The following is a 109,961-nucleotide window of genomic DNA, read 5'->3' as shown; positions in this document are numbered from 1 at the left end:
GATCGGAACAGACCGCCCATGACGGAATCCCTCGACGCGGCACGGCCCGAGGTGGCCGAGGACGAGGCCGGGTTCCGCTCGGTCGACGCGCAGATCGCGATGACGCTGGACGCCGCCGTCCGGCCCCGGCCGGTGCGCGTGGCGATTTCCGAGGCCCAGGGCCTGCTCTGCGCCGAGGAGGTGGTCGCCGAGCACGCCCTGCCCGGCTTCGACCAGGCCGCGATCGACGGGTACGCGGTCCGCAGCGTCGACGTGCGCACCGCCGGGCAGGAGCCGGTGGTGCTGCCGGTCGTCGGGGAGATCGCGGCGGGTTCCCGCCAGCCGCGGCGGCTCCAGCCCGGCCAGGCCGTGCGCGTCGACACCGGCGCGCCGCTGCCGACGCTGGCCGACGCCGTCGTGCCGCTCGCCTACACCGACGGGCACCAGGCCAAGGTCACCGTGCACCGCTCGGTGCCCTCGGCCGGGTACGTGCGGCGCGCGGGGGAGGACGTCCAGATCGGCGACGTCGCGGTCCGCAACGGCGACACCATCGGGTCGGCGCAGGTCGGCCTGCTCGCCGCGGTCGGGCGCGCGAAGGTGCTGGTCTACCCGCGGCCACGGGTCTCGATCGTGTCGGTCGGCGACGAGCTGGTCGACATCGACCGGACGCCGTCGGTGGGTCAGGTCTACGACGTCAACTCCTACGCGCTGGCCGCGGCCGCCCGGGACGCGGGCGCCGAGGTCAGCCGCGTCGGCATCGTGCCGAGCGAGCCGAAGCGGCTGCGCGAGATCGTCGAGGGCCGGCTGCTCATGTCGGAGATCGTCGTGGTCGCGGGCGGTGCCGGGGGCGCCACCGGCGACGAGGTCCACGCCGCGCTGGCCGACCTCGGCCGGATCGACATGACGCGGGTCGCGATGCACCCCGGCTCGGTGCAGGGCTTCGGCAGGCTCGGCCCCGACTCGGTGCCGACGTTCCTGCTCCCGGGCAACCCGATGAGCGCGCTGGTGGTGTTCGAGGTGCTCGTGCGGCCGCTGATCCGGGCGGCGCGCGGGACCCGCAACCCGCACCGGCGGATCGTCGGCGCGCGGCTGCTGTCGCCGATCACGTCGACCGAGGGCAGGCGCGGCTTCCTCCGCGGCCAGCTCCTGCGCGACGAGGCCAACGGCGAGTATCTGGTCCAGCCGCTCGGGCAGTCCGGGGCGCACCTGCTCGCGTCGCTGGCCGAGGCGAACTGCCTGATCAACGTGCCGGAAGAACTGACGGAGGTCGCCGCGGGCGAGCAGGTCCAGGTCACTTTCCTGGCGCAACGGGCCTGATGGGCGCCGTGTCCGGCGTGTCATACCCGGTCGAGAGCAGGCACCCGGGCTGGCCGGCCCGGCTCGGCCCGCTGCGGGTGCCCGCGGGCGTGGTCGCCGTCCGGCCGGTCCGGCTCCGCGACGCCGGCGAGTGGAGCCGCATCCGGCTCCGGGACCGCGCGCATCTGGAGATGTGGGAGCCGACCGGGGTCGGCCCGTGGCCGGAACGCAACGCCTTCTGGTCGTGGCCGTCCCAGTGGGCGGCGTTGCGTTCGCTCGCTCGGCGTGGTCAGTGCCTGCCGTTCACCATCACCCTTGACGGGCGCCTCGCGGGACAGATCACTGTGGGTAATGTCATTCGGGCGTCCCTGAGGTCCGCCTGGATCGGCTACTGGGTGTCGTCCGAGGTGGTCCGCGGCGGGGTCGCGACGGCCGCCGTCGCCCTGGTCACCGACCATGCCTTCGGCCCCGCCGGCCTGCACCGGCTGGAGGCCACCGTGCGCCCGGAAAACGCCGCCAGCCTGCGGGTTCTCACCAAGGCGGGCTACCGGCAGGAGGGGCTGTTCGAGCGCTACCTCGACGTGGCAGGCGCCTGGCGGGACCACTACTGCTACGCCGTCACGCGCGAGGAGACCGGGGCGGGCCTGGTGGCGCGGCTGGTCGCGGCGGGCCGCGCCGAGTACGCCTGACGGTGATTACCCACCCGGGTCAGTAGCCGCGTTACCACATGAAGTGAGATTCACCTAATCCGGTGAGGCATTTCCTGTGATCGAACCCGGCGAGCCTCCGCCCGATCTGTTACTCCTGTGACTAGCGTGATTTCAGGTGAAGGATCGGGGGAGGTGACGGGAGATGCCCAGTTCGGTGATCATCGTCGCGCTGGCCGCGGCATGGCTCGTCGTACTCGTGCCCATGGTCGCGCGGCGACGGCAGCAGGTCGCGCGTACGGCCGACTCTGCGCTCGCGGCCAGAGTGGTGCGCAGTGGACGCAACGAAGACCGGGAGGAATTCGCCATGTCCGACGAGCACGGGAAGTCCCGGCCCTCGGTCGAGGACGACCTCGCGGAGCTGGAGGCCGACCTCGAACTCGACGACGACGTCGAGGAACCCGAGCCCGAGCCGGACCCGCTCCCACAGCCGGGGCGCAGTCCACGGCCCGAGCGCGAGCGGCCGGGCTACCGGCCGGGCCGGGGCGGCTTCGACCCCGAAGCCGCCGAGATCGCGGCCCGCGCCAAGTACAGCTTCCGGCAGCGCGTCGTCGTCATCCTGCTCGTGATCGCGGTGCTCACGGCGGGCGTCGCGGGCTTCCTCTTCCCGCTGGCCTGGTGGGGCCACGGCGCGGTCGACGTCGTGCTCGTCGGCTACCTCGTGTACCTGCGCCGCCAGGTGCGCATCGAGGAGGAGATCCGGCAGCGCCGCCTCGCCCGGTTCAACAGCACGCGCGCCCCGCGTCGCCCGGCACCTCTCGAGGACGAGGAGCTGCCCTCGGTGTCCTCGTCTTCGGCTCCGGCTCCGGTGGAGGACGTCGAGGTCGTCGAGCCGGTCCGCCGGGAGGTCGTCGAGCGCCGCCCGTCCCCGACTTCGCGCGTCCGCCGCAGCGCGGTCGTGGTCGACCTCGACGACGAAGACCCCGCGTTCGAGGAACTCGACGAGCCCGGGACCAGCCCATACCGCCGCGCGGTCGGAGAGTGACCCCCCTGCGCGAGGTGCTCGTAGGGCACTGCTAAGCTCTACGAGCACGAACAAGGGGCTGTAGCGCAGTTGGTAGCGCGTCTCGTTCGCATCGAGAAGGTCAGGGGTTCGATTCCCCTCAGCTCCACTCCGTTCGCGGGAGAGCCCTGTTTGCCTAAAGCGCAAACGGGGCTCTCTTCGTTGTGTCTTGTGGGGGTGCAACCCCCACACCCCGCCCGGGGGCACGCCCCCGGACCCCCCGGTGGGTTGCGTTGGGTGGGCGGGGCGCCTGGGTGGTCATGGGGCTAGCGGGCCAGGTGGGTTCTGACGTCCTCTGCTATTTGGCTGCGGCTCGTCATTGCGTATTTGGCCAGGATGTTGCGGACGTGGGTTTTCACCGTGTGGGGGCTTATTCCCAGCTCGCGGGCGATCTGGTCGTTCTGCATGTCGCTGGCCAGCAGGACCGCGACGCCCTGCTCGGCCGCCGTCAAGGAGCGGAAGCGTTCCTCCGGGCCGTTGTCGATGTCGAGCGTCAGCTCCACCAGGTCCGACTGGAGCTGCTGGCAGTCCGTGACGATGCGCTGCAGAGCCTCCCGCAGCGGTCCCTCGCCGGGATTTTCCAGAGCCTCCTGGGCTCGCTGGCGGATGTCGGCCACGCGTGAAGAAAGAAGTTCGACGATGTGGTCCGCCGTGACCAGCTGAGGTGCGTCGGCGACGTCGGCAGGCAGGCGGCGGAGCGCGTCGATGTCCTCGGCTTCCTTTGTCAGCACCCGGGCGACCAAGTCGGCCAGCCATTCGAAGGCCCGTACGGAATTGTCGTCGAAAGTGTCCGGCTGATAGCTCTGCATGGACATCATGCCGAACACCACCGGCTCCCCGTTGCGGCCACGACGGAACAACGGAGTCGTGACGGCGTCGGCCGACGCGCGGCTGGTGTCCCCGGAGGCGATTCCCGCGTTGAGCGCGGCGCCGTTGTCATACTGCATCCGGTAGGTCTGGCGGTGCTTGAGCAGCCACGCTGCCTGGCCGTGCGGCCCATAGATGTGCGACGCCGGGTCGGTGTACATGCCGCCGTCGTAGCCGTACGGGTAGCGGACGCGGTTGGCGCCGTGGAAGAAGCCGATGTAGAAGTGGTCGAGCGGCACGATCTTGCTCATCACCGCACGGGCGTAGTCGTACAGGCCGTAGTGGTCGGTGCGGTAGTTCGCGTCGATCTTGTGGAACGCTTCCCGCAGGATCAGGGTCGTCTCGGCGTCGACCCGAAGCCGAGCCGGTTTCCCTGACTCCTCGGAGGGCACCCCGCCATCATCCTCCAACGGCGTACCGCACGGGCGGATATCACCCTGTTGCCCCACTTCGCGATGAGGCTCCGGGCGGTTTCCCGTCACTCCGAGAGCGATGGAGCACACGACGTCGTGCTGCCACCGTTGACGGGCAGTGAAGAACGCCATGAGAGACGGAGGAGTTCCCATGGAAACCCATTCACGATCTGCCGCGCGAAGAACGCGCGGCCTCCCGCTCGCCCGCGTCGCGCTCGGCCTGGCCGGAATGGCGGCCGGGGTCGTCGTGACGGCGACGCCCGCCGACGCGGCGATCATCGGCGGTGTCGACATGCAGCGCGCCTGCACCGTCCAGAACCCGGGCATGGGCCTGACCGCGGTCGTCACCGACGCGCACAATGCCTACAGCTGGCGCTGCAGAGCACCCTGGGGCTATCAGGTCGGCATCAACGTCAACGCCGCCTGCGCCGACCAGTACGGCGGCGGTGCGTACGCGACGCTGCTGAACGCAAGCGACCCGTACTCGTGGCGCTGCTCGCGCTGACCCGTGCATGGGCGGCTTGACGGCGACGACGTCAAGCCGCCCGCGGCAGGAAGCGGACATGGGCCGTCAGGGCCGGGCGGATGTTGTTACCCATAGTGCATGCGCCGACACATCGTTGCTCTGACGACCCTTTCCTTCGTGCTGGCCGGGTGTGGCGGGGCCGCTCCCGTTGCCCAGCAGAGCTCTTCGCCGCCGCCCGTGCGGACCACCGAAGTGAGCACTCCGACGCCCACTCCCACACCCACGCCCACGCCGCCGACGACGACTTCGCCGTCCAAGAACCCGAATCCGCCCGCCGCGCCGAGTACCAAGGTGCGGGACTGCTTCGATGGTGACTGCACGCTCGTTCTGACCAAGCCCACGCGGATTCCGCTGGATGCCCAGCGGTTCCACTACTCCGCCATGCGGGTGACGGCGATCAGTGCCGACAGCCTCAGCTTCGTCGTCCCCTACCCGCAGGGCGGCAGTGCCCAGTCGACCATCGGTCCGGGCCTTGGTGTCGCGAGCTTCGGTTTTCGCGGCTCTCCGTCGATCGAGGTCGGCCTGACGCTCGTCGACGGCAAGCCGGCGCTGGTGCTCCAGCCCGGGGCGATCACCTGAGTTCCCGGCAGTTGGGCAGTTTGCCTTGCGGTGATTGCGGATTGCCGGACACCGGTCGGCGGACGATCGTTGGGTGGCTCGAAATCCGGGCACGAAACCGTATTGTCCATCGATTGGTAGACTCACGTGAACACTGTCGAACTGTCGGCGAACCAGCACTCCGCCCTCGCGCCACTGGAGATGGTCGCGCCCGTCGTGCCCTCGATGTGCGCGGACGTGGCCGTCACCGCCGCGGCTGTGACGCTGGAGCGTGGCCGGGTTGCCCTGGAAGCCGCGCGCCGGCTGGGGATTCTCAACTTTGCCACCCACGACGTCGGTTTCGTGGGACGGCACGTCGTGCCCGGTGCCGCCGGACTGGGCGAAATGTCCGCCGACGAGCTGATCGCTCTGACCGCATAGCAGCCCCGGCCCGGGCCGTGAGTCCACTTCGGACTTCAGCCCGGGTCGCGGTACCGGTGCAGCAGAGTGGTGAAGTTCCTCAGCTTTTCGACGGCGTCCTCGGAAAGCGGGTCCGGGTGGAAGTGCATCACGCTGTTGCGGATCAGCCGGATCTCGTCGAGGCGGGCGATGAACGTCTGCCGGTTCAGCGGCCACCCCAGGCGTTCCCAGACCTGCTTGTCCTCCAGGATCCGCCGGTAGTCGCCGAAGGCGAGCTGGTCGAACGTCTTGATCGCCCGGCCGCACAGCGGCTGCACGGTCGGCAGGTCCAGGACGCGTCTCAGGATCCAGCGCAGTGTCCGGTCCAGCTCGCCCAGCTGGAAGAACGGGGTGGCCATCTCGCCGTAGCGCCGGGCCACGTCCGCGGTCGTGACGATGCCCGTCACCGCTTTGTGCTGGTCCGTGACGAGCACGAACTCCTGCTGCTGCAACGTGGGAAGGACTTCGACCAGGTCCCGGTCGTAGGCGACGACTTCGGCGCGGACGATCGCGTCGGCGACCGCGGCACCGGGGTTCCGGTGCATCGCCTCGGCAATCGAGCGCCACGTCACCGCGCCACGCACGTTGCGCGGCCCGCTCAGCACGGCGAGCTGGGAGTAGTCGTTGAGCAGCATCTCGGTGACCGCTTCGTCGAGCGAGCTGTTGGGGCTGACGGATCCCACGCCGTCGAGCGGCGTCAGGTTGCCCACGGTCAGCCGGACGTTCAGGTCGCCCTCGCCTTCGTCGTCCTCCGTGGAAGGCAGCTCCTCGGGCGCCGGTTCGGGTTCGTCCGGCGGGGTGGTCAGCGAGACGACCGTGTCCAGGGTGACCGCGCGGAAGCTGGGGGACGTCACCAGCCCGTGGTTCGCCAGATCCGCTTCGATCTGGCCGATCTGGTCACCGCGGTCCGTCGCGCCCCACAGCTTCAGCAGTTCGCGGACCGTGATCCGCTCGGGTTCCTGCCGGTCGGCGCGGTCACGTGCCTGCCGCAGGCGTTCGTGGACGCGTTGCCGGTCGCCGTCCGCGGAGCGCCGGTCGGCCGACATCGTCCGGTCGAGGAACTCCTGGCGCACCGCGTCGAGCAGCCGGTTTTCGCCGACGACGACCCACGCCCGCCAGCCATCGACCGCCCGCATCCCGGCCGCCACCATGGCCGCACCCGACGGCGAACGGAACTCGTCGCCGCCGGGTTCCAACCGGATCCGGCCGGTGCCGGTCACGGTGGCGTCGAAGGTGACACCGATGCGCTTGCGCGTGAACCGCAGCTTCGCCCCGGCTTCGAGCAGGCCGGCTTCCAGCAGGTCGGACACGGTGACGCGGTGACCTTCGTACAGGTACATCGATCGGCTCTCGCCCGGCACGCGATCACCACTTCCGCAACCCGGCGAACTTGCGGCGGGCGCCGATCGCCTGCTTGAGCACGCGCTTCTCAAGCTCTCGCTGGTTCAGCCTGCTCACGCGCGTGAGCTGCAGCTCGGCGGCGACCGCCAGCAGGCCTTCCCGATCGAGACGCTGCTCCTGCAGGTACGCGGCACCTTCCTCTTCGCTCTCGGTTTCACGCAGGTGCGCGGCGACGGCCGCGACGTCGAAGTCCGGCCGTGCGGGCGGCTCTTCCGGGACGGCGCGGGTCTCGGCCCGCTCGGGACTGCCCGAGAGCAGATCGACGAGCTGGGCCCGGGTGAGCTTGCTGTACCCCCGCAAGCGGCGCTTCTTGGCCAGTGCCTGCATTTCCTTCACGGTCAGCGCCGACAGGTCTTCCGGCATCCGCGGAGAGGGCTCGGCCGCGCCGGCGATCGCCAGCTGCATTGTGCCGTCGAGGAGCGCCTCCAGCGTGGCCTCGTCCTGCTGCGCGAGGAACTCGTACACCCGTGCCTGCAGGGCGGCCAGCCGCTTCAGGTCGTTCACCGGCGGCCATCCGGCAGCGAAAGCGCTCCGAGGATCTCGTCGGCGAGCTGGTCGAACTCCCGCACGACGTCGTCCCGGCCGCCTGCCCGCAGCATGGCAGGCACACCGCTTTCCCCGGCGTCGCCGAAGTGGCGCGGACTGTTGCGAATCTTGCTCTCCAGCACCGGGACCTGGGAGTTCAGCCGCACTTCCTCGATGTAGGTGTGCTGGGCCATCGTCACCTGCTGGGAGTAGATCTGCACCATGGTGAACACCACGCCCAGGAAGTCCGGGCCGATCGGACGGTGGCCCGGCGTGCCGTCCCCGTGGTTGACGAAGTCGTTGAACTGCCGGACCAGCTCACGGCAGTTGCCCACCAGGTACTCCAGCCCCAGGGTGGACAGGTAGTCCGCCTTGGCGGGTACGAGGATGCGCTCGCTCGCGACGATCGCCGTCTTCGTGACGATGCCGAAGTTCGGGGCACAGTCGATGAGGACGAGGTCGTAGCCGGTGAAGAAATCGTCCTGCAGTGCTCGGCGCAGGCAGTCGTGCAGGTCCAGGAACTTCCGCTTCGACGTCTCGAGCGTGGTCGCCCCGCCGAGCCGGGCGGCCAGCTCCAGGTCGATGTCGATGAGACCGAGGTGCGACGACACGAGGTCGACGCACCCGCCGGTGCCGTCGAGGACCTTGTTCACCCGTTCCGGGGTGACGACGAGCCCGGCCAGCTCCGTCTCGCGGCCGGGCACTTCGTCTTCGTACCACTGCTTGATCGTGCGCCGGGTGTCCTTGAGCTGGTGGTGCCAGTCCTCGACGGTGAAGAACGAGAACGTCAGGTTCGTCTGCGGATCCAGATCTATGAGGAGGACGCGCAGACCTCGGCTCGCCGCCACCGCGCCGAGGTTTGCGGTCAGCGTTGTCTTTCCCACTCCGCCCTTGTAGTTCATGACCGCCACGACCCGCATGCGCTCTCCCGCCGTCTGGGTGCCTGGGCCGTTTGTAGTACACCGGGTGCCGGGGCGGCGGGGTTCGCCCGGAACTGTCCACGAACTGTCCAGGATCTGGCTGGTACTACAGGGTCTTCAGCCAGCTCGTCACGACGTCGAAGTACTGCGGGGCGTTCGGGGCGTAGTTGATCGCGTGGCCGTAGCCGTTCAGGATGTACGTCTGGAGGGGGCCGCCGAAGAATGGGGCTTCCGAGGCGCGCAATGCCTCCGGGGACGTACAGTCGCTGCCCAGCTCGCCGCAGAAGTGGGGGTCGTTGCCCAGCACCAGCAGGGACGGTGCCGTGATGCGCTGGGAGGCCGGGGTCACCACCGTGGTCAGGGTCAGGCTGTCCACCGCCTCCGTGGCCGCGAAGACGTCCTTTGTGGACTCGTCGTACGCGATGGCTCCTTCGTCGTAGGCGCCCGGTGTGTGGAACGCCGAGTACCGCGTGCCCGGGCCCGTCGTCAGGTAGCCCGCGTCGAGGCCGCGGTTGGACAGCGACGGGTCCAATGGCGCCGGGATCATGTTGGCCAGCACCGGGATCACCGTGATCAGGTTCATCCGGTGCGTCATCCCGGTGACCAGCACGCCGTCGACGTCGCGGTGGTTGCCCGCCTCGATCATCGCCATGGCCGCCCCGATCGAATGGCCGCCGACGACCACCTTGGCGAACCGGCCGCGGATCGCCTGGATCACCTGGTGGGCCGCCGTTGCCTGGACCGAGGCGCTCAGCAGCGTGCTCAACGGCTTGGAACTTCCGCCCGTGCCCAGGCGGTCCAGCGCCAGCGTCGCGATTCCCGCCTGGTTCATCGCCAGCCGGAACGACCGGATCTCCGGCGTGTAGCCGATGTCCCAATAGGACGCGTTGTACGTGCCGCCGGGAATCAGGACCACCACCGTCTTCGCCTGGGCCGGGACGCACAGGCGGCCGTGCATCGACTGCGGGAGCAGGGACACCGTGACCGGGACCGACAGGTCCTCGCACGTCGTGGCCGCGTGGGCCGTTGCCGGGGTCAAAAGCGCCGCCATGGCAAGAAAAACGGCAGCACAAAATCGAAAACGGGACACGGGGAGGGTACCTCCAGCTAGCGGGGGACTGCCGTCATCGGCAGGCTTTCGGGGTAGGCGGCGGAGGTGAACTTCACGCGCACCGGCCGTCCCGGCACCGGGACCAGCCGCCAGCGCGCGGCCACCGTGGCCACCGTGATGACGATTTCGTTCTGCGCGAAGCGGTTTCCGAGACACTGGCGGCCGCCCGCGCCGAACGGGATGAACGCTCCGCGGGGCAGCTCGGCCACGCGCTCCGGGGTCCAGCGGCCGGGATCGAACCGGTCCGGGTCGGCGAACGACGCCGGGTCGTGGTGCAGGGCGTGCGGGCTGACGATCACCTCGGCGCCTTCGGGGAGCGTGACGTCGCCGAGCGTGACCTCGGTGAGCGTCCGGCGCATCAGCAGCCAGAGCGGGTAGCGCCGCAGCACCTCGTCGACGACCTGGCGCACGTAGCCGAGCCGGACGATGTCGTCGTCGGTGACCGGGCGACCGTCCAGCACCGCGTCGACCTCGGCGTGCACCCGCGCCTCGACCTCCGGGTGCCTGCCGAGCTCGTGGAACGTCCAGGCGAGCGCGAGCGCCGTCGTCTCGATGCCCGCGGTGAGCAGGGTGAGCACCTCGTCGCGGGCCTGCTCGTCGGTCATGCCGGCCAGCAGCAACGTCGACAGCAGGTCGCCGCGGTCGACGCCCTCGGTCCGCCAGTCGCGGATCACGTCGAGCACGATCGCCTGCATCCGGGCGATGGCCTCGTCGAACCGCCGGTTGCCGGACACCGGCAGCTTTTCGACGAACTTCGGCGACAACGCGCGGATCATTCCCTGCTGGATGATCACGAAAATCGAGCGGCGGGCCTCGGCGACGGCCTCCTGGCCCAGTTCCGTGGAGAACAGCGCCTCGCCGACGATCGTCACCGCGAGGCCCTGCATGTCCTGCTCGATCTGCCGCACTTCGCCCGCTCGCCACGATTCACTCAGCTCGGTGGCCGCGCGTTGCATGATCTTCGCGTAGGCGGCGAGGCGGTCGCGGTGGAACGCCGGTTGCATCAGCCGTCGTTGCCGGAGATGGAAGTCCCCGTTCGAAAGCACCAAGCCATTTCCGACGAACGGCCGGAACTTGTCGAACATTGCGCCCTTGCGGAACTTCGGGCCCGCTGTGACCAGGACTTCGTGGGCCAGCCGGGGACTGGTGACGAAGTACGCGGGCGCGGGGCCGAGGTAAAGTTTCACGATCTCGCCGTGTTCGTGCAATGCGCTGGTGAATGCGAAGCGTTGCCGCAACAGCGCCGGAGTGTGCCCGAGAAACGGCCACCGGCCCGGTGCGACCGGGACGTTCATGTGGACTCCTCGTGTGCGCCATTCTGTGGATCTATTGTGTGGAATTCCCAAGGGGACGGCCTACGGTAGGCGCGTTCGGTCGAACGGGACAGTGCCCGATCGGGTGGTGCGCCCTCACGCGGATGGCGCAGTAACCTGCTCGCGGGGAATCGCTAAGCTCTTTCCGGTCCGACGCGACTGAGAAGGTGTTCTTCGTGACACGATCACCGGAATGGGTGCCACCGGGTGTCGATATCTCCGTGCCGAGCATGGCGCGTACTTACGACTTCATGCTCGGCGGCGGCCACCACTTCGCCGTCGACCGCGCGGTGGGTGAGCAGATCGAGCGCGTGATGCCCGGCCTGCGCGACTCCGCGCGCGTGAACCGCGCATTCCTCGGCCGCGCGGTGCGATTCATGACGAATCAGGGGATCCGGCAGTTCCTCGACATCGGTTCCGGCATTCCGACGGTCGCGAACGTGCACGAGGTCGCCCAGGCACAGGACCCGGAATGCCGGGTCGTCTACGTCGACCGCGACCCGGTGGCGGTCGCGCACAGCGAGCTGATGCTGGTGGGCAACGACCGCGCGGCGGTGGTCCAGGCCGACATGCGCGACCCGGAGGCGATCCTCGCCTCGCCGCAGGTGCGCGGGCTGCTCGACCTCGACCGGCCGGTGGGCCTGCTCATGCTGCTGATGCTGCACTGGGTGCCGGACGAGTCCGACCCGTTCGGGCTCGTCGGGCGCTACCGCGCGGCGCTCGCGCCCGGCAGCTACCTCGCGATCACCCACGTCACCGGCGACCACCAGGGCGAAGACCTCGACGAGGCGACCGAGGTGATCAAGGAGAGCCGCAGCCCCGACCAGGTGACGCTGCGGACGCACGCCCAGGTGTCGGCGTTGTTCGCCGGGTTCGAGCTCGTCGAGCCCGGGCTGGTCGGCTGCGGGGAATGGCGGCCGTCGGGTCCGGCGGACATCGCCGCGGCGGCCGCGATGAACATGCTGGTCTACGCCGGAATCGGCCGCAAAGGGTGATCCCCGTGACCGATCCCCGCCCGGACGCGGCACCCGTTCCCGACGCGGAACGGGCGCGTACCGTGCTCGCCCGGAAATGGGCGTACCTGCTCAGCGGCGTGACCGTCGTGTCGCTGAACCGGGAAGAACTCGACGCCGAACTGCGCGGCATGCTCGACGAGCTGTGCGGCTGCCTCCGTGGCACGTCCGCGGACACCGCACCCGCCGAGCGGATCGGCAGGCGCCTCGTCGGGCTCGGTTACGTCGGCGAGCCCGGCCTGCGCTGCACGCTCGACGTCCTCGGGAAGGGTCTGCCGTCCCTGCCGGAACTGCAGGGCGAGGACGGCGTCGGCGTCACCGAGCGGATCGCGCTGACGCTCGGCGCGCTCTCCTGCGGGTTCCTGCTCGCGCACGAGCGCAGCGTCCTCGACCAGCAGGAGATCATGCACCTGTCGCTGCTCAAGGCGGTGCGGGACGCCCAGTGGCACCTCAAGGAGAGCGAAGCCCGCTTCGAAGAGGTCGTGACGGCGTCGGCGAGCGGCATCGCGCTGGTCGCCCTCGACGGCCGGATCGTGCGCGCCAACGCCGCGCTGGCCGAGATGCTCGGGTACCCGGCGGGCGAGCTGACCGGCCGCGGGCTGTTCGACCTCGTCGACCCCGAGTCCGCGGAAGTCCTCCGCGAGGCGATGACGGGGCTGCTCGACGGCGGCCGGGAACGCGTCCGGCAGTCGCAGCGGCTGCTGCGGCAGGACGGCGACGTCGCCCGCATCTCGCTCACCGCGTCACTGCTGCGCGACGCCGACGACCGGCCAGGGCACTACGTCGTCGTGGTCGAGGACGGCACCGAGCTGATGCTGCTGCAGGGCGAGCTGAGCCGCCAGGCCCTGCACGACGTCCTGACCGGCCTGCCGAACCGCCAGTACTTCGGCACCTACCTGGAGGCGGCGCTGCGGCGCGCGGACCCGGTGTACGGCGTCACGTTGTTCCACGTCGACCTCGACGCGTTCGGCATGGTCAGCAACAGCCTCGGCCGCCGCGTCGGCGAGCAGCTGCTGGTGCACTTCGCGCAACGGCTGAAGGCGGTGATGGCCCGCGAGAAGGCGATGATCGCGCGGTTCCACAGCGACGAGTTCGGCATCCTGGTGGAGAACACGGCGACGACGCCCGACATCGACACCATCGTGCGCGCGATCAACGACGAGCTCGCCGAGCCGTTCTTCGTCGACGGGCACGGGCTCGCGCTGTCCGCCAGCGCCGGCGTCGTGCACCGGCCGTCGAAGGACATCGATCCCGCGGAGCTGCTGCGCGCGGCGGACCAGACGCTGCGGCGCGCCAAGGAACGGCGACGCGGTCAGTGGAAGGTGTTCGACCGCGACACCGACGCCGAAGACCGGCGGCGGCAGGCGCTCGCCGTCGGGATGGCCGGTGCCTGGGAGCACGGCGAAATCGGAGTGCGCTACCGGCCGATGGCGCGGCTGGCCGACGGCGCGGTCGCCGGCGTCGAAGCCCGCCTGCACTGGGACCGCCCGGCCGAACCGGCGCTGTCGCACGAGTGCTGCACCGAGCTCGCCGACTCGACCGGGCTGATCCTGCCGCTCGGGGACTGGCTGCTGCACGCGGCGGGCCGTCAGGGCGCGTGGTGGCGGCAGCGCGCGGGTTTCGGCCTGCCGATGGTCGCCGGCCTGACCGGGCACCAGGTGTCGGACGACGCGCTGGGCACGCGGGTGACGCGGCTGCTGGCCGACACCGGCCTGCCGCCGGAACAGCTGCTGCTCGGGGTCCCGGCCGGCGCGCTGCCGGTGTCCGGCGTCATCGAGAACGTCACCGCGCTGGCCGACCTCGGGGTGCACGTCATGCTCGACGAGTTCGGCCTGGGCCCCGACGACCTGCGTGCGATCGAGGACCTGCCGGTGGACATCGTGCGCGTCGACCGGCGCCTCGCCGAATGGCAGGCGTGGGCGGACTCGACGTTCCTCGGCGCACTCGTCCCGCTGGTCCGGCAGGTCGGCGCGACGCTCGTCGTCGACGGCATCCACACCGAGGACCAGGCGGACTGGTGGCGCACGGCGGGCGCGGACCTGGCGACCGGCGACTACTTCGGCGTCGCGGGCCCGGCCGAGGAACTCACCGGGACCTTCGCCGGAGCCTGAGCCCGCCACCGCGTCAGGCCGACAGCGGCCAGCACGATCACCATGCCGCCGACGACCCGGGGCGTCAGCGACTCGCCGAGGAAGAGCGCGCCGAGCGCGACCGACACGACCGGGAGCAGGTAGCCGACCGTCGCGGCGGCGGTCGGTCCCTCGTCGGCGATGAGCCGGTAGTTGAGGTAGAAGGTGATCCCGGTCCCGAAGACGCCGAGGATCACCACGGCGACGACGGCGGTCAGCGTCAGGTGCGGCGCGGTGGAGGCGACCGGCAGCGCGACGGCGGTCAACGCGGTGGCGGTCATGAGCTGCGCGGCCGACAGGGCGAGCGGCGCGCCGTCCGGCGGCAGTTTCCTTGCCATGTAAGCGAAAGCGACGGCATAGCTGAGCCCGGCGCCGAGTAGGGCCAGCGCGCCCGCGCTCAGCAGGCCCGCGTGATCCCACGGCGCGAAGATCACCAGGATGCCGCCGAAGCCGAGGACCAGCCCGGCCAGCCGGGCGAGGGAGAGCCGCCGTTCCGTGCCGAGCGCGACGCCGATCAGCAGTGACCACAACGGTGTCGTGGCGTTCATGACGCCCGCAATCCCGGAATCCACGGTGCGTTCCCCGAAACTGAAGAGCGCGAAGGGCAGCGCGTTGCAGAAGAAGGCGGCGACGACCAGCCGTCCCCAGGTGGCGAGGTCCCGCGGCAGGCGCTGGCGGGCCGCAGCCGCCAGCGCCAGCAGCGTCAGCGCGCCGAGCGCGCAGCGGACCAGCGTGAGGTGGACGGGGCTCAGTCCGGTCAGGGCCAGCTTGATCCACAGGAAACCCGAGCCCCAGAGCAGAGCCAGCACCGCTATGCGCGCCGAGGCGCTTCGTCCACCGATCACGTTTCCACGGTGCCTGGCGTGTCCTGTCAGGACAAGTGAAGACTTGTGGAGCGATCTTTAAGGGTTGCTACATCGTTGTGCGGGCTCACATCGGATGTTCCATCCACACGTTCGGCTCCACATAGGTCGCCGTGTCGTACTTGACGGACGCGTACACCGGGGCGATTCCGCCCGGGATGAAGTTCTCGCCTTCCTCCAGCTTCACTCCCGTCCACTCGCGCCAGTCGGCCAGGGAACCCGCCAGTGTCACCGCGAACGGGCACACCTTCACCACCCGCGCCCCCAGGCGTTCGTGGGTGCGCAGCCAGCGGTCCGTCAGGAGGCCGTCGGGGCGGCGGCGGGCCGCGTACTCCGGCATCGGGACCGCCGGCTCGGCCTCCTTGCCGATCGGGCGGACCGAGACGATCAGCTTGCGCAGGCCCGTTTCCGCCGCGCGGGCCTTCAATGCCTTCAGCATCGGGGCTGCCAGGCCGGTGCCGCGCAGGTGCGGGGCGATCACCACTTCCAACGCGCACAACGCGTTCGGTGCGCGGCCGTCCATCACGTCCTGGGCTGCCCACTCGATTGCCTGGTCCCAGCCGTGGTCCGGCAGCTCCGTGCGGTCCGGGGCCGGGTATGCCAGCGGGACCGACAACGCCCGGGCCATCGGGCGGCCTTCGTCGTCGAGGGCGATCAGGAAATACCGCGGCCAGTGGCGCAGGAACCGTGCGCCCGTGATCATCCGGCCGCTGGCGCCCTGGTAGATGAACTGGCCGCCGACGTCGCCGAGTTCCAGTGCCTGCTGGAGAAGGTCGGGACGCTCCGCAAGATCCACAACGCGCATGTGCCCCAGTGAAGCGAACCGCGCACCGCGAAGATAGCGGCATCCGGGCGACTCAGCGGGCAGGCAGGGCCCGGGACCGGCGCGTGAGCGCAGACGGGTCGAGGTTGGCCCTCGTGCCCGCGTCGTGGCCGTCGAGGTAGCCGCTGCCCGACAGCCTGCGGGGCGCCGCCGCGCGGAGGCCGCCGTACTCCGCGTCGAACGCGTGCTGGACCAGCTGGGCGCGGTCGCGGACCACCAGTTCCGCCGAGCCCCGGCCCTGGACTGCCGTGCGGACCGCTTCCTCCTCGGCGCGGGACAGCCGCTCGTGGACCGCGCGGGCGAAACCGTGCAGCCACGTGCGGCGGTAGGCCGCCAGTGACTCACCGGGGAAGAAACCGTCCGGGCGGACGCGGGTCAGCTGCGTGCTCGCCTGCAGCAGCAGGCTCGTGAACAGCAGCTCCACGCGGCCGATGTCCGACCGGAAGCCGAACACCGTGACACTGTCGACCTTCTGGCCGAGGCGGTGCAGCAGCGTCCGGCAGCGCAGCGGGTACGCCACCGACGTCAGCAGGCTCGCCTTGTCCCTGCTGTACGGGTCGTTCATCGGGATCTTCAGCGTCCCGATCTCGTCGCTGCCCGCACCGGACGCGGCCAGCATCGCCTGGTCGATCCCGTACCGCGCGACCAGCTCGGCGGCCTTCTGGTTGTAGGCCTCGGCCTCCGCCTCGGTGACCGCCGGGTCCTCGGCCTTCGCCAGCAGCTTGCGGATGCGCTCGAGCTGCGGGTCTGACTCGGTCATGGGACGCAGGGTATTCGATCACGTGTTCGGGTGCGCGCACCGGGTGACCGCGTGTCGCGTCAGCCGAGATACGCGTCGAGCGTCACCGCCAGCGCCGCTTCCGGGGACGGCGCGAAACTCGCCCCGGCCAAGCCGCCCCACAGCCACAGCTGGGCCAGCCCGTGCAGGGCCGCCCACAGCGACGCCGCGACCAGCCGCGGGTCGGTGCCCGCCCGGGTGCCCGCCGCCGCGACCAGGGCCGCGAACTCGTCGAACACCGCGCTGCTGACCGCGGCGAGGGCCGGCTCGTCCGGGTCGATCAGGTCGCGGCGGAACATCAGCTCGAACATCGCCGGGTGCTGCAGCGCGAAGTCGACGTAGCTGTGGCAGGCCGCCGTGAGCCGTTCCCGCGGGCCGCTCTCCGGCAGGCGCGTGCGGCGTTCGAGCAGCTCGGTGAACCCCTGCGTCGCGACGGCGGACAGCAACTCCGCACGACCGGAGAAATGCCGCAGCGGCGCGCCGTGGGAGACGCCCGCCGCCTTCGCGATCCCGCGCAGTGTCACCGCGCCGACGCCTTCCTCGGCCAGCAGTTCCGACGCCGTCGTGATCAGGCGTTGCCGGGTGCCCATGCCTCGTCCCGGGTCATCGGCAGCAGGTCCGGGCGCTTGGGCAGGAAGCCGTCGCCGGGCTGGCGGCCGATCAGGCGGTTGCGCGTGCGGGTCACGGCCACCGGCAGGACCTCGCGGACCAGCCACTGCACGTCGGCGCGCCAGCTCCCGGGCGCCGCCGTGCCGGGCAGCGGCGCGAGCCACGCCGGGTCGTGGTCGACGCCGAGCTTCGCGAGGACGTACGCGGCGAGCCTGCGGTGGCCGTGGGCGGACAGGTGGAGCCGGTCGGCGCCGAAGTACCGCGAGTCGGTGACCGCCGGGTCCGGCCACAGGTCGATCAGCAGCGCGCCGTAGCTGACGGCGGCTTCGCGGATCGCTTCGTTGAGCGCGACGATCCGCGGCCGCATCCGGCGTCCCAGCGGCATCCGGTGGGAGACGTCGCTGAGGGTGAACGTGACGACCACCGGGGAGATCTCGGTGCAGGCGCGGATGGCCGTGTCGACGCGGCGGGCGACCGTGCGCGCGTCCCAGCCGCGGCTCATGACGTCGTTGCCGCCGCCGAAGAGGGCGACCAGGTCCGGCTCCAGCCGCGTCGCGGCCGGGACCTGCTCGGGCACGATCTGGTCCAGCCGCCGCCCGCGGACGGCGAGGTTGGCGTACCGGAAATCCGGCTCGTCCTCGGCCAGGCGGGCGGCGACGAAGTCGGCCCAGCCGCGGTAGGCGCGCTGGCCGGGGTACGGGTCGTCGAGGCCTTCGGCGCAGCTGTCGCCGAGGACGACGAAACGGTGGTGGCTCATCCCGATCTCCGTAACCCGTGGTTCACCTTGTGGACACTGTCTATCAAACTGCTGTAGACGGTGTCTACTTCGGGGTCACCCGAGCCAGAGCCGCAGCTTCTCCGGATTCCGCATCGCCCAGATGCGCGTGATCCGGCCGTCCGCGACGTCGAAGGCGTACACGGCCGCGAGTTCGCCGCCGCGCTGCAGCAGCAGCCCGGGCCGGCCGTTGACCGTGCGCTCCACGATCCGCAGCGCGCCGGCCGCCCCGGTGGCGAGGGCGGCGACGTACTGCGCGACCACTTCGCCGCCTTCGATCGGGGTCAGCGCGGCACGGACCACGCCGCCGCCGTCCGCGGTCAGGGTCGCGGCCGGGTCGAGGAGGCCGACCAGGGCGTCGATGTCGCCCGTTTCCCACGCCTGCTTGAAGTTCCGGATCACCTCGGCCTGCCGGGTGACGGGGGCCGCGGGCCGGGCCGCGCGGACCCGGCGGCGGGCCGACGACGCCAGCTCGCGGCACGCCGCCGGGGTGCGGCCGGTGATCTCGGCGATCTCGGCGAACGCGTAGCCGAAGACGTCGTGCAGGACGAGCGCCACGCGCTGGGCGGGCGTCATCGCTTCGAGCGTCACGAGGAAGGCCATGGTGACCGACTCGTCGAGGGTGATCCGGTCGGCGACCCCGTCAGCCTGGTCCGGCACGGGCTCGGGCAGCCACTCGCCGACGTACTGCTCGCGCCGCACCCGCGCCGAGCCCAGGACGTCCAGGCAGATCCGGCCGGCCACCGTCGTCAGCCACGCGCCGGGCGAGGAGATCGCTTCCCGTTGCGACGGCGACAGCGCGTACCAGCGGGCGTAGGTCTCCTGGACGGCGTCCTCGGCTTCGGCCAGCGAGCCGAGCAGCCGGTAGGCGAGGTTGATCAGGTGCCGCCGCTCGGCGACGACCGCGTCCGATGGTGTGGTCATGACTCCTCCGACGAAACAGCCTTCCCGATCGTCAGGCCTGACATCCCGCCGGGCTGCTTCGTCGTACCGGTCGAAGCGTCAACCGAACAGGGGAGAAGACGATGACCAAGATCGGAATCGTGCTCGGCAGCACCCGTCCCGGCCGGATGGGGGACCAGGTGGCCCGCTGGGTCCACGAGCGCGCGGAGCAGCGCACGGACGCCGAGTTCGAGCTGATCGACCTGCGTGACCACCCGCTGCCGCACCTGGAAGAGCCGCCGGGCTTCTCGGGGCAGTACGAGGACGAACGCACCCGCGCCTGGGCCGCGGTCGTCGCGGCGTGCGACGGGTTCGTGTTCGTCACGCCGGAGTACAACCACTCCGTGCCCGGCGTGCTCAAGAACGCCATGGACCACGTGCACATCGAGTGGAACACCAAGGCGGCCGGGTTCGTCTCCTACGGCGGCGTTGGCGGCGCCCGCTCGGTCGAGCAGCTGCGGCTGGTCTGCGGCGCGCTGCAGCTGGCCGACGTGGCACCGCAGGTCACGCTGCCGCTGGCGACGGAGTTCGAGAACCGCACGGTCTTCAAGCCGGGCGAGTACCAGCTCGCGGCGCTGGACACGGTGCTGGACCACGTCGTCGCGTGGAGCACCGCGCTCGCGCCGCTGCGGTCCGGGGACGCCGAGGCGGCGATCCGGGGACGCCTGGACGAGATCGTCGGCGGCCTCCGCACCAAGGACCTCGACGCACTGCGGAAGGTCTACGCGCCGGACGTCCGGTCCTTCGACGTCGAGCCGCCGCTGGAGCACGCGGGCGTCGACGCGAAGCTGAAGAACTGGGCGAAGGTGTTCACCTTCTTCGAAAAGGTGGACTACGAGCTGCGCGACCTGAACGTCGTCGTGAGCGGCGACCTGGCGGTCGGGCACGGCTTCGGGCGGGTCAGCGGCACGCTGCACACCGGCGTCGCCGCGGACGGCATGTGGGTCCGGGTCACGTTCGTCTTCCGGAAGACCGGCGGTGACTGGCTGATCGTCCACGACCAGGCGTCGGTGCCGTTCGACATGGCGACCGGCCAGGGGGTCGTCGACCTGCAGCCGTGACGGCTCAGGCGAGCCGCGTGCGGTGGGCCGCCACGGCGGCCCGCCGCGGGTCGGCCGCGGGGAGCGTCCGCTCCAGCGCGTCCAGTACCGCGAGGTCGTCGACGCCGCAGGAGGTTTCCCAGAACGCCCACAGCACGGCCGGATCGCCGCTGTGCAGCGCCACCTGACGCACCTGCGCGGTCAGCGTCTCCCGTTCCTCGCGGATCGCCGGGGCCTCCGACTCCGGCAGCAGCGGGCCGCGGAAGGCACGCAGGACCTCGGCCGGGGCACCGCCGCGCAACGCCGTCCGGGCGCGGAGGAAATCGGCGTCGACGTCGGCCGCCAGGCGGTACGGGCGGGTCTGCACCACGGACGCGCCCAGCTGGGACCGCAGCCGGTGGATCTCCGCGCGGACCGTCACCGGGTTGCCCGTCTCGCCGTAGAGCTGCAACGCCAGCCGTTCCGCGGAAAGGCCGCCGGGGTGCAGGGCCAGCAACGTCAGGATCTCCGCGTGCCGCAGGGTCAGCGGGATCTCGCGACCGTCCACTGTGGTCGCGTGGGTGCCGTCGGAGAGGTACTCCAGGCGCAGCCGGGCCCGGTGTGTGCCCGCGGCCGCGGTCAGCCGGAGCAGGTAGCCCTCCGCAAGGGGTTCCACGGTCGCCAGGCGGCCGTCCGGCAGCGCGACCGTGCCGCCGCCGTGGCGGACGTCCACTGTGGACGGCAGCAGGCAGGACTGCGTGGCCAGCACCCGCCCGCCTGCCGAGAGCAGGGCACCGGGGCGGCCGCGCAGGGCCTCCAGATGGGGCATGTTGGCCCGCCGCAGCTGTTCGTCGCGGACGGCGAGCTGGGCGCGCAGCTGGCCTTCCGCGAGCTGTGCCGTGGCCGTGACCAGCGAAAGCATGGCCGGGTGGACCGTGCGCAGCGGGCCGCTGACGTCGATGGAGCCGAGCAGCACGCCGGTCTCGGGGTCGCGCACCGGCGCCGCCGCGCACGTCCACGTGTGATAGCGCCGGACCAGGTGCTCGGCCGAGTAGATCTGCACCGGCTCGCCGGTGGCCAGCGCCGTGCCCATGGCGTTGGTGCCGATCGCGGCTTCACTCCACCGGGTGCCTTCGGTGAGGCCGACGCGGTCGCCGCGCAGCAGCTGGCCCGCCGCGCCCTCGCGCCAGAGGATCAGGCCGTCGGCGTCGGTCACGATCATGACGTGCTCGGCGTCGTCGGCGATGCTCACCAGCATCTGCCGCAGCACGGGCAGGACCGGCGCCAGCGGGTGCGCCTCGCGCAGCGACGCCAGGTCGGCGGCGGAGTGGACGAACGGCGCTTCGCCGTCGTCCGGGTCGACGCGGGCGGCGAGCGAGCGGGTCCACGAAGCGGAGACGACCGAGCGTGGCCGCCGCGGCGCGGGAGCGCCCTGGAGCACCGCGTCACGGACGTGGGCCAGCAGCCGCGCGTACGACTCGGGGTCGCGCAGCAGCTCCGGTTCGGGCGCCTCTGCCACGTTCACCAGCGTAGATAGCCGCCGGACCGCGGTGCAACGCGCTTGCAACGTTGCCGGACCTACCTTCGCCGCCACCAGCGTCACCCGTCACTCCGAGCAACGAGGCAGGGAAGATGGTCCAGTACGCCGCACCGAACACCGAAGGCGGCATCGTCGCCTTCGCACCGCGCTACGACCACTACATCGGCGGCGAGTACGTGCCGCCGGCATCGGGCCGGTACTTCGAAAACCCGACGCCCGTCACCGGGAAGCCGTTCACCGAGATCGCCCGCGGCACCGCCGAGGACGTCGAGAAGGCCCTCGACGCGGCACACGGCGCGGCGGCGGCGTGGGGCCGGACCTCGACCGAGGAACGCGCGAACACGCTGCTGAAGATCGCCGACCGGATGGAGCGGAACCTGGAGGCGATCGCGGTCGCCGAGTCGTGGGAGAACGGCAAGCCGGTCCGCGAGACACTGGCCGCCGACATCCCGCTGGCCATCGACCACTTCCGCTACTTCGCCGGCGCGCTGCGCGCCCAGGAGGGCGGCATCTCGCAGATCGACGAGCACACCGTCGCCTACCACTTCCACGAGCCGCTCGGCGTGGTCGGGCAGATCATCCCGTGGAACTTCCCGATCCTGATGGCGGTCTGGAAGCTCGCGCCGGCACTGGCCGCGGGCAACGCGGTGGTGCTCAAGCCGGCCGAGCAGACGCCGGCGTCGATCCACGTGCTGATGTCGTTCATCGGCGACCTGATCCCGCCGGGTGTGGTGAACATCGTCAACGGCTTCGGCCTCGAAGCCGGGAAGCCGCTGGCGTCCAGCAACCGCGTGCGCAAGATCGCCTTCACCGGCGAGACCACCACCGGGCGGCTGATCCTGCAGTACGCCAGCGAGAACATCATCCCGGTCACGGTCGAGTTGGGTGGCAAGAGCCCGAACATCTTCTTCGACGACGTCGCGGCGAAGAACGACGCCTTCTACGACAAGGCGCAGGAGGGTTTCGCGCTCTTCGCGCTGAACCAGGGTGAGGTCTGCACGTGCCCGTCGCGGGCGCTGATCCAGTCGGGCATCTACGACCGCTTCCTCGGCGACGCCGTCTCGCGGGTGCAGAAGATCAAGCAGGGCCATCCGCTCGACACCGAGACGATGATCGGCGCACAGGCGTCCCGTGACCAGCTCGAAAAGATCCTGTCCTACATCGACATCGGCAAGCAGGAGGGTGCCGAGATCCTCACCGGCGGCAGCCGCTCTGACCTCGGCGGCGAGCTGTCCGGCGGCTACTACGTCGAGCCGACGGTGTTCGCCGGCGACAACAAGATGCGGATCTTCCAGGAGGAGATCTTCGGCCCGGTCGTGTCGGTGACGAGGTTCGACGACTACGCCGACGCGCTCAAGATCGCCAACGACACGCTGTACGGCCTCGGCGCCGGCGTCTGGTCGCGGGACGGGAACGTCGCCTACCGCGCCGGCCGGGACATCCAGGCCGGGCGCGTGTGGGTGAACAACTACCACGCCTACCCGGCGCACGCGGCCTTCGGCGGCTACAAGGCGTCCGGGATCGGCCGGGAGACGCACAAGATGATGCTGGACCACTACCAGCAGACGAAGAACCTGCTGGTGTCCTATTCAGACCAGGCGCTCGGGTTCTTCTGAGGCCTCAGCTGATGCCGCGGTGCCGGTGGGCGACCGTCAGCGCCGCCACGCTCAGGCACGCGGTCAGCACGAGGTAGTACCCCGGCGAGACCGGCGACCCGGTCGTCGCGACCAGGGCCGCCGCGATCGTCGGGGTGAACCCGCCGAACACCCCGACCGTCGTGTTGTAGCCGAAGGACAGCCCGGTGGCGCGGGTCCGCGCGGGGAACGCGTCGGCCATCACCGACGGCAGCGCGCCGAAGTACGCCGCCTTGAGCAGGCCGAGGATCGTCATCGCCGCCGTCAGCGTCAGGAACGACGGCGACGACGTCACCCAGAGGTAGAGCGGCACTGCGCTCACGCCGATCAGCGCCGCCGCGGTCACCATGAGCCGGATCCGGCCGTGGCGGTCGGCGAGCCAGCCCGCCACCGGGGTGCCGAGCGTCAGCACCACGCCGGTGATCACCAGTGCCACGAAGGAAAGCGAGTCGTCGAGGCCGAGCGTCTTGATCGCGAACGCCGGCAGCGACTGCAGGATGAAGTTCAGCGACGTCGACACGACCAGCGCGCCACCGGCGATGAGCAGCCCGCCCCACTGGTGGCGGAACAGCTCGCGGATCGTCGAGGACTCCGGCTCGGCGAGCGGCGCTTCGTCGACGTGCCGCCGGATGTAGTACCCGACCGGGCCGATCAGCAGCCCGAAGACGAACGGGATCCGCCAGCCCCACGCCGTCATCGCCGCGTCCGGCAGGACCGCGGTGAGCCCGGCCGCGAACCCGGCCGAGAGCAGCGTCGCGAAACCCTGGCTGGCGAACTGGAAACTGCCGAGGAAGCCCTTGCGCCGGTCGTCGCGCTCGATGAGGAACGCCGTCGCGGCGCCGAATTCGCCGCCCGCGGCGAACCCCTGCAGCAGCCGCGCGACGATCACGCCGATCGGCGCGAGCACCCCGATCGTCGCGTACCCCGGCACGATCGCGAGCAGCAGCGTGCCCAGCACCATCAGGCGGATCGTCAGGACGAGGGCCTTCTTGCGGCCGTGCCGGTCGGCGTACGCGCCGAGCACGAGCCCGCCGAGCGGCCGGATCAGGAACGTGATCCCGAAGACCGCGTACGCCTGCAGCAGCTGGACCGCCGCGTTGCCGCCGGGGAAGAACGTCTTGCCGATGTAGGCCGCCATGAGCGCGTACGCGGCGAGGTCGAACCATTCGAGCGCGTTGCCGATGGTCGCGGCGGCGATGGCACGCCGGTTCGTGACGGGCCGCTGCGTCTGCGTTTCGGTCATCGGCGTTCTCCCAGTGCGTGGAACAGCGCGGTGGCGAGCACGAGACCCTCGCGGGCGACCGACGCGAGCATGTGCTCGTCCGGGGCGTGCTGACGGCAACCCGGGTAGGAGTGCGGCAGCCACAACGTCGGCATCCCGAGGACGTCGGTGAAGACGTGGTTGGGCAGGCCACCGCCGAAGTTGGGCAGGAGCGTGACCGGGCGGCCGGCCACGGCGTCCAAAGTGGACTTGGCCCAGGTGACCCACGGGTCGTCGACCGGCGTGCGGCTGGCCCGGAAGTTGCCGTCGGCACTCACCTGCACCATCGGGAAGCCATGCGCGGCAAGGTGTCCGGTGACGGCGTCCGCGACGCCGTCGGCGTCCGTGCCCGCGACGTACCGCAGCTGCAGCACCGCCCTCGCCCGGCCGGGGATCGCGTTGACCGGGCGGTCGACGTCGCCCGCGCCCAGGGAGAGGACCTCCAGGGTGTTCCAGCCGTAGAGCCGTTCGGCCGGAGTCAGCCGCGGATCGCCCCAGCCCTCGTCCGGCACCGGATCGTCCGGGCTGTTCGCGACGACGACGCCGTCGAGCGCCGCACGCACGGTGTCCGGCAGCTCGGGCGGCAGCAGGCCCGGCACCTGGATGCGGCCGTGGCCGTCGACCAGGCACGCGATGGCCGCGGCGAGCGTCGTGGCGGGGTTGCGCAGGATGCCGCCCCAGTTGCCGGAGTGGTGCGAACCGGGACGCAGGTCGACGTCGAGCGCGATCCGCACGCTGCCGCGGGCGCCGAGGAACACCGTCGGCGTCGCGGCGTCCAGGCGCGGGCCGTCGGAGGCGACCAGGACGTCCGCGCGCAGCAGGTCCCGCTGCCGGTCGGCGAACTCCGCCAGGCCGGGCGAGCCGATCTCCTCGCCGGTCTCGAACAGGAACTTCAGGTTGAAGCCCAGCTTGCCGCGCTCGGCGAGCAGCAGCCGCAACGCGGTGAGGTTGATCAGGTGCTGGCCCTTGTTGTCCGCGGTGCCGCGGCCGTACCAGCGGTCGCCGTCGGCGGTCAGCGTCCACGGATCGAGCCCGTCGCTCCACCGGCCCGCCTCGCCGACGACGTCGGCGTGCCCGTAGCAGAGCAGCGTCGGCCGCTCGGGCGATTCGACGCGGGTGCCGACGAGGAACGGCCCGCCCGCCGGGTCCGGGTTCGGATACGTGGTCACCGTGCAGCCGAGTGCTTCGAGCATGGGCGTCAGGACGTCGTCGAGGTATGCCTTGATGGCAACCCGGCCCTCGGGGGCGTCGCTCACGGTCGGGTGGGCGACGAGGTCGGCGAGTTCGGCGAAGAACGCGCCCGAGTCGACGTGGGCCTGCGCCTTGGCGCGGAGTTCGGCGGGGATCACGGAGCCTCCCTGGTCGGGTTGCGCAGCAGCCTAAGCCGGACGCGCGGGCGTGACCATTGCCGTTTTGGTGGTCGTGCGTTCTCATTGGGGCAAACCGGGAGGTTCCATGCGCCTGCTGCCCACCGGGCTGACCTACTTCCTCGAAGTCGCCCGCACCGGCTCGGTGTCCGAGGCCGCTGCCGCGCTGACCGTCGCGCCGTCGGCGATCAGCAGGCAGATCGCCAAGCTCGAAGCCGGGATCGGCGTGCCGCTGTTCGTCCGGCACCCGCGCGGCATGATCCCGACCGACGCCGGGACGCTGCTGCTCGACCACGTCCGCCGCAGCGAGGCGGAGTCGGCGGCGCTGCTCGGCGAGCTGCGCACCGGCCGGGGGTTGCAGGCCCGGTCGATCACCGTGGCGTGCTCGGAGGGCTTCGGCCGCCGCGTCGTCCCGCGTGCCATCGCGGAGTTCCGGCGCGAGCATCCCGACGTGGCGTTCCACGTCGACGTCGTGGGCCGCGAGGAGGCGACCCGGCGCGTGCTCGACGGCGCGGCCGACGTCGCCGTCACCTACACCACCGGCCCGCAGCACGGCGTGCGCGTCGAAAGCGCCGTCGTCGTGCCGGTGTACGCGATCGTGCCGCGCGGGCACGCCCTGGACGGCCGGGACCGCGTCGGGCTCGCCGAGCTGGCCGCGCACCCGCTCGCGTTGCCGACGCGCGGGCAGAGCCTGCGCGAGCTGTTCGACATCGCCGCGCGGATCGAGAACGTCCCGGTCCGGCCGGTGCTGGTGTGCGACGAACTCGGCCCGCTGTACGAGTTCGTCCGCGCGGGCGGCGGGGTCGCGCTGGCCGGCGGGCTCGGCGACCTGCGGCGGGACGCCGAAGCCGAAGGCGTCGCGTACGTTCACCTCGACAATCCCGCGTTCCGGCAACGGGAAGCGCAGGTCCAGACGATGGCGGGCCGCACGCTTTCGGCCACGGTGACACGGTTCGCGGCGCTGCTCGTGGCGTTCGTCCGGCCGGCCGAGCCCGGGAAAACCCTGCCGGACTGAACGAACGGTCGTGCTACTTTCCGGCCATGCGGATCGAGGGCGTTTACGTGGGACAACCGAGCGTGCTGGGGTACCGCCGAGAGCAGGAGGTGCTCAGTGCCATCACGAAGGCGCGCGTCACGGCGCCCGAACTGGCGCTGACCGAGCTGAACCTCGACGGCGACAGGCAGGCCGACCTCAGCGTGCACGGCGGGGTCGACAAAGCGGTTTACGTCTATCCCGCCGAGCACTACCCGGCCTGGGCGGCGGACGGCCTGACGGCGGAGCCGGGCGGCTTCGGCGAGAACGTCTCACTGACCGGGGCCACCGAGGACGACGTCCGGATCGGGGACGTGTGGGCCTGGGGAGACGCGCTCGTGCAGGTCTCCCAGCCGCGGCAGCCGTGCTTCAAGCTGGCCATGAAGACCGGCCGCAAGGACGTCGTCCCGGCGATGATCGACTCCGGGCGCAGCGGCTGGTACCTGCGCGTGCTGCGGCCCGGCACGGTGCCGACGGCCGGCACGATCGACGTCGTGGAGCGCGCGGACGGGCCGACGATCACCGAGGTGTACCTGGTGTCCTTCGCCAACTACGGGCAGCTGCCGCCGGAAAAGGTCGACGCGGCGCTGGACCTCGCCGACCGCGTCCTGGCCACCCCCGCGCTCTCGGCGTCCTACCGCGACGGCGTCCAGTCCACAGTGGACCGCTGGCGGGCGCGGCGTGCCGGGTGACGGCCGGATCGCCCGCGGCGACGCGACCCGGCGCGTGGTGCTGCGCCGGGCCGTCGACGTCGCGTCGGTCGAGGGCCTGGAGGGACTGTCCCTCGGCAGGCTGGCGACCGACCTGGAGCTGAGCAAGAGCGGCGTGTTCGCGTTGTTCGGCTCGAAGGAGGAGCTGCAGCTCGCGACGATCGAGGCGGCGCTGGAGATCTTCCGCTCGCACGTGATCGTCCCGGCCCGCGCGGTCTCGCCGGGCCTGCCGCGGCTGCGCGCGGTGTGCGAGAAGTGGCTGGACTACTCGGAAAAACGCATCTTCCCGGGCGGGTGCTTCTTCTTCAACGTCGGCGCGGAGTTCGACGCGCGCCCGGGCCGCGTCCACGACGCGGTGGCGGCGGCGAGCGGCTCGTTCGCCGCGTTCCTCCACGAGACGGCGGCCGAGGCCGTCGCCCTCGACCACCTCGACGCGGACCCGGAGGTGCTGGCGTTCGAGCTGCACGCGCTGGGCCGCGCGGCCAACGCGGACGCCATGCTCCACGGCGACATCCACGCCTACACCCTGGCCCGCCGCGCCATCCGCGCCCGCCTCGCCGAATGCCTCTGAGGCTATTTCCAGTCGACCTGCGGGGAGCGGTAGAAGTCGATGCCCTGGGCGGCCCAGCGCGGGGACTGCTTGGCGAGGCGCGCGCGGTAGGCGTCCCAGTTGTGGGTGGCGCGCGGTGACCAGCCGAGTTCGGCGATGCCCGGCAGTCGCGGGAAGGCCATGTACTCGATGTCGTCGCTGGTCCGGATCGTCTCGGTCCACAGTGGAGCTTCGACGCCCGCGACCTGGCTCTCGCCGACGCCCTTGACCAGCGTCGCCGGGTCCCAGTCGTACGCGTCGCGGACCTCGACCAGCCCGGCCCAGTCCTGGCCCAGCTTCGTCGACGCGTCGTACTTCATGTCCAGGTACGCGTGGTTCGCCGGCGACATGAGGATCTTGTTTCCGCGTGCTGCGGCGGCCGCGACGTCGGCGTTCTCACCGCCGAAGTCCCAGTACTGCGGGATCGCCGACACCGGCGGCGACGACTTGGCGATCTCGTGCCAGCCGGTGATCTTCTTGCCGTACTTGGCCACGATCGGCTGCACCTTGCGCTCGAAGGCCAGGTAGTCCGCGGGCGGGGTCGCGTGCGCCTCGTCGCCGCCGATGTGCAGGTACGGGCCGGGGGTGAGGGCCGCCAGCTCGCGCACGACGTCGTCGACGAACCGGTAGGTGATCGGCGAGGAGATGCACAGCGAGCTGTAGCCGACCTCGGTGTCCGTGCGCGGCGGGACGGCCTTCCCGTCGCAGTTCAGTTCCGCGTACGCCGACTGTGCCGCGTTCGTGTGACCCGGCATGTCGATCTCCGGGATGACCGTGATGTGCCGCGAAGCCGCGTACGCGACGATGTCCCGGTACTGCGCCTGCGTGTAGTAGCCACCCGGGTCGCCGTCGACCGCCGTCTTCCCGCCGACGGTGGCCAGCTTCGGCCAGCTCTTGATCTCGATGCGCCAGCCCTGGTCGTCGGCCAGGTGCAGGTGCAGCGTGTTGACCTTGTACTGGACGATCTGGTCGACGTACCGCTTCACCTGGTCGGGCCGGAAGAAGTGCCGGGCGACGTCGAGCATCGCGCCGCGCTCGGCGAAGCGCGGGTAGTCGAGGATCGTCCCGCCGGCGACCGTCCACGTCCGGTGCTGCACGCGCGGGGCTTCGATCGCCGACGGCAGCAGCTGCCGCAGTGACTGGACGCCGTCGAAGAGCCCGTCGGCGGTGTTGGCCGTGAGGGTGACACCCGTGCGGGCGACCTTCAGTTCGTAACCCTCCGTGCCGAGCCGCGAGTCGTGCCCCAGCTTCAGCGAGATCGCGGGCCGCCCGGCGACGGACGGCACGACCGGCAGCGGATAGCCGGTGGCCGGCCGCAGCAGGTCACGCAGGTAGTCCGCGACCTGGCCCGCCCCGCGTCCGGCGGCGATGACGGTGAACGGCGTGAGCCGGAAGCCGCCCGCCGGATCGGCCTTCGCCGAGACGGGCGCGGGCACGACGTCGGTCACGCTCCGTTCCGGAGCGGCCGTCGCGGCGGCCGCGGAGCCGGGCACGGCAACCGCGGCGAGACTCACGACAGCCGCGGTCAGGACGGCGCTGGACATGCGCATCGGGGCACCTCCGGTCGGGGACTCCTCCCAAAGGTACAGACCACGACGCGCATTTGGAACAGTTCTTAACGAAGGGTTCGGCCGCGGCAGACCGCCAAACCGGGCCTTCAGCCGCGCAGGGCCGTCCGGATCGCTTCCAGCACGGCCGGGTCCTCGATCGTCGAGGGCACCGGCTCGTCCCGGCCGTCGGCGATCGCGCGCATCGTCTTGCGCAGGATCTTCCCCGACCGCGTCTTCGGCAGGGCGTCCACAATGGACACGTCGCGGAACGCCGCGACCGGCCCGATGTCGCGGCGGACCATCGCCACCAGCTCCTCGCGCAGCTGCTCCGCGGGGATGTCCGCACCCGCCTTCAGCACCACGAACCCGCGCGGCAGCTGGCCCTTGAGCTGGTCGGCGACGCCGATCACGGCGCACTCCGCGACCGCCGGGTGCGCGGCCAGCACCGCCTCCATCGACCCGGTGGACAGCCGGTGCCCGGCGACGTTGATGACGTCGTCGGTGCGGCCCATGACGAACAGGTAGCCGTCCTCGTCGAGGTAGCCCGAGTCGCCGGTGAGGTAGAAGCCCTCGTACCGCGAGAGGTAGGCCTCGCGGTAGCGCTCGTCGTCGCCCCACAGCGTCGGCAGTGAGCCCGGCGGCAGCGGCAGCTTCACCGTGATCGCCCCTTCGCGGCCCGGCGGCAGCTCCTCGCCCGCCTGGTCGAGGATGCGGACGTCCCAGCCGGGGACGGGCCGGGTCGCGGACCCGGCCTTGACCGGCATCGGCTCGAGCCCGCGGGGGTTGGCCGCGATCGGCCAGCCCGTCTCGGTCTGCCACCAGTGGTCGACGACCGGCACCCCGAGCTTCTCGTGCGCCCAGTGGTAGGTCTCCGGGTCGAGCCGCTCACCCGCCATGAACAGCGTCCGGAACTGCTTCAGCTCGTACTTCGCCAGCTCACGCGCGTCGGGATCGACCTTCTTGACCGCCCGCAGCGCGGTCGGCGCGGTGAACAGCGCCTGGACGCCGTGCTCGGCGATGACGCGCCAGAACGCGCCCGCGTCGGGCGTGCCGACCGGCTTGCCCTCGTACATCACCGTCGTCGCCCCGACCAGCAGCGGCGCGTACACGATGTAGGAGTGGCCGACGACCCAGCCGACGTCGGACGCGGTCCACCAGACGTCGCCGGCGTGGATGTCGTAGACGGCGTCCATCGAATAGGCGAGCGCGACCGCGTGCCCGCCGGTGTCGCGGACGACGCCCTTCGGCTTCCCGGTCGTCCCGGACGTGTACAGGATGTACAGCGGGTCGGTGGCCGCCACCGGCACCGGATCGGCCGGGCCGGCGTGCACCGCCAGCTCGCGCCAGTCGAGGTCGCGGCCGGTCAGCGTGGCCGGGGCCTGCTCGCGCTGCAGCACGACGACGTGCTCGGGCTGGTGCTCGGTCATGCCCAGCGCGGCTTCGATGATCGGCTTGTACTCGACCACCCGCGTCGGCTCGATGCCGCAGGACGCCGCCAGGATCACCTTCGGCTTCGCGTCCTCGATCCGCGCGGCCAGCTCCTTCGGCGCGAAGCCGCCGAAGACCACCGAGTGCACCGCGCCGATCCGCGCGCAGGCCAGCATCGCGATCGCCGCCTCGGGGACCATCGGCAGGTAGATGATCACCCGGTCACCCTTCGTGACCCCCAGTGAGGCGAGCGCGCCGGCGAAGCGCGCGACCGTGTCGCGCAGCTCCTCGTACGTGTAGGTGCGTTTCCGTCCGGTCACGGGAGAGTCCCAGATCAGCGCGGCCTGGGCGCCGCGGCCGGCCTCGACGTGCCGGTCGAGCGCGTTGTACGCGGTGTTCAGCTCGGCGTCCGGGAACCACCGGTGGAAGGGGGCGTTCGTGGCGTCGAGGGCCCGCCGCGGTGGCCTGGTCCAGCTGATCGACCCGGCCGCGGCCAGCCAGAACGCGTCCGGGTCGGCCAGGCTCCGCCGGTAGGCTTCGGAGTACGCGCCCATGCCCCGCTCCTTCACGTCGACCGTCCTGCCTGATCCCCATCATGGCGTGGGAGCGGCGGCCGTGCCGGATTCCCGGCGCGGAAGACCCGGCAACCTCACGGAGCCCGGGAGCGTCCTAAGCTGGACCGCGGGAAAACGCCGCGTGACGGCACGAAGTGAACACGGACAGTGAGGGGAGCCCGGCGGTGAACGGACTCGCGAGCGCATTGCTCTCGCTGGCCCATTCCTTGTTCGGCCCGGGTTTCTGCCCCGGCGACTGGGTCTGGGCCACGAGCGCGGCCGGTGCGCTCGTCGCGCTGATCCCGCCGGCCGGCGCGCTGGCCGTGGCGATCATCCGGAAGGGCACCGGCAACCGCTACGACGCCACGACGCTCGGGGTGTTCGGGGCGATCGGCCTGGTCAGCGCCCTGGTGCTGCCGTGGCTGCTGTCCAACGGCATCTCGGGCGTCTACAACGCGGCCTTCGCCAAGGAGAAGACCGGGCTGTCCGCGACCGAGCTCTCGACGCTCAACGGCCCCGGCGGCTGCTGGGTCGACAACCAGCGGGATTACCTGGGCGGCGGCCAGACCGTCTTCGAGGTGCTGTCGTCGCAGCACGGCAAGGAAATCCCGTTCTTCGTCTACCTGGTCGCGTTCCTCGTGCTGGGTGCCGGCTCGCTGCTGTTCGTCATGCTGCAGGCCCGCACGGCCTTCCGGCGCGGTCCGAAGTGGCCGTCGCGGTTCTTCTGGATCCCGTTCGCCGCGATGCTCGTGTTCAGCGTCGGCATGGAGGCCAACACCGCGCTGCACTTCTGGCTGGGCTTCCTGCCGTTCAGCGTGCTGGGCCTGATCCCGGTCGCGATGGTCGGCCCGCCGCCGTGGTCGGTGATCAACCGGCCGGACGCGCCGCCGCGCCGCGAGCCGGAGCCGCACCGCCCGCCGCCGTCGCAGGTCCAGCCGCGCCCGACCCCGCCGCCACCCCCGCCGCCGGTCAACAAGCCGTACCCGAAGACGGCGCTGGCGTCCGCGCCCGAGCCGCCGATGGCCGGTGCGCTGGCCGCGGCACCCGGCCCGATCCCGCCGCCGCCCGGCTCGCGCAACGCGGGCGGCAGCCGCTACCGGCGGATGAAGCAGCTCGGCGCGGGCGGGTTCGGCACGGTCTGGCAGGCCGTCGACACCCAGCTCAACCGCACGGTCGCGCTGAAGATCGCGCACGCGCCGGACCGCGACACCGCCGAGCGCATGCAGCGCGAGGCCCGCGCGCTGGCCGTGGTCAGCCACCCGAACTGCGTCAAGGTCTACGACCTTGTCGAGGAGCCCGACGGGCTCGCGCTGGTGATGGAGTACCTCGAAGGCCGCCCGCTGGCCGAGCTGGTCGACGGGCAGGGCCCGCTCGACGACATCGCCGCGGGCAGGCTGTGGGCGACGATGGCGGGCGCGCTCGCCGCGGCGCACGAGAAGGGCGTCCTGCACCGCGACATCAAGCCGTCGAACATCGTGCTCGACCCCAGCGGCCTGGCCCACCTGATCGACTTCGGCATCGCCCGCAGTCAGGGCGACTCGAAGATGACGGCCACCGGGATGATGATCGGCACGCCCGACTTCGTCGCCCCGGAGCAGGCGATGGGCGCGGCGGCCTCCCCGGCGTCGGACGCATGGCAGCTGGCGGCGACGATCAGTTACGCGCTGTCCGGCCAGCCCCCGCGCGGCACCCGCGAGACGCCGATGGCGGCGCTGATGGCCGCGGCCCGGGCAGAACCGGTGTCCCGGCTGCCGCAGCGCAGCGCCCACGCCCGGCTGCTGGCGGCGTCCCTGGACCCCGAGCCGCGCCGCCGCCCGACACTGAACGCGGTGCGCCGCGAGGTCGAGGGCTGGCTGTCGCGGGCGGGCAAGTCCCCGGACGGCCCGGTGACCCGGGTCGTGCCCCGCCAGCCGCACCGCTAGCCGGGCTTGACGGCCGAGAACTCCACCCGTCGCTTCGGCCGCGTCTGCACGCTGACCTGCTCGAACCCGGCGTTCTCCAGCCGGGCCGGGAGGCTGCCCGCGTCGAGGACGTTCATCGTGTCGCCGAGGTGCAGCAGCCGGAAGCCGAAGCTGAGCTGGCTGTCGGTCCCGCAGAACGTCCCGCCGGGCCGCAGCACCCGGGCGGCCTCGGCGAAGATCGCGTCCTGCAGCGCGGCCGTCGGCACGTGGTGCAGCATCGTGAAGCACACGACCGCGGAGAACCGCCCGGCGTCGAACGGCATCTCGGCGCCACTGCCCTCGCGGACGTCGGCGCGGCCGCCGAACTTCGTACGCAGCAGCGCGGCCGACGCGGGGTCGATCTCCAGGAGCGTCAGCTTCGGGACGACGTCGAGCAGCACCTGCGTGGTGGCGCCGAAGCCGGGGCCGATCTCGAGGACGTCGTCGCCGAGGTCGTGCCGGGCGAGCCAGCCCGGCAGTACCCGGGCGACCATCGACGCCCACTTCGCGGAGCTGCAGATCCTGCGGTGGATGAGGTTCATCGGCATGCCCCCGACGCTAGGGAGCCGCGGTCGTGACCGGGAGCCGATACGCTGCCAATCCATGTCGCCATCCGGCCAAGCGATGCTGCTCGGCGAGTTCGACCTGCCCGCCGGTACCTGGTTCCCGTGGCACGAGCACCCGGTCCACCAGCTGGTCTGGTCGGCCCGCGGGGTCGTCGCGGTCCGGACGGGTGACGCGGCGTGGGTGCTGCCGCCGACGCGCGCGCTCTGGATGCCCGCCGGCATCCGCCACCGCACGGGTGCGCTCGGCCGGGCGGCGCTGCGCGGCATCTACGCCGACCCGGCGCTGTCCCCGGTGTCGTGGCCCGCGCCGCGGCTGGTGGCGGTCCGCCCGCTGCTGCGCGAGCTGCTGGAGTACCTGACCGGCGACGGCGTCGCGCCGCCGGCCCGGGTGCGGGCCGAAGCCGTGGCCTTCGACCTGCTCGAACCCCTGGACGTCGTGCCGATCGTGGTGCCGACGCCGGTCGACCCGCGGGCGCGGGACGTGGCGACGGCGGTGCTCGCGAACCCGGCGGACCCAAGGACCCTCGCGGAGTTCGGCCGCGACGTCGGCGCCGCGGAACGGACGCTGGCCCGGCTGTTCGCCCGGGAGTGCCGGATGCCGTTCGGGACGTGGCGCACCCAGGCACGGCTGCGGGCGGCGCTGCCGTGGCTGGCCGAGGGCCTGCCGCTGGAGACGGTGGCGCACCGCGTCGGCTACAGCTCGGCGAGCGCGTTCGTGGCGGCGTTCCGGCGGGCCGTCGGGGTCACTCCCGGCGCGTACTTCGCGGACTGAGCTAACGCCAGGACGGCAGCCAGCGTTCGGCTTCCCACTGGCCGTTGGTGATCGCGATGCCGTTCAGGATGGGCCACAGCCAGGCGAAGTTCGCCACCACCAGCCCGACGTACAGCGACACCACGAGCAGGCCGGTCCCGCGTCTTTCGAACCCGCGCCGCGCGCTGCCCAGGATCTGGCCGAGACACAGCGTCAGCCCGAGCACCAGGAACGCGGCCAGCGGCGTCGCGTAGAAGAAGTACATCTGGCGGTCGATGTTGGTGAACCAGAAGACGTACCCGCCGAGGTAGCCGGCCAGGACCGCCGCGTAGCGCCAGTCCGCGCGGAAGATCGAGCGCCACGCCGCCCAGCCGAGCATCGGGATCGCCAGCCACCACATCGCGGGCGTGCCGATCAGCATCGTCGCGCTGACGCAGCGGGCCTCGCCGCAGCCGGTGACCTCGCCGTTGTAGCTGTAGAGCATCGGGCGCAGCCCCATCGGCCACGTCCACGGCTTCGACTCCCACGGGTGCGGGTTGTCCTTGGGGGTGACCAGGGTTTCGTGGAAGTGCAGGACGTTCGCCGTGTAGTCGCCGAGCGAGCGCAGCGCAGGCGGCACCCACGACCAGACGCCCGGCGCGATGTCCTTGATCTCGGTGTAGTGCCGGTCGGTGGCGGTTTCGCTGGCGAACCACGCCCAGTACGCGGCGAAGTACATCAGGAACGGGATGATCAGGATGGCCCACAGCGCGGGCAGCACGTCCCGCCGGATCGTGCCCAGCCACGGCCGTTCGACGCCGGCCGCGCGCCGCGCCGCGACGTCGAAGAACACGCAGAGCAGGCCGAAGGCGACGATGTAGTACAGCGCCGACCACTTGACGCCGAAGGTGAGCCCGATCATCAGGCCGGTCGCGAACCGCCACCAGCGGAACCCCAGCTTGGGACCCCAGACCGACTCGTTGACCCAGCCCTCGCGCACGGCGGTCGCGAGTCGCTCGCGCACCTGGTCGCGGTCGGCGAGCAGGCAGGCGAACGCGGCGAGGACGAACAGCGCGATGAAGATGTCGAGCATGCCCATGCGCGACTGCAGGTGCAGCACGCCGTCGCTGATCACGAGGATGCCGGCGATGCCGCCGAGCAGCGTCGAGCGGGTCAGCCGGCGGGCGACGCGGATGGTCAGCAGCACCATGAGCGTGCCGGCCAGCGCGGGCATGATCCGCCAGCCCCAGCCGTTGTAGCCGAACAGCCATTCGCCGATCGCGATCAGCTGCTTGGCCAGCGGCGGGTGGACGACCAGCTCGTAGCCGTAGTTGTCCTCGTAACCGCCGTTGCGCAGCACCTGCCACGCCTGCGGAACGTAGTGTTTTTCGTCGAAGACCGGGCTGCCCTTGTCGGTGGGCTCGCCGAGGTTCTGCAGGCGGACGATGCCGCCGATCACGGTCAGCACGAGGGTGACGACCCAGCCGCGCAGCCGGTCGGCAGGCATGCCGCGGCCGAGCAGCGTCAGCTCCCGGTCGGTGGGCGGCCGGAGCGCCTCGACCGGGTCCGGCCGGACGCTCTCGTCGTCGGGACGGGTCAGCACGGCGGTCACGGGGGCGATCCTACGGGCGAGGCAGGGCGTGCGTCGCCCGGATCCGCTGATCAGCCTAGGCTGGCCGGGTGACTCCGGGCCGTCTCATTCTCGCCGCCACCCCTCTCGGCGACGTCCGCGACGCTTCCCAGCGCCTGGCATCGGCCCTGGCGGAGGCCGACGTGGTGGCGGCCGAGGACACCCGCCGCTTCCGCGCACTGGCCACAGCGCTGGGCGTGACGCCACGCGGCCGCGTGGTGAGCTTCTACGAGGACGTGGAGCCGGCCCGGCTGCCGAAGCTGCTGGAGTCGTTGAACGCGGGCGAGACGGTGGTCCTGGTGACGGACGCGGGCATGCCCAGCGTGTCCGACCCGGGCTTCCGCCTGGTGTCGGCGTGCGTCTCTTCGAACATTCCGGTGACGTGCCTGCCAGGCCCATCGGCGGTGACGACGGCGCTCGCTTTGTCCGGTTTGCCGTGTGACCGGTTCTGTTTCGAGGGTTTCGCCCCGCGCAAGCCGGGAGAGAGGTCCCGCTGGCTGTCATCGTTGCGCGACGAGCCCCGCACGGCGGTGTTCTTCGAGTCCCCCCACCGCCTGGCATCGCTGCTCTCGGACGCGGCGTCCGTTTTGGGCGGTGACCGGAGGGCGGCGGTGTGCCGGGAGCTGACCAAGACGTACGAAGAGGTGAAGCGGGGCTCGCTGGAGGAGCTGGCTTCGTGGGCGTCGGACGGTGTCCGCGGGGAGATCACGGTCGTGCTGGCCGGGGCGTCACCCCGGGAGGTCTCGGTGGGGGATTTGGTAGCGGAGGTGTCGGCCCGGGTGGCGTCGGGCGAGCGCCTGAAGTCCGCGGCGGCGGAGGTCGCCGAGGCCGCTGGTGTGTCCAAAAAGGAGCTTTACGACGCCGTGCTGGCGGCGCGGAAGGCGGACTAGTGCCGATCGTTTCGGCGTTGGTGGATGCTGGGAATCGCGAACAGGCGACTGAAGCTGCGCTGGAACTACTCGACCAGGTACGCGACGACGGTGACATGTTGCTGGATGACGCTTATCCGGTCGCAACGGCCCTGCTGACGGTTCTGTCGTCGGGAGGCGGGTCTTGGCCTGTTCGTCCTCTGGGTAGTGGCCACCGCGCTCGGCGGCAGGCCTGGCCGTACCCCGGATCCGGAAATTCGGCTGGATGCTGTGTTGAAGAATGCGGATGAACTCGTCTGGAGGTTCGTGCGCCATGACGATCCTGAGGTGAGGGCGATGGCGGTCAACCTGGCTGTGGCCACCACGCCTCGGCCGGCAGCACTGTTTGATCGGCTTGTCGCGCTCTTTCGCGATGAGCGGGATCCCCCTTGCCCGAGCCTGCATTGCGGCTGCGGCGATGCGGCTGGACCGCAGTGAGCTTGCCGCAGCTGCAGCGAGGTGGCGCGATGAGCTGCTTGAGGGAGACCCGCTCGTGCGGTTCAGGGTTGCCCGCGAGTTGACGCGTGCTGATGATCCGGAGGTTCGGGCAAGGGCCGAGGTCATCGTGCAGGAGAACGCTGAGATGTCGAAGGTTGTGTGGGTGTCCGAGGTCTGACTGTTGCACGTTCGCCTCTTTGGGAAGTCCCAGTCGATCGCGATGCCTGCTGGCGACGTGGACATACGACGCCTTCAGCCGCCCGACGAAGACCGCGGTCGACATCCCGGCGAAGGAAGGCGCGCTCCAGGGGACCTACGAGTTCTCGACGGCGGGGAACCTGCACCAGGAACTGGTCCGGTCCTCACCCGGGAGCAGTCCGACCAGGTCGCCGGCGCATTGGGCTACCAGCCGACGAAGTTCCGTACCGCGGGCAATGCCAAGAGCTGGATGAACAAAAAGGCGCCTGCCTCCGAGCGGTACATAACCTGGGATCGGACCGGGCACAGACGGGGGATCTTCAAGGGGGCGCGACTCCCGATGCGTTCAAGACGACCAGCAGCAACAGCCGGAGCGGGACGTATGATCTCGGTTATTCGAGCGCCGAGGGGCCGTTCCTGATCCGGGTGGGCAAATGACGTCTGTGGTGCTCGTCGCCAAGTACGACGAGGCGGCGCGCAATGGCGAGGTCGACGACTGGACGTCCAGCGATGACATCGGCGCCTGGTTCGCGGGTGAGGTGCTCACGCCGGCCGAGTACTACCGGGTCGAGGACCGATATGTCGACTTCGCCCGGTCGCTCGTGACCTCCTGCGGCGTCACCGAGTTCGTGATCAGGGCCCCGATGGTGCCGAAGTCGCTGCCCCCGTGGGTCCCGCGGTTGCGGAGCGGGCTGGTGGTCGACTCGGAAACCGCTCTGAAGCTCGTCCGCCGCATGCTCCGGATCGGCGACTTCTCCTGTGTGCTGTGTGGCGGCGACGATCTCACGATCGGTGTCGAGACCGATTTCTACCTTTCGGTGCAAGCCGACGAAGGGAAGACCGCGGAGGCCGCCCGACGCTTTGGGCTGTATCTGTACCAGGCCGGCAACTTGTCCTGGTTCGAGCTGGACGATGGTGTGGCGGTGCTCGGAAAGCTCAGCGACCGGTTCGCGCAGGATGTGCGGCGGTTCCGCGGCGCAGGCCGGTCGATCGTCGTGCTGGAGCGCTGGGCCAATGGGCCAGGGGGAGAACGCTGGCATCTGTTTGACGGCGCCGACTCACTCGGCTGGACGCTCCGGCTGCCTCCGGGCGTGGCGTTGGCGGCCTTGCCCGACGTCCGGATCAAGTGGGTTCCCCGCCGGGATGCGGTGTCCGACATCGGTGTCGAACTGGGCGATGACAAGCCTGTTGTCGTTGTCGCGCGGCCGCAGCCCGACGTCGGTTCCGTGCTCGAGGCTGTCGTCTTTTCGGGCGGTGTCCACCAGGTAGAGGATGCCGACCTGCCGCTTGGTGGTGAGCTCGGGTGGTTCGCCTATCCGGACATCGGCGGCGCGGCGCGGAACTCGCTCGCCGGCGTGACCGCGACCCCGGCGGGCGAGGTCGATGCGTTGTGGGATGTGGACCTCACCCTGATCCGCTGACCCGTGGCGCCGGCAGGGGAGCGGTCGCATGTCGTCGCGGTAACCGTTTGGTGCCTCTCGGCTTTTCGGTTCGCCGGTAGATGACTGTGGAACTCGAAATGGGATGCCACGATGGTGGTCGCTGTCGTTGGCCTGACGCACTCCGCGCCTTCTGCGTGGGTGGAGCAGGTGCTCCCGCTCGGCGGGGGCCCGGCCGACGTGTGGACGACTGCCGGACCGCGTGCATCGATTTGGTTGCCCTGTGCGGCGGCGCCGATCCCGATCTTCGGGACCAGGGCGGTCACGGTGGAGCCCACAACGGGGCGGTCGCGTGTCGCCGTTGCAACCGCGACAAGTCCGACCTCACGCTGCAAGACTGGGACAACGGACTCGCCGCGTTCATGAAAGAAGAGGAGTAGGTCGTGAGTGGACCGGAAGCCGCCGACGGGGAAAACCTGTACCAGGTCGTCTTCGATCTGCCCGATGACATCGCCGCTTGGGCCCCCGGGGGATCGGAACGGTTGTGGGTGGCGAAGACCCCGGTCCAGTTGGAGGTCGAGGTCCGGAACACGCCCTTCTACTTCAAGGGCGTCTCCTACCTCGACCGGGTCCGGGTCCGCATCGACCACGAGCGGCGGGAACTGGTTTACGACGAGTTCGTCGCCGAGTCCGGTCACTCCACTGTGCGGATCGTCCTGATGGATCCGCACGTCGGCGCGGACGTGCGTGAGCTGCTGGACCGGTTCGGCTGCACCTGGGAGATCGAAGCCGGCGAGCGGCTTTGGGCGATCGACGTGCCGCCGTCGGTCGGCTACGAAGCCTTGCTGGCGGACCTGGACAAGCTGCTCGAAGCAGGGAAGATCGAGATCCAGGAAGCGGCGCTGTCCCGGGCGCACGGCGGTCCGTTGGCCGGCTAGGGCAGCGACGCGGCTAGGGCCTGTATCGAAGTCGGTCAGAGCCATTCGTCGATGGCGGAGATGTGCACGGTTGCGTCGTAGCGGACGGCGAGCTTGTCGTAGCGGTGGCCACGGCGCGGTGCCGTTGAGCCGGTTGATGCCGCACTCCACCGCGTGACGCTGCTTGTAGGTTTCGGGGTCGAAGGAAGGCGGCCGACCGCCCTTCGACCCCTTGGCCTTGCGGTGCGCGTCCTGATCAGCCTTGCTCGGGATCGTCGCCTTGATCCCACGCCCGCGCAGGTGAGCCCGGTTGGCCTTCGAGGTGTAAGTCTTGTCCGCCAGCACCCGATCAGGACGCGTCCGCGGCCGGCCACCACCCAGGCGGGGCACCCGGATCCCGGCCAGAATCGGAACGAACTGCGGGCTGTCACTCCCGTTGCCCCGCGGTCAGGACAATCGTCAACGGCTTCTGCCCCCGCACGAAGGCCACAACCGGGAGATCGAAGCGGACGAAAGCGACCGCAGGATCTCCCCGAGCAGCGGGTCACGGGAGCCCACCCGGCGGTGCCGTGTCGCCCGGCTGATCGACAGCGCCTCGGCCAGTTCGCCCATGTCGATGAGGCGGCCGGACAAGAACCAGTCGCGAGCCAGTTCGAACTCGCAAGACATATGTCACAATGTCTCACGTTGAGACCCGAGGTGCTCACGCCGGTCAAGCTGCCCGATCCCGGCGAGGCGCTTCCGGGATTACTTTCTCGGGCACAACTTCGGTGACGGGCATTCGATCGGACCGCACGTCATGTCTGGGGACGAGGGATCGCTGATGGAACCCACCCGTTCTGCCGATCGTGAATTCTGCTGGTGGGAGATGATGTGTGACCGCAACCATGCGTGGTGGCGGCCGCTGGCCAACATGGTCGAGCCGTCGGTGGGCGACCTTACGTGTCCGGTCGACGGAGAGCAGGCCGTCACTGCAGGTCGGCGAAAGCTCGCCGACCGTGTCGAATTGAGTTTGATTCCCGCGGCGTGGGACGACGGGGGTGTAGTTGGGTTCGAGGACCAGTACTTCGTGCGGATTGCCGATCATTCGAGCGGTAGATTCCTTCGCTCGGCCGAGGATGGCCTGGCTGGATGCCGAGCGCCGATGGGGCAAGGTGGGGCTCGGAAAGACTGATGAGAAGTGGTTGGTAGTCGGTTCGACGGATACCGAAGCGTAAAGCCGGGTCGCCGCTTCCATGAGTCCTGGCCACGCCGTGGTTCGAAGGGTAGCCACGCTGCTCAATCGACGTGACCCCGAGATCGACCTGGCGATCGGCGGCTACTTCCCCGTGATTCGGCTTCGGATAACTGCATTGCGGCGGTGATACTGTTCGGGGCGCCGGAGTTGGGTTGCCGCTTCGTGGGCGGCGTGGTGAATGGAGAACAATGGGAACGTGGGGTGACGGGCCGTTCGGTAGTGACGCCGCCCAGGACTTGCTGGAACAGCTGGAGGAGTCGACCTTGGCTGACCGACGTGCCGAGTTGATGCGCATCCTCGGTGCGGCGGTGAATCGGATCGACGGTGAAGAAGTGCTTCCCGACGAGATCTTGGCCGGTGTGGCAGTCGTCGTCGCGAATTTGCCCGCCGGAGCGGAATTACCGTGGAATGAAGAGGTTTCGGGCCTGGTCGACTGGCTCCCGGAAGCCGATGCCGGGCAGTTGCGCGATTCAGCTCTCGAAGCGCTGGAAACAGCATTTTCGCCAGGAAACCAGTGGTGGGAGAGCTGGGTGGATCAGGGTGACCGGGCGCGGATGCAGAGCGTGATCGATCGCATGCGCGTAGTCCTTGACGCGGCTGGCCGCTGAGTATTGATTGGAACTTGCTTACGTCAGCAACGCGGTCACCGCGGCGCCGGCGGACAGGCCGGATCGGGCGCCGGCAACGGCGGCACCGGCCGACCGGCTGGCAAAGACGCGGGTCAGCCGTCGTCCGCTGCCGGCAAGGCTCGCTCGCGTCGTCAGCAACCGCGGAGCCCGCCCCGACTCCCGTCGCAGGAAGTTTCGGAACGGCGGTGAGTCGTTCGTGAACCGGACATATCCGCTCACGAAGTCCGCGATCCCCGCCGCTCTGCGGCCGGTGCGGGAAGGCCGGAGCCGAGAAGGTTATCGGCGACACCCAGAAGGTCCTGGCCGATGCGGAGCGGGCTGCTTCGAAGGGCGCTCATGGGGCTGAAAGGCCGAGAGCGGTGCATCATGTGCTCTGTACAGCTTCGTGGCAGGAGGTAAGGGACCTTGATGACGGCCGGTTCCGCTCTGAGGCAAGCTCACGCCTGCTGCGCAGGAGGGCAGGTAGGCGTCTGGCGCGAGAACGGAAGTCTGTGTGCAGAGCGACGTGGACCTAGCACGAGACTCTTGACCACGCCGGCCAGAAAGTTCTAGCCGATGAGTGAAATCGAGCGGCAGATAAGACTGAAGCTGGCCGGTCTGATCTCGGGCGTTTTGGACGTCGAGGCGGTCGCCGATTGGGCAACGGAGATCCGGGAGCAGGACGACCCGGCTCTGGACGACGATCGACTGTGGTCCGCGCTGGACAAGTTGTCGGGAGCGGACTCGAAGACCGGACCGGAGGAATATCTCTACGGTCACGACGACTACGTCCGGTGGCTCGCCGATTTTGACGGGGGGATTTTCTGATCTCGCGGAAGTACGAGTCGCGATGTCGGGCGAGGTCAGCAACGCGGTCACCGCGGCATGCGCCTTTCCGAAGTACCCTCGACCACACGGACGAGGTCGGCGTCACGCCGACCGTGATCGCGGCGGGAGCAAACTCGAATGGTGCATGCCGGATTGACGCAACTGTCTCCCGGGCTTGCCCGGAGGCTCGGCGCCATGCCTGCCTGTGAGCGAAGAAGCCTGGCCGGCCGGGTGTGCCGGGTCGCGGTCGAGCGGACGGCCGTGGAGGCTGGTGCTCTTGCCGAGGCCTTGCAGGTTCTCGTCGGGCAGGCAGAACCGAGTCCTGAGCTTCATCGCCGCGTGGAAGCGGTGACAGTCCAGCTGGACGAGCGGGCGTGGGACGTTCAGGACAGCGTGGAGAACGGGGAGGCGACGGAAGCCGACTACAAACTGGCTTTTCGTCGCGCACGAGCGAGCGCTGCGGTCGGATTCGCGTTGACGAATACGCTTGAGTCTGCCTCCGACGCGCTTTATGATGCCTACTTCGCGATCGAGGAAGAAGAATTGTTCACGCGTGCCTGTGTGGGTGATTGATGCTGATCATCTCCTCGGTGGCGGCTGGCTTGTCCGCGGCAAGGAGGCTGACGAAGTGACACGGGCGAAGCCGGTCGAAGCGGCCGGAGAGGTGGCGAAGGCTGTCTTCGGTCCACTTGCTGTTGGAGGTGTCATCCCGAGCTTTGCCGACTTCGATTCGGCGATCAAGTCCTTTGCCGCGGTCACCTTCGAGGTTCCGTCCATCGCGGACGCAGACGGCTTTCTCTTTCAGTACGGCATGGTCAACTGGCTGCCTGCTCCGAAATTCGTCCTGGATGTCACGCGCCAGTTGGTGATGGTAGACGGCCAAGGGGAGCACGAGTCGTATCTCCAGGTGAACTTCGAGTACAGGTACGAGCCGGGTGACATCGGATCGTCTCCCGGCTCGGGCGAAGAGTGGTGGTTCGCCGACGACAGCCGTTCGTTTGCGGAATGGTTCGCCGCAGTGCGCGAGAACCCGATCTGGCGCAGACTTGAAACGGTGCAATCGGTCGAGTTCTTGATCGCTCAGGACTTTGTCTAGCCGTCAGGTCAACAACGCGGTCACCGCGGCATGCGCCTTCTCTGCGTCGGGCGCATCTCCGGTGATCACGTCCGTGTACACGAACGACTCGCCGATCCGCACCAGCAGGTAGGCCAGGTCCGGCACCGGCAATGGCGGATCCAACCGTCCGGCCGCCACCTCGCCGGCCAGCAAGTCCGAAAGTCGGGCCGTAGTCCGCTGCTGGCACACGCTTGCCCGTGTCGTCAACAACCGCAGAGCCCGCTCCGGCTCCCGCCGCAGGAAGTCCCGAAAAGGCGGCGACTCGTTCGCGAACCGGACATATCCGCTCACGAAGTCCGCAACTCCCGCGGCCCCGCGGCCGACGCACGAAGGCCACAACCGGGTGATCGAAGCGGACGAAAGCGACCACAGGATCTCCCCGAGCAGCCGGTCGCGGGACCCGACCCGCCGGTGCAACGTCGCTCGGCTGATCGACAGCGCCTCGGCCAGTTCGCCCATGTCGACCCGGCGGCCGGACAGGAACCAGGCGCGGGCCAGTTCGAACTCGTGAGACATATGTCAGAATGTCTCACAACCACCGCGGGAAGGGAAACGCAGATGCGCGCAGTGCAGGTGACCGAGTTCGGCGGACCCGAGGTGCTCACCCCCGTCGAGCTGCCCGATCCCGTGCCCGGCCCCGGCGAGGTCCTCATCGACGTCCACCGCATCGGGGTCAACTACGCCGACACCCACCAGGCCGAGAACTCCTACCTCGCTCCGAGCAAGCTTCCGCTCGTTCCCGGGGGTGAGGTCGTGGGGACCACCAACGGCAAGCGGGTCGTCGCCCTGCTCAACGGTGGGGGTGGGTACGCCGAGAAGGCCGTCGCGCCCGAAGCCACCACCTTCGACGTTCCCGACGGCGTTGACGACCTCGCCGCGCTGTCCATGCTCGTTCAGGGCACCACCGCCTGGGTCCTGCTCAAGAAGAACGCCCACCTCGAAAAGAACGAGTCCGTCGTCGTGCATGCCGCCGCCGGTGGGGTGGGGACCGTTGCCGTTCAGCTCGCCAAAGCCTGGGGCGCCGGCCGCGTCATCGCCACCGCCAGCAGCGACGAGAAGCGCCAGCTCGCCCTCGACCTCGGCGCGGACGTCGCGATCGACTCGCGGGCCGAGGACATGACCGCCGCGCTCATCGAGGCCAACAACGGCCGCCGGGTCGACGTCGTGCTCGACATGGTCGGCGGCACCACCACCGACCAGAGCATTGCCGCGCTCGCTCCCTTCGGGCGGCTTGCCTTCTATGGCATGGCGGGCCGCGAGAACCCGAAGCCCGTCGAACTGCGGAACCTGCTCGGGCACAGCACCACCATCAGCGGCATGTGGCTGCCGCACGTCTTCCGGTTGCCCGGCAACGTCTTCGGGACCGCTCTCGCCGAGCTGTTCGACCTGGTCCAGCAGCAGAAGCTCAAGGCGATCGACGGCGGTGTGTACGCCCTGTCGGACGCCCGCGCCGCGCACGAGGCCCTGCGGTCGCGCAAGACCGTCGGCAAGCTCCTGCTCGACCCCGGCAAGTAAGAACGTGGCGTACTTCCGGTACTTCCACGCCGAGGAAGACCTGTGGTGCTACTACGACGTCGCTGACGACGGCGCCGTGCTCCGGCACGTCGAGGTGCGGGCCGGCGATGGCTGCCCGGTGACCGCGGCTTCCCTGGCCGAGGTGCTGCACCTGCGGGACACCGCCGACCTCGCCGCGATGCGGAGCTACGAGACGCGGTTCGGCGTCTTGGCCGAGGCGAAGCGCGAAGACTGGGTCGGAGCGCCCGTCCAGGAGATCTCGGCCGCCGCCTTCGAACGCGCCTGGGCCGCCGCCCGGACAGTGCTCGAAGCTGCCGTCACGGAGTAGCGAGCAGGCGTTCCAGGGGTGCCGCCTTGTGGAGGCACTCCTGCCACTCCGCTTCCGGGTCCGAATCCGCCGTGATCCCGCCGCCGACGCCCAACGCAATCCGGCCGGCGGCGATCTCGAACGTCCGGATCGCCACGTTCAGCTCCAGCCCCGCCGCCGGGGACAGCAGGCCGATCGCTCCCGTGTAGACGCCGCGGCCGCACGGTTCCAGGGACGCGATCAGGTCCAGTGCGCGGATCTTCGGCGCGCCCGTCACCGAACCCGGCGGGAACGTCGCGTCGAGCAGGTCAGCGGAAGAAACCGACGGGCGCAACACTCCCGTCACCGTCGAATCCAGGTGCCAGACCCCCGGTGCCGGACGGACCTGGAGCAGGGACGGCACCGTCACCGTGCCCACCTCGCACACCCGGCCTAGGTCGTTGCGGACCAGGTCCGTGATCATCACGTTCTCCGCGACGTCCTTTGTGGACTGCCGCAGCAACACGGCGTTCCCGTCGTCGGCCGGGCCGCGGCGGGGGAGGGTTCCCTTGATCGGCGTCGAGCGCACCGCACGTCCGTGGCGCGCGAGGAACAGCTCCGGTGAGAACGAGACCACCGATCCCCAAGGGCCGCTCAGGAAGGCCGCGCGGCGTGGGGACAGCGAACGCACTCCGGCGGCGAACAATGCCTCAGGGGAACCCGAGAACGTGCCCGTGAACCGTGCGCAGATGTTCGCCTGGAACAGCTCGCCCGCCTCGATTGCGTGCACGCACGCCTTGACCGCGTCCCGGTGCTCCGAGGGCAGCGGACGCCGCAGCGGCCCCGCCGACCACGAACCACCGGCAACGTCGGCCGCCAGGAGGGACTCCATTTCGGACACCGAGGGGCCGCCGCCGTCGAGGGACTCCAGGTAGCACGTTCCCGAGGCGGACCAGCGCAGCACGTGGTCCGCCCAGCCCCATGCGGACGCGGGCAGGAAGCCGGTCCGGCCCGACGGGTCGGCCAGGTCGTAGGACAGGTAGCCGAACCAGCCTCCGCCGATGACTCCGGGCGGGGCGTCGGTTTCCTCGACAGAGGGAAAGGGACCAGGGGACACCGTGAGCGACGGTGCGATCACGGCCTGGGACGAGAACCAGTCGCCGGACAGCATCGCCGGCGGGGGCAGGCCGCGCGAAGCAGCGTGGTGAGCGAGCACCGAAAAAGCGCGCGAAGGCGTCACGTCCGTCCGGAGTGGCTTGCTCGTCACGCGCATGGCGACATTGTCACCGCTCCTACAGCAAAAGATCCCCCAATGTGAACGGGTACACGACGGCGTTCTGCTCCACCGGCCCGTCGATGCCCGGCACACCGGGGGCGCACGCGTGCTGGTGGACGCCGAGCCGGGAGTGGAACCAGCCCGGCCTGCCCGGGATGCCGTTGTGCCGGGACAGCCACAGCACCACCTCGCTGTCCGCCCAGCGGTCCGGGTGCAGGCGGTGGGCCCAGCAGTCGTGGTCGGCGTACACCAGGACACGCTCGATGCGGGCCGCGTGCCGGACGTGCTTGATCCACGCCTTGACGAACCGGTCGTCGACGCTCGGTGCCGCCACCTCCAGTGCCGGCGCCAGGGAACCGGGCGCGAACGCGCCGAGCCTGCTGGCCGTGCGCACGAAGAACTCCGCCTGGTCGTGCACCGCACCGGGGCGCGCGTAGTGCCGCCCGCCCGCGTGGAGCCCGGCCTGCTGGGCGCCGGCCAGGTTGTGCTCGGCTTCGAGGTTCGTCCAGTTGACGTTCTCGCTGATCGTCACCGACACGAACTTCGTGTCCGCCGCGCGGACGGCGTGCCAGTCGGACACGCGTTCGCGGTGGGACAGCGAGATCCCGCGTTCGCTCTCCGGCTCCGTCACAGTCCGCCCCCGGCACGTCGGTGGAGAGCACACCATACGTCGCCGGAGGCGGACCCGCAGTGACAAACGCGCCGGTGATCAGGCGTTTTCGCGATGGAAGGTGCGGGTGCCCCACCACACCGACACCACGGCCATCACCAGCACCACGACGCCGCCGGTGAACAGCGCGTCCATCGTGAAGTCGCCGCGGAACGAGTTCCGCTCGACGTCGACCACGTGGCGGAACGGGTTGATCTGGGAAATCGTGTACAGCCACTCCGGCGCGACGCCCGCGGTGATCGGCAGCAGGATCCCGGAGAGCAGCAGCAGCGGGATGAGCACCGCGTTGAGCAGGGCCGGGAAGCTCTCCTCGCTCTTCAGCGTCAGCGCCAGCGCGTAGGAGCACGACGCCAGCGACACCGCCAGCAGGAACACCACGACCAGGCTCAGCAGCACGCCGCCGACCGGCGCGTCCAGGTCGAACGCCAGGTACGCCAGCGCGATGATCAGCACCGCCTGGACCATCGCCTGCAGCGCGTTGGCCAGCACCTTGCCCAGCAGCAGCGCCGTGCGGCTGACCGGCGTCACCCGGAACCGCTCGACGACGCCGGAGCGGAACTCGGCCAGCAGCCCGAAGCCGACGAACGAGCTGCCGAACAGCGCCAGCTGGGCGATCAGCGCCGGGGTGAGCAGCATCCAGCCGTCCACTTCGGACATGCCCTGTGCCTGCACCGCCCGGACCATCAGCGGCCCGAACAGGAACAGGTACAGCAGCGGCTGCATGATCCCGATCAGCACCCAGGTCGGGTTGCGCAGCGCCGCGGCCATCTCGCGGCGGAAGATCAGCCAGGTGTCAAGCAGCACGGGTGCCCTCCTCCGCTTCCCGCAGGGAACGGCCGGTCAGCGTCAGGAAAACGTCGTCGAGCGTGGGCCGGTGCACCTGGACCGACAGCATCGCGATGTCCTTCGCGTCGAGCGCGCGCAGCAACTCCGGCAGGGCGACGTCGCCGCGCGGCACGCGGAACCGGACCGTCCCGCCGTCGACCGACAGCTCACGGGCGCCCGCGAGCCGTCCCGCGATCTCCGCGGCGTCGGCGGCCTGCGCCGGCTCGACGCCCACCTCGACGCGGTCGCCGTTGACCCGTGCCTTGAGCGCGTCCGGCGTGCCTTCGGCCACGATCCGGCCGTCGTCGATCACGATCAGCCGGTCCGACAGCGCGTCCGCCTCGTCGAGGTAGTGGGTCGTCAGGAAGACCGTGACGCCCCGCTCGGCGCGCAGCCGCCGGATGTGCTCCCACAGGTTGGCGCGGCTCTGCGGGTCCAGCCCGGTCGACGGCTCGTCGAGGAACACCAGGCCGGGCGAGTGGATCAGCCCGAGCGCGATGTCCAGGCGCCGCCGCTGCCCGCCGGACAGCGTCTTGGTCAGCCGCTGGTCCAGTCCGGTCAGGTCGAGCTGCTCGGCCAGCTCGGCGCCGCGCGCGAGCGCGTCGGCCTTGCTCAGCCGGTAGAGCCGTCCCTGCAGCTCCAGCTCGTCGGCGACCTTGGTCTCCGGTGCCGTGCCGCCGCCCTGCGCGACGTAGCCGATGCGCCTGCGCACGCCCAGCGGGTCGGTCAGCAGGTCGCAGCCGCCGACGGTCGCGGTGCCCGCGGTCGGCCTGAGCAGCGTGGTCAGCATGCGCAGGGTGGTCGTCTTCCCGGCGCCGTTGGGCCCGAGGAAACCGACCAGCTCGCCCGCTTCGACGTCGAGGTCGACGCCCTTCACCGCGTGTACTTCTCCCCCGTTGCGGCCCTTGCGGCGGAACCGCCGCTCGAGACCGCGTGCCGTGATCATGGGAACCCCTCTCCACGGTAGTCAAACTTGACTAGTGAGGCCGAGACTATGCCCGAGTCATCGTGCGCTAGTCAAGTTTGATTACCGGGACGGGTCGTCGGCCATCTCGTACTCCCCCGCCGTCAGCCGCTCGATCAGCGAGCGGGTCCACTCCAGGCCGGTGCGCGCCTGCGCCGACCACAGCCGGAACAGCTCGGCGACGTGCTCGGCCTTCTCCCAGTGCGCGGTGTCCCTGATCATCAGGCTCGCGCTGCGCTCCTCGGACTCGAGGACGACGAGCCGGTGTTCGAGCAGGCTGATCGCGCGCTGCCGGGGCAGCGCGGTCAGGAACGAAACGCCGGCGGCCACCTCGGCGGCGGTGGCGGTGGGTTCGGACAGCGCCTTCGCCAGCAGCAGGTGGAACTCCTGGTCGCCTTCCTTCGTGATGCGGTACGCGACGCGGTCCGGGCCGCTCTCGCCCGGCTCGACCTCGACCTGCTCCAGCAGGTCCTCGGCGGCCATCTTCTTCAGCGCGTGGTAGATCGACCCGGGCTGGACACTGGCCCACTTGTCCGCCGACCAGGTCAGCAGCTCGCGCCGCACCTGGTAGCCGTGCGCGCGGCCGTACATCCGCACGACCCCGAGCACGAGCAGCCGTGTCGCCGACAACCCGGACCTCCCTCCCGACAAAGCGCGTGACGCCCTCCGTAGGCTAATAAGGTATGAGCACCCCTGTGTTGACCGCGGTGGCCTGGCCCTACGCCAACGGCCCCCGCCACATCGGCCACGTGTCCGGATTCGGCGTCCCGTCGGACGTCTTCTCCCGCTACCAGCGAATGGCCGGCAACCGGGTGCTCATGGTGTCCGGGACCGACGAGCACGGCACGCCGATCACCGTCCAGGCCGACAAGGAAGGCCTCACCTCCCAGCAGACCGCCGACAAGTACACCCGGCAGATCGGGCACGACCTGCAGGGCCTCGGGCTGTCCTACGACCTGTTCACCCGGACCACGACCGGCAACCACGCCGAGGTCACGCAGCAGATCTTCCTGGCGCTGCACCGCAACGGCTACGTCGTGCCGAAGACCACGCGCGGCGCGATCAGCCCGTCCACCGGCCGCACGCTGCCCGACCGCTACGTCGAGGGCACCTGCCCGATCTGCGGGTACGACGGCGCGCGCGGCGACCAGTGCGACAACTGCGGCAACCAGCTCGACGCCGCGGAGCTGATCAACCCGCGGTCGCGGATCAACGGCGAGACGCCGAAGTTCGTCGAGACCGAGCACTACTTCCTCGACCTGCCGGCGTTCACCAAGACCCTCGGCGACTGGCTGGGCACCAAGACCGACTGGCGCCCGAACGTCCTCAACTTCACCAAGAACCTCATCGACGACATGCGGCCGCGGCCGATCACCCGCGACCTCGACTGGGGCGTCAAGATCCCCCTCGACGGCTGGCGCGACCAGCCGCTGAAGCGGTTCTACGTCTGGTTCGACGCGGTGATCGGGTACTTCTCGGCCAGCGTCGAGTGGGCGCGGCGCTCCGGCAACCCGGACGCGTGGCAGGAGTGGTGGAACAACGCCGACGCGCGGTCCTACTACTTCATGGGCAAGGACAACATCACCTTCCACGCCCAGATCTGGCCGGCGCTGCTGTTCGGCCACAACGGCGAGGGCGACAAGGGCGGCGAGCCCGGCAAGTACGGGAAGCTGCACCTGCCGGACGAGATCGTCTCCAGCGAGTTCCTCACCATGAGCGGCTCGAAGTTCTCGACCTCGCGCGGGCGCGTGATCTACGTCGAGGACTTCCTGCGCGACTTCGGCCCGGACACGCTGCGGTACTTCATCTCGGTCGCCGGCCCGGAGACCCAGGACACCGACTTCACCTGGGACGAGTTCGTCCGCCGGACCAACTTCGAGCTGGCCAACGAGTGGGGCAACCTGGTCAACCGGTCCATCTCGATGGCGCACAAGAACGTCGGCGCCATCCCGCGTCCGGAGGCCCCCACCGCGGCCGACGAAGAGCTGAAGGCGTTGTCGCGCAAGGCGTTCGACACCGCGGGCGCGCACCTGGCCCGATCCCGGTTCAAGCTGGCGGCGGCCGAGGCGATGAAGGTCGTCACCGCGGCGAACAAGTACATCTCCGACCAGGAGCCGTGGAAGCTCAAGGACGACCCGGCGCGGCGCGACACCGTGCTGCACACCGCGCTGCAGGTCGTCTCGGACGCCAACACGCTGCTGACGCCGTTCCTGCCGCACTCGGCGCAGAAGGTGCACGAGGCACTCGGCGGCACCGGCGTCTGGGCCGCCCAGCCGGAGCTGAAGGAGGTCGACGACCTCGACATCGACGGCCGCGTCAACCCGATCCTCACCGGCGACTACGCGGCCGAGCAGGCGAAGTGGGAGTCCACCCCGATCGAGGTCGGCAGGCCCCTGCAGAAGCCGTCGCCGCTGTTCACCAAGCTCGACCCGGCGCTCGGCGAGACCGGTCCGGAGTGGGCGCCGATCATGAAGGACTAAGAGGTACTGAATGGGTGACGAGAAGCGCGAGCTGCCGCCGGTCCCGGACCGGCTCCCGGTGGCGGTGGTGGACGCGCACACCCATCTCGACGCGTGCGGCGCGGTCACCGCGGCCGATGTCACGGCCATGGTCGACCGCGCCGAGCGCGCCGGCGTCGCCCGCGTCGTCACGGTCGCGGACGACCTCGCGTCGGCCCGCTGGGCCACGGAGGCGGCGACCTGGGACCCGCGCGTGTGGGCCGCCGTCGCCGTCCACCCGACCCGGACCAAGGAGTTCGGCGAGGCGGAGAAGTCCGAAGTGGAACGGCTGGCCCGGCACGAGCGCGTGGTCGCGGTCGGCGAGACCGGCCTCGACTACTACTGGGACTACTCGCCGCACGACGCCCAGCAGGAGGCGTTCCGCTGGCACATCGACCTCGCCAAGCGGCTCGGCAAGCCGCTGATGATCCACGACCGCGAGGCCCACGACGACGTGCTGCGCATCCTGGCCGAAGAGGGTGCGCCGAATGCCGTAATTTTCCATTGTTTTTCCGGGGACGCGGAAATGGCCCGCCAGTGCGTCGACGCGGGGTATGTCCTTTCCTTCGCGGGCACCGTGACGTTCAAGAACGCGAAGGGACTCCACGAAGCGGCGCGGCTCTGCCCGGCCGGGCAGTACCTCGTCGAAACCGACGCGCCGTTTCTGACCCCCCATCCGTTCCGTGGACGGCCGAACGAGCCGTTCGGCGCCGCCTACACCGTCCGTCACCTCGCGGCGCTCAGGGGCGAAGCTGTCCACGAAGTCGCCGAAGCGGTCCGGACCACCGCCGAGCGGATCTACCGACTCCCCAGTGTCACAACGGGTTGAACGCATTGCGACATCAGGGTTCTCCGATCATCCACCTGATGGAGTGACCCAGATCACGACACTCCGGGGGGTGTTTGCGCAACCCGCCTCGACCCGTTACTGTCCCGTGATCGTGCCGCTCGGTACTGCACTCAGCAGTTGCCGAACGTCACGCCCAGTCGTAGAGACGGCGCCCCCGACCGCCGTCTCGTGAAAGGGAACGATCCCCGGTGACAGGTAGCAGACAGGCTGGAGCGCGCTCCACGGCCGTCCTCGACCGCGAATTCGAGGACACCGCGTACGGCCAGCTCGACTTCTCCGACGACCCGAACATCACGCAGCAGGACATCCTCGCCGCGCTCGGCCCGGACGCCGACGCGATGATGGCCGAGATCGACGTCGACGTCGACGAGCTGATCCGCCTCATCAACGCGGAGACGACGTACCTGCCGCCGCTGCTCATCCCGGCCGAGGCCGAAGAGGACCGCACCGCCTCCCCCGAAGCGCGTCGTGCGGCCTTGGACGAGGGCCTCCGCGAGACCACCAAGGTCTGGAAGCGCCGCTTCCTCAAGGGTGCCGTCCTCAGCGTCATGATCAGCATCGCCGGCGGCGGCGCGGCCGCGCTGGCGATGAACAAGAGCATCACCGTCGACGTCGACGGCCACCAGCAGACCGTGCACTCGTTCGGCGACACCGTCGGCGAGGTGCTCGAGGACGCGGGCCTGTCCGTCGGCGAGCACGACTCGCTGTCCCCCTCGCCGCAGGCCGAGGTCGGCGACGGCGGCGTCATCAAGCTCGAGCGCGGCCGCCAGCTGAAGCTGATCGTCGACGGCGCGGAGCACACCTCCTGGGTCCGCGCGACCCACCTCGGCGACGCGCTGACCCAGCTCGGCATGGCCGGCATGGACAAGCCCGGCACGTGGATGTCCATGCCGAAGGACGGCGAGCTGCCCCTGCAGGGCGCCACCGTCGAGATCAAGACGCTCAAGAACATCACGCTGTACGACGGCGCCAACGCGCCGAAGAAGGTGCAGACCACCGCCGTCACGACGAAGGAGTTCCTGGGCGAGTACAAGCTCACCCTGGGCCCCGAGGACCAGGCCGAGGGCGGCCTCGACGTCAAGCTGACCGACGGCGCCGAGGTCCACATCAGCCGCACCGGCGTCTCGACGGTCGTCCAGAAGGAGTCCATCGACCCGCCCGAGCAGCGCGTCGACGACCCGGACCTGGCCAAGGGCAAGACGCAGGTCGAGGACCCGGGCACGCCCGGCGAGAAGATGGTGACCTACAAGGTCACGCAGAAGAACGGCAAGGAGATCGCCCGCGAGAGCATCTCCGAGCAGATCATCACGCCGGCCAAGCCGAAGATCATCCACGTCGGCACCAAGCAGGCTCCGACCCCGGCCGTCGGCGACGGCTCCGCGTGGGACCGCATCGCGCAGTGCGAATCGGGCGGCAACTGGTCCATCAACACGGGCAACGGCTACTACGGCGGCCTCCAGTTCGACAAGCGCACGTGGGACGCCTACGGCGGCGACGAGTACGCGGCATACCCGCACCAGGCATCGCGCGAGCAGCAGATCGCGATCGCCGAGAAGGTCAAGGCCGGACGCGGCGGCAGCTACAGCGCCTGGCCGGTCTGCGGCAAGAAGGCCTGACGGTTTCCCGAAACGGCCCCTGCTTCCGAGCAGGGGCCGTTTCGCGTGCCCAGCGGGGCATCACGCGTGTCTGGAAGGGCATCACGCGTGTCTGGAGGGGCATCACGCGTGATTGCCGGGGCATCAGCCCGATGCCCGCCCAATCACGTGAGATGCCCGCCCAATCACGTGAGATGCCTCTTCAATCACGCGTGATGCCCGCCCAATCACGCGAGATGCCCCTTCGAGCACGCGAATCGCGGCACGCTGGATCCGTGGAGCAGTACCAGCGGAACCAGGCGCGGGACTTCCGCGCGGCACTCGTCCGGCTGACCTGGCCCGCCGAGCGGCAGCAGGCGTGGCTGCGCGAGATCGGCGTCCCCGGGGCCGCCGACGAACTCGCGCTGGAGTTCGACGACTTCCGCGAGAGCGTGGAGCACGGCGCAGCGGCGCCGGTCCTGGCCGAGCTCGACCGGCTGCTCACGCGGATGAGCGGCGCGGCGAACGCGCACCTGTGGACCGCGGAAGCCCTGACCACCGAACCGGACTGGCAACGCGTGCGTGACCTCGCCGGCACCGCCCTCGGGCTGCTGCCGGACCACACTGGGTAAGCTCCAGCGGTGGTTGAACTGCTGGGACCTGCCGAGATCCGCGGGCTGGCGGCCGAGCTGGACGTGCGGCCGACGAAGAAGCTCGGGCAGAACTTCGTGCACGATCCCAACACCGTCCGGCGGATCGTCGAACTCGCCGGGGTCGGGGTGGACGACGTCGTCCTCGAGGTCGGGCCCGGGCTCGGGTCGCTGACGCTCGGGCTGCTCGCCACCGGCGCGCGGGTCGTCGCCGTCGAGATCGATCCCAAGCTCGCCGAACGGCTGCCGAAGACCGTCGCCGAGCGGGCGCCCGAGGCCGCGGACCGGCTGACCGTCGTCGGGGCCGACGCCATGCGGGTCGCGAACGACGACCTGCCCGGTGCGCCGGACGCGCTCGTCGCCAACCTGCCGTACAACGTCGCCGTGCCCGTCGTGCTGCACCTGCTCGCCGAGGTTCCCTCGCTCACCAGCGGTCTCGTCATGGTGCAGACCGAGGTCGCCGACCGGATGGCCGCCGGGCCCGGCAGCCGGATCTACGGCGTCCCCAGCGTCAAGCTCGCCTACTACGGTCCCGCACGCAAGGTCGCCGCCGTGCCACGCTCGGTGTTCTGGCCGGTGCCGAACGTCGATTCCGCGCTCGTCGCCTTCGAACGCGGCGAAACGCCGGCGTCCGGGGACCGGGACACGCTCTTCTCCCTCGTGGACGCCGCCTTCTCACAGCGCAGGAAGACACTGCGTGCCGCGCTCGCGGGCTGGGCGGGCTCGGCGGAACGGGCCGGTGAGCTGCTGACGGCCGCCGGGATCGATCCGAAGACCCGGGGTGAGCAGCTCGGCGTGCACGACTTCGCGCGGATCGCCGCCGCGCGTTAGCTCCACTGTGGAAGGGCGGTGAAAATACGCCGTCCCACCCCGCGATCCCGCGATCCGGACACCTCCACTCGTGTGATCTGGGCCAACACGCTTGCGTTCGCTCCTCGGGATCGGTTTTACTCAGTACGTCCATCCCGAGCGACTGAGAGACCTGGCTCGCCGAAGTCGCAGCAACCACCCTCCGCAGGGCAGGTGCTACCGCCAGGACCGATGGAGGCCGTTTTCGATGAAGAGGGTAGCCCGCCCCCTGCTCCTCACCCGGCGTCGCGTCGTCGACGAAGGCCGCCGCTCCGTGACCGCATGTCGGCGCTCCAACTGAGCCTGCCGAGTCGGTCCACCCTTCTTCACTGCACCGTCCACTGAGGACGGACATTCGCTTGCGGCCGGGCGCGCCCATGGGGGCGGTGCCCCGTTTTCTGGAGCCTTCGTGATCACCGTCGAAAACCTGTCCAAATCCTTTGCTGCCAACGGAAATCCGGTCGTCGCCCTGCGCGACGTGAGTGTCGACGTCCAGGCCGGCTCGCTGTTCGGCGTGGTCGGTCCCGCCGGCTCGGGCAAGTCCGTCCTCGCCCGCTGCATCGCCCTGCAGGAGCGCCCCGACCGCGGTGTCGTCCGCCTCGACGGCCTCAACACCGGCACGCTCGACGGCCGCCGTCTCCGCGAAATCCGCCGTCAGCTCGGCGTCGTCTCGACGAAGCCGGAGCTGATCGCCGAGCGCACCATCGCCGGCAACATCGCGTCTCCGCTGGAGCAGCTCGGCGTCGACGGCCCGCAGCGCCGCAGCCGGGTCGGCTCGCTGCTCGACCTCGTCGGCCTGACCCCGCGCGCCGGGCAGCGCCCCGGTGAGCTGACCGCCGGTCAGCTCCGCCGTGTCTCGATCGCGAAGGCGCTGGCCGCGGCGCCCGCGGTGCTGCTGGCCGACGACCCGACCGCCGGTGTCGACCCCGAGGAGGCGGGCGCGGTGCTGACCGTCCTCGACCGGGCCCGCTCCGAGCTGGGCACGACGGTCGTGGTGACGACGCCGGACGCGGGCGTGGTCCGCCGCGTCTGCGACGACGTCGCGGTGCTCGAGGACGGCACGGTCGTCGAGCGCGGCACGGTCCTCGACCTGATCTCCGACCCGTCCAGCCGCACCGCGCAGGCGCTGCTGCCCGCCATCGAGACGTCCCGCTCCCAGTCGGCGCGCTACGACCGGTCGGTCGACGTCGTCCTGGTCGGCTTCGCGTCGGTGGGTGCGCTGCTGCCGGAGGCCGCGGGCCGCTTCGACGTCGAGTTCGCCACCATCGGCGGCGGGCTGACCCGCATCGGCGACACCCCGGTCGGCCGCTTCCGCCTCGGCGTCCGCGGCGAGCGCGCCGACGCGGCGCTGGCCTGGGTCGCCGAGCGCGGCGGTCACGTCACGCACACCGCCCGCGGTCCCCAGGGCGTCGCGGCCGCCTGATCCCGGACCCCGGAAACGCCCCGATGCGCAACTTCGCATCGGGGCGTTTTCGCGGGCACGTAGGCTGGTCGGGTGCTCGCCGTAGTTCCGCCCCCAGTCACCGTCCGGGTTCCGGCCAAGGTCAACCTGCACCTTTCGGTCGACGACCTGCGCGAAGACGGTTACCACGAGCTGGTCACCGTGTTCCAGGCGCTGTCGCTGACCGACGAGGTGACCGTCGCGGTCACCGAAGAGCCCGGCATCGAGGTCTACGGCGAAGGGGAGGGCTCGGTCCCGACCGGCCGCGAAAACCTGGCCTGGCGTGCCGTCGAAGCGCTCGCCGCGCACGTCGGCCGCACCGGGGAGCCGAAGGTGCGCGTGGTGCTGCGCAAGGGCATCCCGGTCGCCGGGGGCATGGCGGGCGGCAGTGCCGACGCCGCCGCGACGCTGGTCGGGCTGGCGAGCCTGTGGAACCTGGACGTCACGCGCGACGAGCTGGCCGAGATCGCCGCCGGGCTCGGCAGCGACGTCCCGTTCGCCCTCTACGGCGGCACCGCGCTCGGCACCGGCCGCGGCGAGCACCTCGTGCCGGTGCTGTCGCGGCACACCTTCCACTGGGTGCTGGCCTTCGACTCCGAAGGCCTGTCGACGCCGAAGGTGTTCAAGGAGCTGGACCGCCTGCGCGCGGCGGGCAACCCGCCCCGGATCGGTTCGCACACCCCGGTCGTCGAGGCGCTGGCCTCCGGCGACCCGCGGCAGCTGGCCCTGCTGCTGGGCAACGACCTCCAGGCCGCCGCGGTTTCGCTGCGTCCGGACCTGCGCCGCACGCTGCGGGCGGGCGTGAACGCCGGTGCGCTCGCGGGCACGGTCTCCGGGTCCGGCCCGACGTGCGCGTTCCTCTGCGAGGACGCGCAGTCGGCGGTGGAGGTCGCGGCCGAGCTGTCCGGCGCCGGCGTGTGCCGGACGGTCCGCGTGGCGCACGGCCCGGTCCCCGGCGCCCGGGTGGTCGGCGGGGACGACGCGCCGCGCCCGGCGCCGCCGCGGGTGCACGCATGAAGCACGCCGAGTTCGCCTTCCCCGGCCCGCTGCGCGACAAGCTCGTCGCGGCGATCCTGGCCGGGGAGAAGACGACGACGTCCGCGCTGCTCGTGGAATACGAGCAGGACGGCGAAGCGTTGCCGTTCGTGGGGGAGCGGGAGCTGGTGCTCGACTCGGCAGGCGACGGGGTCGCGGTCATCGAGACCACCGGGGTGCGCGTCCTTCCACTGTCCGAAGTGGACCTTCAGCACGCCGTCGGCGAGGGCGAGGGCTTCACGACCGTCGCGGAGTGGCGCGCCGAGCACACGAAGTTCTGGCAGAGCGCCGAAATGCGCGCCGCGCTGGGCAATCCGGAATTCACCGTGGACGACACGACCATGGTCGTGGCGACCCGGTTCGTCGTAACAGAGAGGATCGGCTGAGCGGATGGCCAACCTGGTCAATCTCGAGGCGGTGAGCAAGTCGTACGGGGTGCGCCCGCTGCTGGACGGCGTGTCGCTCGGCGTCGCGGCCGGGCAGCGTATCGGCGTCGTCGGCCTCAACGGCGGGGGCAAGACCACCCTGCTGGAAGTCCTTTCCGGACTCACCGAGCCGGATTCCGGGCGGGTGAGCCATGTTCGCGACCTGCGGATGGCCGTGGTCACCCAGCGCACCGAGCTGCCCGACGGCAGCACGGTCGGCGACGTCGTGCTCGAACGCTACGGCGCCGAGCACGAATGGGCCGCCGACGCCCGCGTCCGATCCATTGTGGACGGGCTGGGGATCACCGCGATCGGGCTGGAGACGCCCACCGCGAACCTCTCCGGCGGCGAGCGGCGCCGGGTCTCCCTGGCCGCCGCGCTGACCGGCGAACTCGACCTGATCGTGCTCGACGAGCCGACCAACCACCTCGACGTCGAGGGTGTCCGCTGGCTCGCCGACCACCTGCTGGCCCGCCGGGTCGCGGTCGTGGTCGTCACCCACGACCGGTGGTTCCTCGACACCGTCGCGACGCTGACGTGGGAGGTCGCGAACGGCCGCGTCGAGCAGTACGAAGGCGGTTACGCCGACTGGATCTTCGCGCGCGCCGAGCGGGCGCGGCTGGCCGCGACGGCCGAGGAGAAGCGGCAGAACCTGGCCCGCAAGGAGCTGGCGTGGCTGCGCCGCGGCCCGCAGGCGCGCTCGTCGAAGCCGCGTTACCGGGTCGAGGCGGCCGAAGCGCTGATCGCCGACGTCCCGCCGCCGCGGGACTCCGTCGAGCTGCAGGCGTTCGCGAAGCGGCGTCTCGGCAAGACCGTCCTGGAGCTGGAGGACGCGACGTACGCGGTGGGGGAGCGCACGCTGCTCGACCACGTCACCTGGCGGATCGGGCCGGGCGACCGGATCGGCCTGGTCGGGGTCAACGGCTCCGGCAAGACGTCGCTGCTCAAGCTGCTCGGCGGGGACGTCGAGCCGTCGACAGGGCGGCGGATCGAGGGCAAGACGGTCGCGCTGGCGCACCTGCGCCAGGAACTCGACGACCTGCCCGGCGACCTGCGCGTGCTGCAGGCGATCGAGCAGGTGGCCGGGCGCGTGGTGTTCGGCAAGCAGGAGCTGACGGCGTCGCAGCTGGGCGAGAAGCTCGGCTTCCCGGCGGCCCGCCAGTGGACGCCGGTCGGCGACCTCTCCGGCGGCGAGCGGCGGCGGCTGCAGCTGTGCCGGCTGCTCATGGCCGAGCCGAACGTGCTGCTGCTCGACGAGCCGACGAACGACCTCGACATCGACACCCTGCAGCAGCTGGAGGACCTCCTCGACGGCTGGCCGGGCACGATGGTCGTGGTTTCGCACGACCGCTACCTGGTGGAGCGCGTCTGCGACACGGTGGTCGCCCTGTTCGGCGACGGCCGCGTCACCCACCTCCCGGGCGGCATCGAGGAGTACCTGAACCGGCGCGCGTCGGCGCAGGCGGTGTCCGGCCCGGCACCGTCGGCGGAGAAGGTGGAGGCGAAGAAGTCGGCGGCGGACCTGCGGGCGGCGCAGAAGGAACTGGGCAGGCTGGAACGCAAGCTCGACCAGCTGCACGCCAAGGAGGAGAAGCTCCACGCGGCCCTGCTGGAGGCGGCGACCGACCCGGCGAAGCTGATGGAGCTCAACGCCGAGCTGAAGGGCGTCCAGGGCGAGATCGAGGACGTCGAAGGCCGCTGGCTGGAGACCTCCGAGCTGCTGGAGTGAGCGCCGGGCGGCGTTAGGGTGGTGCGGTGCGGACGAGGCTGCGGACGCTCCGCATCGGGGAGCGGACCTACACGTGGCGAGCCACGATCGGTCAGGTCGCCGGCGACGGCGTCGACCTCCATCGCTGTATCCGGGTGCGGGTCTGGGGTGCCGGGAAGACCGGCCGCGCCCTGGAGGCCGACCTGCTTTCGAAGGCCACGAGCATGGGCTGGACCCCGGCCGCGACGGACGGCTCCTACCCCGAGCCTGCCGACGTCCGGAGCCTCGTCGAGCACGCGCTCGCTCTCGGCTGGGACCCCGCCGCGCTCGGCGGCACCTTCCGGCTCACCGAAGAGCACGGGGTGGAGCTGCCGGGCTTCCTGCTCACCGATCGTCTGCGCGATCCGGGTGCGCTGGATCCGACCGGGCGGGTGGTCCGGGCGGCGCGGAACGAAGGAGCGTCCTGACTCTAGGGGCACGTGGGCGGGGGCAGCATCGGGCGTTCGGCGGCACCTTCCGGCTCGCCGAAGAGCACGGGGTGGAGCTGCCGGGTTTCTTGCTCACCGATCGTCTGCGTGATCCGGGTGCGCTGGATCCGACTGGGCGGGTGGTCCGGGCGGCGCGGAACGAAGGAGCGTCCTGACTCTAGGGGCACGTGGGCGGGGGCAGCATCGGGCGTTCGGCGGCACCTTCCGGCTCGCCGCGGAGCACGGGGTGGAGCTGCCGGGTTTCTTGCTCACCGATCGTCTGCGTGATCCGGGTGCGCTGGATCCGACTGGGCGGGTGATCCGGGCGGCGCGGAACGAAGGAGCGCCCTGACCTTAGGGGCACGCGGGCGGCGGCAGCACCGGGCGTTCGTTCTCGTACGGGACGAGGTAGATGCTCGGCACGTACCCGAGATCCCGGCCGTGCACGGCGATCTTCAGCCACGTCTTCGTGCTCGTCGCCCGGTCCTTGGCGAGCAGGCCCGGGTCGGTGAACTCCGTGCCGGTGACGACCTGGCAGGTCAGTTCCACCCACGTCGACGACCGGACCGTCGAGGTGACCTTCGCGTCCGTGCGCGGCTGCTCGAACACCGACGCCAGCTCGCCCGCGAGACCGACGTCCACCTTCGCCGTCTTCGGGCCCGGGGGCACCGGGGTGCCGACGGTGACGGTGGTGGCCGGCCCGGGCTCGCGCGGCGGTGGGATGTTCGCCGCCGACCAGAGGGCCAGCCCGCCGGTGACCAGCCCGGCCGCCGCCAGCACGGCGACGGCGGCGAGCGCGCGCCGCCACCGCCGGAACTGGGTCTGCAGCGGGACCAGGACCGCCTCGACGTCGGCCTTCGACCAGGCCGGGTCGCCCTGCCGGGCCTTCTCCGCGGCGCGGGCGAACCGCGCGGTCCAGTTGCCCACCTCGGCGTCGGTCAGGTTCATGGCCTGCAGCACGTCCTGCAGCAGCGACATGTCCGGCACGAGACCGCCGCGCAGCAGCGTGCTCAGGGTGCTCTTGCTCCAGCCCGACGTCTTCGCCAGCTTCTCCAGCGACAGGCCCTGCCGCTGCCGTTCGGCGTTGAGCGCGCTCGCGGTCATGCGCAACAGCTCGCGTTCGGGCCCGCCTGACGGCAGGACCACCCGGTTCTCCTCGCCTGCCGCCGTCCAGAGCCGTTCGACGACCTCCGGGTCGCCGCCGCCGATGCGGGCGATGGCCAGTGCGAGATCCCGCGCGGGGCGGACCTTCCCGCTCGTCGCCCGCGAGAGCGTCGACGCCGAGACGTTGAGGTCCCGGCCCAGCGTCCGCAACGACCGGCCGCTGCCGTCGATCAGCCGCTTCAGCTCGCGAGCCAGCGCTTCCCCTGCCTCGTCCGCCGTGGTTTCGTCGGTCGTCACGGCTGGACAACGTGCGGTGCGGGCCCGGTGTTACGGACTGGCAGGAGCTTGTCGGCGAGGGTCGTCGTGACCAGGCCCAGCGAGCCGACGAACGCGAGGACGGCGTCCGGGGCGTGCCCGGCGAGCAGGAGCGCCGCGGCGAAGACGAACACGACCACGAGCAGCACGATCCGGTCCGCCGAACCGGAGCACAGGCCGGACAGCCGTCGGCGGACGGGCGGGTGGACGGACATGGGAACCTCCCCAGGTTGCGCGCCGGCTCTCGGGGCCGGCGTCCTGCAGCGATCGTGCGGTCCCGGCGAGGGGCGGGGGAAGACGGCGGCCGTTGCGATTTCGTGCGTTGCGCGGTGTTGCAGAACGGAACCGGTGCGTGCAACAGCCGGAACACCTGTGTATTCCCGCGTTGGCACGCGGGCGGGGACGGCGTCCCAGTAATGTTCGGGCCATGAGCAGGTTCGTGGACACGCTCGTCGCCACCGCGACCGGGCGTGGGCAGCAGCGGGGCATGGTCACCGGGGAACCGAAGGAACCCCTCCGGCGGACCTGGGCCGAGGTGCACGCCGAAGCCCGGCGGATCGCCGGGGGTCTGGTGGCCGGCGGGTTCGAGCGCGGAGGCGCCGTCGCGGTGCTGGCCGCGGCGCCGGTGCTGATCGCGCCGACCGTGCAGGCCGTGTGGCTGGCCGGCGGCAGCGTCACCATGCTGCACCAGCCGACCCCGCGCACCGACCTCGCCGAGTGGGCCGAGGACACCGTGCGCGTGCTCGGGATGATCGGCTCGGACCTCGTGCTGCTGGGCGAGCCGTTCGACCAGCTGGCGCCGGTACTGGCGGAGAAGGGCATCGGCTTCAAGCTGATCACCGACCTCGCCGCCGCATCGCCGCTGGAGAACGTCGTCCCCACCGACGAGGGCGACACCGCGCTGCTGCAGCTGACCAGCGGGTCGACCGCCGACCCCAAGGCCGTGCGGATCACCTACGGGAACCTGTACTCCAACGTCAAGGCCATGGTCGACCGCGCGGAGTTCGACTTCGACGTCGACGTGATGGTGTCCTGGCTGCCGACGTTCCACGACATGGGGATGGTCGGCTTCCTGACCGTGCCGATGACCTTCGGCGTCGAGCTGGTCAAGATCACGCCGGTCGAGTTCCTCTCCGGGCCGCTGATCTGGCCGCAGCTGATCACCAAGTACGGCGGCACGACGACGGCGGCGCCGAACTTCGCGTACGCGATCGTCGGGCGCCGGATGGCCCGCGTCGACGACGACAACGCCTACGACCTGTCGAAGCTGCGGATCGCGCTGAACGGCGCCGAGCCCATCGACGAGACCGCCGTCCGGACGTTCGTGGACGCCGGTGCGCGGTTCAAGATGCCGGCGGAGTGCGTGTTCCCGGCCTACGGCATGGCGGAAGCGACGCTCGCGGTGTCGTTCGCGCCGCTGTTCACCGGGCTGACGCTGGACGTCGTCGAGGCGGACGCGCTGGAGACGGAGAACCGCGCGGTGCCGGTCCCCGAAGGCGACCCGCGGCGCGGCACCGACAGCGTCCGGTCGTTCGCGCTGCTCGGCCGTCCGCTGGACGGGCTGGAAGCGGAGATCGTCGACGAGACGGGTGCGCGGCTCGGCGACCGGCAGGTCGGCGAGATCCGGCTGCGCGGCGAGGCGGTGACGCCGGGCTACCTGACGATGGAGGGCCCGGTCCCGCCCCAGGACGCGGACGGCTGGCTGAACACCGGCGACCTCGGCTACCTGGTGGACGGCCAGATCGTCATCTGCGGCCGCCGCAAGGACGTCATCATCATGGGCGGCCGCAACCTGTACCCGACGGACATCGAGCGCGCGGCCACCTCGGTCGAGGGCGTCCGCGCGGGCAACGCGGTGGCGGTCCGCCTGGACGCGGGCAGCCGCCGCGAGCGGTTCGCGGTGGTCGTGGAGTCGAAGCTGGCGGGCGACCCGGAGGCGGAGAAGGACCTGATGAAGCAGGTCTCGGCCCGCGTCCGCGACGCGGTGGACATGCGGCCGTACGCGGTGGTGGTGCTCCCGGCAGGCAGCCTGCCGAAGACGCCGTCGGGCAAGGTCAAGCGCGCGGCGACCGCGGCCCAGTTCGCGGACCGGATCAAGAAGAACGCGGACGCCTGACGCGCACTTTCACGTGAAAGCGGCCTCCCGGGAGGAGCGCCACTTTCACGTGAAAGTGGCGCTTCAGCGTTGCTGGAGGCGCTCGGCTCGGAGGGTCGGCGGGGCGGCGCGTTCGGTGGTGGCTTCCGAAGAACTGCGGGCGCCCGGGAGGTCCGGGGCCTGGCCCGTGCGGGCTGCGAGCTGGTCCTCCACCGCGTCGAGGAACTCGTCGACTTCGCGCTCGTCGTAGCCGCGCTTGCCGATCAGCGGCTTCGCGAACATCACGTGGTGCACTTCGGCGGCCGTCAGGTCGTCCTCGTCGGCGAACGTCTTGGCGATCCGCCGGACGAACGCGTCGACCTCGTGCTTCGCGTAGCCACGGCGGCCGATCGGGGCGTTACCGAAGGTGACCTCGGCGAGGTCTTCGGCGGTGAACGACATGGAACTCTCCGATTCGGGGTTGGCGATGCTCCGCATCCGTCCTAACCCCAGAACGGGGTCCCCCGGAAGGGTCGGCCCGCAAGCTCACCCCTCAGTGCGCCGCCCCGCCCGCCATCGAGTGAGAGCGCGCTACCCAGCGCTGTGTGGCCGGGTTCACACGCTCAGGCGCGGCCGAACCACTTCCGGCGCCCCGGCGGGGGCACCTCCTCCTCGGCAGGCGGACGCGGATTGCGCAGCTCCACGAGCGCCGCCTCCGCCTCGTCCAGGAACAGGTCGACCTGCGCCTGGTCGTAGGAGCGCATGCCGATCGGCATGATCGTGAACTCGACGTAGTGGATGTCGTCGGGGGTGAGGATGTTCCGCCCGGCCAGCGCCTCCGCGATGAGGTCGAGGAACGCGTCCACTTCGTCCTCGTTGTAGCCGCGACGGCCGAACCGGGGCTTGCCGAACGCGATCGCCCGGACGTCGTCAGGGGTCATGGCTTCACCTTGCCACCCATGTCAGCCCGCGTGGAAGGAGTTCTGCGCGGCCGCGAGGCCGGTGCCGATCAGCGCCTCGGTCGCGTCCGCGCACCGGTCGACCTCGAACGGGAGCTCCTTGCGCTCGACCGTCGAAAAGTCCTTCAGCACGAAGTCCGCCGGGTCCTGGCGGCCGGGCGGGCGGCCGATGCCGAACCGCACCCGGTAGTAGTCGCGGGTGCCGAGCGACTTCGTGATCGAGCGGAGTCCGTTGTGGCCGTTGTCGCCGCCGCCGAACTTCAGCTTCAGCGCGCCGAAGTCGACGTCCAGCTCGTCGTGCACGACCACGATGCCCGACGGCGGCACCTTGTAGAACTTCGCGGCGCCGGCCACCGGGCCGCCGGAGAGGTTCATGTACGACCGCGGCTTCACCAGCACGACGCGGCGGCCGGCCAGCCTGCCTTCGAGCACTTCGCCGCCGGTCTTGTGCGCCTTGAACTTGCCGCCGGCGCGGGCGGCGAGTTCGTCCAGCACCATGAACCCGACGTTGTGCCGGTTTCCGGCGTACTGGGGTCCGGGATTGCCGAGGCCGGCGAGCAGGATCAGCTCGCCGGCCCCCGGCACGTCTTCGGTCATGCGGTGATGTTATTCGGCCGACTCGGCGGACTCTTCGCCCTCGGCGGCCTCGTCGCCGGTCTCTTCACGCTGCGGCTCGTTGACGACGACGACCAGCGCCTCGCCGTCGGTGACCAGGGTCGCGCCCTGCGGCAGGGTGACGTCCGCGGCGGTGATCTGGGTGCCCAGCTCGGCGCCCTCGACGGAGATCTCGACCTGCTCCGGGATGTGCAGCGCCTCGACCTCGATCTGGATGGTGTCGAGGTCCTGGTTCACCAGGGTGCCCGGCGCCGGGGTGCCGGAGACGACGACCGGGACGTCGACGGTGACCTTCTCGCCGCGCTTGACGACCAGCAGGTCGACGTGCTCGATGTAGTTCTTCAGCGGGTGCACCACGATGGTCTTGGTCAGGGCCAGCTCGCTGGCGCCCTCCAGGTCCAGGGTGATGACGGCGTTCGAGCCGTTTTCGCGGACGACGCGGGCGAACTCGATGGCCGGCAGCGCGAAGTGCCGCGGGTCCGACCCGTGGCCGTAGAGGACGGCGGGGATCTTGCCGGCGCGACGCGTGCGGCGCGCGGCGCCCTTGCCGAACTCGGTGCGCGGCTCGACGGACAGACGTACCTCGGACACGGTGTGGCACTCCTTCGAATCAAGACAGCATGCGGCGGCGGGGGAAAGCCGGTTTTCAACTCAGGCGGCTGCTACGGCGGCGAGTTTCCGGGCGTGCACGACGACGGGGGCTACTCGAGCCGCCGCGTCGATCACGCCGGGCACCCCTGCAGGGCCCCGCCTCGCCGAGACAACCCAAGAAGTGTAAACCAACCTCATCACGGTGGGTTGCGGCGGGTGCCCGGCCCAGGCTAGAACCCTCCTGAACCCCGGCGCGTGCCGACGCGAATCCGGTGGCGGTCCACGCGGCGGAGAAGCAGGGGGCGGGCATGCGGTCTCGACGGAGCACGGTGGCGGCGGCGGTGCTGCTGCTGGGCGGGCTGCTCGCCGGCTGCCAGGCGGCGGTCCCCGGCACCGCCGGCGTCTCCGCGGCCGACCGGCAGACGGCCGAGCGGCGGGCCGAGCAGCGCGCCGCCGTCGACGCCGCCCTGACCGCGCTGGGCCAGGCGCCCGCGGTGGCGCTCAAGGCCACGGTCAACGGCACCGAGCAGCAGTTCCGGGTCACCCGCGGCGGCACCGCGATCGGCGGGCTGCCGCTGGAGGGCCGGGTCGTCCAGGTGACGGCCGCGGGTGGCCAGTTCTACCTGCAGGCCGACGCGGACTACTGGAAGGCGCACGCGATCGACGAGGGCACGCAGTTCGGCACGGGCTGGGTGCGCTCTGCCGGTTCCGAGCTGCCCTTCGACCCGGCGGCCCGGTTCGCGCCCGCCGCGCTGGCCGACGGGCTGCGCAAGGCGCTGGCCGGCCTCGACCGCCTCGGCGAGCCGGTCAAGGCGAAGCTGCCGGACGGCACCGAGGTCTACCAGCTCGGCACCGCGCCGACCGTCCTGCGCGTGAGCACGGCCAAGCCGAACCGCGTCGTCAGCTTCGCTCCGGCGCTGCTGGACCCGCAGGCCGGGCCCAAGTTCGGCACCGAATTCCAGGTTGCCGCGCTCGGCGGGGACGCGCTCAAGGCGTTCCGCGCCGACGTCGACGCCGCGGTCGGCGGGCTGGGGCAGCCGTTCGAAGGGCTGGTGCAGGCGAGCGCCGTGGTCACCAACGACAAGCTCGACTGCAAGGACTTCGTCGGCTCCTGCACGACGACGGTCGACGTCTCCAACAGCGTGGTCGGCTCGCCGTCCTCGGGCGCGAAGAGCGTCGTGCACATCACCCTCACCGCCGAGGTCAGCGCCGAGTCGCTGGGCGCGCAGACCTGCACGGCCGAGGCCGACGCCGAGCCGTACGCGACGATCAAGCTGTCCTGCGCGGTGAAGTTCCGGCTGCCCAACCGCACGGCCAGCTACCAGGTGCTGTCCAAGCCCAGCGCCAAGGCGGAGGTCCGCGCGGCGCTCGACGCCGGCGCGGTGAAGCAGCAGGTGGCGGCGGACTTCGCGAAGCTGGGCGGCTGACCTGGACACCTACCCCCAGGTGTGTTGCTTCCGTTGAAGTAGGTGATCTTCCGTTCCTAGCATCGGCCGCGAAGGGCCGACGACGAACGAGGAGATCCCATGGCCAAGCTGGTAATTTTCGGGGCGACGGGCTACGCCGGCGGCAAGATCGGCGCCGAGGCGCTGCGCCGCGGCCACGAGGTCGTCGGGGTCGCGCGCCACGCGGGTTCGGTCCCCGACGGCGTCGACGAGCGGCAGGGCTCGCTGCACGACGAGGACTTCGTCGCGCAGGTCGCCAAGGACGCGGACGTCATCGTGGTCGCCACCCCGGCCCGCGAGATCGAGGGCAAGAAGCTGATCGACGCCGTGCCCGCGCTGGTCCGGATCGCGCGCGAGAACGGCGTCCGGCTGTCGTTCGTGGGCGGCGCGGCGAGCCTGCTGGTCGCCGAGGGCGGCCCGCGGCTGTTCGACACCCCGGAGTTCCCGGCCGAGTACAAGGAGGAGGCCGGCAACCACGCCGAGGTCCTCGCCCTGCTGCGCGAGCAGCCGGAGGACCTCGACTGGTTCTACGTGAGCCCGGCCGCGGAGTTCGGCGCCTGGGTGCCGGGCGAGCGCACCGGCCAGTTCCGCGTCGGCGGCGACATCCTGCTGACCGACGAGAACGGCCGGTCCTTCATCGGCGGCGACGACTACGCGATCGCGTACGTCGACGAGATCGAGCAGCCGAAGCACCGCCGGGCCCGGTTCACCGTCGCCTACTGAAGTTCCCTGATCACCGGGGCGAACGTTTCGAGGTACGGCTCGAAGACGGTGATGTACGAGAAGCCGTAGCGTTCGCGCCGCGCCACCAGCTGCCCGGCGATCTCCTCGGCCGTGCCCAGCAGAAGCTGCGGCGCGTCGAGGAGGTCGCGCGCGGCCGGGGCGGCCCGGCCGCCGGTCTTCTCGTGCCAGGCCCGTGCGGCCTGTTCCCGGTCGCCGGTGACCTCGACGTGCTGGACGAGCATGTTGTGTTCGACAGCGCGGCCGGTCTTCGCCCGGAAGTACGCGACGCGCTCGTCCATCGCTTCGGCGAGGTCGAGCTGGAAGGTGCCCGGCGGCTTGCCGGGCTGCTGCCGCAGGCCGGCGAACCCGACGACGTCCGCGTGCTCGGCGGCCAGGTCCAGCACGCCGTCGCTGTTGCCCGATGCCCTCGTCTTCGAAGTGTTTCCGCAGGTAGCCGACGCTCTCGCCGAGGTAGGCAATGCGTCGAACTCGGCTTTCATGTGGCCCGCGCCGAGCCCCAGGTCCAGGCGCCCGTCGAGCAGCGCGGCCGTCGAAGACGCTTCGCGCGCGAAGAGCGCGAGGTTGTAGAAGGGCACGTTGGCCACGAGCGTGCCGAGCCGCGGCCGTTCGGTGACGGCGGCGGCCATGGCCAGCACCGGGAAGGGCGCGAACCGCCCGGTGCCGAGGTGGTCGGGCACGGTGATGACGTCGTAGCCGAGTTCCTCGGCGCGGCGGCACTTGGCGATCCAGGCGTCCCGGCTGCCGATCCCGGTGAAGCTGATCCCGAACTTGAAGTTCCCCATGATCGGCACGCTAGCCGCGTCGCCGGGACCGGTCGCGGGCTTTCGATGCCCGCAGCAGGAACCCCCCCGGATACTCTGAAGGCCACCATCACGGCATCCAGTGCCCTGATGGTGGCCTTCAGAGGCTTTCCGGGAACCTCAGGCGTTGCCGTCGAACAGCGACGTCACCGAGCCGTCCTCGAAGACCTGCTGGATCGCCTCGGCCAGCATCGGGGCGATCGACAGGACCGTCAGGCCCTCGAAGCGCTTCTCCGGCGGGATCGGCAGCGAGTTCGTCACGATCACCTCGCGGGCCTTGCACTGCGACAGCCGCTCGGTCGCCGGGTCGGACAGGATGCCGTGGGTCGTGGCGATGACGACGTCGGCCGCGCCCTCGTCGATCAGGGCCTCGGTCGCCTTCACGATCGTGCCACCCGTGTCGATCATGTCGTCGATCAGCACGCAGAGCTTGCCCTCGACCTTGCCGACCACGCGGTTGGCCACGGCCTGGTTCGGCTTGTCCGGGTCACGCGTCTTGTGGATGAACGCGATCGGGCGGTCACCCAGCTGGGCGGCCCACTTCTCGGCCAGCCGCACGCGGCCCGAGTCCGGCGAGACGACGGTGATGTCGGCGTCGCCGTAGGTCGCCTTGATGTGGTCGGCCAGCACGTTCTGCGCCATCAGGTGGTCGACCGGGCCGTCGAAGAAGCCCTGGATCTGCGCGGTGTGCAGGTCGACGGTCATGATCCGGTCGGCGCCCGCGGTCTTGAACATGTCCGCGATCAGCCGCGCCGAGATCGGCTCGCGGCCCTTGTGCTTCTTGTCCTGGCGCGCGTACGGGTAGAACGGCATCACCACGGTGATCCGCTTCGCGCTCGCCCGCTTGAGCGCGTCCACCATGATCAGCTGCTCCATCACGTACTCGTTGATGGGCGTGGTGTGGCTCTGGATGACGAAGGCGTCGGTACCGCGGACGGACTCCTCGAAGCGGACGAACAGCTCGCCGTTGGCGAACGTGTGCGCCGTCTGCGGGGTGATCGTCACGTTCAGGTGGCGGGCCACCTCTTCGGCGAGCTCCTTGTGCGCGCGGCCGGAGAAGAGCATCAGGTTCTTCTTCGGCGTCCCTTGCTTCGGACTCATGCTGGCGACTCCCCGTCGGTTCCTGCTGCTGGATCGGCGTCGAGCGCGGCCTGGGCCGCCTCCGCCGCGGGCGTACCCGGCCGGCGCCGGATCGCCCAGCCTTCGATGTTGCGCTGGGGCGGCGCCGACACCGCGAGTGTGCCCGGCGGGACGTCTTCGCGGATCACGGCACCCGCACCACTGTAAGCGCCGTCACCGATGTGCACCGGGGCCACGAAGGTGTTGTCCGCGCCCAACCGGACATACGACCCGATAACGGTCCGGTGCTTGTTCACGCCGTCGTAGTTCACGAACACGCTGGAACACCCGATGTTGCTGTGCTCGCCGATGGTGGCGTCACCCACGTAGGTCAGGTGCGGCACCTTCGTGCCCGCGCCGATCTCCGCGGCCTTCGTCTCGACGAACGCGCCCAGCTTCGCCTTGACCCCCAGCTTGGTGCCGGGGCGCAGGTAGGTGAACGGGCCGACGTTGACGCCGTCGCCCAGCTCCGAGTCCGAGCCGTGCACCCGCACGACCGAAGCGCCCGCGCCGATCGTGACGTTCGTCAACGTGCTGTCCGGCCCGACCGTGCTGCCCTCGCCGACGGACGTCGAGCCCTTGAGCTGCACGCCGGGCTCGATGACGACGTCGCGGGCCAGCGTCACGCCCGCGTCGATCCACGTCGTGGCCGGGTCGACGACGGTGACGCCCGCGCGCTGCCAGCGCTGCACGATCCGGCGGTTCAGCTCGGCGCCGAGCACCGACAGCTGGACGCGGTCGTTGACGCCCTCGGTCAGCCACGGGTCGTCGACGACCAGCGCGCCGACGTGCAGGCCGTCGGCGTTCGCGATGCCGAGCACGTCGGTGAGGTACAGCTCGCCCTGCGCGTTGTCGGTGGACAGGCGCGAAAGGCCGTCACGCAGCACGGCGGCGTCGAAGGCGTAGACGCCCGAGTTGATCTCGGTGATCTCCGCCTGCTCCGGGGTGGCGTCCTTGTGCTCGACGATCCCGGTGACCTTGCCGGCGGTGTCGCGCACGATCCGGCCGTAGCCGGTCGGGTCGGCGACCACGGAGGTGAGCACGGTGACCGCGTTCTTCGCCTCGGTGTGCTCGGCGAGCAGGGCGCCGAGGGTGGCGGTGTCGAGCAGCGGGACGTCGCCGTAGCTGACCAGCACGGTGCCGGTGAGGTCGGCGGGCAGCGTCGCGAGCGCGCAGGACACGGCATGGCCGGTGCCCTTCTGCTGGTCCTGCACCGCGGTGCCGACCGCGCGGCCGAGTGCGGTGCCGACCTGGGAAAGGTGCTCGCCGACCCGTTCGCGGCCGTGGCCGACGACCACCACGAGGTGGTCGGGGTCCAGGCCGGCGGCGGCCCGGACGGCGTGCTCGACGAGGGGGCGCCCGGCGATCGGGTGCAGCACCTTCGGGGTCGAGGAACGCATGCGGGTCCCCTCACCCGCGGCGAGGATCAGTGTGCTCAGCGGGCCGGTCAACGGCGCTCCCAACGATGGTTCCGGGTCGTCACTTTCACGTGAAAGTGATCCGGAGACGCCCTCCAGGTCACTTTCACGTGAAAGTGGCGCTTGGTCGGGCACCGATCCTAACCGTGGTCGTCGGCGTCCCACGCGGGGTCGGTAGGAGGGGCTTCGCTCGCCCAGGCCGCCGCCGGGTCGGCCGCCATCGAGTTCGCCGACGCCACCTGGTTGCCGCCGCCGCGTTTGGCCTGGTACATCGCCGCGTCCGCGCGGGCGAGGACCTGCTCGCCGCGCTCCTGCGGCCGCAGCGAAACCAGCCCGATCGACAGCGTGACGCCGTGCGAAAGGTGGTGCGGCAGGTTGGCGACGGACTTCACGGCACGGCCGAGCGCCATCTTCGCCGCGGACGCCGGCGTGCCCGGCAGCAGCACGATGAACTCGTCGCCGCCGTAGCGCGCCACCAGGTCGTCACCGCGGAGGGCGTCGCGCAGCGTGCTCGCCACGACACGCAGCACGTTGTCGCCTTCGGCGTGCGACTGCTTGTCGTTGACGCCCTTGAAGCCGTCCAGGTCGACCAGCGCGACGGCCAGCGGCTGCGCGTCGGCCGAGGACGCGAGCTGGCGCAGCTTCTCGTCCAGCGCGCGGCGGTTCGGCAGGCCGGTGAGCGGGTCCTGCAGGGCCTGCTGGGTGATCGCGCCGTGCTCGGCGGACAGCCGTTCGTGCTCGCGGCGGGCGTTCAGCGTGGCGATCTGCGACTCGCGCAGGCTCCACATCTCCGACTCCAGGCGCCGCGCATAGTCGATCAGCGACTCGCTCGCGCCCGATCCGTGGCCCGGGCTCGTGTCGAGCCGGGCCAGCTCGCGCGCGATGTTCAGCCGCATCGACGGCTGCGAAGTGTCCTCGGAGATGGACTGGCGGGTCTCGCGCAGGACGGCGAGGGCCTCCTCGCGGCGGCCCTCCTTGTCCAGGCAGCGCGCCAGCGCGATCGCGACGATCTCGCGGTCGTGGCCGAACGCGCGCTCGGTGTAGAGGTTCTGCAGCCGCTCGATGTGCTCGGGGCCCGGCTGGTTCAGCGCCGGTGCCGCGGCCAGGACGCCGACCTGGTCGATCGCCGCGACGTTCGCCTTGCGCGGGAACAGCGACTCGGCGAACGGGCCTTCGGCCGCGGCCCCCATCGACGCCGCCGTGCGGAACTTCTCGGCGCTCTCGTCGTAGGCGTCGATGCGCTCCAGCCGCAGGCCCCAGCCGAGCAGCATCTTGATCCGGTTGATCAGCTGCAGGGCGATGTCGTGCGGGCTCGCGCTTTCGCGGATCGCCGCGGCCGCCCGGCCGATCACCTCCTCGGCCGCCTCGTAGACGCCGAGCTGGTTGAGCACCAGCCAGCAGTCGATCAGCGTGGAGGCCAGCAGCCGGTTCCAGCTGCGCAGCCCGACCTGCCGGTCGGGGATCGCCGAGTCGTCCAGGATGGCCAGGGCACGGGCGATCTCGGTCAGCGCGGCGTCCTCCTGCGCGGCGATCACCAGCCGCCGCCCGCGCAGCGCGTGCGCGTCCGCGCGCAGCAGGGCGATGCCGTGCCGCCGGGTGTGCGCGAGCATCTCGTCGAGCCGGGGCTCGGCCTCGGGGGCCAGGCCCCTGGTGGCCAGCCGGGCGAGGGCGGAGGACCGCAGCAGCTGGGCCACGAGCAGGGGCTCACCGCGCCGCTGCGTCTCGTCCAGCAGCTCGTCCAGCATCTCGACGATCTCGAGCTGCTGGGTGTACTCGTGCCGCTGGACGGCGGCGTTCAGCTCCCGCGCGCGCCCGACGATCCAGGCGTCGGACATCTCGGCCAGCGCGGGCCGCCTGGTCACCCCCGGGTCGGTCGCCTCGTCCGTCAGCGCCAGCCTCCCCCGGTCGTGGGTCTCGGTCCGTCTGCTCCGCCGCCAGGATTCGAACCTGAACTGTCAGAACCAAAATCTGAAGTGCTGCCGATTACACTACGGCGGATCGATCCTGGTCAGGATAGCGACGATCGGGTGTCGTCCGCGCGGGGGATGCGGTTAGCGGCCCGCCCGGCGGATAGGCCGGTGTGAGTTCGGGTACTCCCCAGCCGACCGAACCTCCTGTACCGTAACTTACGGCATCGTAGGTTAGGTTCCCCTTGGTAAAGGGCGCCGTGTAGGAAGAAGTGAAGCGTATGACGGCCACGCTCGACCGTTCTCAGCCCACCGGGGAGCCGCCGGCTCCCAAGGGGCCCAAACCTGTCATCGACGGCAAGCGCGGCATCGGCGTGCAGCTGTCGGTCTACTTCGGCGTGATCGCGCCGCTGGTGGCCCTGCTGGTCGCCGTGCCGTTCGCGTGGGGCTGGGGACTGAGCTGGGTCGACGTCGGCATCTTCGTCGTGTTCTACGCGGTCAGCGGGCTCGGCATCACCGTCTCGTACCACCGCTACTTCACGCACGGCTCGTTCAAGGCCAAGCAGTGGCTGCGCGTGTTCATGGCCATCGCGGGCAGCATCGCCCTGCAGGGCCCGGTGATCACCTGGGTCGCCGACCACCGCCGCCACCACGCGTTCTCCGACCGCGACGGCGACCCGCACTCGCCGTGGGCGTTCGGCACCTCGCCGTGGGCCATCGCGAAGGGCTTCTGGCACGCCCACATGGGCTGGCTGTTCGAGCGCGACCAGACCAACGCCGAGCGCTTCGCGCCCGACCTGGTCAAGGACCCGGCGATCAAGAAGGTCGACGACCTGTTCTGGCTGTGGGCACTGGTCAGCCTGACGCTGCCGGCGCTGCTCGGCGGGCTCATCAGCTGGTCGCTGTGGGGCGCGGTGACGGCGTTCTTCTGGGCCGGGCTGGTGCGCATCTGCGTGCTGCACCACGTGACCTGGTCGGTCAACTCGATCTGCCACATGATCGGCGAGCGCCCGTTCGCCGCGCGCGACAAGTCGGCCAACTTCTGGCCGCTGGCGATCTTCTCCTTCGGCGAGTCGTGGCACAACCTGCACCACGCCGACCCGACGTCCGCCCGCCACGGCGTCAAGCGCGGCCAGATCGACATCTCCGCGCGGCTGATCTGGATCTTCGAGAAGTTCGGCTGGGTGCACGACGTCCGCTGGCCGACCCCGCAGCGGCTGGCCCGCATCGCCACCGAAAAGGGCTAGCCAGCTAGGCTTCCCCGAATGGCGGGGAGACGACGTTCGAAGCGTGAGCAGGTCACCGGGGCGCGTCCGGCCGCCCCGGTGACCAGGGTCCGGATGACCGGGACGGAACGGCGGCAGCAGCTGCTGAACGTGGCACGGGCGCTGTTTGCCGAAAAGGGCTTCGACGGCACGTCGATCGAGGAGATCGCGCACCGCGCCAACGTGTCCAAACCGGTGGTGTACGAGCACTTCGGCGGCAAGGAAGGCATCTACGCGGTGGTCGTGGACCGCGAGACGCAGCTGCTGCTCGACCGCATGGTGTCCACCCTCCACGGCGGCCACCCCCGCGCGATGCTGGAACAGGCGGCAACGGCCCTGCTGTCCTACGTCGAGGACTCCCACGACGGCTTCCGCATCCTCGTCCGCGACTCCCCGGTGGCCAGCTCCACGGGCACGTTTTCCACGGTGCTCAACGACATCGCGAGCCAGGTGGAGCACATCCTGGCCCAGCAGTTCGCGGCGCGCGGGTACGACGAGAAACTGGCGGCGCTGTACGCCCAGGCCCTGGTGGGCATGGTCGCACTGACCGGGCAGTGGTGGCTCGACGCGCGCAAACCCAAGCGCGACGAAGTCGCCGCGCACCTGGTGAACCTGGCCTGGAACGGGCTTTCCCACCTGGAGCACAAGCCGAAGCTGCGGCTGGGCTGAGTCCGCGTCAGGTGAGCTGCCCGGCCGCGCGCAGGTGGTCGAAGATGATCTTGTCCACCGCGGAAACCCGGTCGCGGTCGGCGTAGGCGAGCCAGGTCAGCTCCTCGATTTCGCTGCTTGCCTTGAGCGTGCCGCGGTATTCCGCCGTGTAGCAGGTCATCCGGACCGTGCGGCCCGGGTGGCCGTGTGCCTCCGCCTCGAACACGCCCGCCGCCGTGAGGGACTCCGGGGTGATCTCCACGTCGAGTTCTTCGCGGATCTCGCGGACCAGCGTTTCCGCGTCCGACTCGCCCGGCTCGCGCTTGCCGCCGGGGAGGTACCAGACGTCCTTGCCGCAGGAGCGTGTGCTGAGGATCCGGCCGTCCACCAGGTGGATCCAGGCGATCTTGTCGATCACGCCAGCGCCGCCACGGCCTCGTCCGTCGTCACGACCGTGCCCAGCCGCGGGAAGATCTTCGTGAGCGCGTTCTCGTGCGAAATGTCCGACAACGCCGTCATCGCGTCCGACACCGCGACGGTGTCGTAGCCGTGGTCCGCGGCGGCGCGCAGGGTCGATTCGACGCCGAACTCCGTGGCGATGCCGCCGAAGTACACCGTGCGGACGCCCTTGGCGCGCAGGAACTCGTCGAGGCCGGTGCCGGCGAACGCGCCGATGGTGTACTTCGTGACGATCTTGTCGTCGGCGGCGTCGAAGGCGAGTTCGCTGCCCGGCGGGTTGTCCGGCCGCGACACCTGCACGACCACCACCGGCGCGCCTGCCCTGCGGAAGGCGTCCCGCAGCCGCAGGGCGTTCGCCAGGACTTCTTCGCCGGTGTACGGCGTGGTCGGCAACGCCACGATCCGCCGCTGCAGGTCGATCAGCACGAGCGCGGACGTGGCCGGGTCGATCTCGGTCATGCCCCGATCCTAGGCAGTAGGGTCGAGGACATGGGCGGAAACAGGGAAGTCTTGGTGACCGGAGGTGGCACCGGCATCGGCTACGCCGTCGCGGCGGCGTTCGCGGCGGCGGGCGAGCGCGTCACGATCACCGGGCGCCGCGAGAAGGTGCTCACCGAAGCGGCGACGCTCATCGGCGCGCGGCCCGTCGTGTTCGACGCCGCCGACCCCGCGGCCGTCGAAGCCGCGCTGGGGGAGCTGCCCAGCCGGGTCGACGTGCTGGTCAACAACGCCGGTGGCAACACGGATTTCCTCGGCGAAGGTGACGGTGGCGGGCTCGTGGCGTTCGCGGCCGCGTTCGAGCGGAACCTGCGGTCCAATGTGGTCAGTGCGGCGCTGGTGACCGAGGCCCTGCGCGACCGCTTCGCCGACGGCGCCCGGATCGTCACGATCGGCTCGATCGCCGCGCACACCGGCGCCGGGTCCTACGGTGCTGCGAAGGCCGCGGTGGAGGGCTGGAACGTGAGCGTGGCCAGGGAGTTCGGGCCGCGCGGGATCACCGCGAACGTCGTGGCGCCGGGGCTGGTCGAGGACACCGGGTTCTTCCACGGGCAGCTGAGCGACCGGCGCCGCGAGAGGCTGATCGGCAACACGATGAACAAGCGCCCGGGCACGCCCGACGACGTCGCCGCGGTGGTGACGTTCCTGGCGAGCCCCGCCGCCGGGCACGTCACCGGTCAGGTGGTGCACGTCAACGGCGGGGCTCACCTGGGCAAATAGCCGGATCACTCGGGCTGGATGCCGGTCCCCGGGCCGCCAGGTCGGCGTTGGCGTCCGGGGACCGGCGCGGTGCTGCCGCGGGAACGCTTTCTTCGGACCGCGTCCAACACGCGTCGGGGGCGGGCGAAAACTCCGTCACCGACCATGGTCCGCTGCCGGCCGTCGTGGCGGAAGTGTCCAGGGCATCCGGCGGCCGTGCAGTTTTCATGATCGCCGCCCGGAATCAGGCGGGTGTGACGCGCAGGAGCTTGTCGTCCGTTCCGTCCGACGTCGTCACGTACAGGGCGCCGTCCGGGCCGGTGCGGGCCGCGCGCAGGCGGCCGAACTTGTCGTCGAACTCCGGGGGCAGCGTCACCTGGAGGACCTTGCCCGCCGGGTCCAGGTGGTACAGCAGGAGTTTCTGGCCCTTCAGCGCCGTCACGACGAGTGCGCCGTCGTTCGGGCCCCACTGGGCGCCGGTCAGGAAGGCCGCGCCGCAGATCGCCTCGGTGATCTTCCCCGAGGTCCACAGTGGACTGACCGCGTCCGGGAACCGCTTGAGGTCGGTCATCGGCACGCTCTCGTCGTAGCTGGTGTCCGTGCCGCCCTTCGACGGGTCCCAGCCGTAGTTGCCGCCCGGCTTCAGCAGGTTGACCTCGTCGTCGAACGACGGCCCGTGCTCGGCGGTGATCACCTGCCCGCTGCCCGGCCGGATCGCCACGCCCTGGACGTTGCGGTGGCCGTAGGTGTAGATCAGCCGCTCGCGCGGGTCGGCCGAGCCGATGAACGGGTTGTCCGGCAACGGGTTCCCGGTCTTGGCGTCCAGCCGCAGCACCTTGCCGCCAAGCGAATGACGGTCCTGGGCGATCGACGCCCGGGCGGTGTCGCCGGTGCCGACGAGCAGCGCGCCGTCCGGCGCGAACGTCGGGCGGCAGCCGGAGTGGCGGCCGCTCGGGTTCACCGGCAGCCCGGTGAGCAGGTCCTTGACCTTCGCCGCGCTCGCGCCGTCTTCGGCCAGCTTCCACGTGACCAGCCGGATGTCGACGGCCTTGCCGCCCTCCTGGTGGTCCTGGCAGGTGATGAACTCGCGGCTGGTCGCGAAGTCCGGGCTGACGGCCAGGCCGAGCAGCCCGCCTTCGCCCTTGACGAGGACGTCGGAGAAGTCGGCGCGGACCTCGGCCGCCTTCCCGTCCCGGACCAGCGCCAGCTTGCCGGGCCGCTGGGGCACGAGCAGGCCGCCGTCGGGCAGGAAGCCGACGTCCCAGCCGTGCTCGAGCCCGGCGGTCACCGTCTCGACCTTGAACTTCCCGCTCGTGGCCGACGGCGTCGCCGCGGGCGGGACGCTCTGGACGGGCTCGCTCGCCGCCCCCGAGCAGCCGGTGACCAGCAGGGACACCGCACCGATGAGACCCAGGACACGCCGCATACGGCACATCCTGCCACTAAGGGGTGAAATCGCCGTTCGCCACCGTCCTGGTCAGGAAGTCCAGGTCCGCTTCGCCGGGGATGTAGTGCCCGGTGCCCGGCACGAGATCCACGACGGCGCCTGCCGCTTCGAGACGGCGTTTCGTCGTCGCGGAGTCGACCATCGCGTCCTCGGCGCCGGCGACGGCGTACACCGGCATGGTCAGCCGGCCCAGCGCGGCGTCGCCGAAGACGGGGAACGGGCCGGTGCGGTACCGGTAGTGCGCGGACACCAGCAGCTGGTGCGCCACGATCGGCGAGTCAGGGTCCGCGCCGATCGTGTCCGCGACGGACTTCCGCCGCCCCTTCTCACCGAGGAGGGACAGCAGCACGGCCTTGACGACGAATCCCTTCTTCATCGGGCCGAGGCCGACCGGGCAGCGCAACGCCAGCGCGGCGACGCGGTCCGGGCGCCGCGTCGCGTAGTCCAGGGCGAGCCAGCCGCCGAACGACGAGGTCAGGAACGCCGCCTTCGGCACGTCCAGGTGGTCGAGCACGGCGTCCAGCCACTGCGCGTACCGGCCGGTGCCCAGTGGCGGCCGCGTCTCGGCGCTCAGGCCGGGCTCGCCGATGACGTCGACCGCGTGCACCCGGAACCGCCCGGCCAGCGACGCGATCCGCGGCACCCATTCCGCCGAGTTGCTGCCGGAGCCGTGCAGCAGCACCAGCGGGGGCGCGCCCGGCGGGCCCGAGGTCAGCACGAACGTCTCGCCTTCGGGTGTCGGTACGTAAACCTCCTCGCGGGGGACAGGCCAGGTTTGCAGGGCTTCGAGGTAGCGCTCGCGCAGCAGCCGCGCTCCGGCTTCGGACTTGTAGATCGTCATGCAAAGTACTCTAAACGACCCCATCAAGGGGATAAATAGGGAGTGATCAGGTACCTGGTCGCACCAACCCGGACTCGTAGGCGAACACGACCGCGTGCACCCGGTCCCGCAGCCGCAGCTTCCCGAGGATCCGCCCGACGTGCGTCTTCACCGTCGTCTCGCCGATGTAGAGCTTCGCGGCGATCTCGCCGTTCGACAGCCCGCGCGCGATGAGGCCCAGGACGTCCTTCTCGCGTTCGGTCAGGACGTCGAGCCGGGCGACGTCGGCCGGGTCGCGCTCGTCGGTGAGGTAGCGGTCCAGCAGCCGCCGGGTGACCGACGGCGACACCATCGAATCGCCCCGCAGCACGCCGCGGACCGCGACGAGCAGCTCCTCCGACGGCGCGTCCTTCACGAGGAAACCGCCGGCCCCGGCCCGCAGCGCGGCGTAGGCGTACTCGTCGAGATCGAAGGTCGTGATGATCAGGACGTGCACGTCCGGCAGCTCGGCGCAGATCCGCTGGGTGGCCGCGACGCCGTCGAGCACCGGCATCCGCACGTCCATCAGCACCAGGTCGGGCCGCAGCTCGCGGGCCATGGCGACGGCTTCCTCGCCGTTGACCGCCTCACCCGCGACGGCGAGGTCGTCCTGGCTCTCGATGATCATGCGCAGCCCGACGCGCACCAGCTGCTGGTCGTCGCAGAGCAGGATCCGGGTCGTCACGGCTGGACCACCAGGCTGGCCCGCACGCGGTACCCGCCGTCGGGCAACGGCCCGGTGGACAGCTCACCGTGGTACATCTCGACGCGCTGGCGCATCCCGGTCAGCCCGCGCCCGGACGACGGCAGCGCGGGCACGGGCGCCGTCCCGCCGCCGGTGTTGGTCACCTCGATCCGGATCCGCGGCCGCTCGAAGGCGACGCTGACGCGGCCGGTCGCGTCGGCCGGGGCGTGCTTGATCATGTTGGTCAGTGCCTCCTGGACGATCCGGTACGCCTGCAGGGCGGCGCTCGCGGGCAGGTCGCCCGGGTCGCCGGTGACGTCGAGCGAGACGTCCCGCCCGGACTGGGCGACCAGCCCGCGCAGCTCGGTGAGCGTCGGCTGGGGACTGCGCGCCGCCTGCCCGGCGTGCAGGACTTCGAGGAGCCGCCGCAGCTCGCCCAGCGCGTCCCGGCCCGTGCGGCCGATCGTGTCGAGCGTGCGGCCGACGGCCTCGGGATCGCGGTGCCGGGCGAGCTTCGCCCCCTCGGCGTTCAGCACGATCACGGTCATGCTGTGAGCCAGCACGTCGTGCAGCTCGCGCGCGATCCGCGCCCGCTCCTCGGCAACCGCGGCACGGGACTGGGCGTCGGCGAGTTTCGTTTCCTCCGCGGTGAGTTTTTCCTTGGTGCGGAAGAACTCCCCGAGCGCCCACGCCGCGATGTGCATCGGCCAGATCCCGACGATCGTCGCGGTCGGGTTGTCGGTGTAGGTGCCCCACAGGAAACCCCACTGCCAGCCCAGCACGAAGATCGCCACCGCCGTCGCCCCGGCGAACCACCGGTCGCCCAGCTTCACGAGGTTGAACAGCACCACCGCCATGGCCAGCTCGGTGCGGCCGCGGTCGTACGCCCAGATCTCGTTGAAGTACACCACCGCCGCCCCGGCGATGATCAGCACCGCCGCCGTACGCGGGAACCGGCGCCGGGCCAGCAGGGGAAGCAGGAACAGCATCGGGATCGCGCGTACCGCGTACGGGCCGGCGCCGGTCCAGTTCGGGGCCAGGAAGAGGAACACGGCGTACAGCGGCAGGTCCACTGTCCACCGGTGCCGCCGCATCCACTTCACGAGTCTTTCCACGCCACCGAACGTAACGCGCGGGGCGGGCCCGTGGCGTCCTTCCTTCGGTCCGACCGTGTCCTCCCTCAGGAGGACATGACCCGGCGCCGCGACGGATTCGCGGCCACGACGGCCGTTCCTAGCGTCGGGACCATGTCGATCACCAGGGAATTCCTCCGCCACCCGGTACTGACGGGCGCGATCGCGCCCAGCTCGCCGCGGCTGGCCGAAGCGATGACCGCGGGCCTCGGCCTGGAAACCGCGGCGCTGGTCGCGGAACTCGGCCCCGGCACCGGCGTCTTCACCGAAGCGGTCTTCGCGATGCTCCGCCCCGAAGCGCGCCTGACGGCCGTGGAGATCAACCCGCGTTTCGCCGCGTCGCTGCGCGAGCGCTTTCCGCGGGCCGAGGTCGTCACCGGCTCGGCGGAGCACCTCGCGCTGTCCGGAGTGGACGTCGTCGTCTCCGGTCTGCCGTGGACGGCCATGACCGCGGCCCGCCAGCAGGCCATCCTCGGCGCGGTCACCGAAGCGCTGGCCCCGAACGGCCGGTTCACGACCTTCGCGTACGCCCACGCGGCCTGGACACCGCCGGCGCGCCGTTTCGCCGCGTTGCTGCGCAGCCGTTTCGCGGTGGTGGAACGGACTCCGGTCGTCTGGGGCAACCTGCCGCCCGCGCTCGTCTACCGCGCGGCGCTGCCGGTGGCGATGGGAAGGAACCGGCGTGGACAGCCTGCTGCGGCCGCTGCTTGACGCGCCACCGGCCGTCGTCTACCTCGTCTGCGCGCTGGTGATCACGGCGGAAACCGCGCTGCTGCCGGGAATCGTGCTGCCGACGCTGTCGACCCTGCTGCTGATGGGTTTCCTCGCCGAGCGCGGCACGCTCCACCTCGGGCTCGCGCTGGCGGTGGCGGTGGCCTCGGCGGTCCTCGGCGACCAGCTCGCGTACTTCGAAGGACGGCACTGGGGACCGCGCCTGCGCCGGTCCCGGCTGGCGCGCCGCATCGGCGAGGACCGCTGGGATCGCGCGGAGGCGGCGGTCGCCCGCTACGGCGTCCCGGCGGTGATCGCGGGCCGCTGCCTGGCCGGGGTCCGGACGCTGGTGCCGCGGGTGGCGGGCTCGGCGGCGATGCCCTACGGCCGGTTCGCGGCGGGCAGCGTGGTGGCGGCGGTCGTGTGGGCGGGCGCGGAGCTGCTCGTCGGTCACACGACGGCTTGGGTGGTGTGAAGCCGTTCCGCGGTCTCGGCGTCGGCGGGCAGGAACGTCTCCAGCTTCAGTTCCGACACCGTCACGTCGGCGGCCGTGGCGAACGTCGTGATCGCGGTGATCAGCCGCAGCTCACCGGCCGAAGTGGACAGCCGGACCGGGACCGCGAAGCCGAGGTGGTCGGCTTTCGGCGGCTGCTGGGGCGGCAGGTAGCCCTCCAGCTCGGCGAGCTGGCGCGCGAGCCGGTCGTCCGGCAGGCGGGCCAGGTCGTTGCGGAGGCGTTCGAGGATGTGCCGCGCCCAGTCGTCGAGGTTGCGGACGCGCGGCGCCATCCCGCGCGGGTGCAGCGCGAGCCGCAGGGTGTCGACCGGCTCTTCGAGCAGTTCGGGTGCGACGTCCTCGGTGAGCAGGGCGAAGCCGTCGTTCTTCGCGACGAGGGTGCCGTAGCGGTCGACGACGATCGCGGGGTAGGGGCGGTGGCCGTCGAGCAGCCGCCGCAGCCCGTCGAGGACCGGCCTGATCGCGGGGTCGTCGAGCCGGGTCTCCGGGTACGTCGGCGCGTAGCCTGCGGCGTGGAGCAGGCCGTTGCGCTCGCGCAGCGGCAGTTCCAGCGACTCGGCGACGCGCAGCACCATGCCGCGGCCGGGCACCGAGCGCCCGCTTTCCATGAAGCTGATGTGCCGCTGCGTCGTGCCCGCGCGCACCGCGAGGTCGAGCTGGCTGATCCGGCGGCGGGTGCGCCAGTCCTTGAGCGCTGTTCCGAAGTCCACGGGTTCATCCTGCTCCGCCGCGCCATTCCCGACAGGGAATTGAGGGCATACCCCGGTTCCGGCGAGGCTGCGGGCATGACGAACTACGGCCTGGTCGTGCCGACCTACCAGCCCATCCTCGACGCCGGGCGGACCGCGCCCGAGCTGGTCGACGCCGCCGTCGCCGCGGAGGAATTCGGCCTCGACTCGGTGTGGGTGGGCGACACCCTCGCCCGCGCGCCGCTGGACGCGCTGACGATGCTGTCCGCGTTCGCCGCCCGCACTTCCCGGGTGATGCTGGGGACGTCCGCGCTGCTCCCGGCGTTGCGCAATCCCCTGCTGACGGCGAACCAGCTGCTGTCGATCGACCTGCTGAGCGGCGGCCGCCTCACGGTGGCGGTCGGCGCGGGCTTCGCCGGGCGCAGCGAGCCGGAGTTCGCGTTCGCGGGTGTCTCGTGGGAGCGGCGCCGGGCGCGCCTGGACGACATCGTCGCGCTGTGGCGGGCGGTGTGGAGCGGAGCGACGTCCTTCCACGGATCGGTGCTACACCACGACTCCCTGCCGTCGTTCCCGGCCCCGGCCCGGCCGGGCGGCCCGCCGGTGTGGCTGGCGGCGTACACGCCGGGCGCGCTGGAGCGGGTGGGCAGGCTGTACGACGGCTGGCTGCCGTACCCGCCGGACCCGGCGGACTACGGCTCGGGACTGGCCAGGATCCGGTCGCTGGCCACGCGTCCGGTGACGCCCGCACTGTTCGCGACCGTGCTGGTGGAGGACGATCCCGCGCGCGGGCAGGCGCTGCTGGAGGAGTACTCGGAACGCAACTACGGCCGCCCGGCGAGCTTCGTGCAGCGGATCCAGATGCAGGTGACCGGCAGCGCCGCGGAAGTCGCCGCGCGGCTGCGGGAGTACGAAGGCGTGGAGCACTTCCTGCTGCGCATCGCGAGTACCGAGCCGAAGGTGTTCGACGAGCAGCTGCCCCGGTTGGCGGAGGTGGTGCACCTGCTGCGCTCTTGACCACCTGCGTGGGGTGCTCGGTGACGCTTGCCGGGCTCGCCGGATGGCATGAACGACTCTTTCATGCCATCCGGCGAGGTGAAAGAGTCGTTCATGCCGTCGCCGCCCGCCGCGGCGTACCCGGTCCGGCCCGGGGGTCCGGGCTGCGACCAGCCGTGATCGGAAACTTGTCGGGGGTGGCACGTAGGCTGGGACCGTGACCGACGCTCCACTGTCCGGACTCCTCACCGCCATCCTTCCCGACCCGGCCCTGCGCGGCGTGGTCGAGCGCGCCGGTGCGCCGCTGCTCGAGCTGCAGGGCCCGATCGCCGCGCGGCAGCTCGTCGCCGCCGCCCTCGCCGCCGATGACGGCGCCGGCAAGCCCGTGCTCGCCGTCACCGCCACCGGCCGGGAGGCCGACGAGCTGACCGCGTCGCTCCAGGCCCTGCTCGGCGAACGCCGGGTCGCCGACTTCCCGAGCTGGGAGACCCTCCCGCACGAACGCCTCTCCCCGCGCGCGGACACCGTCGGCCGCCGCCTCGAGGTGCTGCACCGGCTGAAGACGGGGGACGACGACCTGCGCGTGGTCGTCGCCACCGTGCGCAGCCTGATCCAGCCGATGGCGCCAGGGCTCGGCTCGCTGCAGCCGATCGACCTGGTCGTCGGCGAGGAGACGCCGTTCGACGAGCTGCTCGAACGGCTCGTCGAGCTGGCCTACACCCGCGTCGACATGGTCGAGAAACGCGGCGAGTTCGCCGTCCGCGGCGGCATCCTCGACCTGTTCGGGCCGACCGCGCAGCACCCCGTCCGCGTCGAGTTCTGGGGCGACGAGGTCAGCGAGATCCGCGCGTTCGCCGTCTCCGACCAGCGGTCGCTGCCCGGCGAGATCCCGCGGGTCACCGCGCCGCCGTGCCGCGAGCTGCTGCTCACGCCGCCGGTCAAGGAGAAGGCCGCCGAGCTGGCGAAGACCTACGAGGCCGACGCGCACCTGGCCGAGATGCTCACCAAGCTCGCCGGCGGCATCCCGGTCGAGGGCATGGAGGCACTCATCCCGGTCCTCTGCGAAGGCGAGCTGGAGCTGCTCACCGACGCGATGCCGGCGGGCACCCACGTCCTGCTCACCGACCCGGAGAAGATCCGCGCCCGCGCCGCCGACCTGGTCCGCACCGGCCAGGAGTTCCTCGAAGCGTCCTGGACGACGGCCGCCGCGGGCGGGCAGGCGCCGATCGACCTCGGCGCGTCCGCGTACCGCGGGCTCGACGAGATCGCCTCGCACGCACAGGACACCAAGCGTGCCTGGTGGACGCTCACCCAGCTGACCAGCGAAGACCCCGACACCTACCGCGTCTCGGTCGAGGCCGCGCCCGCGTACCGCGGTGAGCTCGAGCGCGCGACGACGGACCTGCGCGCGCACACCGCGGCGGGCGGCACGGCGGTGCTCGTGGTCGCCGGCCAGGGCACCGCGGCGCGGGCCGTCGAGCAGCTGACGGGCGCCGACGTCCCGGCAACGCAGGCCGCGGACGGGCTGGCCACCCCACCGGCGCCGGGCATGGTCACGGTCACCTGCGGCGGCCTCACCGACGGGTTCGTCTCGCCGGAGCGCGCGCTCGTCGTGCTCAGCGAGTCGGACCTGACCGGCCGCGGCGCGGGCGCCGGAACGTCCACAAAGGACCTCAACACGAAGATGCCGTCCCGGCGGCGCAACGCGGTCGACCCGCTGGCGCTCAAGGCGGGCGACTACGTCGTGCACGACCAGCACGGCATCGGCCGGTTCGTGGAGATGGTCCAGCGCACGGTCGCCGGCGCCACCCGCGAGTACCTGGTGCTGGAGTACGCGTCGTCGAAGCGCGGCCACCCCGGCGACCGGCTGTTCGTGCCCACCGACCAGCTCGACGAGGTCTCCCGGTACGTCGGCGGCGAGCTGCCCACGCTCAACAAGCTGGGCGGCTCCGACTGGAAGAACACCAAGGCCAAGGCCAAGAAGGCGGTCAAGGAGATCGCCGCGGAGCTGGTCCAGCTGTACGCCGCGCGCCAGGCCGCGCCGGGCCACGCGTTCGGCCCGGACACGCCGTGGCAGCACGAGCTGGAGGACGCCTTCCCGTTCACCGAGACGAACGACCAGCTCGCCGCGATCGACGAGGTCAAGGCGGACATGGAGCGCGGCGTCCCGATGGACCGCGTGATCTGCGGCGACGTCGGCTACGGCAAGACGGAGATCGCCGTGCGGGCGGCGTTCAAGGCGGTCCAGGACGGCAAGCAGGTCGCGGTGCTCGTGCCGACGACGCTGCTCGCCCAGCAGCACCTGAACACCTTCACCGAGCGCATGCGCTCCTTCCCGGTGAAGATCAAGGGCCTGTCGCGGTTCACGAACAAGGCCGAGTCCGACGCGATCCTGGAACAGCTCGCCAGCGGCGACGTCGACATCGTGATCGGCACGCACCGCCTGCTGCAGACCGGCATCCGCTACAAGGACCTCGGCCTGGTCATCGTCGACGAGGAGCAGCGCTTCGGCGTCGAGCACAAGGAGCACATCAAGGCGCTGCGCACGCACGTCGACGTGCTGACGATGTCGGCGACGCCGATCCCGCGCACGCTGGAGATGTCGCTGGCGGGCATCCGCGAGATGTCGACGATCCTGACCCCGCCGGAGGACCGCCACCCGATCCTGACCTACGTCGGCGCGTACGACGACAAGCAGGTCGCCGCGGCGATCCGGCGCGAGCTGCTGCGCGACGGCCAGGTCTTCTACGTCCACAACCGGGTCTCCTCGATCGAGAAGGCGGCGCGGCGGATCCGCGAGCTGGTGCCGGAGGCGCGGGTCGTCACCGCGCACGGGCAGATGAACGAGGAGAAGCTCGAAAAGATCATCCAGGGCTTCTGGGAGAACGAGTACGACGTCCTGGTGTGCACCACGATCGTCGAGACCGGGCTGGACATCTCGAACGCGAACACGCTGCTCGTCGAGCGCGGCGACCTGCTGGGCCTGGCCCAGCTGCACCAGCTGCGCGGCCGGGTCGGGCGCGGGCGCGAGCGCGGGTACGCGTACTTCCTGTACCCGCCGGAGACGCCGCTGACCGAGACCGCGCACGACCGGCTCGCGACGATCGCGCAGAACACCGAGCTGGGCGCGGGCATGGCGGTCGCGATGAAGGACCTCGAGATCCGCGGCGCGGGCAACATCCTCGGCGCGGAGCAGTCCGGGCACATCGCGGGCGTCGGCTTCGACCTCTACGTGCGGCTGGTCGGCGAGGCCGTCGACGCGTTCCGGCGGCACGCGGGCGCGGAGCCCGCGGAGGACGAGGAACTGGCCGAGGTCCGCGTCGACCTCCCGATCGACGCGCACATCCCGCACGACTACGTCCCGGGCGAGCGGCTGCGGCTGGAGGCGTACCGCAAGATCGCGGCGGCACCGGACACGGAAGGCCTCGACGCGGTCCGCGAAGAGCTGATCGACCGCTACGGCCAGCCGCCCGCGCCGGTCAACCGCCTGCTGGCGGTGGCGAAGTTCCGGCACACGTGCCGCGAGGCCGGGGTGACGGAGGTGGCGGTCCAGGGCACCACGATCCGGTTCGCCCCGCTGCCCCTGGCCGACTCGCAGCTGGTGCGCCTGAAGCGGCTGTACCCGAAGGCGGTGTTCAAGGCGGTGACGAACACGGTGTCGGTGCCGAAGCCCACGGAGGGCCCGGCGGGCGGCCGGATGGGCGCGCCGACGCTGCGGGACGAGCAGCTCCTGGACTGGTGCACGAAGCTGCTGGTCCAGCTGACGAAGAAACCGGCTGCCGTGTAGCCGGGCGGTGCGTGGTCTGCCGCAGCTCGTCGTGAGTGGTAATGAGGGTTCTAACCCGAATTACCACTCACGACAACCCACGGCAGACCCGCTCAGCCGAACATCGGCGGCAGCGCCTCGGCCAGCCCTATCCGCACCCGTTCCGCGGGAACCGGCACCGCGCCGGCCCCGGCCATCGGCAGCGGCCGGGGACGGCGCGGCATGCGCGATCCCGCCCCGCCGCCGCGTCCGGAGTACACCAGCAGTCCGAGCACCGGGTCCGGGACGGCGTCCAAGGCCGCCGTCACCACCGGCAATGCCCGGAACGCGTCCCGGCGTTCCTCGGTCGCGAACTCGATCTCCAGCACCACACCCCACCGGTGCTCGTGCCAGACCCACTGCTCCGCCCCGTTCGTCAGCGCTGCTTCGGTGAGCGCGTCACCGTGGGAAAGCCGCCACCGCGACGCCGAGTGCTCGCCGTCGAACACCTCGATCGTCAGCCACTGGTCCATATGTCGACATTACTGCCGCCGACACCGCATGGGTGTTGCGTTTCGGGGGCGATGATGTGAGAGGGTATGCGCTGTGATGCGGATCATGGGGCGCCCTCGCGCGCTGGTCGCGGTCGTTGCCGGTGCACTTCTGCTCGCCGGGTGTGGCTCGGGTCCCAGCCAGGTCGGCAGTGCCGTCATCGTCGGCGACCACTCGGTGGGCCTCGACCAGGTCCAGTCGATGATCGACCAGGCCGTCCGCCAGGACCCGTATGCGCAGAAGCTCGCCCGTGAGCACAAGCTCGACCTGCTCGGCCGGGAGATCGTTCGGCAGACGGTGCTGCACGAGCTGACCGCGCGCGCCGCGGAGAAGGAAGGCCTCGTCGCCGACCCGGCGAAGGTTGCCGGGTTCGTCGCGCAGGAGTCCTCCGCTCCGGTGACCGACACCGGGCAGGGCGACCAGGTCGCCGTCACCCAGATCGTCGCGAAGCTGCGTGACCGCACCGAGGTCGCGAGCGACGTCGCCCTCGAACAGCAGCTCGCCCAGAAGTACCTGCCCAAGCTCACCGTCGGCGCGGACTACGTCGGCATCAGCGCCGCGAGCGACACCGACGCCGACGCGCGCGCCCGGGCCTTCGACCTCGCGAAGCAGTTCGCTGCCGACCCGGGCAAGATCCCGGCGACCATCCAGCAGGCGAACCAGGAAGCCCAGCAGGCGCAGCAGGCCCAGCAGATGGGCATGCCTGCCGCGCCGGGCAGCTTCACCGCCGGGCAGGCGTCCGAGCTCTTCGGTGCTTCGCAGTACCTCGGCCTGGCGCAGACGCCGTTGTTCGGCACGGAGAAGAACAGCATCCTCGTGTTCCAGGCGCAGCAGCCGCAGCGCCCGGACTGGTTCGTCTTCGTCATCCGGGCCCGCGGCACCGACCAGGCGGTGCCGTCCGACGACAAGCCGCAGACGCCGTCGGCCACCCAGCTGACCTCGATCGGCACCCGGCTGCTCCAGCCGTACCTCGCCGAGACCGGGCTGCGCGTCAACCCCCGGTACGGCGTGTGGGATGTTGTGAGCATGAACCTCGCGCCGAACCAGGACGCCACCAAGGGCCTCGTGCTGCCCTTGCGGGGTGCCGCACCCGCGCAGCAGTGAGCACGGGGGTTGTCGTAGTCGTCCGCGGGACGACGCTGCCCGGCGCGGCGCTCAAGATCCTGCGCGAGTCCTCCGAGGTCTACGCGGCCACGGACGTCGACCCGGCCGCGTTCGGCGTCCCGGCCATCACCGAAGCGCCGTCGCTCAAGGACGTCGTGCTGCTCGCCGGGTCGACGGACGAGCCGGCGGCGTCGCTGCTCATCGCGACCGGCGCGGTGGTCATCGAGACCCCGGCGCCGCCGCTGGTCGAGGCGGCCGAGGTGATGGACCGGCTGCGTTCGCCGGGCGGCTGCCCGTGGGACGCGGCCCAGACGCACGAATCGCTGAAGCAGTACCTGGTCGAGGAGACCTACGAGCTGCTGGACGCCATCGAGGACGGCGACCGCGAAGCCCTGCGCGAGGAGCTGGGCGACGTCCTCCTGCAGGTGCTCTTCCACGCGCGACTGGCCACCGAGGACCCCGCGGACCCGTTCGGCATCGACGACGTCGCGGCCGCGCTCGTCACGAAGCTGGTCGGACGGCACCCGCACGTGTTCGCCGGCGCGGACAAGGTGCACACCGTCGAGCACCAGAACGTCAACTGGGAAGAGCAGAAGCAGCGCGAGAAGCAACGGATGTCCATTGTGGACGGCGTGGCGCTCGGCCAGCCCGCCGTCGCGCTGGCGGGCAAGCTGGGCCAGCGGTCCGGCCGCGCGGGCATCCCGCTCGACCTGTTCCCCGAAGGCACCGGGGCGGCCGCGCAGCTGTTCCGCATCGCGGCGACGGCACGCCGCGCGGGTGTCGACCCCGAAGGTGAGCTGCGGGCGCTGGCGAAGCAGTTCGCGAGCGACGTCCGGGCCGCCGAGCAGGCCGCCCGGGACGCCGGGCTGGAGCCGACGACCCTGGAAGCCGACGGCTGGCGGAAGTTCTGGCCGTCGCGGTAGGTGTGACGCAGCACACATCCGGGTGAGAACCGTTCCGGATCATCCGGCGTCTTGCCTGGTGTGAGACACGAGCCCGACGAGGAGTATCTCGTCCGCCGCACGGCCAAGGGTGACCGCGCGGCGTTCGAGGAGCTCTACCGCCGCACGTCGCCGTGGCTGGCCGTGCGCCTGCGCCGCCGGTGCGCGGACGAGCAGGTCGTCGCCGAGGTCATGCAGGAGACATACCTGGCGGTCTGGCGGGCGGCAGGCTCCTTCGCCGGGGCCGCCACCGGCGGGAGCGCGGTGGGCTGGCTGTGGACGATCGCGGCGCGCCGGCTGGTCGACGCCTTCCGGCGGCGGGCACACCACGCCCAGCCACCCCCGGAGGTGGCCTTCGACGTGGCACCGGCGGCCGAAGAGGAGGCACTGGCCGAGACGGTCGGTGACGAGGTCGGCGCCGCGCTGCGCGAGCTTGCGCCGGAGCTGCGGGCGGTGCTGCAGGCGATGGTGCTCGACGGGCTGACGGTCCGGGAAACCGCTGTCCTGCTGGGGTTGCCGGAAGGAACCGTCAAGACCCGCGCCCGCCGGGCGCGGATCGCGATGCGGGAGGCATTGTCGTGAGCCATGCATCGGAGCGGCTGATTGCCGCGTACGCGACAGGAGCCGACCTCCCGGGCGACGAGCTGTGGGCGCTCGAAGCCCACCTCGAGACCTGCGCGCCGTGCCGGGCGCGGCTGGCCGACGTCGCTCCCGTCGGGCCCGTGGTCGACGTCGTCTGGACCCGGCTCGCGGCCGAGTTGCCCGTGACCCAGGCGCGTCGCCGGTCCCGGTGGCCCGTCGGCTGGGTCACGCCCGCGATGGCGCCGTGGCTGGCGATGATCGCGCTCGTCATGCTCGCCGCCGTCCTGCTCGATCAGGTCTGGCGGTCGGTGCTCGACGTCACCGCTGTGCAGCTGTTCGCCCCCGTCCTGCCGGTGCTCGGGGTTGCCGCGTCGTGGGCGCGGGGGCTCGATCCGGCCTACGAGGTCGTCACCGCCACTCCGCGGGCCGGGCTCTACCTGGTCGTGCGGCGGACGGTTGCCGTGCTCGCCGTTGTCCTGCCGGTGCTCGGCGTGGCCGGGTGGCTGACCGGCACCGCGCCCGCGTTGTGGCTGCTGCCGAGCCTGGCGTTCACCACCGGCACGCTCGCGCTCGGCGGGCTGGTGGGGATCAGCCGGGCGGCGTACGCGCTGATCGCGGTGTGGGCGGCCGTCGTCGTGCTGCCGACTTTTGCCGATCCCGGACGGACGTTCGCGCTCGGTGCCGGTGCCCTGCCGGTGTGGGCGGGGATCTTCGCGCTGACCACGGTGGTCGTCGTCCTGCGCAGGACGGCCTTCACCCGGCTCGGCGCCCATCACTAGGGAGGAATGACATGCGCGCAGTGGGGGCCGCCGAAGTCGCGCCGACGACCTACGCCTGGGAAATCCAGGCGGAGGGACTGAAGGTGCGGGCCGGGCGCCGGAAGATGGCCGTGGACGGGCTGGACCTGACCCTCGGCAAGGGAGTGCACGGCCTGCTCGGGCCCAACGGCGCGGGCAAGACGACGCTGATCCGGGCGCTGGCGACGGTCCTGCGCCCGGCCGAGGGCAGGCTGACGCTGCTCGGCACGCCGCCCGGCGGGCAGCGCGCGCTGCGCCGCCGGATCGGGTACCTGCCGCAGAACTTCGGGTACTACAAGCGGTTCACCGTCCGGGAGTTCGTCGAGTACATGGCGTGGCTCAAGGAAGTGTCCAAAGAGGACATCCCGGGTGCGGTGCAGCGGGCGGTGGAACGCGTCGGGCTGGCCGACCGGGCCGACGACCGCATGAAGACGCTCTCCGGCGGCATGGTGCGGCGCGTCGGGATCGCACAGGCGATCGTCAACGACCCGGACATCCTGCTGCTCGACGAGCCGACGGCCGGGCTCGACCCGGCGCAGCGCGTGCGGTTCCGGGAACTCGTCGGGGAACTGGGCCGGGACTCGTGCGTGCTGATCTCGACGCACCTGGTCGAAGACGTCGCCACGGCGTGCTCGGACGTCGTGTTGTTCGCCGAGGGAAAGCTGGTGTTCCAGGGCACGCCGGACGAGCTGGCGGCGGCGGGCACCGCGGAGCACGTCGGCGACAGCCCGATCGAACGCGGATATTCGGCGCTGCTGCACCACGAACCGGGCAAGGGGGCGTGGTGATGATCCTGCGCACCGAACTCCGGCGCTCGATCGCGCCCTGGGCCGGGCTGGCGGTGGCCGGGGTGGCGCTCGGCTTCCTGTTCCTGCTGTCCGGGCCGTGGTGGAAGGTGCCGGCGCCGTGGACGGGGTACACCACGACCGCGGTCCTGTGGCAGCGGAACACGATGGTGTTCCTGTGGCCGATCGTGGTCGGCGCCGGGGCGATCCAGGGCATGCGCGACAGCCGGTCGGGCATGACCGAGCTGCTGGCGACGACGTCCCGGCCCGCCTGGCACCGCACGGCGCGGCTCGCCGTCGCGGTCGGCGGGCTGAGCGCGCTGGGCCTGCTGGTGGTGTTCGCCGTCGGCGTGGTCGAGGTGCTCGCGCACGGCGGGTACTTCTCGGCGGGTTTCGTGCCGGTGCTCGCCGTCGGGCTGCTCGCCGTCGTCGCCGGAAGCTGGCTCGGCCTCGCGATCGGACGGCTGGTGCCGCACCCGCTGGCGGCGCCCGCGGTGGCCGTGCTGACGCTGGTCGCGTCGATGCTGTGCTGGATGGCACTCGAACCAGGCCTGCACTCGGTCCTGCCCACCCGGATGGGTCCGCTGGCACCGGCCCTCGCCGAACCGCGGGGCGCGATGACGACCACGACGACGTCGCTGGACGTCGGCCAACTCGTGTGGTTCCTGGGCCTGGCCGCGACCGCGTTCCTCCTGCTGGCCGCGGACTCGGTCCGGGCCCGGCTGCTGAGCCTGCTGCCACTGGTTGCGGGGGCGGCGATCGCGCTGCCGCTGTTCCCGCCGGTGCCCGCGGACGCGCTCACGCTGGACGAGTTCGCGGCCGGGAAGCAGTGCGACGGCCCGATCTGCCTCAGCCGCATGCACGCGGACCGCATGACGGCGCTGGCCGGTCCGGGCCGGGAAGCCCTGGCACTGCTGGCGAAACTGCCCGGCGCGCCGAAGCGCATCGAGGAGCAGACGGAACCGACGTTGCCCCGCGCCGTGCCGCGGCGCGACCCCGAGGTCGTCTACCTGGACTTCCAGCGCCATGAAGCCCTGCTGACGGCGGACGCGAGCGACCTGAAGACGGCGGTGCTGTCCGGCGCGGGGGTGCCGTCCTGCGAAGCGGTGAACACCGGCAGCGTGTCCGACATGGGGGCCCGGATGATCGCGGCGGCGTACTTCACCGGGGAGCTGCGGCCGCTGCCCGAGTTCTCCCGGAACTGGTTCCTCCGGCAGGGCGGGGAAATCGAGCAGGCGTGGGCGAAGTTCCGCGCGCTGCCACCGGACGTGCAGTTCGCGCGGATCGTCGCGCTGCGGCAGGCGTTGCTGACGTGTCAGGGAGACCCGCTCAACACGCTGGTGCCGGGGACGATGCGATGAGGTGGGCGGTGCTCTACGCGCGTTCTCGGCAGGTCCCGGCCGCGGTCACGGCGGTGGTGGTGAGCACGGTCGCGGTGTGGCTGCTGTCCGGCGACGACTGGACGTTGCCCCAGGCCCTGCTGGCCTTGGCCGCGGCGGTCGCGGTGGCGGCAATCGGCCTGAGCGGCCAGGACCCCGGCCTCGACCGGACGGCGGCCCTGCCGTGGCCGGTCCGGCGGTTCGCGCACCTCGCGCTGATCGGCGTCCTGGCCGGGGCCTTGGTCCTCGGCGTCCAGGAGCTTGGCTTGTCCACTGTGGACACGGGAGTGATCCTGCGCGACGCGGCGGGCTTGACGGGCTTGGCGGGCCTGGCGGCGACGACGGCGGGCGGCCAGTTCGGCTGGACGCTCCCGCTGCTGTGGTGCGCGATCAGCCCGTTCGTCCCGCAGGACGGCTCGGCAACCAGCCACATCGCGGCCTGGCTGCTCCAGCCGCGGGAGACCCCGGCGGCCACCTGGACGGCGGTGACCCTGGCGGTCATGGGAGCGGCGGCCTACACCGCCTGGGGCGGCCGCCGCTGACCGGCTCCGGTACCGGTCCGCCCGTTGGGGGGTCACACGTTGCGGACGTTCGTCTCCAGCTCCAGGGGTTCCTTGTCCCAGTCCTCGACGCCGAAGGCGAGGATGCGCTGCGGGTGGATGCGGATCACCGCGTCGTCGAAGCCGCGGGCGTCGCCGAGACCCACGTCGGCCAGTGCCTCCGCGCGGCCGCGGATCTCCAGGCAGCGGACGCGCCAGGGGTTCGTCGACGGCAGGTCGTCGACCACGAACGCCACCTGGTCGTGCGTGGCGATGTTGCGGAACTTCTTGCTGTTGCGGAGGTTGTGCCCGGTGATGTCGATCGTCTTCTCGTCCGGGTTGTAGCTGAACCCGACCGGGTTGACCTGGAGGGTGCCGTTCGGCTGCTGGGTCGCCAGGCGGCCCAGCGGCTGGGCGGCGAGGTAGGCGAGCTCGGCTTCGGTGAACATGCCCGAAGCCTCCAACTTCAAGAGGACTTGAAGTCAAGCACCAGCGAGGCGAACCGCCCGGCGATCCGGCGGTGGGCCTCCGGGCCGGGGTGGAGGTCGTCCGGCAGCGGGAGGTCGGCGAAGTCCGCGTCGCCGTACAGCTCGCGGCCGTCGAGGTAACGCAGGTTCGGGTCCTCCGCCTGCCGCTGGGTCACGATCCGGGCCAGCTCGGCCCGGATCACCTCCAGGGTCAGCTTGCCCGCGGCCCGCTCGGCCGGGTCGCCGGTCGCCCGGAACCGGACCTCGCCCGCGGCCAGCGCCTCGTGGTCGAAGTCGCCCGGCCCTGGTGTCTGCTCGTGGATCGGGCAGTACAGCGGCGAGACGACCACCAGCGGCGTGTCCGGGTGCCCCTCGCGGACGGTGTCGAGGAACCCGTGCACCGCCGGGCCGAACGCGCGCAGGCGCATCAGGTCGGCGTTGACCAGGTTGATGCCCAGCTTGAGGGTGATCAGGTCGGCCGGGGTGTCGCGCAGGGCCCGCGCGGTGAACGGGTCGAGCAGCGCGTTGCCACTGAAGCCGAGGTTCACCAGGTCGACGCCGCTTGCCAGGGCGGCCAGCGCGGGCCACGTCGTGGCCGGGCTCGTGGCGTTCGAGCCGTGGCTGATCGAGCTGCCGTGGTGCAGCCACACGCGGTCCCTGGCGGGCACGGCTTCGGCCGGGGCGTCCGCGCGCAGGGCGATCAGCTCGGTGATCTCGTTGTGCGGCAACCAGATTTCGACGTCCTTCTCATGCCCGCCCAGCCCGGCGAACCGGACGGTGCCCGTCGGTCCGTCGGTCCGCGTGACCGCCCCGGTGGCCATGTCGACGGTCAGCCGGTTACCGCCGGGCAGGCTCGCCTGTGCCGTCGGCTCGCCGTCGACGAGCAGGTCGTACACGCCGTCCGGCCGGGGCGGCGCACCCGGGTACACCAGCTTGGTCGGCAACGTCTCCAGCTCGACGACGTCGGCCCGGGTCCGGAACCGCAGCCGGACGCCGGCCGGCTGCGCCTCGGCCATGGCCATTCGCGGGTCGTTGTTCTGCGCCCGGGCGCGGGCGGGCAGCCGGTGCGGCACCAGCCCGCGTCCGGTGTGCTCGAGTTCGAGGGCGCCCCGGATCAGTTCGGGGGTGAGGGGAACGTCGATCACGGGCGTGGCCAATCGCGCAGGAGGGAATCGAGGACGTCGAGCAGGCGGGTCCAGCTTTCGGCGGCGGCGGGGGAGCTGTGGTCGAACCCGCCGCCGGCCTCCAGGCTGACGAACCCGTGGAAGAAGCTGCCCAGCAGCCGGACGGCGTGCGTCTCGTCCGGTTCCGTGAGGGCGTAGCCGCGGAGGATCGCGCGCATCATCGCGGCGTGCCGCGGGCCGGCGCTCGCCGCGGCGGTCTCCGGATCGAGCCGCAGCTGCGCGGCGGCGTAGCGGCCGGGGTGTTCGCGCGCGTAGTCGCGGTAGACGGCGGCGAACGCGACGAGCGCGTCCCGCCCGGACCGCCCGGCGAGCGCGGCGGCGGCCCGGTCGGCGAGTTCCTCCAGTGCCAGCAACGCGATCTTGACCCGCAGGTCGCCGGCGTTGCGGACGTGCGAATACAGGCTGGCGACCTTGACGTCGAACCGCCGCGCCAGCTCCGACGGCGTCACCCGGTCGAAGCCCGCCTCGTCGGCCAGCTCCGCCCCGGCACGGACCACGCGTTCCGTGGTCAACCCGGCACGTGACATCAACCTTCTCCCTGTTGTCTAAAGCCAGGCTAGATCAACCTAAAGGCTTTAGGCAACCGGGTTCAGGAGAACAGGGCGTCCGCCCAGCTCGACTCGGGGGTCAGCCCCGGCGGGATGGCGAAGTGCGCCGAGCCCGTGTGCTGGACGTACTCCATCATCGCGTCCTTCGCCGACAGCGCCTGCTGCATCGGCACGTACTGCTTGCGCGTGTCCCGGTTGAACGCCAGGAAGAACAACCCCGCTTCGAGGTGGCCGACGCCGTCGGAACCGTCGACGAAGTTGTAGCCGCGCCGCAGGATCCGCACGCCGTCGCGTGCCTGGCGCGAGGCCAGCCGGACGTGCGCGTCCTCGGGGATGAGCTTCTCGCCGTCCGCGCCGCCGACGTCGAGGTCCAGCTCGTCGAACTCCGCGGTCTGGCCCAGCGGCGCGCCGGTGCCCTTCGTGCGGCCGATGATCTTCTCCTGACCGTCGAGGCTCTCGCGGTCCCACGTCTCGATGTGCATCCGGATGCGGCGCGCCACCAGGTAGGTGCCGCCCGCCATCCACGCCTGGCCGTCGCCTGCCTCGGCCCACACCTGGTCGCGCAGGATGTCGGTGTCCTCGGACTTGATGTTGTTCGTGCCGTCCTTGAAGCCGAACAGGTTCCGCGGCGTCGCCTGCGTCCGCGACGTCGACGAGCTGCGGCCGAAGCCCAGCTGCGACCAGCGGACCTCGGTGACGCCGAAGCCGAGCCGCACCAGGTTGCGGACCGCGTGCACCGCCACCTGCGGGTCGTCCGCGCACGCCTGGATGCACAGGTCGCCGCCGCTGCGGGCCGGGTCGAGCTTGTCCTTAGGGAACAGCGGCAGGTCGATCAGCTGCGGCGGGCGCTTGCCCGCCAGGCCGAACCGGCCGTCGAACAGCGACGGGCCGAAGCCGATGGTCAGCGTCAGGTTCGACGCGGGCAGGTCGAGCGCCTCGCCGGTGTCGCCGGGCGGGGCGAAGGCGCCGCCGCCGACCGCGCCGTTCGCGACGACCTCCTGGCCCGCGGTCATCCGGCGGGCCGCGTCGGTCCACGTCCGGAGCAGGGCCCGCAGCTTCTCGCGGTCCTTCGTCGTGACGTCGAGGGCCGCGAAGTGCAGGTTCGCCTGTGCCGGCGTGACGATCCCGGCCTGGTGCTCGCCGTGGAAGTCGACGGTGTTCGTCGACGCTTCGGCGTTGCCGCTCGTCGCCTTGTCGATCCCGATGCCCGCGGCGGCGCCCGCGCCGGCGAGCGCGACGCCCGCGCCCGCCAGGCCGAACAGCTTCCGCCGCGAGACCCGCGTGCCCTCTGCCGCCGTCACTTCGACACGACCTCCGCAACCTTGCTCAGCGGTTCGCTCAGGGCGTCGACGGCCGAGGCGAACTCCTTGACCTGGTCCTGGGACAGCTCGTTGTACAGCTTGAAACCGTCGCCCGCGCGCTGCTTGTCCAGCAGGCTCTGCACGTTCGCGAACTCCTTGTCCAATGTGGACACCAGGGCGGCGTCCTTCGCCTGCAGGATCGGCCGCAGCGCGGTGATCGCGCCCTTCGAGCCGTCCAGGTTCGCCTGGAAGTCCCACAGGTCGGTGTGCGAGAAGGTCTCCTCCTCGCCGGTGATCTTGCCGGTGGCGACCTCGTCGAGCAGTTCCTTCGCGCCGTTGGCCAGGTCGAGCGCGGTCAGCTGCAGGGTCTTGGACTTCGCGACCAGGTCCTTGACGTCGGTCACCAGCTTGTCGGCGATCTGCGCGCTGTCGGGCTGCAGGCCGGTCTTGAACAGGTCCTTCTCCAGCCGGTGGAAGCCGGTGAACTGCTGACCCTGCTCCAGGTCGGCCTCGCGGACGTCGACGGCCGGGTCCAGGTCGCCGAACTTCTCGGCCACCGGCTCGATCCGCTCGTAGTAGACGCGGGTGCGCGCGTACGCGGCCTTCGCCTCGTCGACCTTGCCCGCCTTGACCAGATCGGCGAACTTCACCGTCTCGTCCTGCAGGGCGGCGGTGTTGTTGGCGATGTAGTCGTTGTAGCTCTTGGTGGCCTGCGCCTTCTGCGCGTTCGTGTCGTTCTGCTTCGCGGCGCCGCCGGTGACGGTGAAGTCGCCGCGGATGCCGGTGCCGGACATGCCGGGCTTGCACGCGGTCTGGTACTTGCCCGCGTCGGCGACCTCGACGATCAGCCGCCGGTTCAGCCCCGGCGCGATGTTCTCGACCTCGCCCATGATCCGGTCGCCCTCGGCGTAGAGGTAGAACTCGGTGACCTTGGTGCCCTTGTTGGTGATCTCGAACGTCAGGTTGCCCGCGTTCGCCGTCGTCGCCGAGACGGTGCAGGCGGTGTCGGACGCCTCGACCTTGATCGGGCCACCGGCCGCGGCGGTGTCGCTCTTGCCGTCGCACGCGGCGAGCGCCACCAGGGTGGTGGCGCCGGCCAGCAGGGCCAGCGGGGCAGTCTTGCGCACGGTCACTCCTTCGAGGCGGCCGCGGCGGCGGGCGCCGCCACGGTCTTCTTGCTGGGCTTGAGGAACAGAGGCAGCACGATCGCGACGTAGGCGACCCAGGCGACGGCCTGCAGCACGGTCGTCTGCTGCGAGTAGTTGAAGATGCCCTTGAGCAGTGCGCCGTACCAGGACGTCTCGGGCAGCGTCGCCGTCGCGTCGAAGGCCAGCGTGCCGATGCCGGGCAGGAACGCGGCTTCCTGCAGGTCGTGCAGGCCGTAGCCGAGCACGCCCGCGGCGACGAACACCAGCAGGACGCCGGTGATCGTGAAGAACTTCGTCAGGTTGAACCGGACGGCGCCCTTGTAGAGCAGCCAGGCGAGCACGACGGCGGCCGCGATGCCGATGGCGAAGCCGACCAGCGGCTGCACGGTGTTCGACTGCGCGGCCTGGACGGCGGAGTAGAAGAACACCGCGGTTTCCAGGCCTTCGCGCCCGACCGCGAGGAACGACAGCAGCAGCACGGCCATCGGGCCGACGTCCAGCGCGTCGTCCATCTTCCCGCGAAGCTCGGCCGCGATGCTCTTGGCCGCCTTGCGCATCCAGAAGATCATCGCGGTGACGAACACGACCGCGACGATCGACAGGCTCCCGCCGAGCAGTTCCTGGTGCTCGAACGACAGCTGCGCGGTCGTGTAGGTGAGGATCGCGCCGACCGCCACCGACAGCAGCACCGCGGTGCCGACGCCGGGCCACACCCAGCGCAGCGCGTGCCGCCGGTCGGTCTTGACGAGGAAGGCCACGAGGATGCTGACGACCAGCGCGGCCTCCAGGCCTTCGCGCAGCCCGATCAGCGCGCTCGAGAACAACACCGGTCCGCCTCCCTGTTTTCTCCGGGGTCCGTGAAGTTTTTAGGTAAGGCTCACCTGTAAGTCCAGTGAGCGTACGCCCGCGCGAGACGGTGGAACCGGGCAAAAGGGATGCAGATGCGAAGTTAGGTTAGGGTAACCGCAGGTCAGGGGCCTGCGCGTCGACTCCATAACGAAATCTGTGACGTCGCTGGCAGGGGGATTGTTTTTACCTTCCGCTTGCCTGATCACGCGTCCGGGGGACCCCCTTGAGTGCCTCCGTAACCTGTTCGAGTGGCCGATACCGCTCAGCCGACCGTCACGCCTCCGTCACCGCCGTCCGGCGGTCCGCCGCGGCGGTATCTCGGCCGGGCGGCGTTCGCGCTGGGCCTGGTGCTCACCGGCGTGATCCTCGTCGTCACCATCGGTGTCCGGAACCCGGACGCCCCGGCCGCGCCGCCGCCGGTGCAGCCCGCGCTGGCCATCCCGCAGCAGCGGCCGCAGCCCGGCGCCGAAGCCCCGCGGGCCGGGCTCGCCGCGCCGGTCGACCGGCCGCAGGTGTCCGACCAGGCCGAGCTGGACGCGTGGGCGGCCCGCGTCGCGGGCAAGACGCACGTCGCGACGCGCGTGCTCGCCGCGTACGGCCGGGCGGAAATGTGGATGCAGCGCCAGAAACCGGCGTGCCACCTCTCGTGGGCGACGCTCGCGGGCATCGGCCGGGTGGAGACCGAGCGCGGCCAGTTCGACCTCTCGGCCGTCCGCGCGGACGGCCGGGTCGTGAAGCCGGTGGTCGGGCCGCCACTGGACGGTTCGCCCGGCGTGCCCGCGGTGCACGACACCGACGGCGGCAGGCTCGACGGCGACAAGGCGTGGGACCACGCGATCGGCCCGATGCAGTTCCTGCCGTCGACGTGGAAGAAGTACCAGGAGCGCGCGAACGGCGACGGCGGCGCCCCGGACCCGCAGAACGTCGACGACGCGGCGTTCACGGCGGCCCGTTTCCTCTGCTCCGGCGGCGACGACCTGGGCACGCCGGCGGGCTGGTGGCGGGCGGTCCTGTTCTACAACCAGGCCGTGGAGTACGGCCAGGACGTGTTCAGCGCGGCCGACGCCTACGCGGAGGCCAGCGTCGCGCCGTGAGTCACAGCTCGCGGTCGGCGAACAGCGGGGTGACGGCCGTCAGCACCAGCAGCAGCAAGCCGGCGTAGGCACCCAGTGTGGTGATGAGCGACATGGTGGTTCCTCCCTGATTCGGTCCGGAACCAGCTTCGCCCGCGGAGGGGGTGCCGCGGATCGGCCGAGCGGCCCGCCGGGATCAGCCGAAAGTCCGGCATCTTCCGGGCCGTTCGGCCCTGGCTCAGGTGTCGCGCAGGGTGATGTGCGCCTTGACCTCGCCGATCGCCTCGAGGTACTCGGGCACCGGGTTCATCGCCGAGGCCATCCGCAGCTGCGCCAGCGCCTCGGCGAACCGGCCGAGGCGCTGCAGGGTCCGGCCCAGGACGAACCGCGCGTAGTGGTCGGTGGGGTCCAGCTCCAGCACCCGGGTGAACGCCGCTTCGGCGCGCCGCAACTGAGCGGAGTGGAAGTACGCGCGCCCGGCCAGCAGGTGCACCGACGGCTTGTCCGCTTCGGACTCCAGCAGCGGCTGCAGCGCCTTCAGCGCGTCGAGCGGGCGACGGCGGCCGACCAGGTCTTCGGCCTGGCGGAAGGCATGGAACCGCGACTCCTCGGGAGGCTGCGAAGCAGCTGCGGCGTCCGTCATGGTCACTCCCACGTTACCCCCGGAGGAGGGGGATGCACACGCCGCCGAACGGGACGTGATGGACTGTGCCGCCATGAGCAGCGGGTACCGGGGCCTGGCGCCCTACCTCTACTACTCCGACGCCACGGCGGCGCTGGCCTGGCTGACCAGGGTCTTCGGCTTCGCCGAGGAGGTCCGGTTCTGCGACGGGGCCGGCGAGGTCTTTCAGGCGACGCTGCGCGCGGGCGACGCGCGGATCCAGCTCGCCGGCGTCGGGCCGGACTACTGGCAGGCCAAGGGCGTCGACGGCCCGGTCGGCCAGCTCAACATCCTCTACGTCGACGACGTCGACGAGCACTACGAGCGGATCTCCGCGGCACTCGGCGACGAGTGCGAGCTGGACCCGCCGCAGGACCAGCCGTACGGCGCCCGGGTGTTCACCGTCGCCGACCCCGGCGGCAACAGCTGGACGTTCTGGCAGCAGACGTCCGAGACCGTGGAGCTGCCGCCGGGCTGGCAGGAGGTCCGGGCGGGCGGTGAGTCCTCCAACGGGTGAACTGCGGCGACGGCTAGGCTGGGGCCCGTTACCGCAGGCAGCACTGACGCACCGAGGAGCATGGCGTGGCTCTCATCGAGCAGGTAGGCGCGCGCGAGATTCTGGACTCGCGTGGCAACCCGACGGTCGAGGTGGAGGTGGCTCTCGACGACGGCACCCTGGCGCGGGCCGCGGTCCCGTCGGGGGCGTCGACCGGTGAGCACGAGGCGGTCGAGCTGCGGGACGGCGACACCGGCCGCTACAACGGCAAGGGCGTCGAGCGTGCGGTCGCCGCGGTGCTCGACGAGATCGGCCCGGAGATGGTCGGCATCGAGGCCGTCGACCAGCGGATCGTCGACCAGAAGCTGGTCGACCTCGACGGCACGCCCGCCAAGTCCCGCCTCGGCGCGAACGCCATCCTCGGCGTCTCGCTGGCCGTGGCGAAGGCCGCCGCGGAGTCGGCCGAGCTGGAGCTGTTCCGGTACCTGGGCGGCCCGAACGCGCACGTGCTGCCGGTGCCGATGCTGAACATCCTCAACGGCGGGTCGCACGCCGACAGCAACGTCGATGTCCAGGAGTTCATGATCGCGCCGATCGGCGCGGAGACCTTCCGCGAGGCCCTGCGCTGGGGCACCGAGGTCTACCACTCGCTCAAGTCGGTGCTGAAGGGCCGCGGCCTGGCCACCGGCCTCGGCGACGAGGGCGGCTTCGCGCCGAACCTCGGCAACAACCGCGAGGCGCTCGACCTGATCGTCCAGGCCATCGAGAAGGCCGGCTACACCCCGGGCCGCGACGTCGCGCTGGCGCTCGACGTGGCCGCGACCGAGTTCTTCGGCGACGGCGCGTACACCTTCGAAGGCGCGAAGAAGAGCGCCGAGCAGATGTCGGCCTACTACGGCGAGCTGCTGGCGAACTACCCGCTCGTGTCGATCGAGGACCCGCTGAGCGAGGACGACTGGGACGGCTGGGTCACCCTGACCGCCGAGATCGGCGACAAGGTCCAGATCGTCGGCGACGACCTGTTCGTCACCAACCCGGACCGCCTCGAGGAGGGCATCACCCGCCGCGCGGCCAACGCGCTGCTGGTGAAGGTCAACCAGATCGGCACCCTGTCCGAGACGCTCGACGCGATCTCGCTGGCCACGTCGTTCGGCTACAAGTCGATGATGAGCCACCGCTCCGGCGAGACCGAGGACACGTTCATCGCGGACCTGGCGGTCGCGACCGGCGTCGGCCAGATCAAGACGGGCGCCCCGGCCCGCGGCGAGCGGATCGCCAAGTACAACCAGCTGCTGCGCATCGAGGAAACCCTCGGCGACGCGGCCCGCTACGCCGGCGAGCTGGCCTTCCCGCGGTTCAGCGCCGAGGCCTGAGACCGGTGGCGGACCGGGGGAGGACGTCGCGCAACCGCCGCGGTGGCGGCGGGGCATCGCGGGCCGGGCGGCCCGCGACGGCCCGCCGTCCCGAAGCGGCCCGCCGCCGCACCGGCGAGACGTCGCCGGCCCGCCGCCGGGCAGGCGACGCGGAGACGACCAGGGCCCGGCTGCGCCGGAGCCTGGCGGCCAAGCGCGCGTCCGGCGCGGCGAAGGTGCTCGGCATGTCCACCACCCGCCGCGCGGCGGTGCTGGTGATCGTGGTGTGCGCGCTGGCGTTCACCATCGCCGTGCCGTTGCGCACGTACCTCGCCCAGCGCACGGAGGTCCGCGAGCAGCAGGCCCAGCAGGCCCAGCTCCAGCAGGAGGTCGCCCAGCTCCAGGGCCGCAAGGCGGAGCTGAGCGACCCGGCCCAGATCGAGGCGGAAGCCCGGCGGCGGCTGCGGTACGTGAAGCCGGGCGAGACGCCGTACATCGTCCAGCTGCCGGAGGACAAGGCCCCGGACGCGGCCCCGCCGCCGGGACAGCAGCAGCCGGTCGGCAGCTCCTGGTACGAGAACCTCTGGAACCAGGTTTCCGGCGGCTGATCGCCGGCTGTCCTGAATGACTCATTCAGGTCTTCGGAGGTCCTGAATGGGTCATTCAAGACGCTTGGGGCGCGGGCCGGGTGGTGCGCCTCACGCACTAACCTTGTCCGCGTGAACAGCGCGCAGCAGCACCGGTTCGAGCCCGTCACCGACGCCGACCGCGAGGTCATCGCGGAGCAGCTCGGGCGGCCGCCGCGGGCGTTGCGGGCCATTGCCGCGCGGTGCCCGAGCGGGCATCCCTCCGTGGTGCAGACCAGCCCGCGGCTGGAGAACGGCACGCCGTTCCCGACGCTCTACTACCTGACCTGCCCGAAGCTGAACTCGATGATCGGCACCATCGAAGCCTCCGGGATCATGAAGGAAATGACCGAGCGGCTGGCCACCGATCCCGAGCTGGCCGCGCAGTACCAGCGCACCCACGAGACGTACCTCGCCGAGCGGGACGCCATCGAGCCGCTCGGTCACCAGGTCACCGCCGGGGGCATGCCGGGCCGGGTCAAGTGCCTGCACGTGCACGTCGCCCACGCGCTGGCCGTCGGCCCCGGGGTGAATCCGTTCGGTGACGAGACGTTGGCCATGCTCAAGGCGAACGGGTGGCCCTCCGGGGACTGCGCCGCGTAACACACGCACGGCGTGAAGAGATAACTGAGCTGGGTGAGCGAAAACCTCGATCAGGTCTTTCGAAGGGGTGAAACCTCGCCGCGGGTACGGCAGGCTGTGACCCGAGGGACGGTGACCGATCCGGCCAGGAGGGCTCTGAATCATGCGTGTGTGGCGGCTGCCCAGCGCAGCCCGGAGATTCGGGATCCGCCACCGCGCCGCCTACCCGCTGGTCACCGGCATCCTCGCGGTGGTCCCGGCGCTCGTCGCCGGCGGCGGCACCCTCGGCTGGCTCGGTGCCGGCGGTGACCATCCCCGCGAAGCCGCCCTCGGCCAGGGTTACGACCCGGGCCACGCGGCGATCCAGCAGATCGCCGTCGACGGCACGCTGCCGGGAGCCCCCACACCCCTCCCGCTTCCCGCCTACGAACTGCCGGACGGTCCGCTCGGCATCCCCACCACGGCGCTCGCCGCGTACCACAACGCCGCCGACATCCTCGGCCGCGAGCTGCCCGCCTGTCACATCGACTGGGCCCTGATCGCCAGCATCGGCCGGATCGAGTCCAACCATGCCCGCGGTGGCTACGTCGACGCGTTCGGCACCACCCGGGAACCCATCCTCGGGCCGCAGCTCAACGGCCAGGGCGGGTTCGCCGCCATCCCGGACACCGACCAAGGCGTGCTCGACACCGACCCGGTGTGGGACCGCGCGGTCGGCCCGACGCAGTTCATCCCCGCCACGTGGAAGGCCTACGCCTCCGACGGGAACGGCGACGGGAAGTCCGACCCGAACAACATCTTCGACGCGGCACTGGCCACCGGCCGGTACCTGTGCTCCGGCGGGTTCGACCTCGCGAAGCCGGACCAGCTGCGCGGGGCGATCTACCGGTACAACAACTCGGACACCTACGTGAACACGGTGATCCTCTGGGCCGACGCCTACCGCAACGGGATCATGCAGGTCCCGGACAGCACGGTCCCGATCGGCGCCCCCAACGCGGCCGCGCTCCCGGCCCCGCCGCCGGTCCCGCCACCCCCGGTCCCCACGACGACGCCGACCAGCCCGCCGACCACGTCGGGCCCGCCGAGCACGAAGCCGACCTCGCCGCCACCCTGCGCCTCACCGACGACGACGGTGACCACGACGACGGAGACCGTGACCGAAACGTCGCCGACCTCTCCGCCGTCGCAAAGCACCACGCCGACAAAGGCGACGACCACGCCGCCGAAGCCGCCCTGTGGCGCCACGGTCACCTCGGTGACCACCACGACCACCACGACGACACCCACAACCGCAGGGACGGCCCCTACGCCCTGACCCCGGCGGACAGCCGGGCCTGCCGGAACCGGCGCTCAGGCGCTGTGCGGTGCGCGGTTAGGGTGATCGCATGCCTCGTGTTGCCGCGATCGACTGTGGGACCAACTCCATCCGCCTGCTCGTCGCCGAGCTGACGCCGCGCCACGACGGCACGGTCGACCTGCGCGACCTGCACCGCGAGATGCGGATCGTGCGGCTCGGCCAGGGCGTCGACGCCACCGGGACGCTCGCGCCCGAAGCGCTCGAACGCACGCGGGCCGCCCTCGCCGACTACACCGTCGCGGCCCGGCGCAAGGGCGTCGAGAAGGTGCGCATGGTCGCCACCTCCGCCACCCGCGACGCCCGGAACCGGGACGACTTCTTCCGCATGACGCGCGAGACCCTCGGCGTCGAGGCCGAGGTCATCAGCGGCGACGAGGAAGCCCGGCTCAGCTTCACCGGCGCGGTCGGGGAGCAGGACCCCGACGACGGCCCGTTCGTCGTGGTCGACGTCGGCGGCGGCTCCACCGAGCTGGTCCTCGGCACCTGGGACGGCAGGCAGGCCGAGGTGCTCGCCGCGAAGTCCGTCGACATCGGCTGCGTCCGGATCACCGAGCGTGCGCTCAAGAGCGACCCCCCGACCGCCGAGGAGATCGCCGCCGCGCGCGACCTCGCCGGCAAGGTCCTCACCGAGGCGTTCGACGTCGTCGACGTCTCGCGCGCCCGTACCTGGGTCGGGGTCGCCGGCACGGTGACCACGCTGTCGGCGATCGCCCAGGAGCTGCCGGAGTACGACCGCGACCGCGTGCACCTGTCCCGGCTGAGCCCGGCGGACATCGACCGGCTCGCCGCGCGCCTGCTGAGCGAGGACCACGCCACCCGTGCCGCGAACCCGGTGATCCACCCCGGCCGGGTGGACGTCATCGGCGGCGGTGCCGTGGTGGTCCAGACCCTGGCCGAGCAGCTCGCCGCCCGCGGCGGGCCGACCGAGCTGGTGGTCAGCGAGCACGACATCCTCGACGGCATCGCCCTGTCGCTGGCCTGAACCGAGCCAGCGCGTCAGATGTGACGAAGGTGCCCTTCAGTGCGGCACGCCGGAGCCGACCGACCGTTCGGCCGCCCGAAAGGGCTTGGGGCGCAAGGAAAACCGAGGGTGAGCGCGTGATGACCACCTGTCCGCGCTAGGCCGTCCGGAGTATCCGAATTCCTCCCTTGGTTGTGCTCCAACCAGGTGGTCCCGACGACCGTCACACATTTGCAACACCGCAGTCCTGTGATCGGCTTCACCGACCCCGCTAGCGTGCGTCTCACCTTTCGGACACACCGGAAATGGAGGGGATCATGCGTCGTTCGCGCAGGCTCTGGGGACCCACGGTGGTGATGACCTCGCTGGCGCTGGCGCTCACCGCGTGCGGTGGCGGCTCGGGCAGCTCCGCGGGGGCCGGCGGCACGGACCCGGACGGCACGGTCAGCGTCTACGGCACCGAGCCGCAGAACGCGCTGGTCCCGACCAATATCAACGACCTGGGCGGCACCAAGGCGATCCAGCCGATGTTCGCCACGCTGGTCGGCTTCAAGGGTGCGGACGCCAAGCCGTTCAACCTGATGGCCGAGTCGATCACCACGACCGACTCCAAGGTCTACGACATCAAGATCAAGCAGGGCTGGAAGTTCCACGACGGCACCGAGGTGAAGGCGCACAACTTCATCGACGCCTGGAACTACGGCGCCTACGCGCCCAACGGCCAGCTCAACACCGACTTCTTCTCGAACATCCAGGGCTACGCCGACGTCCACCCCGAGGACGAGAACGCCAAGCCTGCCACCGACAAGATGTCCGGCCTTGTCCAGAAGAACGACTACGAGTTCCAAGTGACGCTCAACGCGCCGTTCTCCGTCTTCGACATCAAGGTCGGCTACCAGGCCTTCGCGCCGCTGCCCGACTCGTTCTTCAAGGACCCCAAGGCCTTCGAGCAGCACCCGATCGGCAACGGCCCGCTGAAGTTCGTCTCGCGCACGCCCAACCAGGACATCAAGCTCACCCGCTTCGACGACTACAAGGGTGAGGACAAGGTCAAGTTCAAGAACCTCGACATCAAGATCTACGCCAGCCAGGAAACGGCCTACCAGGACCTGCTCAGCGGCAGGCTGGACTTCATGGAGGCGCTGCCGCCGTCGGCGGTCGCGGGCGGCAAGTACAAGGCCGACCTCGGCGACCGGCTGGTCACCGGCCACCTGCTCGGCATCAGCACCATCGCCGTGCCGTACTACGTGCCCGGCTACAACAACCTCGAACTGCGCAAGGCGATCTCGATGTCCATCGACCGCGCGCAGATCACCAAGACCGTCATGAACGACACCTACGTGCCGGCGGACGGCTACATCTCGCAGGGCATCCCCGGCTACCGGCCGGGTGTCTGCCAGTTCTGCAAGTTCGACCCGGCGGCGGCCAAGGAGGCCTTCGCGAAGTCCGGCTTCAAGGGCAAGCTGACGATTGCGTCCAATGCGGACGGTGGCCGCAAGGAACCGCTGGTCGCGGCGTGCAACAGCATCAAGAACACCCTCGGCGTCGAGTGTGACTTCGTGCCGGCCACCGACTTCGGTCAGTGGCGCAGCATCGTGACCGGCAAGAAGCTGACCGGCATGGGCCGCTCGGACTGGTCGGCGGACTACCCGTCCATCGAGGACTTCCTCAACCCGATCTACAAGACCGGCGGCTCCTCGAACGACTCCAGCTACTCGAACCCGCAGGTCGACGCGATCCTCGCCCGGGCGGACGCGTCCGCCGACAAGGACGCCGCGGTCAAGCTGTACCAGCAGGCCGAGGACCTGATCGCCAAGGACCTGCCGTCGATCCCGGTGTGGGACGAGAAGGGCACCGCGGCGAAGTCGAAGAACCTCAAGACCGCGGGCCTGGACTTCCGGCGCATGCCGGACTACCCGTCCATCGAGGTCCTGAAGAAGTAGCTGCCGCACCCACCACCACGGCGTGGGGGGGGGGGGGGGGGGGGGGCGGGGGGTGGGGTGCGTGACTTAAAATCAGACCACCCCGGCCGACA

General features: G+C 71.0%; 113 protein-coding genes, 2 tRNA genes, 1 pseudogene and 1 riboswitch (1 of these 117 running past the window's edge). Of the genes and pseudogenes, 64 read left to right on the top strand and 52 right to left on the bottom strand.

Annotated features, from left to right (window positions below):
* The 5 genes from ABJI51_RS15665 to ABJI51_RS15645 form a co-directional block, all read left to right on the top strand.
* Nucleotides 1–22: the end of a UTP--glucose-1-phosphate uridylyltransferase gene (locus ABJI51_RS15665; RefSeq protein ID WP_348951433.1), read on the top strand. 884 nt of this gene lie to the left of the window's left edge; 22 of the gene's 906 nt are visible here — the last part of the coding sequence; its start codon lies off the left edge, out of view; its stop codon occupies nucleotides 20–22.
* Nucleotides 19–1,296 (top strand): molybdotransferase-like divisome protein Glp, encoded by a 1,278-nt coding sequence (glp, locus tag ABJI51_RS15660; RefSeq protein WP_348951431.1) that lies wholly within the window; start codon nucleotides 19–21, stop codon nucleotides 1,294–1,296. The genes ABJI51_RS15665 and glp overlap by 4 nt, the downstream gene beginning before the upstream one ends.
* Nucleotides 1,296–1,964, top strand: coding sequence for a GNAT family N-acetyltransferase (locus ABJI51_RS15655; RefSeq protein ID WP_348951429.1), 669 nt, complete (start codon nucleotides 1,296–1,298; stop codon nucleotides 1,962–1,964). The genes glp and ABJI51_RS15655 overlap by 1 nt, the downstream gene beginning before the upstream one ends.
* Nucleotides 1,965–2,127: 163 nt before the next feature.
* Nucleotides 2,128–2,967 (top strand): divisome protein SepX/GlpR, encoded by an 840-nt coding sequence (sepX, locus tag ABJI51_RS15650; RefSeq protein WP_348951427.1) that lies wholly within the window; start codon nucleotides 2,128–2,130, stop codon nucleotides 2,965–2,967.
* 54 nt (nucleotides 2,968–3,021) lie between these two features.
* Nucleotides 3,022–3,094 (top strand) — tRNA-Ala (locus tag ABJI51_RS15645).
* Between the two features lie 157 nt (nucleotides 3,095–3,251).
* Here ABJI51_RS15645 and ABJI51_RS15640 read toward each other — a convergent pair.
* Nucleotides 3,252–4,244 carry a LuxR C-terminal-related transcriptional regulator gene (locus tag ABJI51_RS15640; RefSeq protein WP_348951425.1) on the bottom strand — a complete coding sequence of 331 codons (993 nt, stop codon included), beginning with the start codon at nucleotides 4,242–4,244 and terminating at the stop codon, nucleotides 3,252–3,254.
* Between the two features lie 172 nt (nucleotides 4,245–4,416).
* On the opposite strand from ABJI51_RS15640, the gene ABJI51_RS15635 reads away from it, so the two are divergent.
* The 3 genes from ABJI51_RS15635 to ABJI51_RS15625 all read left to right on the top strand — a co-directional run bounded on the left by ABJI51_RS15635 (nucleotide 4,417) and on the right by ABJI51_RS15625 (nucleotide 5,769).
* The gene (locus ABJI51_RS15635; RefSeq protein WP_348951423.1) at nucleotides 4,417–4,770 is read left to right on the top strand and encodes a hypothetical protein; all 354 of its coding nucleotides are present in this window, start codon (nucleotides 4,417–4,419) and stop codon (nucleotides 4,768–4,770) included.
* A 99-nt stretch (nucleotides 4,771–4,869) separates the two neighbouring features.
* Nucleotides 4,870–5,370 (top strand): hypothetical protein, encoded by a 501-nt coding sequence (locus ABJI51_RS15630; RefSeq protein WP_348951421.1) that lies wholly within the window; start codon nucleotides 4,870–4,872, stop codon nucleotides 5,368–5,370.
* A 126-nt stretch (nucleotides 5,371–5,496) separates the two neighbouring features.
* The gene (locus tag ABJI51_RS15625) at nucleotides 5,497–5,769 is read left to right on the top strand and encodes a hypothetical protein (protein ID WP_348951420.1); all 273 of its coding nucleotides are present in this window, start codon (nucleotides 5,497–5,499) and stop codon (nucleotides 5,767–5,769) included.
* Between the two features lie 35 nt (nucleotides 5,770–5,804).
* On the opposite strand, the gene ABJI51_RS15620 is transcribed toward ABJI51_RS15625, so the two are convergent.
* From ABJI51_RS15620 to ABJI51_RS15600, 5 genes are all read right to left on the bottom strand, one after another.
* On the bottom strand, nucleotides 5,805–7,148 hold the full coding sequence (locus tag ABJI51_RS15620; RefSeq protein WP_348951418.1) for a CBS domain-containing anti-phage protein: 1,344 nt from the start codon (nucleotides 7,146–7,148) through the stop codon (nucleotides 5,805–5,807).
* 4 nt (nucleotides 7,149–7,152) lie between these two features.
* Complete coding sequence (locus ABJI51_RS15615; protein ID WP_348951416.1) at nucleotides 7,153–7,692, bottom strand: hypothetical protein; 540 nt, start codon at nucleotides 7,690–7,692, stop codon at nucleotides 7,153–7,155.
* Entirely contained in the window at nucleotides 7,689–8,633 is a 945-nt protein-coding gene (locus ABJI51_RS15610) for a ParA family protein (RefSeq protein WP_348951414.1), read from the bottom strand. The genes ABJI51_RS15615 and ABJI51_RS15610 overlap by 4 nt, the downstream gene beginning before the upstream one ends.
* Nucleotides 8,634–8,739: 106 nt before the next feature.
* Complete coding sequence (locus ABJI51_RS15605; protein WP_348951412.1) at nucleotides 8,740–9,684, bottom strand: alpha/beta fold hydrolase; 945 nt, start codon at nucleotides 9,682–9,684, stop codon at nucleotides 8,740–8,742.
* 56 nt (nucleotides 9,685–9,740) lie between these two features.
* Nucleotides 9,741–11,039: a cytochrome P450 gene (locus ABJI51_RS15600; RefSeq protein WP_348951410.1), complete on the bottom strand. Its 1,299-nt coding sequence runs from the start codon at nucleotides 11,037–11,039 to the stop codon at nucleotides 9,741–9,743.
* Nucleotides 11,040–11,233: 194 nt separating this feature from the next.
* Here ABJI51_RS15600 and ABJI51_RS15595 point away from each other — a divergent pair, with 194 nt between their 5' ends.
* Together ABJI51_RS15595 and ABJI51_RS15590 are read left to right on the top strand one after the other, a co-directional pair.
* Nucleotides 11,234–12,052 (top strand): SAM-dependent methyltransferase, encoded by an 819-nt coding sequence (locus ABJI51_RS15595; RefSeq protein WP_431605613.1) that lies wholly within the window; start codon nucleotides 11,234–11,236, stop codon nucleotides 12,050–12,052.
* Nucleotides 12,053–12,057: 5 nt separating this feature from the next.
* Nucleotides 12,058–14,181, top strand: a complete 2,124-nt coding sequence (locus ABJI51_RS15590) for a putative bifunctional diguanylate cyclase/phosphodiesterase (protein WP_348951408.1) — start codon at nucleotides 12,058–12,060, stop codon at nucleotides 14,179–14,181.
* Here ABJI51_RS15590 and ABJI51_RS15585 read toward each other — a convergent pair.
* The 6 genes from ABJI51_RS15585 to sigJ form a co-directional block, all read right to left on the bottom strand.
* Nucleotides 14,124–15,044 carry a DMT family transporter gene (locus ABJI51_RS15585; protein ID WP_348951406.1) on the bottom strand — a complete coding sequence of 307 codons (921 nt, stop codon included), beginning with the start codon at nucleotides 15,042–15,044 and terminating at the stop codon, nucleotides 14,124–14,126. The genes ABJI51_RS15590 and ABJI51_RS15585 overlap by 58 nt on opposite strands.
* Before the next feature lie 85 nt (nucleotides 15,045–15,129).
* Entirely contained in the window at nucleotides 15,130–15,867 is a 738-nt protein-coding gene (locus ABJI51_RS15580) for a Long-chain-fatty-acid--CoA ligase (RefSeq protein WP_348951404.1), read from the bottom strand.
* A gap of 52 nt (nucleotides 15,868–15,919) precedes the next feature.
* Nucleotides 15,920–16,645, bottom strand: coding sequence for a DUF2786 domain-containing protein (locus ABJI51_RS15575; RefSeq protein WP_348951403.1), 726 nt, complete (start codon nucleotides 16,643–16,645; stop codon nucleotides 15,920–15,922).
* Nucleotides 16,646–16,704: 59 nt separating this feature from the next.
* Nucleotides 16,705–17,253 carry a TetR/AcrR family transcriptional regulator gene (locus ABJI51_RS15570; protein WP_348951401.1) on the bottom strand — a complete coding sequence of 183 codons (549 nt, stop codon included), beginning with the start codon at nucleotides 17,251–17,253 and terminating at the stop codon, nucleotides 16,705–16,707.
* Nucleotides 17,232–18,029: an SGNH/GDSL hydrolase family protein gene (locus ABJI51_RS15565; RefSeq protein WP_348951399.1), complete on the bottom strand. Its 798-nt coding sequence runs from the start codon at nucleotides 18,027–18,029 to the stop codon at nucleotides 17,232–17,234. The genes ABJI51_RS15570 and ABJI51_RS15565 overlap by 22 nt, the downstream gene beginning before the upstream one ends.
* A gap of 75 nt (nucleotides 18,030–18,104) precedes the next feature.
* Nucleotides 18,105–18,971, bottom strand: coding sequence for an RNA polymerase sigma factor SigJ (gene sigJ, locus ABJI51_RS15560; RefSeq protein WP_348951397.1), 867 nt, complete (start codon nucleotides 18,969–18,971; stop codon nucleotides 18,105–18,107).
* Between the two features lie 101 nt (nucleotides 18,972–19,072).
* Here sigJ and ABJI51_RS15555 point away from each other — a divergent pair, with 101 nt between their 5' ends.
* A complete protein-coding gene (locus ABJI51_RS15555) occupies nucleotides 19,073–20,050 on the top strand; it encodes an NAD(P)H-dependent oxidoreductase (protein ID WP_348951396.1) in 978 nt (325 codons plus the stop codon).
* A 4-nt stretch (nucleotides 20,051–20,054) separates the two neighbouring features.
* Here the strand turns inward: ABJI51_RS15555 and ABJI51_RS15550 are convergent, their stop codons facing one another.
* Nucleotides 20,055–21,527: a helix-turn-helix domain-containing protein gene (locus tag ABJI51_RS15550; RefSeq protein ID WP_431605612.1), complete on the bottom strand. Its 1,473-nt coding sequence runs from the start codon at nucleotides 21,525–21,527 to the stop codon at nucleotides 20,055–20,057.
* Nucleotides 21,528–21,640: 113 nt separating this feature from the next.
* On the opposite strand from ABJI51_RS15550, the gene adh reads away from it, so the two are divergent.
* Nucleotides 21,641–23,164: an aldehyde dehydrogenase gene (adh, locus tag ABJI51_RS15545; RefSeq protein WP_348951392.1), complete on the top strand. Its 1,524-nt coding sequence runs from the start codon at nucleotides 21,641–21,643 to the stop codon at nucleotides 23,162–23,164.
* Between the two features lie 4 nt (nucleotides 23,165–23,168).
* Here adh and ABJI51_RS15540 read toward each other — a convergent pair whose 3' ends face one another.
* A complete protein-coding gene (locus tag ABJI51_RS15540; RefSeq protein ID WP_348951390.1) occupies nucleotides 23,169–24,425 on the bottom strand; it encodes an MFS transporter in 1,257 nt (418 codons plus the stop codon).
* On the bottom strand, nucleotides 24,422–25,792 hold the full coding sequence (locus ABJI51_RS15535) for a M20 family metallopeptidase (protein WP_348951388.1): 1,371 nt from the start codon (nucleotides 25,790–25,792) through the stop codon (nucleotides 24,422–24,424). Before ABJI51_RS15535 ends, ABJI51_RS15540 begins: the two co-directional genes overlap by 4 nt.
* A gap of 106 nt (nucleotides 25,793–25,898) precedes the next feature.
* Between ABJI51_RS15535 and ABJI51_RS15530 the strand changes: the two genes are divergently transcribed.
* The 3 genes from ABJI51_RS15530 to ABJI51_RS15520 are packed head-to-tail and all read left to right on the top strand — an operon-like array spanning nucleotide 25,899 to nucleotide 28,124.
* Entirely contained in the window at nucleotides 25,899–26,825 is a 927-nt protein-coding gene (locus ABJI51_RS15530; protein ID WP_348951386.1) for a LysR family transcriptional regulator, read from the top strand.
* Nucleotides 26,826–26,851: 26 nt separating this feature from the next.
* On the top strand, nucleotides 26,852–27,535 hold the full coding sequence (locus ABJI51_RS15525; RefSeq protein WP_348951384.1) for an MOSC domain-containing protein: 684 nt from the start codon (nucleotides 26,852–26,854) through the stop codon (nucleotides 27,533–27,535).
* On the top strand, nucleotides 27,525–28,124 hold the full coding sequence (locus tag ABJI51_RS15520) for a TetR/AcrR family transcriptional regulator (RefSeq protein ID WP_348951383.1): 600 nt from the start codon (nucleotides 27,525–27,527) through the stop codon (nucleotides 28,122–28,124). The genes ABJI51_RS15525 and ABJI51_RS15520 overlap by 11 nt, the downstream gene beginning before the upstream one ends.
* A 2-nt stretch (nucleotides 28,125–28,126) precedes the next feature.
* Here ABJI51_RS15520 and ABJI51_RS15515 read toward each other — a convergent pair whose 3' ends face one another.
* Complete coding sequence (locus ABJI51_RS15515) at nucleotides 28,127–29,692, bottom strand: beta-N-acetylhexosaminidase (RefSeq protein WP_348951381.1); 1,566 nt, start codon at nucleotides 29,690–29,692, stop codon at nucleotides 28,127–28,129.
* A 107-nt stretch (nucleotides 29,693–29,799) separates the two neighbouring features.
* Nucleotides 29,800–31,674: a propionyl-CoA synthetase gene (locus ABJI51_RS15510; protein WP_348951379.1), complete on the bottom strand. Its 1,875-nt coding sequence runs from the start codon at nucleotides 31,672–31,674 to the stop codon at nucleotides 29,800–29,802.
* A gap of 185 nt (nucleotides 31,675–31,859) precedes the next feature.
* Here ABJI51_RS15510 and ABJI51_RS15505 point away from each other — a divergent pair, with 185 nt between their 5' ends.
* The gene (locus ABJI51_RS15505; protein WP_348951377.1) at nucleotides 31,860–33,596 is read left to right on the top strand and encodes a serine/threonine-protein kinase; all 1,737 of its coding nucleotides are present in this window, start codon (nucleotides 31,860–31,862) and stop codon (nucleotides 33,594–33,596) included.
* Here the strand turns inward: ABJI51_RS15505 and ABJI51_RS15500 are convergent.
* The gene (locus tag ABJI51_RS15500) at nucleotides 33,593–34,162 is read right to left on the bottom strand and encodes a class I SAM-dependent methyltransferase (protein WP_348951375.1); all 570 of its coding nucleotides are present in this window, start codon (nucleotides 34,160–34,162) and stop codon (nucleotides 33,593–33,595) included. The genes ABJI51_RS15505 and ABJI51_RS15500 overlap by 4 nt on opposite strands.
* A gap of 76 nt (nucleotides 34,163–34,238) precedes the next feature.
* Here ABJI51_RS15500 and ABJI51_RS15495 point away from each other — a divergent pair, with 76 nt between their 5' ends.
* Nucleotides 34,239–34,952 carry an AraC family transcriptional regulator gene (locus tag ABJI51_RS15495; protein ID WP_348951880.1) on the top strand — a complete coding sequence of 238 codons (714 nt, stop codon included), beginning with the start codon at nucleotides 34,239–34,241 and terminating at the stop codon, nucleotides 34,950–34,952.
* A gap of 1 nt (nucleotide 34,953) precedes the next feature.
* Here the strand turns inward: ABJI51_RS15495 and ABJI51_RS15490 are convergent, their stop codons facing one another.
* Nucleotides 34,954–36,522, bottom strand: a complete 1,569-nt coding sequence (locus tag ABJI51_RS15490) for a dolichyl-phosphate-mannose--protein mannosyltransferase (RefSeq protein ID WP_348951373.1) — start codon at nucleotides 36,520–36,522, stop codon at nucleotides 34,954–34,956.
* Between the two features lie 68 nt (nucleotides 36,523–36,590).
* Between ABJI51_RS15490 and rsmI the strand changes: the two genes are divergently transcribed.
* The 5 genes from rsmI (at nucleotide 36,591) to ABJI51_RS15470 (ending at nucleotide 40,401) form a co-directional block, all read left to right on the top strand.
* Nucleotides 36,591–37,430 carry a 16S rRNA (cytidine(1402)-2'-O)-methyltransferase gene (gene rsmI, locus ABJI51_RS15485; RefSeq protein WP_348951371.1) on the top strand — a complete coding sequence of 280 codons (840 nt, stop codon included), beginning with the start codon at nucleotides 36,591–36,593 and terminating at the stop codon, nucleotides 37,428–37,430.
* A gap of 186 nt (nucleotides 37,431–37,616) precedes the next feature.
* Nucleotides 37,617–37,886 (top strand): hypothetical protein, encoded by a 270-nt coding sequence (locus tag ABJI51_RS15480; RefSeq protein WP_348951369.1) that lies wholly within the window; start codon nucleotides 37,617–37,619, stop codon nucleotides 37,884–37,886.
* A gap of 220 nt (nucleotides 37,887–38,106) precedes the next feature.
* Nucleotides 38,107–38,505 carry a toxin C-terminal domain-containing protein gene (locus ABJI51_RS43565; RefSeq protein ID WP_431605620.1) on the top strand — a complete coding sequence of 133 codons (399 nt, stop codon included), beginning with the start codon at nucleotides 38,107–38,109 and terminating at the stop codon, nucleotides 38,503–38,505.
* 13 nt (nucleotides 38,506–38,518) lie between these two features.
* Nucleotides 38,519–39,505, top strand: coding sequence for a hypothetical protein (locus ABJI51_RS15475; protein WP_348951367.1), 987 nt, complete (start codon nucleotides 38,519–38,521; stop codon nucleotides 39,503–39,505).
* A gap of 401 nt (nucleotides 39,506–39,906) precedes the next feature.
* A complete protein-coding gene (locus tag ABJI51_RS15470; RefSeq protein WP_348951365.1) occupies nucleotides 39,907–40,401 on the top strand; it encodes a DUF4265 domain-containing protein in 495 nt (164 codons plus the stop codon).
* Nucleotides 40,402–40,602: 201 nt separating this feature from the next.
* On the opposite strand, the pseudogene ABJI51_RS43560 reads toward ABJI51_RS15470, so the two are convergent.
* A pseudogene (locus ABJI51_RS43560) lies at nucleotides 40,603–40,770 on the bottom strand (IS5 family transposase); the annotation flags it as partial.
* 433 nt (nucleotides 40,771–41,203) lie between these two features.
* On the opposite strand from ABJI51_RS43560, the gene ABJI51_RS15460 reads away from it, so the two are divergent.
* The 5 genes from ABJI51_RS15460 to ABJI51_RS15440 all read left to right on the top strand — a co-directional run bounded on the left by ABJI51_RS15460 (nucleotide 41,204) and on the right by ABJI51_RS15440 (nucleotide 44,149).
* Complete coding sequence (locus ABJI51_RS15460) at nucleotides 41,204–41,554, top strand: hypothetical protein (protein WP_348951363.1); 351 nt, start codon at nucleotides 41,204–41,206, stop codon at nucleotides 41,552–41,554.
* 251 nt (nucleotides 41,555–41,805) lie between these two features.
* The gene (locus tag ABJI51_RS15455; protein WP_348951361.1) at nucleotides 41,806–42,225 is read left to right on the top strand and encodes a DUF4259 domain-containing protein; all 420 of its coding nucleotides are present in this window, start codon (nucleotides 41,806–41,808) and stop codon (nucleotides 42,223–42,225) included.
* A 576-nt stretch (nucleotides 42,226–42,801) separates the two neighbouring features.
* Nucleotides 42,802–43,053, top strand: a complete 252-nt coding sequence (locus ABJI51_RS15450) for a hypothetical protein (protein WP_348951360.1) — start codon at nucleotides 42,802–42,804, stop codon at nucleotides 43,051–43,053.
* A 141-nt stretch (nucleotides 43,054–43,194) separates the two neighbouring features.
* Nucleotides 43,195–43,626 carry a hypothetical protein gene (locus ABJI51_RS15445; RefSeq protein ID WP_348951359.1) on the top strand — a complete coding sequence of 144 codons (432 nt, stop codon included), beginning with the start codon at nucleotides 43,195–43,197 and terminating at the stop codon, nucleotides 43,624–43,626.
* Complete coding sequence (locus tag ABJI51_RS15440; protein ID WP_348951357.1) at nucleotides 43,607–44,149, top strand: hypothetical protein; 543 nt, start codon at nucleotides 43,607–43,609, stop codon at nucleotides 44,147–44,149. Before ABJI51_RS15445 ends, ABJI51_RS15440 begins: the two co-directional genes overlap by 20 nt.
* Nucleotides 44,150–44,152: 3 nt before the next feature.
* Here the strand turns inward: ABJI51_RS15440 and ABJI51_RS15435 are convergent, their stop codons facing one another.
* Nucleotides 44,153–44,686, bottom strand: coding sequence for a QsdR family transcriptional regulator (locus tag ABJI51_RS15435; RefSeq protein WP_348951355.1), 534 nt, complete (start codon nucleotides 44,684–44,686; stop codon nucleotides 44,153–44,155).
* 42 nt (nucleotides 44,687–44,728) lie between these two features.
* On the opposite strand from ABJI51_RS15435, the gene ABJI51_RS15430 reads away from it, so the two are divergent.
* The gene (locus tag ABJI51_RS15430) at nucleotides 44,729–45,685 is read left to right on the top strand and encodes a quinone oxidoreductase family protein (RefSeq protein WP_348951353.1); all 957 of its coding nucleotides are present in this window, start codon (nucleotides 44,729–44,731) and stop codon (nucleotides 45,683–45,685) included.
* A 4-nt stretch (nucleotides 45,686–45,689) separates the two neighbouring features.
* Nucleotides 45,690–46,013, top strand: coding sequence for a hypothetical protein (locus ABJI51_RS15425; RefSeq protein WP_348951351.1), 324 nt, complete (start codon nucleotides 45,690–45,692; stop codon nucleotides 46,011–46,013).
* On the opposite strand, the gene ABJI51_RS15420 is transcribed toward ABJI51_RS15425, so the two are convergent.
* From ABJI51_RS15420 to ABJI51_RS15400, 5 genes are all read right to left on the bottom strand, one after another.
* Nucleotides 46,003–47,244, bottom strand: a complete 1,242-nt coding sequence (locus ABJI51_RS15420) for an aminodeoxychorismate synthase component I (protein WP_348951349.1) — start codon at nucleotides 47,242–47,244, stop codon at nucleotides 46,003–46,005. The two genes, ABJI51_RS15425 and ABJI51_RS15420, sit on opposite strands and share 11 nt — an antisense overlap.
* A 19-nt stretch (nucleotides 47,245–47,263) precedes the next feature.
* Entirely contained in the window at nucleotides 47,264–47,878 is a 615-nt protein-coding gene (locus ABJI51_RS15415; protein ID WP_348951347.1) for a glycoside hydrolase family 25 protein, read from the bottom strand.
* Nucleotides 47,879–47,956: 78 nt separating this feature from the next.
* Nucleotides 47,957–48,721, bottom strand: a complete 765-nt coding sequence (locus ABJI51_RS15410; protein WP_348951345.1) for an ABC transporter permease — start codon at nucleotides 48,719–48,721, stop codon at nucleotides 47,957–47,959.
* Complete coding sequence (locus ABJI51_RS15405; protein WP_348951343.1) at nucleotides 48,711–49,688, bottom strand: ATP-binding cassette domain-containing protein; 978 nt, start codon at nucleotides 49,686–49,688, stop codon at nucleotides 48,711–48,713. The genes ABJI51_RS15410 and ABJI51_RS15405 overlap by 11 nt, the downstream gene beginning before the upstream one ends.
* Before the next feature lie 81 nt (nucleotides 49,689–49,769).
* Nucleotides 49,770–50,336, bottom strand: a complete 567-nt coding sequence (locus ABJI51_RS15400) for a PadR family transcriptional regulator (protein ID WP_348951341.1) — start codon at nucleotides 50,334–50,336, stop codon at nucleotides 49,770–49,772.
* 53 nt (nucleotides 50,337–50,389) lie between these two features.
* Here ABJI51_RS15400 and metG point away from each other — a divergent pair, with 53 nt between their 5' ends.
* From metG to ABJI51_RS15350, 10 genes are all read left to right on the top strand, one after another.
* Nucleotides 50,390–52,186 carry a methionine--tRNA ligase gene (metG, locus tag ABJI51_RS15395; protein WP_348951339.1) on the top strand — a complete coding sequence of 599 codons (1,797 nt, stop codon included), beginning with the start codon at nucleotides 50,390–50,392 and terminating at the stop codon, nucleotides 52,184–52,186.
* A 10-nt stretch (nucleotides 52,187–52,196) separates the two neighbouring features.
* A complete protein-coding gene (locus ABJI51_RS15390; RefSeq protein WP_348951337.1) occupies nucleotides 52,197–53,033 on the top strand; it encodes a TatD family hydrolase in 837 nt (278 codons plus the stop codon).
* A gap of 209 nt (nucleotides 53,034–53,242) precedes the next feature.
* Nucleotides 53,243–54,670 carry a resuscitation-promoting factor gene (locus ABJI51_RS15385; RefSeq protein ID WP_348951335.1) on the top strand — a complete coding sequence of 476 codons (1,428 nt, stop codon included), beginning with the start codon at nucleotides 53,243–53,245 and terminating at the stop codon, nucleotides 54,668–54,670.
* A 254-nt stretch (nucleotides 54,671–54,924) separates the two neighbouring features.
* Nucleotides 54,925–55,260 carry a hypothetical protein gene (locus tag ABJI51_RS15380; protein ID WP_348951333.1) on the top strand — a complete coding sequence of 112 codons (336 nt, stop codon included), beginning with the start codon at nucleotides 54,925–54,927 and terminating at the stop codon, nucleotides 55,258–55,260.
* A 9-nt stretch (nucleotides 55,261–55,269) separates the two neighbouring features.
* Complete coding sequence (gene rsmA, locus ABJI51_RS15375) at nucleotides 55,270–56,109, top strand: 16S rRNA (adenine(1518)-N(6)/adenine(1519)-N(6))-dimethyltransferase RsmA (RefSeq protein WP_348951331.1); 840 nt, start codon at nucleotides 55,270–55,272, stop codon at nucleotides 56,107–56,109.
* Between the two features lie 126 nt (nucleotides 56,110–56,235).
* Nucleotides 56,236–56,326, top strand: a riboswitch (SAM riboswitch).
* A gap of 210 nt (nucleotides 56,327–56,536) precedes the next feature.
* Nucleotides 56,537–57,550 carry a methionine ABC transporter ATP-binding protein gene (locus tag ABJI51_RS15370; protein WP_348951329.1) on the top strand — a complete coding sequence of 338 codons (1,014 nt, stop codon included), beginning with the start codon at nucleotides 56,537–56,539 and terminating at the stop codon, nucleotides 57,548–57,550.
* A gap of 72 nt (nucleotides 57,551–57,622) precedes the next feature.
* Complete coding sequence (locus ABJI51_RS15365) at nucleotides 57,623–58,585, top strand: 4-(cytidine 5'-diphospho)-2-C-methyl-D-erythritol kinase (RefSeq protein WP_348951327.1); 963 nt, start codon at nucleotides 57,623–57,625, stop codon at nucleotides 58,583–58,585.
* Nucleotides 58,582–58,989, top strand: a complete 408-nt coding sequence (locus tag ABJI51_RS15360; protein WP_348951325.1) for an ASCH domain-containing protein — start codon at nucleotides 58,582–58,584, stop codon at nucleotides 58,987–58,989. Before ABJI51_RS15365 ends, ABJI51_RS15360 begins: the two co-directional genes overlap by 4 nt.
* Nucleotides 58,990–58,993: 4 nt before the next feature.
* Nucleotides 58,994–60,757, top strand: coding sequence for an ABC-F family ATP-binding cassette domain-containing protein (locus tag ABJI51_RS15355; RefSeq protein ID WP_348951323.1), 1,764 nt, complete (start codon nucleotides 58,994–58,996; stop codon nucleotides 60,755–60,757).
* Nucleotides 60,758–60,783: 26 nt separating this feature from the next.
* A complete protein-coding gene (locus tag ABJI51_RS15350) occupies nucleotides 60,784–61,203 on the top strand; it encodes a hypothetical protein (protein WP_348951321.1) in 420 nt (139 codons plus the stop codon).
* 354 nt (nucleotides 61,204–61,557) lie between these two features.
* Here ABJI51_RS15350 and ABJI51_RS15345 read toward each other — a convergent pair whose 3' ends face one another.
* Both ABJI51_RS15345 and ABJI51_RS15340 read right to left on the bottom strand, forming a co-directional pair.
* A complete protein-coding gene (locus tag ABJI51_RS15345) occupies nucleotides 61,558–62,604 on the bottom strand; it encodes a helix-turn-helix domain-containing protein (protein WP_348951319.1) in 1,047 nt (348 codons plus the stop codon).
* On the bottom strand, nucleotides 62,601–62,837 hold the full coding sequence (locus ABJI51_RS15340; RefSeq protein WP_348951318.1) for a hypothetical protein: 237 nt from the start codon (nucleotides 62,835–62,837) through the stop codon (nucleotides 62,601–62,603). Before ABJI51_RS15340 ends, ABJI51_RS15345 begins: the two co-directional genes overlap by 4 nt.
* 212 nt (nucleotides 62,838–63,049) lie before the next feature.
* Between ABJI51_RS15340 and ABJI51_RS15335 the strand changes: the two genes are divergently transcribed.
* The gene (locus ABJI51_RS15335; protein WP_348951317.1) at nucleotides 63,050–64,738 is read left to right on the top strand and encodes a fatty acyl-AMP ligase; all 1,689 of its coding nucleotides are present in this window, start codon (nucleotides 63,050–63,052) and stop codon (nucleotides 64,736–64,738) included.
* A 63-nt stretch (nucleotides 64,739–64,801) separates the two neighbouring features.
* On the opposite strand, the gene ABJI51_RS15330 is transcribed toward ABJI51_RS15335, so the two are convergent.
* The 4 genes from ABJI51_RS15330 to ABJI51_RS15315 all read right to left on the bottom strand — a co-directional run bounded on the left by ABJI51_RS15330 (nucleotide 64,802) and on the right by ABJI51_RS15315 (nucleotide 66,861).
* The gene (locus tag ABJI51_RS15330; RefSeq protein WP_348951878.1) at nucleotides 64,802–65,158 is read right to left on the bottom strand and encodes a DivIVA domain-containing protein; all 357 of its coding nucleotides are present in this window, start codon (nucleotides 65,156–65,158) and stop codon (nucleotides 64,802–64,804) included.
* 161 nt (nucleotides 65,159–65,319) lie between these two features.
* On the bottom strand, nucleotides 65,320–65,637 hold the full coding sequence (locus ABJI51_RS15325) for a DivIVA domain-containing protein (RefSeq protein ID WP_348951315.1): 318 nt from the start codon (nucleotides 65,635–65,637) through the stop codon (nucleotides 65,320–65,322).
* Between the two features lie 21 nt (nucleotides 65,638–65,658).
* Nucleotides 65,659–66,252, bottom strand: coding sequence for an aminoacyl-tRNA hydrolase (pth, locus tag ABJI51_RS15320; protein WP_348951313.1), 594 nt, complete (start codon nucleotides 66,250–66,252; stop codon nucleotides 65,659–65,661).
* Between the two features lie 9 nt (nucleotides 66,253–66,261).
* On the bottom strand, nucleotides 66,262–66,861 hold the full coding sequence (locus tag ABJI51_RS15315) for a 50S ribosomal protein L25/general stress protein Ctc (RefSeq protein ID WP_348951311.1): 600 nt from the start codon (nucleotides 66,859–66,861) through the stop codon (nucleotides 66,262–66,264).
* Nucleotides 66,862–67,169: 308 nt separating this feature from the next.
* On the opposite strand from ABJI51_RS15315, the gene ABJI51_RS15310 reads away from it, so the two are divergent.
* Together ABJI51_RS15310 and ABJI51_RS15305 are read left to right on the top strand one after the other, a co-directional pair.
* A complete protein-coding gene (locus tag ABJI51_RS15310; protein WP_348951310.1) occupies nucleotides 67,170–68,288 on the top strand; it encodes a hypothetical protein in 1,119 nt (372 codons plus the stop codon).
* A gap of 99 nt (nucleotides 68,289–68,387) precedes the next feature.
* Nucleotides 68,388–69,029, top strand: coding sequence for an NAD(P)-dependent oxidoreductase (locus ABJI51_RS15305; RefSeq protein WP_348951308.1), 642 nt, complete (start codon nucleotides 68,388–68,390; stop codon nucleotides 69,027–69,029).
* On the opposite strand, the gene ABJI51_RS15300 is transcribed toward ABJI51_RS15305, so the two are convergent.
* The 5 genes from ABJI51_RS15300 to ABJI51_RS15280 form a co-directional block, all read right to left on the bottom strand.
* On the bottom strand, nucleotides 69,023–69,832 hold the full coding sequence (locus ABJI51_RS15300; RefSeq protein ID WP_348951306.1) for an LLM class flavin-dependent oxidoreductase: 810 nt from the start codon (nucleotides 69,830–69,832) through the stop codon (nucleotides 69,023–69,025). The two genes, ABJI51_RS15305 and ABJI51_RS15300, sit on opposite strands and share 7 nt — an antisense overlap.
* Nucleotides 69,833–69,970: 138 nt before the next feature.
* Nucleotides 69,971–70,951, bottom strand: coding sequence for a ribose-phosphate diphosphokinase (locus tag ABJI51_RS15295; RefSeq protein ID WP_348951304.1), 981 nt, complete (start codon nucleotides 70,949–70,951; stop codon nucleotides 69,971–69,973).
* Nucleotides 70,948–72,420 carry a bifunctional UDP-N-acetylglucosamine diphosphorylase/glucosamine-1-phosphate N-acetyltransferase GlmU gene (glmU, locus tag ABJI51_RS15290; protein ID WP_348951302.1) on the bottom strand — a complete coding sequence of 491 codons (1,473 nt, stop codon included), beginning with the start codon at nucleotides 72,418–72,420 and terminating at the stop codon, nucleotides 70,948–70,950. The genes ABJI51_RS15295 and glmU overlap by 4 nt, the downstream gene beginning before the upstream one ends.
* A gap of 107 nt (nucleotides 72,421–72,527) precedes the next feature.
* Nucleotides 72,528–74,222 (bottom strand): GGDEF domain-containing protein, encoded by a 1,695-nt coding sequence (locus tag ABJI51_RS15285; RefSeq protein ID WP_431605619.1) that lies wholly within the window; start codon nucleotides 74,220–74,222, stop codon nucleotides 72,528–72,530.
* A gap of 91 nt (nucleotides 74,223–74,313) precedes the next feature.
* Nucleotides 74,314–74,385: transfer RNA gene (locus ABJI51_RS15280), tRNA-Gln, on the bottom strand.
* Nucleotides 74,386–74,575: 190 nt separating this feature from the next.
* Between ABJI51_RS15280 and ABJI51_RS15275 the strand changes: the two genes are divergently transcribed.
* Both ABJI51_RS15275 and ABJI51_RS15270 read left to right on the top strand, forming a co-directional pair.
* On the top strand, nucleotides 74,576–75,541 hold the full coding sequence (locus ABJI51_RS15275; protein WP_348951300.1) for an acyl-CoA desaturase: 966 nt from the start codon (nucleotides 74,576–74,578) through the stop codon (nucleotides 75,539–75,541).
* A 93-nt stretch (nucleotides 75,542–75,634) separates the two neighbouring features.
* On the top strand, nucleotides 75,635–76,228 hold the full coding sequence (locus tag ABJI51_RS15270; protein ID WP_003062116.1) for a TetR/AcrR family transcriptional regulator: 594 nt from the start codon (nucleotides 75,635–75,637) through the stop codon (nucleotides 76,226–76,228).
* Between the two features lie 7 nt (nucleotides 76,229–76,235).
* Here ABJI51_RS15270 and ABJI51_RS15265 read toward each other — a convergent pair whose 3' ends face one another.
* Entirely contained in the window at nucleotides 76,236–76,625 is a 390-nt protein-coding gene (locus ABJI51_RS15265) for an NUDIX hydrolase (RefSeq protein ID WP_348951298.1), read from the bottom strand.
* Nucleotides 76,622–77,125, bottom strand: a complete 504-nt coding sequence (locus tag ABJI51_RS15260; RefSeq protein WP_348951296.1) for an isochorismatase family protein — start codon at nucleotides 77,123–77,125, stop codon at nucleotides 76,622–76,624. The genes ABJI51_RS15265 and ABJI51_RS15260 overlap by 4 nt, the downstream gene beginning before the upstream one ends.
* A 30-nt stretch (nucleotides 77,126–77,155) precedes the next feature.
* Between ABJI51_RS15260 and ABJI51_RS15255 the strand changes: the two genes are divergently transcribed.
* The gene (locus ABJI51_RS15255; protein WP_348951294.1) at nucleotides 77,156–77,884 is read left to right on the top strand and encodes an SDR family NAD(P)-dependent oxidoreductase; all 729 of its coding nucleotides are present in this window, start codon (nucleotides 77,156–77,158) and stop codon (nucleotides 77,882–77,884) included.
* Between the two features lie 223 nt (nucleotides 77,885–78,107).
* On the opposite strand, the gene ABJI51_RS15250 is transcribed toward ABJI51_RS15255, so the two are convergent.
* Genes ABJI51_RS15250 through ABJI51_RS15235 form a run of 4 tightly spaced genes read right to left on the bottom strand, consistent with a single transcriptional unit; the run spans nucleotide 78,108 to nucleotide 81,948 of the window.
* Nucleotides 78,108–79,289, bottom strand: coding sequence for a PQQ-dependent sugar dehydrogenase (locus ABJI51_RS15250; protein WP_348951293.1), 1,182 nt, complete (start codon nucleotides 79,287–79,289; stop codon nucleotides 78,108–78,110).
* Nucleotides 79,290–79,305: 16 nt separating this feature from the next.
* A complete protein-coding gene (locus ABJI51_RS15245; RefSeq protein WP_348951291.1) occupies nucleotides 79,306–80,151 on the bottom strand; it encodes an alpha/beta fold hydrolase in 846 nt (281 codons plus the stop codon).
* 46 nt (nucleotides 80,152–80,197) lie between these two features.
* On the bottom strand, nucleotides 80,198–80,854 hold the full coding sequence (locus tag ABJI51_RS15240; RefSeq protein WP_348951289.1) for a response regulator: 657 nt from the start codon (nucleotides 80,852–80,854) through the stop codon (nucleotides 80,198–80,200).
* Nucleotides 80,851–81,948, bottom strand: a complete 1,098-nt coding sequence (locus ABJI51_RS15235) for a sensor histidine kinase (protein WP_348951874.1) — start codon at nucleotides 81,946–81,948, stop codon at nucleotides 80,851–80,853. The genes ABJI51_RS15240 and ABJI51_RS15235 overlap by 4 nt, the downstream gene beginning before the upstream one ends.
* A 153-nt stretch (nucleotides 81,949–82,101) precedes the next feature.
* On the opposite strand from ABJI51_RS15235, the gene ABJI51_RS15230 reads away from it, so the two are divergent.
* Complete coding sequence (locus ABJI51_RS15230) at nucleotides 82,102–82,698, top strand: class I SAM-dependent methyltransferase (protein WP_348951287.1); 597 nt, start codon at nucleotides 82,102–82,104, stop codon at nucleotides 82,696–82,698.
* A complete protein-coding gene (locus ABJI51_RS15225) occupies nucleotides 82,670–83,173 on the top strand; it encodes a DedA family protein (protein ID WP_348951285.1) in 504 nt (167 codons plus the stop codon). The genes ABJI51_RS15230 and ABJI51_RS15225 overlap by 29 nt, the downstream gene beginning before the upstream one ends.
* Here ABJI51_RS15225 and ABJI51_RS15220 read toward each other — a convergent pair.
* The gene (locus ABJI51_RS15220) at nucleotides 83,149–83,922 is read right to left on the bottom strand and encodes a helix-turn-helix domain-containing protein (RefSeq protein WP_348951283.1); all 774 of its coding nucleotides are present in this window, start codon (nucleotides 83,920–83,922) and stop codon (nucleotides 83,149–83,151) included. The two genes, ABJI51_RS15225 and ABJI51_RS15220, sit on opposite strands and share 25 nt — an antisense overlap.
* A gap of 75 nt (nucleotides 83,923–83,997) precedes the next feature.
* On the opposite strand from ABJI51_RS15220, the gene ABJI51_RS15215 reads away from it, so the two are divergent.
* Together ABJI51_RS15215 and mfd are read left to right on the top strand one after the other, a co-directional pair.
* On the top strand, nucleotides 83,998–84,915 hold the full coding sequence (locus ABJI51_RS15215) for an LLM class flavin-dependent oxidoreductase (RefSeq protein ID WP_348951282.1): 918 nt from the start codon (nucleotides 83,998–84,000) through the stop codon (nucleotides 84,913–84,915).
* A gap of 211 nt (nucleotides 84,916–85,126) precedes the next feature.
* Entirely contained in the window at nucleotides 85,127–88,681 is a 3,555-nt protein-coding gene (gene mfd / locus ABJI51_RS15210) for a transcription-repair coupling factor (RefSeq protein ID WP_348951872.1), read from the top strand.
* Between the two features lie 92 nt (nucleotides 88,682–88,773).
* Here mfd and ABJI51_RS15205 read toward each other — a convergent pair whose 3' ends face one another.
* Nucleotides 88,774–89,172 carry a hypothetical protein gene (locus ABJI51_RS15205; protein WP_348951280.1) on the bottom strand — a complete coding sequence of 133 codons (399 nt, stop codon included), beginning with the start codon at nucleotides 89,170–89,172 and terminating at the stop codon, nucleotides 88,774–88,776.
* An 85-nt stretch (nucleotides 89,173–89,257) separates the two neighbouring features.
* Between ABJI51_RS15205 and ABJI51_RS15200 the strand changes: the two genes are divergently transcribed.
* Genes ABJI51_RS15200 through ABJI51_RS15170 form a run of 7 tightly spaced genes read left to right on the top strand, consistent with a single transcriptional unit; the run spans nucleotide 89,258 to nucleotide 95,321 of the window.
* Nucleotides 89,258–90,295, top strand: coding sequence for a hypothetical protein (locus tag ABJI51_RS15200; RefSeq protein ID WP_348951279.1), 1,038 nt, complete (start codon nucleotides 89,258–89,260; stop codon nucleotides 90,293–90,295).
* A complete protein-coding gene (locus ABJI51_RS15195; protein WP_348951278.1) occupies nucleotides 90,292–91,218 on the top strand; it encodes a nucleoside triphosphate pyrophosphohydrolase in 927 nt (308 codons plus the stop codon). The genes ABJI51_RS15200 and ABJI51_RS15195 overlap by 4 nt, the downstream gene beginning before the upstream one ends.
* Before the next feature lie 51 nt (nucleotides 91,219–91,269).
* Nucleotides 91,270–91,818, top strand: coding sequence for an RNA polymerase sigma factor (locus ABJI51_RS15190; RefSeq protein WP_431605611.1), 549 nt, complete (start codon nucleotides 91,270–91,272; stop codon nucleotides 91,816–91,818).
* Nucleotides 91,815–92,597, top strand: a complete 783-nt coding sequence (locus ABJI51_RS15185) for a zf-HC2 domain-containing protein (RefSeq protein WP_348951276.1) — start codon at nucleotides 91,815–91,817, stop codon at nucleotides 92,595–92,597. Before ABJI51_RS15190 ends, ABJI51_RS15185 begins: the two co-directional genes overlap by 4 nt.
* Nucleotides 92,598–92,608: 11 nt before the next feature.
* Nucleotides 92,609–93,403 carry an ABC transporter ATP-binding protein gene (locus ABJI51_RS15180; protein ID WP_348951274.1) on the top strand — a complete coding sequence of 265 codons (795 nt, stop codon included), beginning with the start codon at nucleotides 92,609–92,611 and terminating at the stop codon, nucleotides 93,401–93,403.
* Nucleotides 93,403–94,761, top strand: coding sequence for a hypothetical protein (locus tag ABJI51_RS15175; protein ID WP_348951272.1), 1,359 nt, complete (start codon nucleotides 93,403–93,405; stop codon nucleotides 94,759–94,761). Before ABJI51_RS15180 ends, ABJI51_RS15175 begins: the two co-directional genes overlap by 1 nt.
* Complete coding sequence (locus ABJI51_RS15170; RefSeq protein ID WP_348951270.1) at nucleotides 94,758–95,321, top strand: hypothetical protein; 564 nt, start codon at nucleotides 94,758–94,760, stop codon at nucleotides 95,319–95,321. The genes ABJI51_RS15175 and ABJI51_RS15170 overlap by 4 nt, the downstream gene beginning before the upstream one ends.
* A 32-nt stretch (nucleotides 95,322–95,353) precedes the next feature.
* On the opposite strand, the gene ABJI51_RS15165 is transcribed toward ABJI51_RS15170, so the two are convergent.
* The 6 genes from ABJI51_RS15165 to efeU form a co-directional block, all read right to left on the bottom strand.
* Nucleotides 95,354–95,767, bottom strand: a complete 414-nt coding sequence (locus ABJI51_RS15165) for a PPOX class F420-dependent oxidoreductase (protein ID WP_348951268.1) — start codon at nucleotides 95,765–95,767, stop codon at nucleotides 95,354–95,356.
* Nucleotides 95,768–95,784: 17 nt separating this feature from the next.
* Nucleotides 95,785–96,930: a GDSL-type esterase/lipase family protein gene (locus ABJI51_RS15160; protein ID WP_348951266.1), complete on the bottom strand. Its 1,146-nt coding sequence runs from the start codon at nucleotides 96,928–96,930 to the stop codon at nucleotides 95,785–95,787.
* A complete protein-coding gene (locus ABJI51_RS15155) occupies nucleotides 96,927–97,496 on the bottom strand; it encodes a TetR/AcrR family transcriptional regulator (protein ID WP_348951264.1) in 570 nt (189 codons plus the stop codon). Before ABJI51_RS15155 ends, ABJI51_RS15160 begins: the two co-directional genes overlap by 4 nt.
* Before the next feature lie 62 nt (nucleotides 97,497–97,558).
* Nucleotides 97,559–98,818, bottom strand: a complete 1,260-nt coding sequence (efeB, locus tag ABJI51_RS15150) for an iron uptake transporter deferrochelatase/peroxidase subunit (RefSeq protein ID WP_348951262.1) — start codon at nucleotides 98,816–98,818, stop codon at nucleotides 97,559–97,561.
* Nucleotides 98,815–99,951: an iron uptake system protein EfeO gene (gene efeO / locus ABJI51_RS15145; RefSeq protein WP_348951260.1), complete on the bottom strand. Its 1,137-nt coding sequence runs from the start codon at nucleotides 99,949–99,951 to the stop codon at nucleotides 98,815–98,817. Before efeO ends, efeB begins: the two co-directional genes overlap by 4 nt.
* A complete protein-coding gene (gene efeU / locus ABJI51_RS15140) occupies nucleotides 99,948–100,793 on the bottom strand; it encodes an iron uptake transporter permease EfeU (RefSeq protein WP_348951258.1) in 846 nt (281 codons plus the stop codon). The genes efeO and efeU overlap by 4 nt, the downstream gene beginning before the upstream one ends.
* A 369-nt stretch (nucleotides 100,794–101,162) precedes the next feature.
* Here efeU and ABJI51_RS15135 point away from each other — a divergent pair, with 369 nt between their 5' ends.
* Nucleotides 101,163–101,909 carry a lysozyme family protein gene (locus ABJI51_RS15135; RefSeq protein WP_348951868.1) on the top strand — a complete coding sequence of 249 codons (747 nt, stop codon included), beginning with the start codon at nucleotides 101,163–101,165 and terminating at the stop codon, nucleotides 101,907–101,909.
* A gap of 217 nt (nucleotides 101,910–102,126) precedes the next feature.
* Here ABJI51_RS15135 and ABJI51_RS15130 read toward each other — a convergent pair whose 3' ends face one another.
* Nucleotides 102,127–102,531 (bottom strand): tetratricopeptide repeat protein, encoded by a 405-nt coding sequence (locus ABJI51_RS15130; RefSeq protein WP_348951256.1) that lies wholly within the window; start codon nucleotides 102,529–102,531, stop codon nucleotides 102,127–102,129.
* A gap of 73 nt (nucleotides 102,532–102,604) precedes the next feature.
* Here ABJI51_RS15130 and ABJI51_RS15125 point away from each other — a divergent pair, with 73 nt between their 5' ends.
* The 7 genes from ABJI51_RS15125 (at nucleotide 102,605) to ABJI51_RS15095 (ending at nucleotide 109,869) form a co-directional block, all read left to right on the top strand.
* Complete coding sequence (locus tag ABJI51_RS15125) at nucleotides 102,605–103,066, top strand: VOC family protein (RefSeq protein WP_348951254.1); 462 nt, start codon at nucleotides 102,605–102,607, stop codon at nucleotides 103,064–103,066.
* Between the two features lie 65 nt (nucleotides 103,067–103,131).
* Nucleotides 103,132–104,418, top strand: coding sequence for a phosphopyruvate hydratase (eno, locus tag ABJI51_RS15120; protein ID WP_206792783.1), 1,287 nt, complete (start codon nucleotides 103,132–103,134; stop codon nucleotides 104,416–104,418).
* Between the two features lie 224 nt (nucleotides 104,419–104,642).
* The gene (locus ABJI51_RS15115; RefSeq protein ID WP_348951867.1) at nucleotides 104,643–105,005 is read left to right on the top strand and encodes an FtsB family cell division protein; all 363 of its coding nucleotides are present in this window, start codon (nucleotides 104,643–104,645) and stop codon (nucleotides 105,003–105,005) included.
* A gap of 111 nt (nucleotides 105,006–105,116) precedes the next feature.
* Nucleotides 105,117–105,626, top strand: coding sequence for a DUF501 domain-containing protein (locus ABJI51_RS15110; protein ID WP_348951251.1), 510 nt, complete (start codon nucleotides 105,117–105,119; stop codon nucleotides 105,624–105,626).
* A 142-nt stretch (nucleotides 105,627–105,768) separates the two neighbouring features.
* Complete coding sequence (locus ABJI51_RS15105; RefSeq protein ID WP_348951249.1) at nucleotides 105,769–106,923, top strand: lytic transglycosylase domain-containing protein; 1,155 nt, start codon at nucleotides 105,769–105,771, stop codon at nucleotides 106,921–106,923.
* A gap of 70 nt (nucleotides 106,924–106,993) precedes the next feature.
* On the top strand, nucleotides 106,994–107,947 hold the full coding sequence (locus ABJI51_RS15100) for a Ppx/GppA phosphatase family protein (protein ID WP_348951247.1): 954 nt from the start codon (nucleotides 106,994–106,996) through the stop codon (nucleotides 107,945–107,947).
* A 296-nt stretch (nucleotides 107,948–108,243) separates the two neighbouring features.
* Complete coding sequence (locus tag ABJI51_RS15095) at nucleotides 108,244–109,869, top strand: peptide ABC transporter substrate-binding protein (protein WP_348951245.1); 1,626 nt, start codon at nucleotides 108,244–108,246, stop codon at nucleotides 109,867–109,869.
* Nucleotides 109,870–109,961 lie beyond the last annotated feature (92 nt).

This window comes from Amycolatopsis melonis (genome assembly GCF_040064235.1).
Lineage (GTDB): Bacteria > Actinomycetota > Actinomycetes > Mycobacteriales > Pseudonocardiaceae > Amycolatopsis > Amycolatopsis melonis.
The sequence above is the reverse complement of the archived record's forward strand: the minus strand, read 5'-3'. Positions and strand labels throughout refer to the sequence as shown.

Coding starts and splice junctions, on each gene's coding strand:
- ABJI51_RS15305 (WP_348951308.1), top strand. CDS start 68,388: ATGGCCAAGCTGGTAATTTTCGGGGCGACGGGCTACGCCGGCGGCAAG.
- ABJI51_RS15330 (WP_348951878.1), bottom strand. CDS start 65,158: ATGTCGTTCACCGCCGAAGACCTCGCCGAGGTCACCTTCGGTAACGCC.
- pth (WP_348951313.1), bottom strand. CDS start 66,252: ATGACCGAAGACGTGCCGGGGGCCGGCGAGCTGATCCTGCTCGCCGGC.
- adh (WP_348951392.1), top strand. CDS start 21,641: ATGGTCCAGTACGCCGCACCGAACACCGAAGGCGGCATCGTCGCCTTC.
- ABJI51_RS15515 (WP_348951381.1), bottom strand. CDS start 29,692: ATGCGCATGTCCAGCGCCGTCCTGACCGCGGCTGTCGTGAGTCTCGCC.
- ABJI51_RS15125 (WP_348951254.1), top strand. CDS start 102,605: ATGAGCAGCGGGTACCGGGGCCTGGCGCCCTACCTCTACTACTCCGAC.
- ABJI51_RS15170 (WP_348951270.1), top strand. CDS start 94,758: ATGAGGTGGGCGGTGCTCTACGCGCGTTCTCGGCAGGTCCCGGCCGCG.
- ABJI51_RS15115 (WP_348951867.1), top strand. CDS start 104,643: ATGTCCACCACCCGCCGCGCGGCGGTGCTGGTGATCGTGGTGTGCGCG.
- ABJI51_RS15455 (WP_348951361.1), top strand. CDS start 41,806: ATGGGAACGTGGGGTGACGGGCCGTTCGGTAGTGACGCCGCCCAGGAC.
- ABJI51_RS15565 (WP_348951399.1), bottom strand. CDS start 18,029: ATGAGCCACCACCGTTTCGTCGTCCTCGGCGACAGCTGCGCCGAAGGC.
- sigJ (WP_348951397.1), bottom strand. CDS start 18,971: ATGACCACACCATCGGACGCGGTCGTCGCCGAGCGGCGGCACCTGATC.
- ABJI51_RS15205 (WP_348951280.1), bottom strand. CDS start 89,172: ATGGACCAGTGGCTGACGATCGAGGTGTTCGACGGCGAGCACTCGGCG.
- ABJI51_RS15325 (WP_348951315.1), bottom strand. CDS start 65,637: ATGACCCCTGACGACGTCCGGGCGATCGCGTTCGGCAAGCCCCGGTTC.
- ABJI51_RS15600 (WP_348951410.1), bottom strand. CDS start 11,039: ATGAACGTCCCGGTCGCACCGGGCCGGTGGCCGTTTCTCGGGCACACT.
- ABJI51_RS15285 (WP_431605619.1), bottom strand. CDS start 74,222: ATGTCCGACGCCTGGATCGTCGGGCGCGCGCGGGAGCTGAACGCCGCC.
- ABJI51_RS15390 (WP_348951337.1), top strand. CDS start 52,197: ATGGGTGACGAGAAGCGCGAGCTGCCGCCGGTCCCGGACCGGCTCCCG.
- ABJI51_RS15630 (WP_348951421.1), top strand. CDS start 4,870: ATGCGCCGACACATCGTTGCTCTGACGACCCTTTCCTTCGTGCTGGCC.
- glp (WP_348951431.1), top strand. CDS start 19: ATGACGGAATCCCTCGACGCGGCACGGCCCGAGGTGGCCGAGGACGAG.
- ABJI51_RS15100 (WP_348951247.1), top strand. CDS start 106,994: ATGCCTCGTGTTGCCGCGATCGACTGTGGGACCAACTCCATCCGCCTG.
- ABJI51_RS15525 (WP_348951384.1), top strand. CDS start 26,852: ATGCGGATCGAGGGCGTTTACGTGGGACAACCGAGCGTGCTGGGGTAC.
- ABJI51_RS15580 (WP_348951404.1), bottom strand. CDS start 15,867: ATGCGCGTTGTGGATCTTGCGGAGCGTCCCGACCTTCTCCAGCAGGCA.
- ABJI51_RS15495 (WP_348951880.1), top strand. CDS start 34,239: ATGCTGCTCGGCGAGTTCGACCTGCCCGCCGGTACCTGGTTCCCGTGG.
- ABJI51_RS15260 (WP_348951296.1), bottom strand. CDS start 77,125: ATGACCGAGATCGACCCGGCCACGTCCGCGCTCGTGCTGATCGACCTG.
- ABJI51_RS15540 (WP_348951390.1), bottom strand. CDS start 24,425: ATGACCGAAACGCAGACGCAGCGGCCCGTCACGAACCGGCGTGCCATC.
- ABJI51_RS15340 (WP_348951318.1), bottom strand. CDS start 62,837: ATGTCCGTCCACCCGCCCGTCCGCCGACGGCTGTCCGGCCTGTGCTCC.
- ABJI51_RS15335 (WP_348951317.1), top strand. CDS start 63,050: ATGAGCAGGTTCGTGGACACGCTCGTCGCCACCGCGACCGGGCGTGGG.
- ABJI51_RS15430 (WP_348951353.1), top strand. CDS start 44,729: ATGCGCGCAGTGCAGGTGACCGAGTTCGGCGGACCCGAGGTGCTCACC.
- ABJI51_RS15605 (WP_348951412.1), bottom strand. CDS start 9,684: ATGGCGGCGCTTTTGACCCCGGCAACGGCCCACGCGGCCACGACGTGC.
- ABJI51_RS15165 (WP_348951268.1), bottom strand. CDS start 95,767: ATGTTCACCGAAGCCGAGCTCGCCTACCTCGCCGCCCAGCCGCTGGGC.
- ABJI51_RS15460 (WP_348951363.1), top strand. CDS start 41,204: ATGGAACCCACCCGTTCTGCCGATCGTGAATTCTGCTGGTGGGAGATG.
- ABJI51_RS15435 (WP_348951355.1), bottom strand. CDS start 44,686: ATGTCTCACGAGTTCGAACTGGCCCGCGCCTGGTTCCTGTCCGGCCGC.
- ABJI51_RS15180 (WP_348951274.1), top strand. CDS start 92,609: ATGCGCGCAGTGGGGGCCGCCGAAGTCGCGCCGACGACCTACGCCTGG.
- ABJI51_RS15155 (WP_348951264.1), bottom strand. CDS start 97,496: ATGTCACGTGCCGGGTTGACCACGGAACGCGTGGTCCGTGCCGGGGCG.
- ABJI51_RS15575 (WP_348951403.1), bottom strand. CDS start 16,645: ATGACCGAGTCAGACCCGCAGCTCGAGCGCATCCGCAAGCTGCTGGCG.
- ABJI51_RS15175 (WP_348951272.1), top strand. CDS start 93,403: ATGATCCTGCGCACCGAACTCCGGCGCTCGATCGCGCCCTGGGCCGGG.
- ABJI51_RS15200 (WP_348951279.1), top strand. CDS start 89,258: ATGGGGCGCCCTCGCGCGCTGGTCGCGGTCGTTGCCGGTGCACTTCTG.
- metG (WP_348951339.1), top strand. CDS start 50,390: ATGAGCACCCCTGTGTTGACCGCGGTGGCCTGGCCCTACGCCAACGGC.
- ABJI51_RS15130 (WP_348951256.1), bottom strand. CDS start 102,531: ATGACGGACGCCGCAGCTGCTTCGCAGCCTCCCGAGGAGTCGCGGTTC.
- ABJI51_RS15500 (WP_348951375.1), bottom strand. CDS start 34,162: ATGCCGATGAACCTCATCCACCGCAGGATCTGCAGCTCCGCGAAGTGG.
- ABJI51_RS15610 (WP_348951414.1), bottom strand. CDS start 8,633: ATGCGGGTCGTGGCGGTCATGAACTACAAGGGCGGAGTGGGAAAGACA.
- ABJI51_RS15420 (WP_348951349.1), bottom strand. CDS start 47,244: ATGCGCGTGACGAGCAAGCCACTCCGGACGGACGTGACGCCTTCGCGC.
- ABJI51_RS15215 (WP_348951282.1), top strand. CDS start 83,998: ATGACGAACTACGGCCTGGTCGTGCCGACCTACCAGCCCATCCTCGAC.
- ABJI51_RS15530 (WP_348951386.1), top strand. CDS start 25,899: ATGCGCCTGCTGCCCACCGGGCTGACCTACTTCCTCGAAGTCGCCCGC.
- ABJI51_RS15405 (WP_348951343.1), bottom strand. CDS start 49,688: ATGATCACGGCACGCGGTCTCGAGCGGCGGTTCCGCCGCAAGGGCCGC.
- ABJI51_RS15245 (WP_348951291.1), bottom strand. CDS start 80,151: ATGACGATCTACAAGTCCGAAGCCGGAGCGCGGCTGCTGCGCGAGCGC.
- ABJI51_RS15635 (WP_348951423.1), top strand. CDS start 4,417: ATGGAAACCCATTCACGATCTGCCGCGCGAAGAACGCGCGGCCTCCCG.
- ABJI51_RS15355 (WP_348951323.1), top strand. CDS start 58,994: ATGGCCAACCTGGTCAATCTCGAGGCGGTGAGCAAGTCGTACGGGGTG.
- ABJI51_RS15275 (WP_348951300.1), top strand. CDS start 74,576: ATGACGGCCACGCTCGACCGTTCTCAGCCCACCGGGGAGCCGCCGGCT.
- ABJI51_RS15570 (WP_348951401.1), bottom strand. CDS start 17,253: ATGGGCACCCGGCAACGCCTGATCACGACGGCGTCGGAACTGCTGGCC.
- ABJI51_RS15310 (WP_348951310.1), top strand. CDS start 67,170: ATGCGGTCTCGACGGAGCACGGTGGCGGCGGCGGTGCTGCTGCTGGGC.
- ABJI51_RS15270 (WP_003062116.1), top strand. CDS start 75,635: ATGACCGGGACGGAACGGCGGCAGCAGCTGCTGAACGTGGCACGGGCG.
- ABJI51_RS15105 (WP_348951249.1), top strand. CDS start 105,769: ATGCGTGTGTGGCGGCTGCCCAGCGCAGCCCGGAGATTCGGGATCCGC.
- ABJI51_RS15655 (WP_348951429.1), top strand. CDS start 1,296: ATGGGCGCCGTGTCCGGCGTGTCATACCCGGTCGAGAGCAGGCACCCG.
- ABJI51_RS15235 (WP_348951874.1), bottom strand. CDS start 81,948: ATGCGGCGGCACCGGTGGACAGTGGACCTGCCGCTGTACGCCGTGTTC.
- ABJI51_RS15295 (WP_348951304.1), bottom strand. CDS start 70,951: ATGAGTCCGAAGCAAGGGACGCCGAAGAAGAACCTGATGCTCTTCTCC.
- ABJI51_RS15300 (WP_348951306.1), bottom strand. CDS start 69,832: ATGGGGAACTTCAAGTTCGGGATCAGCTTCACCGGGATCGGCAGCCGG.
- ABJI51_RS15250 (WP_348951293.1), bottom strand. CDS start 79,289: ATGCGGCGTGTCCTGGGTCTCATCGGTGCGGTGTCCCTGCTGGTCACC.
- ABJI51_RS15360 (WP_348951325.1), top strand. CDS start 58,582: ATGAAGCACGCCGAGTTCGCCTTCCCCGGCCCGCTGCGCGACAAGCTC.
- sepX (WP_348951427.1), top strand. CDS start 2,128: ATGCCCAGTTCGGTGATCATCGTCGCGCTGGCCGCGGCATGGCTCGTC.
- ABJI51_RS15095 (WP_348951245.1), top strand. CDS start 108,244: ATGCGTCGTTCGCGCAGGCTCTGGGGACCCACGGTGGTGATGACCTCG.
- ABJI51_RS15255 (WP_348951294.1), top strand. CDS start 77,156: ATGGGCGGAAACAGGGAAGTCTTGGTGACCGGAGGTGGCACCGGCATC.
- ABJI51_RS15230 (WP_348951287.1), top strand. CDS start 82,102: ATGTCGATCACCAGGGAATTCCTCCGCCACCCGGTACTGACGGGCGCG.
- ABJI51_RS15450 (WP_348951360.1), top strand. CDS start 42,802: ATGAGTGAAATCGAGCGGCAGATAAGACTGAAGCTGGCCGGTCTGATC.
- ABJI51_RS43565 (WP_431605620.1), top strand. CDS start 38,107: ATGCCTGCTGGCGACGTGGACATACGACGCCTTCAGCCGCCCGACGAA.
- ABJI51_RS15510 (WP_348951379.1), bottom strand. CDS start 31,674: ATGGGCGCGTACTCCGAAGCCTACCGGCGGAGCCTGGCCGACCCGGAC.
- ABJI51_RS15555 (WP_348951396.1), top strand. CDS start 19,073: ATGACCAAGATCGGAATCGTGCTCGGCAGCACCCGTCCCGGCCGGATG.
- ABJI51_RS15475 (WP_348951367.1), top strand. CDS start 38,519: ATGACGTCTGTGGTGCTCGTCGCCAAGTACGACGAGGCGGCGCGCAAT.